Source organism: Mycobacterium sp. ZZG (assembly GCF_054786995.1).
This window is the reverse complement of the sequence record NZ_JBTBFV010000008.1, coordinates 1-113,663: the sequence shown is the minus strand read 5'-3', so window position 1 is coordinate 113,663 and position 113,663 is coordinate 1. Positions and strand designations below refer to the sequence as shown.

Sequence of the window (113,663 nt, the reverse complement as noted above, 5' to 3'; positions counted from 1 at the left end):
GTGGTGCGGGCCGTCGGATACCGCGGGTTGCCGACGCCCGGTCTCCCGTTCGACGAGCGGGCGGGCACGATTCCGCACACCGACGGCCGGATCGACGGGAGCCGCAATGAATACGTGGTGGGCTGGATCAAACGCGGGCCCACCGGCGTCATCGGCAGCAACAAGAAGGACTCCGCCGACACCGTCGAGACGCTGCTGGCCGATCTGGCGGACGCCGAACTCGCGGAGTTCCAGCCCGATCACCTCGATACCGTGCAGCGCTGGCTGCTGGAGCGTCAGCCGAAGCTGGTGACCACCGATCACTGGAAGTTGATCGACGAGCACGAACGGACCGCGGGTCAGGGCTCGGGACGGCCGCGGGTCAAGCTGACCAGCGTCGAGGAGCTGCTCCGCATCGGGCACGGCTGACGTCGACGCGCGCGAGGCACGGGGCGGTGAGGAGTCGGCCCGGCCGAATCAGTGCGGCGGCGGTGGCGGATCGGTCGGCGGCAGCGGCTCTGGACGTGTCCCGAACGCCCACTTCTCCGGGTTGCCCGGCGAGTACATGACGTCGATCAGCTGACCCATGGTGGGCCAGTTGTCGACGTCGGACGTCATCCGCGTGTACACGGTGTACTCGTTGACCGTCGGGCCGTTGATCACCCCGGTGATCGTGACGAACTGCTCGCCCGTGACCCCGTCCGGGCGTGGGCTGACCCCGGTGACCAGCAGCGTGCCGGGCACCCAGTCGTTGCCGACGCCCCGCCGTCGCGCGAGCAAGGGTCTCGCCAGAAGCACCAGCGCACCGACCAGCAGCAGGATCATCGCGAATTCGAACACACGGCCATGGTAGGACGGCACCTATGAGCACCCTGGCGGACGACCTGACCCTGGCACTGCGACTGGCCGACGAAGCGGACGCGCTGACGATGCAGCGTTTCGGCGCCGTCGACCTGAAGGTTGAGACGAAACCGGACATGACGCCGGCCACCGACGCCGACCTGGATGCCGAGAAACTGCTGCGGTCCCGACTGGCCGAGGAGCGGCCGCAGGACTCCGTGTTCGGCGAGGAGTTCGGCGGGACAAAGGAGTTGCGCGGCAGGCAGTGGGTGGTCGACCCGATCGACGGCACGAAGAACTTCGTTCGCGGCGTGCCGGTGTGGTCGACGTTGATCGCGTTGCTCGTCGACGGCGTTCCGGTCGTCGGCGTGGTCAGCGCCCCCGCTCTGGGCCGCCGGTGGTGGGCCGCGGACGGCCAGGGCGCGTACACGTCGTTCGGCGGTCAGACCCGCAGCATCTCGGTGTCCGGCGTCGGCGAGCTCGACGCGGCCAGTGTGTCGTACTCCGATCTGACGACGGGCTGGGACGACAACCGCCCCCGGTTCGTCGAGTTCCTCGACGCGGTGTGGCGGGTACGCGGCTACGGCGACTTCTGGTCGTACTGCCTGGTCGCCGAGGGAGCGGTCGACGTCGCGGTGGAACCGGAGGTCAAGCTGTGGGATCTCGCGCCGCTGGACATCCTGGTGCGGGAGGCCGGCGGGCGGTTCACCGACCTGTCCGGCGCGACCGGTCCGCACGGCGGCAGCGCGCTGGCGACGAACGGACTTCTGCACGACGCGGTGCTGGCCGCCCTCACCGACTGAGGGCGCGCGGGCGTGTGAGATGCGCTACAGATCCACCGACCTTACTCAGCAGTCAGTTCCGATACCTTACTCTGGAGTCAGTTGCGCAATCGCGTATCTCCGATGATCAGACGAGGGCAGCTGACAATGACGAACACCCTGCCGACCAAACGCAACGGCCACGAAAGTGCCGTCGGACTTCAGAAGCACAAGCGGTCCATCACCGATGTCGGGTTGGCGCTGATCACCCCGATCATGGGCCAAGAGTTCCTGGACAAGTACAACCTGCGCGATCCGCTCAACCGGGGGCTGCGCTACGGGGTCAAACAGGCCTTCTCCGCCGCAGGCGCCTCGACCCGCCAGTTCAAGCGCATCCAGGGCCTCGGTAAGCCCGCGACCCGACTGGAGGCCAATCGACCCAGAGGCTCGGACTACTTCGACCTGACCCCCGACGACGACCAGAAGATGATCGTCGCGACCGTCGAGGAGTTCGCCGAGGAGATCCTGCGGCCCGCGGCGCACGACGCCGACGCCGCCGCCGGTTATCCACCGGACCTGATCTCCAGGGCCGCCGAGTTGGGCATCACGGCCATCAATGTGCCGGAGGATTTCGACGGCATCGCCGAGCACCGCTCGACGGTGACCAACGCGCTCGTCGCCGAGGCGCTGGCGTACGGCGACATGGGGCTGGCGCTGCCGATCCTGGCACCGGGCGGGGTCGCGTCGGCATTGACCCACTGGGGCAGCGCCGATCAGCAGGCGACCTACCTCAAGGAATTCGCCGGCGACAACGTGCCGCAGGCGTGCGTGGCAATCGCCGAACCGCACCCGCTGTTCGATCCGACGGCACTGAAGACCACCGCCGTCCGCACGCCGAGCGGGTACCGCCTCGACGGCGTGAAGAGCCTGGTGCCCGCTGCCGCCGACGCCGAGGTCTTCATCGTCGCCGCGCAGCTCAACGGCAAGCCGACCCTGTTCATCGTCGAGGCGTCGACGAAGGGTTTGACGGTGACGCCAGATCCGAGCATGGGCATCCGGGCCGCCGCGCTGGGCCGCGTCGAACTCAACAACGTGACCGTGCCGCTGAGCGCTCGGTTGGGCGAGCACGACGCGGAGGAGGCCGATTACGCGCACGCCTACTCCGAGGCGATCGCACTGTCGCGGCTCGGCTGGGCCGCACTGGCGGTCGGCACCTCGCACGCGGTGCTCGACTACGTCATCCCGTATGTCAAGGAGCGCACCGCATTCGGTGAGCCGATCGCGCACCGGCAGTCGGTGGCGTTCATGTGCGCCAACATCGCGATCGAGCTCGACGGCCTGCGCCTGATCACCTGGCGCGGGGCGTCGCGGGCCGAGCAAGGGTTGTCGTTCGCCCGCGAAGCCGCCCTGGCCAAGAAACTGGGCAGCGACAAGGCCATGCAGATCGGCCTCGACGGCGTCCAGTTGCTCGGCGGCCACGGCTACACCAAAGAACATCCGGTCGAACGCTGGTACCGCGATCTCCGGGCCATCGGCGTCGCCGAAGGCGTCGTCGTTCTCTGACCGAGTGTCCTCCAGGAAGGCTTGAACATCATGGCGATCAATCTGGAAATGCCGAAGAAGCTCCAGGCGGTCATCGAGAAGGGCCACCAGGGCGCCGCCGAGATGATCCGTCCCATCTCGCGCAAATACGACCTCAAGGAGCACGCGTACCCCGTCGAGCTCGACACCCTCGCCGATCTGTTCGAGGGCATCTCGGAGGCCAACACCATCTCGTTCGCGGGCACGGACGCGTTCGTAGGTGGCAGCGGCGACGACAAGAAGTCGAATATCAACGGCGCCAACATGTCTGCGTTGCTGAACGCACTGGAGATCTCCTGGGGCGACGTGGCGCTGCTGCTGTCGGTGCCGCGGCAGGGTCTGGGCAACGCGGCGATCTCGTCGGTCGCCACGCCGGAACAGCTGGAGCGCCTGGGCAAGGGCGTGTGGGCGGCCATGGCGATCACCGAACCGAGCTTCGGTTCGGATTCGGCCGCCGTGTCGACCACCGCGGTCCTCGACGGCGACGAGTACGTGATCAACGGCGAGAAGATCTTCGTCACCGCCGGCTCGCGCGCCTCCCACATCGTGGTGTGGGCGACGCTGGACAAGTCCAAGGGCCGTGCGGCGATCAAGTCGTTTATCGTGCCGCGCGAGCATCCCGGGGTGACCGTCGAGCGCCTGGAGCACAAGCTCGGTATCAAGGCCTCCGACACCGCGGTGATCCGCTTCGACAACGCCAGGATCCCGAAGGACAACCTGCTCGGCGACCCGGAGATCCATGTGGAGAAGGGTTTTGCCGGGGTCATGGAGACCTTCGACAACACTCGCCCCATCGTGGCGGCGATGGCCGTCGGCGTGGCACGCGCCGCACTGGAGGATCTGCGCAAGATCCTCACCGACGCAGGCATCGAGATCTCCTACGACAAGCCCGCGCACGCACAGAGCGCCGCGGCCGCGGAGTTCCTCCGGATGGAGGCCGAGTGGGAGTCCGGCTACCTGTTGACCGTGCGGTCGGCATGGCAGGCCGACAACCGGATCCCCAACTCGAAGGAAGCTTCGATGGGCAAGGCCAAGGCCGCCCGGGTGGCCAGCGACATCACCCTCAAGGCCGTCGAAATGGCCGGCACCACAGGATATTCCGAGCAGACGCTGCTGGAGAAGTGGGCGCGTGACTCGAAGATCCTCGATATCTTCGAGGGCACCCAGCAGATCCAGCAGCTGGTCGTGGCCAGACGTCTACTCGGGCTGACTTCGGCCGAGTTGAAGTAGGTCGCGCGCGAAGACGTCAGCCGCGCGCCGAACACCGCCCGTGGCCGCGAATCCGGCGGCGACTTCGCGTGCCCCGGCGGTCAGCGTCATCGCTTCGCGGACTTTGTCTCGCAGCCGCGGCGCCGACAGGCGGCGCCTGGGCAGCCGTGTCCCGCATCCGGCGACCTCGGCACGCCGGGCGACCTCGAACTGGTCTCGACCGAACGGCACCACGCACACCGGGATGCCGCGGGCCAACGCCCGTTGGGTGGCCCCCATGCCGCCGTGGGTGATCGCACACACCGCACGGTCGAGCACCACCGCATGGTCGACGAAGGGCAGCACCGTCGCGTTCGGGCCGCCGGGGTGATCCTCCGGTCGGCCGGCAGGCACGGTGGCCACCACGTGGACCGGCTCGTGGGCAAGCGCCGTAATGGCCGTCGACACGAGACCGGCGTCCGACTGTCGTTCCGTCGATGTCGTGACGAGCACGATCGGGCGGTCGATGGCAGCCAGCCAGTCCGGAGCGGGCGGCGATGATCCGGCGGGCACGCAGGGTCCGATCATGTGCACTTCGCCGCCCCAGTCGCCCGCATATTCGAAGGGTGTACCGCTGGCGACGAAGAGCAGCGGCGCGCGGCGCAGGAAGTCGTCCAGCGATATCACCGGGCGCACCCCGAGATCGGAGCGGATCGTGTTGATGGCCCGTAGCGCCGGCCGTTCCAGCGGCGCACTCACCGCGGTCCGGATCAGGGCGTCACGCAATCGGCCCGTCACGCCGCGCAGTGGCCGCAGACCGAGCCCGAAGGGCGGCACACCGGGCACCCGCAATGCAGGTGTGAACGGCGAGAAGCAGGCCCACGCGACACCGACGGCCTCGGATACCGACAGCGCACCCCAGCAGTTCACATCGACGAGCACCGCATCAGGCCGCACCTCCTCCACGGCCGTCGTGTAGTCGGCGACCTCACAGGCTGCGCGCCGCGCAAAGGCGCCGATGGAGAGCTTCAGCGCTCCAACAGGATTGGAGGCTTGCCAGTCGTCCATCTGGATGTCCTCGATGCGCGGATCGATGGGGCCGGCCTCGAAACCACTCCGCCGCGCCAGGTCGACGCCGGCCGACAGGGTGCGGACGTGAATCGAGTGTCCGCGATCTGCCAGTTCGGACAGCAGCGCAGACATCGGGATCAGATGCCCGAGAGCCGGAGAGGTGTACGCGAGGATCGTGGCCATCAGCCGCTCGCCATCGCCGCCATACGGCGCGCCTCGTCGAGCCGTCCGTCGGCCGCGATGGTCTCGCACGCCACCAGATAGCTGCGGCACAGCGCGCGGTGATCCTGCGAAAGGCCGTGTGCGGCGGCCAACAATGCCCGCACCCGCAGCGTCCAGAGATCCATGGCCGCGGTGCCCGGGGTGTGCTCGGCCCAGAAGTCGAGCAGATCGTCGGCCTCCTGGAGATCGCCGGGCCGGCCGCGCGCGATCAGCAGTTCGCACAGTGCCTCTGCTGGACCGGGGTAATGGAACAACGCCGCGTCGCGCCTGTGCAACGCGACCCGCCCGCGGAGTACCTCGATGGCTTCCTCACCGCGACCTTGACGCGCCCACTCCAGCGCCAGCTGCGGCTCGATGAGGGCCATGGCGAAGTTCTGGATCTTGTCGGTGAGAATGCCGTTCCTCGCGCGATCCAGCAGTCCGACCGCCTCCCCGCGGCGGGCCGGGTCTGTGCAGAGCAGCAGGGTGCCATAGGTCCACTGGGCGGCGATGATCCCGAACCGGTCACCGAACGACTCTGCGCGTTCGAGCGCGTCGGACATCTCGTCGACGAGATCGCGGGCCACGTGCAGGCCCATCGCCGCCAAGATTCCCCAGTACAGCAGCACCGCCGAGAAGAGCACCGGCGGCATCGCACGCGCCAACTCGGTTGCACTCCACAGCATTTCGACGCCTTGGTCGTGATTCCCCCGGCACACCTCGGTCAGTCCTGCGATCGCGTGGGCGACGGCGCGATCCACCGAAGGACGGTCGAGGCGCAGGGCGAGGCTTTTGGCCGTGATCTTCAGGGTGGCGTCGAACTCGCAATTGGCCCAGCGGGCGAACGCCATCGCGGTGAGCAGAATCTCCAGTTCGGAAGCAGGTTCATCGACGAGATGATCGACCACCTCGGCCAGTTCTGCGGCGATCGGCATTGCCTCGGGTACACGGCTGCTGTTGACGATGAAGGCCATCACCCGGCCGGCCATCGCCAGTGCCAGCGGCCTGAGGTCACCGGTGTGCAGCACGAGTTCGCGGAGATCTCCGAAGCGTTGGTCGTTCTCGGCATCGGTCCCGGTGAACAGCTCGGTCGAGATCAGCATGGCGCGTGGCGCGGTGCGCAGCTCGAGCACACCGTCCTGATCGTCGGGCAGCCGGTCGGCCACGCGCAGCGCGCTATTCCACTGGACCCTCGCCGCGACGAGATCCCTTGGGCGCAGCCAATCGGCAGCCCGCAGATGCCACCGGCACGCGTCGGCGAACGCGCCGGCCGACTCCAGATGCGTGGCGATCAGCGCGGCGTTCTCCTCCACGCCGGCGGGGTCACGGCTCTCGATCGCCGCCGCCAACCGTCGGTGGGCCTGAACCCGGGTGGCGTTGAGTTGCGAATCATAGGCCACCGTGCGGATCAAAGTATGGCGGAAGCAATACCGTTGCCGGGGAACGAATTCCGTCTGGTCAATCAGTTCCGTCGCCACCAGCTCGGCCAGTCGGGTGGCGACCGGGCCGGTCACCAGTGTCGCGAGAGCGTCCGCATCGAACCGGGGTCCGATAACCGCCGCGGCGTTGAGCACGGACTTGGTCTCCGATGGCAGCCGATCGATGCGCGCTGCCAGCACGGCGTGCACCGTGGCCGGCACCCCGATGTCAGCCGGATCGCCGACCAACCGGTAGTGGCCGCGGCCGCCGGCGAGCACTCCCCGCCCGGCCAGGTCGCGGATGATTTCCTCGACAAAGAACGGGTTTCCGCCGGCAACCCTGGCAACCTGTTCGGCCAAAGCAGTAATGGACATGTCGCGACCGAGCAGGTTACACGCCAGGTCGGTCGCGGTCGCTTCGTCCAACGGGTGCAGCGCCACCGCCAGATCCGCAGCGCGATGGAGGTTTCCGTCAAACTCCGGCCGGTAGGTGGTGACGAACATCGCCGCCGTTCCCGGTAGCGCGGCCGTGAACTCGGCGAGGACTGCATCGCTGGCCGGATCGGCCCAGTGCGCGTCCTCCAGAATGAAGACTGTCGGCCCTGCTCGTGTTCTGAGAGCCTGCGCCATGATCGCGAGCAGCCGGTGCCGCCATCCGTCCACGCCCACCTGCGGCGGCGGTGAGGAGACGTCGGCGACACCCATGGCCTCGAACAGGATCTGGGCGTCCGTGGACGCGACGTCCTGCAAACGGGCGCCAGCCGCGGCGCGACGACGTGCGGGTTCTGCGCTCAGCCCCTCGACGGCGAACATCGCGCGCAGGAACCGCGACAGCGCGCGAAACGCGACGGGCCTCGCGTGGGCGTCACAGCGGGCGACGACCACGTCCACTCCCCGACGTGCGGCTTCGGTACCGAATTCGTCGACCAGCCGGCTCTTCCCCACCCCCGGCGCGCCGACGACGGCGACCACCGGGCTCGACCGCGAGTCGAGCGCTCGGTGCAGCTCGGCCAATTCGGCGGTGCGACCGAACAGCAGGCCCTCGTTGCGGCCGATCACCATCCGCTCGGGTTCGACGGCCAGCACCCGGCGCCCGGGAACCGGCCGGTCGGCTCCTTTGACGTCGACGTGCACGACCCGCCCCAACCGGACGGAGCGCTCGACGAGGGCGGCCGTGGTCAGCGAGCACAACACCGTACCCGCGCGGGCTGCGGATTCCATGCGCTGCGCCATGCCCACCGCATGGCCGACTGCGGTGTAACTCCTTGGGCCCGTGCCGATCTCGCCGACAATCACATCACCGGTGTTGAGTCCGACACGCAACTGCAGCGCCACACCGTCGCGTCGGTGTAGGTCATCGGCCAGTTGCCGGGCGACAGACTGGATCTCCAGCGCGGCGATGCAGGCCCGCAAGGCGTGGTCCTCGAGAGCTATCGGAGCACCGAACAGGGCCATCAGCCCGTCCCCGGTGAACTTGTCGATGGTGCCCTGATAGCGCTGCACCACCGCCGCGCAACGGTTGAAGAGATCGTCCATGATCTCTCTGAGACGCTCGGCGTCCAGTGCCGCGGCCAGCTTCATCGAGCCGACGACGTCGGCGAACAGCACGGTGACCTGCTTGTGCTCACCATTGATCCGCCGATTCTGGACCGGTGCACCGCACAGGTCGCAGAAGCGCGACCTCGCCCGCAGGTCGTTGCCACACGACCCGCAACACGCAGTGCTCTCAGTTACCGGGCTGGCCATCCCCTGCCGTCTCCGTGAAGGTATCGCTCATGATGGCGCATATCCTCACGCGGAGCGAGCGGATTGACTCCATGGCCCGCCGCGGACGCGGAGCCGGATCAGAACCCGTCGTGGACGACCACCCGTGTCCGTCCGGTCACTCCACCTCCGATAATCGCCTTCAGCACGTCAGCGACCTGACGGATCGGCACATCGCGGGTGAGGCGAGCCAGATGACGTGGTGTCAACTCCGATTCGATCTGCGCCCAGATCTCCCGGCGCTTCTCGATCGGCAGTAGCACGGAGTCGATTCCGGCCAGCGTCACCCCGCGCAGGATGAACGGCATCACCGTGGTCGGCAGGTCCGCGGATCCGGCCAGCCCGGAGATCGCGGCGACGCCGCCGTATCGCAACGTGCTGAGCGCGTAGGCCAACGTGGGCCCCCCGACGCAGTCGACGACGGCGGCCCAGTGCGCCTTCCCGAGGGCCCGGACCTTCTCGTCCGGGCCGGGAACGCGGTCGATCACCTCGGCGGCGCCGAGGTCACGCAGCAGGTCATGGGCGTCGGACTTGCCGGTGGATGCCACCACTTCGTAGCCCAGCCGGGCCAGCAGGTCCACGCTGACACTGCCGACTCCCCCCGTCGCACCGGTTACCAGCACCGGTCCGTCGGACGGGCCGATCCCGTGCGCGCGAACGGCGTTGACACTCATCGCCGCAGTGAATCCGGCGGTGCCGACGGCCGCGGCGTCGGCGGTGCTCAAGGACGACAGCTTGACCAGGTAGTCGGCCGGATAGCGGGCGGTCTGCGCATAGCCACCGTGCCGGCCCGTGCCGATGTCCTGACCGTGGGCGATCACGCGATCGCCCACGGCGAATTCCGGGGACGTGCTCGCGGTGACGGTGCCCGCGACGTCGATGCCCGGGATCAGCGGATACGAGCGGGCGACACCGCCTTTGGGCGTGACGGCCAGGGCGTCCTTGTAGTTGACGCTGGAGTACTCGACGTGGATGTCGACCTCCCCGTCGGGCAGGAAGGACTTGTCGACGACCTCGTGCCGTAGAACGATGCCGCCCTCGGCGTCCTGGTGCGCCACCATCGCGTTGATTTCCGTCATGACGGCCACAGTAACCAGTGGCCTCAGACCAACGAAGCCCCCGACCCATCCGGGCCGGGGGCTTCGTCACTGCGTTCTACGTCAGAGGAGGTGCGCCTGCAGGTCAGGCTTCATGGCCTGCAGCTCGCGGCCCCAGTACGCCCAGTTGTGCGTGCCGTTGGGCGGGAAGTTGAACACACCGTTCTTGCCGCCCGCGGCGATGTAGTTGTCGCGGAAGGTCTCGTTGGTACGGATGGTCAGGCCTTCGAGGAAGGTGGCGGGCAGGTCGCCGCCGCCGAGCTCGTTGGGCTGGCCGTTGCCGCAGTAGACCCAGATGCGGGTGTTGTTGGCGACCAGGGTCGGGATGTTGACCATTGGGTCGTTGCGCTTCCAGCCGCTGTTCGGGTCCTGGGTCTTGCCCCACATGTCGTCGGCCTTGAAGCCGCCGGCGTCACCCATCGAGATGTTGATCAGGAAGGGCCACCAGCCCTCGGAGGGGTTCAGGAAGCCGGACATCGAGCCCGCGTAGATGAACTGCTCCGGGTGCCAGGTCGCCAGGTTCAGCGCGGCTGAGCCGGCCATCGACAGACCGACCGCGGCGCTGCCGGTGGGCTTGACCGCGCGATTGGCCTGCAGCCACTGCGGGAGCTCCTGGGTCAGGAAGGTCTCCCACTTGTAGGTCACGGTCGGGCCCTTGTTACGGGCGGGCGCGTACCAGTCGGTGTAGAAGCTGGACTGGCCGCCGACTGGCATGACCACCGAGATACCACTGTCGAGGTACCACTCGAAGGCCTGGGTGTTGATGTCCCAGCCGTTGAAGTCCTCCTGAGCGCGCAGGCCGTCGAGCAGGTAGAGCGCTGGGGAGTTCTCGCCGCCGCTCTGGAACTGGATCTTGATGTCGCGTCCCATCGACGGAGACGGCACCATCAGATACTCGACCGGCAGACCTGGCCGGGAGAATGCTCCGGCGGTCGCCGACCCTCCGGTGAGGCCGACCAAAGCGGGCATCATCGCTGTCGCGATAGCCACGACACCGAACCGGCGCGCCCAGGGCCCACGAATCCTGTCAAGAAGTCTCATACCGTCAATCCATCCATCTTCCGGTACCGCGTTGCGCGGCCTGTCTGCGTTTTCCCAGTTCGACTTAGACGCCACCGACACCACAGCGATGTCTCCACCGCGCTGTCTCACCTCTCCGGAACTGCCAACGGGCGACGGAGTGGACCGAGAAAACTTCAGTTGTAGCGGTTGCAGTAAAGCATGTGACCACGACCTGAGAAAGTCCGGCCACGCCGAATAGCGCATGTTGGTGCGTGAAGGCGAATCTTACGACGGCGAAGATCACCGTCGCGACGTGGGGGAACACACCGCGCCGTCGAGCCAGGAAACGAATCTGCGGGGCGCACCCACCAACGGAGCGACGGCGATCACATTTCGGCGATTCACTAGGCTCCCCGGGATGGCGAAGCGCCGCGAAAGTGCAGGCAGGCTGACAGCCGAGGATTGGATACACGCCGGTTACGCGGTCCTCGCCGACGACGGGCGCGCAGCGCTCAAACTCGACCGTCTTTGCGCGCGCCTTGGCGTCACCAAGGGCAGCTTCTACTGGCATTTCCCCGACATGGCCGCATTCCGTGCCGCGCTGGTGCAGTCCTGGGCACAGCTGTACGATCGCGACCGCCGCGATTTCGATCAGCTGGGACACCTCGACCCTCGACAACGCCTCAACCAGATGATGACCTCGCTTTTGGGTGAGCGGCAGTGGGCACTGGAACGCGCGATGCGGGAGTGGGCCCGCACCGACCCCGTCGTCGCCGAGAGCGTGCAGCACGCTGACCGCCTGGTGGTCGCCGCGGTCCGGCAGGCGTTCCTCGACGCCGGGTTCGACAGCGACGAGGCCGACATGCGGGCGCAGGCCACCTTCGCGGCGGGTATCGGGTTTCTTCATCTGGCCGTCACGCCTCCGGAATCGCGCACCGCGGCTCAGCGGGAGCGCTTCCTGGACCTGATGCTGTCCCGCTGACCCTTACATACCAAAAGGTATGGTAATTTCCGCGCATGCCTGGCGCCTCGACCGTCTCCCCTGACTTCATCGACCGGCTCGCCGCACGCGCGGCCGAAGCGGAGCGCCTGCGCACGTTGCCGGCCGACACCGTTGCCGACGCGACGGATTCCGGGTTTATCGACCTACTGGCGCCCGCGCGATTCGGCGGGATGCAGGCGCGGTTCCCGGACATCCTCGACCCGGTCCGCCGGATGGCCCACGGCTGCGCGTCGAGTGCGTGGACGCTGGGCTTCTATGCCCTGCACAACTGGATGCTCGCGTTGTTCGGCGAACAGGCACAGAGCGAGGCGTTTGCGACGCGTCCGTTCCTGGCCCCGGCGCCACTGGCACCTACCGGCCGCGGAGTCGGCTGCGACGGTGGGATGCGGCTGACCGGCCGCTGGTCATGGGCGACGGGTGTGATGCACGGCAACTGGATCATGGTGGGCGCGCTGTTCGCACGGGTGGCCGGCGACCCAGCCACGATCCATCCGGTACTGGCACTGCTCCCCATCCAGGACGTCCGCATCGAGGACGTCTGGCACACCGACGGCATGCGGGCCACCGGATCCCACGACGTGGTGATCGACGACGCCTTCGTACCGGCGCACCGACTCGTCGAGGTGTCCGACATCTATACCGGTACCGCCCCGGGGGCGGCTCTGCACGACGCCGACACGTATCGCTGGCCGATGGTGCCGGCGTTGGCGCTGCTGGCGGCGATGCCCGCGCTGGGCAGCGCCGAACGCGCCACCGAAATCTACGGCGAGCGCCTCTCACAGAGGTTCCTCGCCTACGAGGGCGTCACGCAGAAGGACAAGCCGGTGGCAGCCATGCATCTGGGCGAGGCGCACGTCCGACTTCGGGCGCTGAGAAGTTTGTTGGCCGACACCGTCGGCGAGATCGAAGCGATCGTGGCGGCGGGCGACCCGGTGGACCGACCGGTGCGCGGTCAGGCCAGGCTGGCGGCGGCACATATCGTGCACGAGTCGTGCGCGATCATCGGCACTCTGCTCGCCGCGTCCGGCGCCAGCGCCCACTTCCTCGACAATCCGCTGCAACGCATCAAACGGGATGTCGACGTGATCGTCGGCCATGTCATCTTCGATTACGACACCAGCCGCGAGCTTGCCGGTGCCCTCACAATGGGAGGGAAGATTCCGCGCACCGCGATGGTGTGAGCCCGGGGAGGTTTCGATGGTCGACACGCTGCGTGACCGCGTCACCAAGTTCTTCCAGAAGAACGTCGCCAATCGGGTCATGCGGCACATGCCGTTTCAAACGCTGTTGGAGACGACCGGGCGAAAATCCGGCCAGCCCCGCTCGACCCCGCTGGGCGGGCGCCGCATCAAGGACAGCTTCTGGTTCGTCTCCGAGTTCGGCGACAAGTCCGACTACATCCGCAACATCAAGGCCGATCCCAACGTCCGGGTGCGGCTCAACGGACGCTGGCATCGCGGCACGGCGCATCTGCTGCCCGAGGACGATGCCCGGGAGCGGATGCGCACACTGCCGCAGTACAACAATGTCGGCGTGCGCACCTTCGGAACCAATCTGCTCACCGTGCGGGTCGACCTCATCGATTGATCAGCGACAGCTTTCACGTCGCCAAATTCCACGGCCGGATTCGGTCACGTTCTTTGGTCGTCTTCGTCGTCTTCGTCGTCTTCGTCGTCTTCGTTGTCTGCGAGTAGGTGGTGTTCGGGGTGGTGGTAGCCATTGACCAGCTGCGTGCGGTGTTGGCCGGCGTCGAGCCCTGGTGGTGGGTGCCATTCGGTCTGGTTCTTGGCGTTTTTGGTGGTGGTCCAGCCGGTGTTCTCGATCATGCGGTTGTGCGGTCCGCAGGCCAGGGTGAGGTCGTCGATGTTGGTCTGGCCGTCGTTTTTCCAGTCCGCGGCCGCGTGGTGGACCTGGCACCAGTACCCCGGGACGGTGCAGCCGGGCCGGGTGCAGCCCCGGTCGCGGGCGTGCAGGACGATCCGCTGGGCGGCGTTGGCCAGCCGTTGGGCCCGGCCGAGGTAGAGGCTTTGACCGGTGTGTTCGTCGAAGACGTACAGGTAGTGGTGGGCGCGGGCGGCCATCCGGATCAGATCGGGCATCGGCAGCAGCGAGCCGCCGCCGGTGACCGCCACCCCGGCACGTCTTTCCAGCTCCTGCAAGCTGGTCGAGACGATCACGCTGACCGGTAATCCGTTGTGGCTGAGTGTCCCGGATTCCAGGGTGCGGCGCAGCAGGGCTTTGAGGCCGTCGTGATTGCGCTGCCCTTCGGTGCGGGTATCGCCACACGCGGTCTCCGGTGCCCCATCCTCGCCCGGCTCGGGGGCGGGCATGTTGGCCCCGGGGGCGGCCTCTTTGGCCAGGGTGGCCTCCAGGTAGGCGCCCAGTTCGGCGTCGAGGTAGCCGCTGATCTTGCGAAACCCGTCACGCTGCTGCTTGCCGACCTTGACCCACCGTTTCCGGGCCACCTCGTCGTCGGCGGGTTCGGGGCCGTCCTGATCGATCATCATCAATAACCGCCCCGCGGCCGCATCGAGCTCGTCAGGGCCCAGACCCGAGCCCAGGGCGGCCAGCTGGGCATCGGCGGCGGCGCGGGTGTCCACATCCACCCACGCGGGCAGCTTCTGGTGAAACCTCGCGATCACCGTGATGTGCTCCTCATCCAGCAAGCCCTGAGCCTGGGCGGCGGCGGTGGCTTCCCACACCGGCGCAAGAGGCTGGCCCGTCATCGCCCGCCGCGGCCCCAGCATTTTGGCCCGTCGCAACCGCCGCCCCGCTTCGGCGCCACTGACCCGCAGCGCGGTGGTCAGCACGCCCTTCCACGACGATTCCCCGAGCCGGTGCGGCTCGGTCTCCTCGATCAACCGGGCCAACACCTTGTGCTCGAGGGCCGGCACGCTGCGCAGCACCGTGGTCAGCTCGGCCAGCAGCCCGACCAACTCGTGGTGCGAGAGCTCGTCGGCAGCTTTGGACAGCACACCGATCTGCTCGACGATCGCCCCCACCGCCTCCGACACCAACTCCATACATCGAACACTAGTGCGAACCACCGACAAGTCCAGCCGCCGATGCGACGGCTACGACCGCTGGAATCGGCAGAAATTCCACCGGAGGGGAACATCGCCGACACCCATTGACCACGCTTGGATCTAAAAGTAATGTCACTTTTACTTCTAGGCCGGGGAGATCGCGATGGAATCATTCGTCCACCTTCGAAAGGGCAAGACCCCCAAGCGGATTCATGCTGACCTCGACGGGCTCAAGGATGACGAGCTCGGTCGTGGCGGTTTCGTCGGCCGGACCGCCAACATGTACCGGCGGCACGACCCCACCGCCTACCGGAGCGTCGGCCCCCTCCGCCCCACCGACGTCCTGAGCAGTGAGCTCAAGCCCGGCGACGCCACCGATGCGCACGGCGGGCCGCTGTTGATGTTCTCCAATGCGGACTGCCAGGTGTTGCTGTCACGGCGCACCGAAGAGATGCCGTTCTTCGTCCGCTACGTCGACGGCGATCTGCTGTCCTTCGTCCATCGCGGATCCGGCTCCCTGGAAACCGAATTCGGGCCGCTGGACTACCGTCAGGGCGACTGGATCTACATTCCGAAGGCCTGCACGTGGCGGCAGCTGCCCGCCGAAGAGAGCACACTGCTGATGATCCAGGCGACCGACGAGTTCCGGGTGCCGCCCGCTGGCACTCTCGGCCGGCACTTCCCCTTCGACCCCGCGCAGGCGGTCATCCCCGAACCCCAGCCGATCGACGACGGCGTCGGCCCGCAGGTCGACGGAGAGTACGAAGTACGGCTGATCCACGACGGCGGGCCGACAAGCCTGTTCTACCAGCACAATCCGCTCGACGTCGAAGGTTGGCGCGGAGACAACTTTCCCTTCACCTTCAACATCGACGACTACACGGTCGTCACGTCCGAGAGCGTGCACCTGCCGCCCACAGTGCACCTGTTCATGCAGGCCACCGGGGTGTATGTGATGAACTTCCTGCCTAAACCCGCTGAGACGGTGCCCGGCACCGAACGCACGCCGTGGTACCACCGCAACGTGGACTACGACGAGATCGCGTTTTTCCACGACGGGTCCCTCTACGGCATCCCGATGCCTCCTGGCCTCGTGTCGCACGCACCGCAGGGTGTGCACCACGGGGCTCCGGAGAAGGCCCGCGAACGCGCGCGCCGCAAATTCGACGATTACGACCGGGTGGACTGGTCCGTCATCGCCATCGACACCCGACGGCGGTTGATCCCGTCGCCGGAGATCCTCGCCAACGATCTAGGGCAACACTGACGATGACGAAGCACGAATACGACCGTATCCCGTACCTGGTTGCCTACCAGAACAACTCGCGTGTCCGCGACGTCTACGGTGGCGTTGCCGAGCGGGTGGTGCTGGAAAGCTACCTGCTCAAGCCGAGAACGGTGGGAAGCGACACCGTGCTCGTGTTCATGCACCCGATCGGAGGGGGCGCGTACCTGCCGATGATCAACGCGCTCGCCCGCGCCGGCCATCACGTCATCTACTGCAACAGCAGATTCCGGGGCACCGACTCGGCGTTGCTGATGGAGAAGGTCGTCGAAGACCTCGGCGAGTGCATCAAGGACGCGAAGAACCGGCTCGGCTACTCCAAGGTGGTGCTCGCCGGGTGGAGCGGTGGCGGGTCCCTGTCGGCGTTCTACCAACAGCAGGCCCAGCACCCCACCGTGACGTCGAGCCCGTCGGGCGACGGTCCGGATCTGACCAAGCTCGGCCTCGTCCCGGCCGACGGCATCATGTTGCTCGCGGCGCACATCAGCAGACACGGCACCATGACCGAATGGCTGGACGCGTCGATTCTCGATGAATCGGACCCGACCAAGCGCGACCCCGAACTCGACCTGTACAACCCCGCCAACCCCAATCAGCCGCCGTACACGCCGGAGTTCTTGGAGCGCTACCGCGACGCCCAGGTCGCCCGGAACCGGCGGATCACCACCTGGGTGAAGGACAAGCTCGCCGAACTCAAGGCCGCCGGCCGACCCGATGACGAGTTCGCGTTCGTCGTCCACGGCACCATGGCCGATCCCCGCTGGCTGGACCCGACCGTCGATCCGAACGAACGGACCCCGGGAACCTGCTATCTGGGTGATCCTCAGGTGGTGAACATGAGCCCGGTGGGCCTGGCACGATTCTGCACGCTGCGCAGCTGGCTCTCGCAGTGGAGTTACGACGACGCGCACGGCGATGCCGTCAAGTGCGGTCCTGACATCGAGGTGCCCGCGCTGGTGATCGGAAACCTCGCCGACGACGCCTGCACTCCCAGCCACACACGCCGAATCTTCGAGGCGATCGGTCACCAGGACAAGGAGATGCACGAAATCGATGGAGCGAACCACTATTACGCCGGTCCGGATCAGCGGGACAAGCTCCGCGAGGCGGTCGGTATCGTCGCCGACTGGCTGGTTCGACACGACTTCGCGAGCGCCCGATGAGCACGGGTCCGCTCGACGGTATCCGGGTGCTTGAGGTCGGCACGCTGATCTCAGGCCCGTTCGCGGGACGCCTGCTCGGCGACATGGGTGCCGAGGTGATCAAGATCGAGCCGCCGGGTGCACCCGATCCGCTACGCACCTGGGGTCAGGCAGAGCTCGACGGGCATCACTTCTTCTGGACGGTGCACGCACGCAACAAGAAGGCCGTCACCCTGAATCTTCGCGTCCCGCAGGGTCGCGACCTATTCCTCGAACTGGTCGAGCGTTCCGACGTGATCGTCGAGAACTTCCGGCCCGGCACCCTGGAGAAATGGGGACTGGGTTATGACACTCTGCGTGACCGTCACCGCGGGATCATCCTGGTGCGAGTGTCGGGGTATGGGCAGACCGGCCCGGACGCGCACAAGGCCGGATACGCCTCGGTCGCCGAGGCCGCCAGCGGATTGCGGCACATGAACGGCTTCCCGGGCGGCCCTCCCCCGCGGTTGGCGCTGTCCCTGGGCGACAGCCTGGCCGGCATGTTCGCCGCGCAGGGCGCGCTTGCCGCGCTGTACCGCCGTTCCGTCACTGGCGACGGTCAGATCGTCGACGCGGCACTCACCGAATCATGTTTGGCGGTGCAGGAATCGACGATCCCCGACTATGACATCGGTGGAGTGGTGCGTGGCCCGTCGGGCACCAGGCTGGAAGGCATCGCTCCATCGAACATCTATCCGACCGCCGACGGCAGCTGGGTGGTGATCGCCGCCAACCAGGACACCGTTTTCCGGCGGTTGTGCGCCGCGATGGGCCAACCCGAACTCGCCACCGACGAGCGGTTCTCCAATCACGTTGCGCGCGGCCGCAATCAGGATGAGCTCGACGCGATCATCGCAGCGTGGGCCGCGCAGCGGCAGCCGGACGACATCATCTCCACCTTGTCCGACGCGGGCGTGATCAGCGGACCGATCAACACCGTCGCCGAGGTGGTCCGGGACCCGCAACTGCAGGCGCGCGGGATGATCGCCGACCACTGGGATGAGCGGATCGGGCGGAACATCAAGGGGCCAGGCGTGGTTCCGGTGTTGTCCGAGACGCCCGGCACGATCCGTTCTGCCGGATCGGCGCGGCCGGGCCAGCACAACGACCAAATCTACCGGGATCTACTCGGCAAGACCGACGCCGAGCTGGACGCTCTGAGAGCGGAGGGTGTGCTATGACCACGCCTACCCATGTCGACATCCGTGATGTGTCGATGCGCGACGGCCTGCAGATCGAGGATCCGATCCCGCTGTCGGCCAAGCTCGAACTCCTGGCGGCCATCGCGGCCACCGGCGTGCGGGAGATGGAGGCGACGGCGTTCGTGTCGCCGTCGAAGGTCCCCGCGCTGGCTGACGCCGCCGACCTCGCCGCCGAGCTGCACAACTTCCCCGGGATCGAGTTCTCCGCGTTGGTCGCCAGCCCGAACGGTGCGAGGCGGGCGATCGCCGCAGGTCTGCGCTCGATCGAATACGTGGTGTCGGCCGCCGACGGTCACAGCCGCGCCAACGTGGGGCGCTCCTCGGCGGAGGCCACGGCCCAGATCCCCGAGATCGTCGCGATCGCCCACGACAGCGAGGTGTCCGTCGAGGTCATCGTCGCGACTGCCTGGGACTGTCCGTTCGACGGGCCGACGCCGCCGCAGAGGGTCGTGGACATCGTGCGTGCGGCCGTCGACGCCGGTGTCGACCGCCTGGCCATCGCCGACACGATCGGCACCACGACACCGCGGCGGGTCAGTGATCTGATCGCGGTGGTCCGGCCGCTGATCGGCGACCTCCCGCTGGGCGCGCATTTCCACAACACCCGCGGCGCCGGCCTGGCCAGTGCGTACGCTGCGGTCGGCGCAGGCGTCACCAGGCTGGACGCCTCGGTGGGCGGCCTGGGCGGATGTCCGTTCGCCCCGGGGGCCAGCGGCAACATCGCGACCGAAGACTTGGTCTATCTGTTGCGGGACAGCGGCATTCACGTCGACGTGGATCTGGATGCAAGCATCGCCGCGGCCGGCGTGGCGCAGCGCGCGGTGGGCCACGACCTACCGAGCTCGCTGCTGCGCGCCGGCGACCGGATCCTGGGATAGCCGGCCGTGCCGCCGGAACCCGGTTCGCTCAGCGCCAAGGGCCGCCAGACCCGCGGCGCGATCGAACAGGCAGCCCGCAAGCTGTTCGCCGAGCGTGGCTTTCACGGCACCACGCTCACCGACATCACGTCGGCTGCCGGCAAGTCACCCGCGGTCTTCTACCGGTACTTCGCCGACAAGGAGGATCTGCTCGCTGCGCTGGCGCAGTCGTTCCTGCGCGATGTCGTCACTCCGTCCGGTCTGAGTGTTGCACTGCCCGAGTCGCCCGACGACGACGCGTTCTTCACCACGGTGGTCAGCGGGTACTGGACGATGTTCAAGCAGAACATCGGGATCATGATCGCCGTCGCGCAACTGGCCGCCACCCAGCCGCGCTTCGCGCTGGTGCAGAACGAGTTCCGGAGATTCGGCATCGACATCGTAGCGGCATCGGTGCTTCGCGCCCAAGAACAGGGATACGGTGGGGAACTGCACCCCGAGCACACGGCGGCGGCGATCGCGTTGCTGTTCGAGAACTTCACCACCGTGTTCGTCGGTGCATCCGGCCTGGGCATCGACATCGACGACGAGGAAGCGATCGCCACCCTCTCACGGATCTGGAAGAAGACGCTGTACGGATACTGACCACGACGACGTTCAAAGGAGAACTGTGGACTTCACCCTTCCGGACCACCTCCCCGGGCTGCTCGCCGAGATGGACGCGTTCATCGAGGCCGAGATCAAACCGCTGGAGCGCGAACACATCCAGTATTTCGACCAGCGACGCGAACATGCCCGCACCGATTGGGACAACGGCGGTGTGCCGCGTCGTGAGTGGGAGGATCTACTCGACGAGATGCGCCGGCGTGCCGACGCCGCGGGCTGGCTGCGTTTTGGGCTGCCGTCGCAGTTCGGGGGCCGGGACGGAAGCAACCTCGACATGGCGGTGATCCGGGAGCATCTGGCCCACAAGGGGCTGGGGTTGCACAACGACCTCCAGGACGAGTCCTCGATCGTCGGCAACTTCCCGCAGGTGATCATGATGGACCGCTTCGGCACCGACGAGCAGAAGCGGGAATGGACCGACGCACTGATCACCGGCAAGCGGTCGATGGCGTTCGGACTCACAGAACCCAATCACGGTTCGGATGCCACATGGCTGGAGACCACCGCCGTGCAAGACGGTGACATGTGGATCATCAACGGCGCCAAGCGCTTCAACACCGGGGTGCACCGTGCCACCCACGACCTGGTGTTCGCGAGGACCTCCGGTGAGGCGGGCCAGGCACGTGGCATCACCGCGTTCCTGGTGCCGACCGATGCGCCGGGATTCTCGGTTCCGTACTACTGGTGGACGTTCAACATGCCCACCGACCACGGCGAGGTGCTCCTGGAGAACGTGCGGGTGCCGTCGGACGCGGTGCTCGGCGAGGTGGATCGCGGGCTTGAGGTCGGGCAGACGTTCCTGCACGAGAACAGGATCCGCCAGGCCGCCAGCAGCCTGGGAGCGGCCCAGTACTGCATCGACCGCGCCGTCGCTTACGCCAACGACCGTAAGGTGTTCGGCAAGCCGCTCTCGACCCACCAGGCCGTGCAGTGGCCGCTCGTGGAGTTGCAGACCGAGGCGCAGATGGTGCGCCTGCTGGTGCGTTTCGCGGCGTCCGAACTCGACCGCAACCACCACATGGAGGTGTCGGACAAGGTGTCGATGGCCAACTACCGGGCCAACCGCCTGGTCTGCGAGGCCGCCGATCGCGCCATGCAGGTGTTCGGCGGTGTCGGCTACAGCAGGCACGAGCCGTTCGAGCACATCTATCGGCATCATCGCCGGTATCGGATTACCGAGGGGGCGGAGGAGATTCAGATCCGGCGGGTGGCGCAGAGGCTGTTCGGATTCGGGCGGCGATGAGCGCTTGCGCGAAGAGCAGAAGGCAGCGATGAGCGCTTGCGCGAAGAGCAGAAGGCAGCGATGAGCGCTTGCGCGAAGAGCAGAAGGCAGCGATGAGCGCTTGCGCGAAGAGCAGAAGGCGGCGATGAGCGCTTGCGCGAAGAGCAGAAGGCGGCGATGAGCGCTTGCGCGAAGAGCAGAAGGCAGCGATGAGCGCTTGCGCGAAGAGCAGAAGGCAGGCATGAGCGCCGATTTGGCCGCGGCTCTCGAAGAGGTGCTGCGGCCGGTGCTCGGCGACACGACCGTCGAGAATCTGCAACGGCTGACGGGTGGGGCGAGCCGGACGACGTGGAGTTTCACCACGCACGCGAGGAGCAGATCAGACACCGCGTACGTCGACGGTAATGCCCGGCCGCTGATCCTGCGTACAGGCGCCCGCGACGACATCCACGCCAGCATGGAGCTGGAGGCCAAGGTTCAGCAGCGCGCCGCCGCTGCCGGCGCCCCGGTGCCCCACATCCTCACCGCGGACAGTTCTTCGGAGGTCGTGGGTGATCCGTTCCTGATCTGTGATGCCATTCCCGGTGAGACGATCGTTAGGCGCATCTTCCGCGGCCTCGATCAGGAAGGACGCACTCGCCTGCTCGGACAGTGTGCGACAGCGCTTGCGGCGATTCATCGCGCCGACCCGGACGGTATTGGTTTGACCGCGCCCGACGAGCTCGCCGGGTGGCGAACACGTCTGGATGAGATCGGCGACACCACAGCGGCTTTCGAGTGGACATTCCGTCGGCTGGCTGACGCGCGTCCGGCCCCCTCACCGATGCGCCTGGTGCACGGCGATTTCCGGATGGGCAACGTAATCGTCGACGAGTCAGGCCTTGCCGCGGTGCTTGACTGGGAACTGACGCATATCGGGGAGATCTACGAAGACCTGGCGTGGTTCTGTATCCGCGCATGGCGGTTCGGCGCACCCGAGGAACTCGGAGCAGGCGGCCTGGGCAGCGTGGAGGCGTTCTTGCAGGCCTATGAGGCGGCGGCGGGTACCACGCTAGACCGCAAGGCTTTCCGGTGGTGGCTGACCGTGGCGACACTGCGGTGGGGCGTCATCTGCCGGCACCAGGCCGAACGCCACCTGTCCGGCGAGTCGCCGTCGGTCGAGCTGGCGGCGATCGGTCGCCGGGTCAGCGAAACCGAATGGGACCTGCTGGATCTGCTGTCAGGAGGAGGGCCGCGATGAGCGCTCGCGCGAAGAGCCGAGGGCCACGATGAGCGCTCGCGCGAAGAGCCGAGGGTCACGATGAGCGCTCGCGCGAAGAGCCGAGGGCCACGATGAGCGCTCGCGCGAAGAGCCGAGGGTCACGATGAGCGCTCGCGCGAAGAGCCGGGGGTCACGATGAGCCGACGTCCCACCGCCGCTGAGCTTGTCGCCGCCGTGGCCAACTTCCTCGACAACGACGTCCGCGCCCTCGGAGGTCAGGTCGGCTTCCATTCCCGCGTAGCGGCCAACGTGTTGCGCATTGTCGAGCGGGAGCTGCTCGACGAGGAGCGGGCAGCGGTGCGGGCCGCGATCGATGGTCTCGGCTTCCCCGACGAGCAGTCGCTGGCCGGTGCGATTCGGGACGGCAGACTCGACGACCGGGGTGACGAGGTGATGAAGTGCCTGCGCCTGACGGTGCGGCACCGGTTGTCGATCGACCACCCGGGGTATGCGGACGGGCGATGATCCCGTTCGTCTCGTCGATGACGCAGCTCATGGTCACCGAGGCCCCGACCCGTACGGCATCGCCCCCGACGGGGTCGGCGTGGTGTGGGTGACGCTGGTGCACAGCGGCGTCGTCGTCCGCCTGACCGCTGACGGCGGTCAACAGCGCTTCAGGCCGCGTCGGGTACAGCCACGGCGAGGTCGCCGAGTTTGCCTGCCGGGCCCGGCCGGCCGGCCACCCCCGATCGCCGCCGGGCAGCGCGGTGCTGGTTTACCGAGTGGGCCGCGGGTCGCGTCGGACACCTGACCGCCGACGGTGTCATCAGCGAGTACGCCCTCCCGGTGGCCGCCTCCGAACCCCACGGGATCGCCGTCGTCCCGGACGGCACGGTGTGGGTCGCCGCCGGGGGCAGGTCGGTGGTCGGGCTGCGCTGACGCGGATCAGAGCCTGCGCACCCGCGCCAGCCACGCGGGTTCGTCGACGACGGTGCCGATGGGCAGCCCCAGCGCCTCGGCGTGGATCTCCGTCACCATTCCTCGGTATCTCGTCTCGTCGAGCGCCTCGATCTCCCACCCCGCCTCGAAAGCGGCCCGGATGGTGTTGTCACTGACCTCGGGCCCGAATCCGCGGCCGGTGTCCGAGAGTGCGAGGACATGCACCACGGAGCCGGTCCGGGTCGCCGAGCGGAGGCTCCGCACGTAGGACGCGCGGTCTTCGTCGTCAAAGATGTGGAACAGCGCGCTGTCGATGATTGTGTCGTACTTCGGCTGCTCGGGGAGGTGCAGTGCGTCGGCCACGGCGAAGCGGGCGTTCACGCCGCGCGCCTCGGCGTTGCGCCGGGCCTGTTCGATCGCGGTGGGCGCACCATCCATCCCGACCACGTCGTAGCCCGCCTCGGTCAGCAGGATGGTGTGCTCGCCGGTACCACATCCGGCGTCGAGCACCCGGCCGGTGATCAGACCGGCCCGTTCCAACTCGATGACGGCCGGTTGCGGCTCGCCGATCACCCACGGCAGAGTCTGGTTCTTGTAGAACTCGTCGAAACGGGACAGTCTTGGGGTCAGATTCATGCCCGCCAGCGTTCAACCTGAACCGAAGTTGAGGTCAACACGATGCCCGTGACAGTCACCGCCGCCGTGGCCGACCGGCTTTTCGGCGCGATCGAGCACAGCGACATCACCACGGTGGCGAAGCTGTTCAGTCCGGGCATCGCGGTCTGGAAGAGTGGCGACACCCGGGACAACGACCATGCCCGTTCGGTGAAGATCATCCAGTGGTTCGTCGACGCCACCGTTGATCGCCGCTACGAGATCCTGGACCGCCAGCTGTTCGACGGAGGTTTCGTCCAGCAACACGTCCTGCATGCGCGTACCCCCGCCGGGACGACGATCGCGATGCGGGTGTGCATCGTGATCAAAGTGGACGCAGACGGAATGATCACCCGGGTCGACGAGTACTTCGACCCCGCCGAGATCGAGCCACTGCTGTCCACACCTCGTCGTGACCGCTGAAGCGGCGGCGTAGCAGCCCTTTTCGGTGTTCGGGCCTCGGCACCGGGACTGCGCGTTACCATCGCGCCCATGGCCGTGCCATCTCCGGAGCCATCACGGGCTCAGGACCCGCTGCGGATCCTCGTCTACAGCGACAACCCCAGGACCAGGGAACAGGTCAGGCTGGCGCTGGGTAAGCGCATCCACCCGGAGTTGCCCGAACTGACCTATCTCGACGTCGCCACGGGACCGATGGTGATCAAGCAGATGGACGAGGGTGGATTCGACCTGGTGATCCTCGACGGGGAGGCCGCCCCGGTCGGCGGGATGGGGATCGCCAAGCAGCTCAAGGACGAGATCAACGACTGCCCGCCGATCCTGGTGCTGACCGGGCGTCCTGATGACGCGTGGCTGGCCCGGTGGTCGCGGGCCGAGGCCGCGGTGCCACATCCGATCGATCCCATCCGGCTGGGCGACGCGGTGGTGTCGCTGCTACGCCCCGCGCTCTGACCGGATCCGCAGGAAACGTCCTGGCGCAGTTACCTATTCGAGGCAGAGCGAGATCGCCGGACGACGCCACTAGCGATACTAACCAAAATGTATGGCGCGGATCCCAAACAAGGCTAGGCTGTGCGGTAGCTCACATCGACTGCCCCGAGGAGCTGCAACGCAGTATGGATCTGTACACGCCCATTCTGGTGCTTGGTGCGATCGCCGCTGTGTTCGCCGTCGGGTCGGTCGGGATCGCGCTGCTGATCGGGCCGCGACGTTACAACCAGGCCAAGCTCGAAGCCTACGAGTGCGGCATCGAACCGATGGATCCGATGGACCCTGCCGCGGCCGCGACGGGGCAGCGCTTCCCCATCCGCTACTACCTGACGGCGATGTTGTTCATCGTCTTCGACATCGAGATCGTCTTCCTTTACCCGTGGGCGGTCGCGTTCGACAGCCTCGGGCTGTTCGCCCTGGTGGAGATGCTGCTGTTCATGGTGATCGTGTTCGTCGCCTACGCCTACGTGTGGCGGCGGGGAGGCTTGCAATGGGATTAGAGGAACGGTTGCCCAGCGGAATCCTGCTCTCGACCGTCGAGAAGGTCGCCGGATACGTACGCAAGGGTTCGCTGTGGCCCGCGACTTTCGGGCTCGCCTGCTGTGCGATCGAGATGATGGCGACCGCGGGACCGCGTTTCGACATCTCCCGATTCGGCATGGAGAGGTTCTCGGCGACACCGAGGCAGGCCGATCTGATGATCGTCGCGGGCCGGGTCAGCCAGAAGATGGCGCCGGTGCTGCGTCAGATCTACGACCAGATGGCCGAACCGAAATGGGTGCTGGCCATGGGGGTGTGCGCCTCTTCCGGCGGAATGTTCAACAACTACGCGGTGGTGCAGGGGGTTGACCACGTGGTGCCTGTCGACATCTACCTGCCGGGGTGTCCGCCCCGGCCCGAGATGCTGCTGCACGCAATCCTCAAACTGCACGACAAGATTCAGCAGATGCCCCTCGGGGTGAACCGCGAGGAGGCGATCCGGGAGGCCGAGCAGGCTGCGCTGGCAGCGCCGCCGACGATCGAGCTGAAAGGCCTGCTGCGGTGATGAGGATGGTGCACCGGTGAGCGCTTCGGACGGCGACGTGCGCCCCGAGGTGATTGGGGTGCGCCGGGGCATGTTCGGCGCCGAGGGCTCCGGCGACACCTCGGGTTACGGCCGCCTGATCCGTCCGGTCGCGCTTCCGGGCGGCTCCCCGCGGCCGTACGGGGGGTATTTCGACGACATCGTCGACACGCTGGAAGCCGCACTGGGCGAAGAGACCTACGCCGAATCGATCGAGCGGGTGGTGGTCTACCGCGACGAGCTCACCGTCGAAGTGCACCGCGACCGGCTCGTCGAGGTGGCCCAGACCTTGCGCGACGACCCGGCACTGCGTTTCGAATTGTGCCTGGGCGTCAGCGGTGTGCATTATCCCGACGACGCGGGCCGCGAGCTCCATGCGGTCTATCCGCTGATGTCGATCACGCACAACCGGCGGATGCGCATCGAGGTGGCCGCTCCCGATGCCGACCCGCACATCCCCTCGTTGTTTCGTGTCTATCCGACCACCGACTGGCACGAACGTGAGACCTACGACTTCTTCGGCCTGATCTTCGACGGCCATCCATCGCTGACCAGGATCGAGATGCCGGACGACTGGGTGGGCCATCCGCAGCGGAAAGACTATCCACTGGGCGGCATTCCAGTCGAATACCACGGCGCCGAGATCCCGCCTCCCGACCAGCGGAGGGCATACAACTGATGACCACTTCGAAGCAACCGCCCGAACGGGTGGTGGTCGTCGGCGGCCAGGACTGGGATCAAGTCGTCACTGCGGCCAGGCAGAACGCGGCCGAGCACGCCGGTGAGCGCATCGTCGTCAACATGGGTCCGCAGCACCCGTCCACGCACGGTGTGCTGCGGTTGATCCTGGAGATCGAAGGCGAGACGATCGTCGAAGCCCGGTGCGGCATCGGGTATCTGCACACCGGTATCGAGAAAAACCTGGAGTTCCGGAACTGGACGCAGGGTGTCACGTTCGTGACCCGGATGGACTATCTGTCACCGTTTTTCAACGAGACCGTCTACTGCCTCGGCGTGGAAAAGCTACTCGGGGTCACCGACGACATCCCGGAACGGGCCTCGGTGATCCGCGTGATGATGATGGAGCTCAACCGGATCTCCAGTCATCTTGTCGCGCTGGCGACCGGTGGCATGGAGCTGGGCGCCATGACCGCGATGTTCCTCGGCTTCCGCGAACGCGAACTCATTCTCTCGGTGTTCGAGACGATCACCGGGCTGCGGATGAACAACGCCTACATCCGGCCGGGCGGGGTGGCCGCCGACCTGCCCGATGAGGCGCTCCCCCAGCTCCACGACCTGCTCAAGGTGCTGCCGGCGCGGCTTCGCGACATGGAGGACCTGCTCAACGAGAACTACATCTGGAAGGCCCGCACGCAGGGGGTGGGCTATCTCGACCTGACCGGGTGCATGGCGCTGGGCATCACCGGTCCCGTGCTGCGGTCCACCGGCCTACCCCACGACCTACGGAAGACCCAACCCTATTGCGGCTACGAGACTTACGAGTTCGACGTCATCACTGACGACCAGTGCGACTCCTATGGCCGGTATTTGATCCGAGTCAAGGAGATGCACCAGTCGATCAGGATCGTCGAGCAGTGCGTGGACCGTCTCGAGCCATTGTCCGGTGCGCCGGTGATGATCGCCGACAAGAAGCTGGCATGGCCTGCCGACCTGAAGGTCGGACCCGACGGTCTGGGGAATTCCCCCGAGCACATCGCCAAGATCATGGGTCACTCGATGGAGGGTCTGATCCACCACTTCAAGCTGGTGACCGAGGGGATCCGGGTGCCGGCCGGGCAGGTCTACGTCGCGGTCGAATCGCCGCGCGGCGAGCTTGGGGTGCACATGGTCTCCGACGGCGGGACACGCCCTTACCGGGTGCACTACCGGGATCCGTCGTTCACCAATCTCCAAGCCGTGGCGGCGATGTGTGAGGGAGGCATGGTCGCGGACGCGATCACGGCAGTGGCATCGATCGACCCGGTGATGGGCGGGGTGGACAGATGACCAACGTCTTTCTGGAGCTGGGCCAGCGGCCTGACGAGCCCGGTCCCCCGGTTCACGGGCCCACGAGGTATCCCGCCGAGGTGACCGCGAGGCTGGAGGCAGACGCGGCGACGATCGTGGCCCGCTACCCGCAGGCGAGGTCGGCGCTGCTGCCTCTTCTGCACCTGGTGCAATCCGAGGACGGCTACCTTACCCCGGCCGGAATTGCTTTCTGTGCAGCACAGTTGGGTCTCACGGACGCGGAGGTGACCGCGGTCGCGACGTTCTACTCGATGTACCGGCGCGAACCGACCGGCGATTACCTGGTGGGGGTCTGCACCAACACCCTCTGCGCGGTGATGGGCGGCGACGCGATCCTGGAGAGCCTGGAGACGCACCTGGGCGTCGCACCGGGCCAGACCACCGCGGACGGGGCGGTCACGCTGGAGCATGTCGAGTGCAACGCCGCCTGTGACTACGCCCCGGTGGTGATGGTGAACTGGGATTTCTTCGACAACCAGACCCCGGCCTCGGCCCGAGATCTCGTGGATGCGCTGCGCTCGGGTCGCCCACCGACGCCGTCGCGCAGCGGTTCGCTGTGCACCTTCCGGGAGACCGCGAGAATCCTTGCCGGGCTTACCGGCCCGTGTGACGAGGTGGCACCGGGAGAGGTCGGTGCGGCGACACTGGCCGGGCTGCGGTTCGCCCGCAAGCACGGCATGTCGGCACCAGATGGCGGTGCGCCGTCGGACACCTCCGATTCCGGGCATGCCGCACCGTCGGCGGACGGGCAGGCCGAAGCCGCCGAGGCCGTGAAAGACCAACCGGCACCGGCACCGTCGGCCGACGTCCCGGCGCGGCCGTCGACACCGGAAACCGACCCGAAGGCGGCGGATCACCGATGAACACGCTGACCCCGGTGCTGAGCCGGTTCTGGGACGAGCCACAACCGTGGTCATTGGACACCTATCGCCGCCACGGCGGGTACCAGGCACTGGACCGGGCGCTGGCCATGACACCCGACGACGTGATCGCCACAGTGAAGGACTCCGGACTGCGGGGACGCGGAGGCGCGGGTTTCCCGACCGGGACGAAGTGGTCGTTCATTCCCCAGGGGAAGGAGGGCGCCGCCGCCAAGCCGCACTATCTGGTGATCAACGCCGATGAGTCCGAACCCGGCACCTGCAAGGACATTCCGCTGCTGCTGACCAGCCCGCATTTCCTGGTCGAGGGCGCGATCATCGCCGCATACGCGATCCGGGCCCATTACGCGTTCATCTACCTGCGCGGTGAGGTGGTGCCGGTGCTGCGGCGATTGCAGGCCGCGGTCGCCGAGGCCTACGCCGCGGGACATCTCGGCACCGACATCCACGGGTCCGGTTTCGATCTGGAACTCATCGTGCACGCCGGGGCCGGCGCCTACATCTGCGGTGAGGAGACCGCACTGCTGGACTCACTGGAGGGCCGGCGCGGCCAGCCCCGGTTACGGCCGCCCTTCCCGGCCGTCGCAGGACTCTACGCATGCCCGACCGTGGTCAACAATGTCGAGTCGATCGCCAGCGTGCCGCCGATCATGCTCAACGGTGTCGACTGGTTCCGGTCCATGGGTTCGGAGAAGTCACCTGGTTTCACGCTGTACTCGTTGTCCGGTCACGTCACGACACCCGGTCAGTACGAGGCTCCGCTCGGTGTCACGTTGCGGCAGTTGCTCGAGTACGCCGGCGGGGTCCGGGCCGGGCACTCACTGAAGTTCTGGACGCCGGGCGGATCCTCGACACCACTCCTGACCGCCGAACACCTGGATGTCCCCTTGGATTACGAGGGCATGGCCGGTGTCGGGTCCATGCTCGGCACCAAGGCGCTGCAGATCTTCGACGAGACCACCTGTGTGGTGCGGGCGGTGCGCCGGTGGACGCAGTTCTACGCGCACGAGTCGTGCGGCAAGTGCACCCCGTGCCGTGAGGGCACCTACTGGCTGGCGCAGATCTACGAGCGTCTCGAGACCGGTGCGGGCACCGAGGCGGATCTGGACAAGCTGCTCGACATCTCCGACAACATCTTCGGGAAGTCGTTCTGCGCGCTGGGTGACGGGGCGGCGAGTCCGATCATGTCCTCGCTCAAGTATTTCCGCGGTGAGTACGAAGCGCACCTCGCCGCCGGCGGATGCCCGTTCGACCCGTACGCGTCGATGCTGGCCGCACCGGAAGGAGTGGGCGCATGACCCTCGCAGAGCACAGCCACGACGCGCCACCGGTGGAGATGGTGACCCTGACCATCGACGGCAACGAGGTCACGGTGCCCAAGGGCACGTTGGTGATCCGCGCCGCCGAGTTGATCGGGCTGCAGATCCCGCGCTTCTGCGACCATCCCCTGCTCGACCCGGTGGGTGCCTGCCGACAGTGCCTCGTCGAGGTGGAAGGACAACGCAAACCGTTGGCGTCGTGCACCACCACCGTGGCCCCCGAGATGGTGGTGCGCACCCAGTACACCTCAGAGGCCGCCGATAAAGCCCAGCACGGCGTGATGGAACTGCTGCTGATCAACCACCCGCTGGACTGTCCCGTCTGCGACAAGGGCGGCGAATGTCCGCTGCAGAACCAGGCGATGTCCAACGGCCGTGCCGAGACCCGTTTCGAGGACGTCAAACGGACGTTTCCCAAGCCCATCAACATCTCGTCGCAGGTGCTGCTCGACCGGGAACGCTGCGTGCTGTGCGCCCGCTGCACACGCTTTTCCGATCAGATCGCCGGCGACCGGTTCATCGATCTGCTGGAACGCGGTGCGCGCCAACAGGTCGGGATCGCGCCGGGTGAACCGTTCCAGTCGTACTTCTCCGGCAACACCGTGCAGATCTGCCCGGTCGGTGCGCTGACCGGCGCCGCGTACCGGTTCCGAGCGCGGCCGTTCGATCTGGTGTCGAGCCCGAGCGTGTGTGAGCACTGTGCGTCGGGATGCGCGCAGCGCACCGACCACCGCCGCGGCAAGGTGATGCGCCGCCTGGCCGGCGACGATCCCGAGGTGAACGAGGAATGGAACTGCGACAAGGGTCGGTGGGCGTTCACCTACACCACGGTGGGCGACCGCCTCACCACACCGCTGGTGCGTGACGGCGGCGCCCTGCGGCCGGCCTCGTGGTCGGAGGCGCTCAGCGTCGCCGGGGCCGGGTTGGCCGCGGCCGCAGGCAGCACCGGTGTGCTGGTCGGCGGCCGGGCCACCGTCGAGGACGCATACGCCTACGCCAAGTTCGCGCGAATGGTGTTGAACACCAACGACATCGACTTCAGGACCAGACCGCACAATGCGGAAGAGGCCGGCTTCCTCGCCGCGCACATCGCGGGCCTGCCCATGACCGTGACCTACGCCGATCTGGAGAAGGCGCCAGCGGTGCTGCTGGCGGGTCTGGAACCCGAAGAGGAGTCACCGATCGTCTCTCTGCGCCTGCGCAAGGCCGTCCGCAAACACGGACTGCAGGTGCTGTCGATCGCGCCGCTGGCCACCCGTGCCCTCGGCAAGCTGTCGGGCCGGCTGATCCGGTGCGCCCCGGGTTCCGAGGCGGCCGCTCTGGACGGGCTGGCCGGCGACGAACTGCTGTCGATGGCCGGTGCGCTGCTCCTGGTCGGAGAGCGCCTCGCCGTGTCCCCCGGCGCGCTGACGGCGGCGGCACGACTCGCCGAGAACACCGGGGCGCGCCTGGCGTGGATACCGCGGCGCGCCGGAGATCGCGGGGCGGTGGAGGCGGGCGCGCTGCCGAACCTGCTGCCGGGCGGTCGACCGGTCGGCGACCCCGCTGCCCGCCGGCAGGTTGCCGACGCATGGCACGTCGACGACCTCCCGGACGTCCCGGGCCGCGACACCTCGACGATCCTTGCCGGCGCCCGTGACGGCACGTTGGGCGCGTTGCTGCTCGGCGGCGTCGAACTCGACGACCTGCCCGATCCCGACGCCGCCCGCGCCGCGGTGGAGGCGGCCCCGTTCGTCGTCAGCCTGGAGTTGCGCCATAGCGATGTCACCGAACGTGCCGACGTGGTGTTCCCGGTCGCGCCCGTCGCCGAGAAGGCGGGCTCCTTCCTCGACTGGGAGGGCCGCAGTCGCGCGTTCGGACCGGCACTGCAGAGCAACGCGATCTCCGATCTGCGGGTGCTGAGCCTCCTGGCTGACGAGATCGGGGTCGACCTCGGCCTGGCAACCGCTGCGCAGGAACGGGTCCGCCTCGGGATGTGGTCGGGAAACCGCGCCGCCGCTCCGCAGGTTGATCCGTCGCCGCCACAACCGCAGCACGGTCAGGCCGTGCTGGCGGGCTGGCGGATGCTGCTCGACGACGGACGGCTGCAGGATGGTGAACCACACCTGGCCGGTACGGCGAGAGCGCCCGTGGCCTGCCTCTCGCCGGCCACGGCGGACGAGATCGGTGTCGCCGCCGGTGAACTCGTGTCCGTCAGCACCGCCCGCGGCGCGATCACGCTGCCGTTGACGGTGGCCGACATGGACGACCGTGTGGTCTGGGTGCCGCTGAACTCCCCCGGCAGCCACGTGCACCGAAGCCTGGGTGTGACGACCGGCGCGGTGGTGTCGATCGGTCGCGCCCCGTCCGGCTGCGGCCAGAACGGCCAATCTGACCGGAGCCCGGCATGACCTACCCCGACCCCACACTGTTCGGACACGATCCGTGGTGGCTGATGGTCGGAAAAGCCGTCGGCATCTTCGGATTCCTGGTTCTGACCGTGCTCGCCGCGATCCTGATCGAGCGAAAGATCCTGGGACGCATGCAGATGCGCCTCGGTCCGAACCGCGTCGGTCCGCGTGGCCTGTTGCAGTCGCTGGCCGACGGCGTGAAGCTCGCGCTCAAAGAGGGACTTGTCCCCGCCGGGGTCGACAAGGGCATCTATCTGGCGGCCCCGGTGATCGCGGTGACCCCGGCATTCATGGCGTTCGCGGTGATCCCGCTCGGCGGCGAGGTGTCGGTGTTCGGCCACCGCACCGCACTGCAGTTGACGGATCTGCCGGTCGCAGTGCTCTACATCCTGGCGGTGACCTCGATCGGGGTGTACGGCATCGTGCTGGCCGGCTGGGCGTCGGGGTCGGTGTATCCGCTGCTGGGCGGGCTGCGCTCGACGGCGCAGGTGATCTCCTACGAGATCGCCATGGCGCTGTCGTTCGTCGCCGTGTTCATCTATGCGGGCACGATGTCGACCTCCGGCATCGTCGCGGCGCAGAACGACACGTGGTTCGTCGTCCTGCTGTTGCCGTCATTCCTGGTCTACCTGACTGCCATGGTCGGCGAGACCAACCGCGCACCTTTCGATCTTCCCGAAGCGGAGGGTGAACTCGTCGGCGGATTCCACACCGAGTACTCCTCGCTGAAGTTCGCGATGTTCATGCTGGCCGAATACGTGAACATGACGACGGTGTCCGCGCTGGCCACCACGCTGTTCCTCGGCGGCTGGCGGGCTCCGTTCCCGATCAGCCTCTGGGAGGGAGCCAACAGCGGCTGGTGGCCGGTGCTGTGGTTCACCGCCAAGGTGTGGCTGTTCCTGTTCTTCTTCATGTGGTTGCGCGCCACCCTCCCGCGGATGCGCTACGACCAGTTCATGGCGCTGGGGTGGAAGATCCTGATCCCGGTGTCGCTGGGCTGGATCGTCATCGTGGCGACCACCCGCGCACTGCTCGACCAGGGCGTGCAGACCTGGACCACCGCCCTGATCGGTGTTGCGGTCGTCGCGGCCCTGCCGCTGGTGCTGGTGGGCGGACGGCGAAGGCGCGCCACACGGAGTCGCCGTGAACCCGTCCCACCGGCCGGGGGCGGCGCCTACCCGGTGCCCCCGCTGCCCGCCAAGGACCGTCGCAAGGAGAGTGCGGATGCCTAAGTTCCTCGACGCGGTCGCAGGTTTCGGAGTCACCTTCGGCTCGATGTTTAAGAAACCGGTGACCGAGGAGTACCCGGAAAAGCCCGGTCCTGTTGCCAAGCGCTACCACGGCCGGCATCAACTCAACCGCTACCCCGACGGCCTGGAGAAGTGCATCGGGTGTGAGCTGTGCGCATGGGCCTGCCCGGCCGACGCGATCTTCGTCGAGGGCGCCGACAACACCGAAGACGAACGGTTCTCTCCCGGCGAGCGATATGGCCGGGTTTACCAGATCAACTATCTGCGGTGCATCGGATGCGGCTTGTGCATCGAGGCGTGCCCGACCCGGGCGCTGACGATGACCAACGACTACGAGATGGCCGACGACAACCGCACCGATCTAATCTACGGCAAGGACAAGCTGCTGGCCCCGCTGGAACCCGGCATGGAGCCTCCGCCACACCCGATGGCGCCCGGCAGCACCGACGACGACTACTACCTCGGCAACGTCGGGCCCGTCGCCCGGGACAGCAGTTGAGGAGCGGACATGGGTGAGGCGGTGCTGTTCTGGGTGCTTGCGGGCGTGTCGGTGGCCGGCGCGCTCGGCGTCGTCGCCGCGCGCAAGGCCGTGTACTCGGCGATCTCGCTGGCCACCACCATGATTGCGCTCGCTGTGCTGTACATCGCCCAGGGCGCACCCTTTCTCGGCGTGGTTCAGATCGTGGTGTACACCGGCGCGGTCATGATGCTCTTCCTGTTCGTGCTGATGCTCATCGGCGTGGACTCGGCAGAATCGTTGGTGGAGACGCTGCGCGGACAACGGGTCGCGGCCATCGCGGTCGGCCTGGGCTTCGGGGTGCTGCTGGTGGCCGGCATCGGCAACGTCGCTTCCACCGGTTTCGTCGGACTCGACGAGGCGAACGGCAACGGTAACGTCGAGGGTCTGGCGGCGCTGATCTTCACCCGGTACCTGTGGGCGTTCGAATTGACCGGCGCGCTGCTGATCACCGCGGCACTCGGCGCGATGGTGCTGACCCACCGGGAACGCTTCCAGCGGCGCAAGACTCAGCGCGAGTTGGCCATCGAACGTTTCGCGCCGGGCGCGCACCCGACGACACTGCCCAACCCCGGTGTATACGCCCGGCACAACGCCGTGGATGTTCCGGCCCGTCTGCCGGACGGGTCTGGGTCGGAACTGTCGGTAAGCGCCATCCTTCAGGTGCGCCCGGTCCCGACCGATGAGCGCTTGCGCGAAGAGCATGTCACCGATGAGCGTTTCGTAAAGGACGAGACCCAATGAGTCCCGACCATTACCTGTATCTGTCCGCGCTGTTGTTTACCATCGGCGCGGCGGGAGTGCTGTTGCGGCGCAACGCCATCGTGATGTTCATGTGCGTCGAGTTGATGCTCAATGCCGCGAACCTCGCCTTCGTCGCGTTCGCCCGCCTCCACGGCCAACTCGACGGCCAGGTGGTCGCGTTCTTCACGATGGTGGTCGCCGCCTGCGAGGTCGTGATCGGGCTGGCGATCATCATGACCATCTTCCGGACCCGGCGCTCCGCCAGCGTCGACGCGGCCAACCTGCTGAAGCACTGATGAGCGCCTGCGCGAAGAAGAGAGAGCACCAGTGAGCGCCTGCGCGAAGAAGAGAGAGCACCAGTGAGCGCCCGCGCGAAGAAGAGAGGGCACTGAGGCACGGATGACGACACCAGTGTGGTTGCTGATCGCCTTGCCGCTGGCCGGTGCGGTGATCCTGCTGCTGACTGGCAGACGCTCGGACCGGTGGGGTCACCTGCTGGGCACCGCGGCCTCGGTCGCGTCTTTCGTCTGCGCGGCAGTGCTGTTCGCCGACATGCTCGGCCGTGACGGCGAGCAGCGGATGTCCCGCGAGACCCTGTTCAGCTGGGTGGCGGTCGGTGAGTTGCGGGTGGACTTCGGGCTGCAACTGGACCAGCTGTCCATGTGTTTCGCGCTGTTGATCACCGGTGTCGGATCGTTGATCCACATCTACTCGATCGGCTACATGAAAGGCGATCCCGGCCGGCGACGTTTCTTCGCTTACCTCAATCTGTTCGTCGCCGCGATGCTATTGCTGGTGCTCGCGGACAACTACCTCGGCCTGTATATGGGTTGGGAGGGAGTGGGGCTCGCGTCGTATTTGTTGATCGGGTTCTGGTCGCACAAGCCGTCGGCGGCGACGGCGGCCAAGAAGGCGTTCGTCGTCAACCGGGTCGGCGACATCGGACTCGCCGTCGCAATGATGATCATGTTCAGCGCGGTCGGCGCCCTGTCGTTCACCGCGGTATTCGACGCCGCACCGCGACTCGGCGAGGGCACGTTGACCGCGATCGGCCTGGCACTGTTGCTGGCGGCGTGCGGAAAGTCGGCGCAGGTGCCGCTGCAGTCCTGGCTCGGTGACGCGATGGAGGGTCCGACGCCGGTGTCGGCGCTGATCCACGCGGCCACGATGGTGACCGCAGGGGTGTATCTGATCGTGCGTTCGGGCCCGGTGTTCGACCTCGCCCCGCACGCGCAGACTGCCGTCGTGGTGGTCGGCGCGGTCACCTTACTGTTCGGCGCGGTGATCGGGTGCGCCAAGGACGACATCAAGAAGGCGCTGGCCGCGTCGACGATGAGCCAGATCGGCTACATGGTGCTGGCGGCCGGGCTGGGCCCGGCCGGCTACGCGTTCGCGATCATGCACCTGCTCACGCACGGCTTCTTCAAGGCGGGGCTGTTCCTCGGCGCGGGTTCGGTGATGCACGCGATGGACGACGAGGTGAACATGCGCCGCTATGGCGGACTCCGCAAGGCGCTGCCGATTACGTTCGTCACGTTCGGTCTGGGCTATCTGGCGATCATCGGCGTTCCACCGCTGGCCGGGTTCTTCTCCAAGGACGGCATCATCGAGGTCGCGCTCGGCGCCGGCGGCATCAAGGGCGTACTTCTCGGTGGCGCAACGATTCTCGGTGCCGGGATCACCGCGTTCTACATGACCCGGCTGATGCTGATGACGTTCTTCGGCGAGAGGCGCTGGGCGAACGAGGCGACCGGGGAAAGACCGGGATTGCATCCCCATGAGGCGCCCGCGGTGATGACCTTGCCGATGATCGTGCTGGCGATCGGCTCGGTGACCGCCGGCGGCGCGCTGGCGGTCGGCGGCACCCTGGAGCACTGGCTCGAACCGGTGGTCGGCTCCGGCGAGATCCACCATGTCATGCCGGTGTGGGTGGTGACCGTGATCGTGCTGTCGGTGGTGGCCGTGGGCGTCGCAGTCGCGTACCGGATGTACGGCGCCAAGGCCGTTCCCGGGCAGGTGCCTGCCGGCACGGCGCTCACGGTGGCGGCCCGCCAGGACCTCTATGGGGACGCGTTCAACGAAAAGGTGTTGATGCGGCCCGGGTGCACCTTCACCCGTGGCCTGGTTGAGCTCGACGACGACGCCGTCGATGGTGCGGCGAGCGGGCTTGCGGCCGGGGTTTCACGGTTCTCCTCGGGGCTGCGCCTGCTGCAGACCGGGTTCGCGCGGTCCTATGCGTTGTCCATGTTGGCCGGCGCGGTCCTCGTCGCCGCGACGATCCTGGCGGTGAATCTGTGGTGACGTCGCTTCCGTTGCTGACCGTGCTGTGGGCCGTGCCGATGGTGGGCGCGGTGCTGGTACTGGTATTGCCGGCCGCGGCGCGCTCCCTGGCGAAGTGGGTTGCGCTGGCGGTGTCGCTGATCGTGCTGGCCGTCGCGGCGGTGATCGCGGTCGGCTTCGACCCGGCCGGCGAGCAGTTCCAGTTCGTCGAGAACTACCGGTGGATACCGTCGTTCGGCACCGGCTACATCCTCGGCGTCGACGGCATCGCACTGGCTCTGGTGGTGCTGACCGCGGTGTTGCTTCCGCTGCTGATCGTCGCCGGATGGAACGACGCCGGCGACGAGCTGAGCTGGGGCGGCAGGTCGGTGCACATCTACTTCGCACTGACGCTGGCCGTCGAGGGCATGGTGCTGATCTCGTTGGTGTCGCTGGACATCTTGCTGTTCTACGTGTTCTTCGAGGCGATGCTGATCCCGATGTACTTCCTCATCGGCGGCTTCGGCGGCCGGCAGCGGAGCAGAGCCGCGGTGAAGTTCCTGCTGTACAACCTGTTCGGCGGACTGATCATGCTCGCCGCGGTGGTCGGCCTCTATGTCGCGACGGCGGGCAGCGACGCGTTCGAGGCGGGCACCTTCGACTTCCGCGCGATCGTCGCTGCGGTCGCGAGCGGCGAGTTCGTCGTCAACCCGGCGGTGATGCACCTACTGTTCGGCGGGTTCATGTTCGCGTTCGCGGTCAAGGCGCCCCTGTGGCCCTTTCACCGCTGGCTGCCGGATGCGGCGGTGGAGGCGACCCCGGCCAGTGCGGTCTTGATGATGGCGATCATGGACAAGGTCGGCACCTTCGGCATGATCCGCTACTGTCTGCCGCTTTTCCCGGACTCGGCAACCTATTTCAGCCCAGTGATCATCACGCTCGCGGTGATCGGCATCGTCTACGGTGCGGTCGTGGCGATTGGCCAGACCGACGTCATGCGACTGATCGCCTACTCCTCGATCTCCCACTTCGGATTCATCATCCTGGGCATCTTCGTGATGACCACCCAGGGGCAGTCAGGGTCCACGCTGTACATGGTCAATCACGGCATCTCCACCGCGGCCCTGTTCCTGATCGCCGGTTTCCTGGTGTCGCGCAGGGGATCCCGCCTCATCGACGCCTACGGCGGCGTGCAGAAGCTGGCGCCGGTGCTGGCGGGCACGTTCCTCATCGCCGGGCTCGCGACGCTGTCGCTGCCCGGGTTGGCGCCGTTCATCAGCGAGTTTCTGGTGCTGATCGGCACTTTCACGCGGTACCCGGTGTTTGCTGTCCTGGCCGCAAGCGCGCTTGTGCTTTCAGCGATCTATGTCTTGTGGATGTACCAGCGCATGATGACCGGCCCACCCCCGGCTGCGCTCACCGAGGGTGAGCACAGGATCCGCGATCTGGTGCCGCGTGAGATCGCCGTGGTGGCACCGCTGATCGCGCTGCTGCTGGTGCTCGGGGTGTATCCGAAACCGGCACTCGACGTGATCAACCCTGCGGTAACGCACACACTGACCACGATCGACCGACCCGACCCGGCACCCCGGATGGCGGAAGGCCCGGCGCGATGAACATCCCGACCCCGACGGTCGAATACGGCCTGGTCTCCCCGATGCTGATCGTGCTTGCCGCAGCGGTGCTCGGCGTGCTGGCTGAAGCGCTGCTTCCGCGCCGACTGCGCTATCCCGCGCAGGTGGCGCTGAGCCTCGCCGGACTGGTCGCGGCGTTCGCCGCAGTTCTGCTCGTCGCGCAGGACCTGCCCGACGGAAACGGTTCTGAGGCGGTGATGGGTGCGATCGCCGTCGACAGGCCCGCACTGTTCCTGCAGGGCACCATCCTGCTCGTCGGAGTGTTGGGCATCCTGCTGATCGGTGAACGCCAGAAGGCGTCGGCCGGCAGTGAGTCCCGGGGGTTGGAAGCGTTCACACCACAGGCCTCCGCGGTCGCGGGCAGTGTCGCCGAGAAACTGGCCACCAGAGCGGGTGTGGTCCAGACCGAGGTTTTCCCGCTGACGATGTTCGCGGTGGGCGGCATGCTGTTGTTCCCCGCTGCCAACGATCTGTTGACGATGTTCATCGCGCTGGAGGTGTTGTCTCTTCCGCTGTACCTGCTGTGCGGGCTGGCTCGCCGGCGACGCCTGCTCTCGCAGGAGTCGTCGCTGAAGTACTTTCTGCTGGGCGCCTTCTCGTCGGCGTTCTTCCTGTACGGCGCGGCCATGCTGTACGGGTACGCCGGCACTCTGAACCTGCAGGGCATCGCCGATGCGGTGGCGTCTGGGTCCGGCAAGACGTCGCTGGCACTGCTCGGGGTCGCGTTGCTGCTGGTCGGCGTGTTGTTCAAGGTCGGTGCAGTGCCGTTCCATTCGTGGATCCCCGACGTGTACCAGGGGGCGCCTACCCCGATCACCGCGTTCATGGCGGCCGCGACCAAGATCGCGGCGTTCGGTGCGATGCTGCGACTGTTCTATGTCGCGGTGCCTGAGCTACGCGACGACTGGCGCCCGGTGCTGTGGGCGATCGCGATCCTGACGATGGTGGTGGGCACTGTCACCGCGGTCACCCAGAACGATGTCAAACGGATGCTCGCGTACTCGGCGGTCGCGCACAGCGGCTTCATCCTGACCGGTGTGATCGCCGGCAACGAAGCCGGGCTGTCGTCGACGTTGTTCTATCTGTTCGCCTACGGTTTTTCCACCGTGGGCGCATTCGCGGTGGTCGGTCTGGTCCGCGACGCCGACGGCGAAGAGGACAGCGCGTTGGAGCGCTGGGCCGGGCTGGGTAAGCGCTACCCGGTGGTCGGTATCGTTTTCGCGTTGTTCCTCTTGGCGTTCGCCGGGATCCCGTTGACGAGCGGGTTCGTCAGCAAGTTCGCGGTGTTCAAGGCCGCCGGCGAAGGCGGGGCGATACCGCTGGTGGTCGTCGGGGTGATCGCCAGCGCGATCGCCGCATACTTCTACGTACGGGTGATCGTGCTGATGTTCTTCACCGACCGCCCCGACGACGCGCCGGTCGTGGTGGTGCCCAGTGCGCTGACCACAGCGGTGGTGACCGTCACCGCGGCTGTGACGTTCGCGTTGGGCGCGCTGCCTCAGCCGTTGCTGGACCTGGCGAACTCGGCGGACCGGTTCTTCTGATACGAACGTAGCCATGACGTCTGAGCTGGTGTTGACCGCCGACCACGACGGCGTGCGGGTGCTCACCCTGAACCGCCCGGCTGCCCGGAACGCACTGAGCCGCGATCTGATCCGCGCCTCCTACGCGGCCCTGACGTCAGCGGACGCCGACGATACCGTGCGCGCGGTCGTGCTGACGGGCGCCGACCCGGCATTCTGCGCCGGGGTGGACCTCAAAGAGGCTGCGCGCGACGGACTTTCATACTTCTCCGAGTTCCGTTCGCAGAGCTGCATCGCGGCGGTGGCGCAGATGCGCACCCCGGTGGTGGGCGCGATCAACGGCGCGACGTTCACCGGTGGGCTGGAGATGGCGCTCGGGTGCGACTTCCTGATCGCCTCTGAGCGTGCGGTGTTCGCCGACACCCACGCGCGGGTCGGGATCCTGCCCGGCGGCGGGATGACGGCGCGGCTGCCGCACCTGGTCGGGGCGGCGATGGCGCGGCGGCTGTCGATGACCGGAGAGGTGGTCGACGCGGCACGCGCCGAACGCATCGGGCTGGTCACCGAAGTGGTGCCGCACGAGCATCTGCTCGGCCGGGCTGTCGAGCTGGCCGCGCAGATCGCGGAGGTGCCGGCGCCGACGATGCGCAGCCTCAAGGAGATCTACACGACGGGGGCTGCCGCGGTGACCGAGCCGGCGCTGGCGGCCGAGGAGAAGATCGCGTTCGCCCAGCACCGCGATTCGCAAGATCTCGAAGGCCTGGGCGACCGGTTCAGCGCGGTCACCCGGCGCAATAAGGACCAGATCAGCTCCCCCTGACCCGCTCTGCTCGAGGACCGGCTAAGTGACGATGCCGTGAAGCAGGATGTCGGTGGTTCTGTCCACCCACGACGGGTGGTCCAGGTCGTCCGGCGTCTGCAGCAGCGCCAGCAGCGTGGCGCCGCCGATGAGGTGGACAAGCCGGTCCGGGTCGACGCCGGGCCGGACCTCGCCGCGTTCGACGGCGCCGTGCAGCCGGGTGCGCACCGCACCGAACAGGTCGGTGAAGCGCGCCGCGACCCGACCGGTGAGCTCGGCGTCGGCCGACATGTCGGCGATCAGTCCGGGCAGCGCGGCCCGCACCACGGGGCTGGTGAAGACGTCGCGCGCAGCCTGGATCATCGCGCGCAGGTCCGCGGCGATGTCTCCGGGCGGGGTGTCGATCGCCGAGGGGGTCACCGGGAACGCGGCCTCGTGGACGAGCTCGGCCTTACTCGACCATCGCCGGTACAGGGCTGTTTTCGTTGTGCCGGCCCGCTCGGCGACGGCGGCCATCGTGACGTTCGAATAGCCGATTTCGACAAGTAGATCCGCGGTCGCGCGCAGTATGGCAGCGTCGATACGCGGATCTCGCGGGCGACCGGCGCCCGCGGTCTTGTCACCCGGCGACGGGTCTGCTTTCATATCGCTACCCACGGTATCGTATTAGAGCCCTGCCGTGACCGCGCCGTGGCGGGAAGGACGATGTCTGTGACCAGCGAACCAGCCGTCGACAACGTCGACCGACTCCAGCGTTCCAGCCGGGACATGTCGGATGTGCCTGCCGCACTGTCGCAGTGGCTGTCCACGCTGCTGCCCGGCACCACGCCGGAGATCACCGTGGAAAGCGGTGTCGATGCCAACGGGATGTCCTCCGAAACGATCTTGTTGCAGGGGCGGTGGCTGCAGGACGGGAAACCTGTCGAGCAGAACTGGGTCGCCAGGGTCGCACCCGCCGAAGCGGACATCCCCGTGTTCGAACACTACCGTCTCGACCATCAGCACGAGGTGATGAGACTGGTCGCCGAGTTGACCGACGTCGCGGTGCCGCCGGTGCGCTGGCTCGAACCCTCTGGCGACGTGCTGGGCCGGCCGTTCTTCCTGATGGACCGTGTCGAGGGCATCGTGCCTCCGGACGTGATGCCCTACACCTTCGGGGACAACTGGCTCTACGACGCCACCCCCGAACAACAGCGCAGTCTTCAGGACCGCACCGTCGAGGTGCTGGCCAAGCTGCACTCGATCCCCGATGCCCAGCAGAGATTCGGTTTCCTGCAGGACGTCGACCCGCCCGGCGACACCGCGCTGCACCGTCATTTCGGCTGGCTGAAAAGCTGGTACGAGTTCAGCGTCCCCGACATCGGCCGCTCACCGCTCGTCGACCACGCGCTGACGTGGCTGGAGAACCACTTCCCCGACGACGTCGCTGCTGCCGAACCTGTTCTGTGCTGGGGCGATTCACGCATCGGCAATGTCATGTACCGCGACTTCTCACCCGTCGCCGTCCTCGACTGGGAGATGGCCACCGTCGGCCCGCGCGAGCTCGACCTGGCCTGGATCAGCTTCGCGCACATGGTGTTCCAGGAGCTGACCAAGCTCGCCGGGCTACCCGGCATGCCCGACTTCCTGCGGGAGGACGACGTGCGGTCCACCTACCGGGAGCTCACCGGTGTGGAGGTCGGGGATCTGCGCTGGTTCCACGTCTACTCGGCGGTGGTGTGGTGTTGTGTGTTCATGCGCACCGGGGCCCGTCGTGTGCACTTCGGCGAGATCGACAAACCCGCCGACATCGAAACGCTGTTCTACCACGGATCCCTGCTCAAACGACTGATCGGAGAGGCCGGCTGATGCTCGGACCCATGGACGAATACCCGGTGCACCAGGTTCCTGCGCCGATCGCCTGGCCCGGGCCCTCGGACCGCAACTTCTATGACCGGTCGTACTTCAACGCCCACGACCGCACCGGCGACATCTTCGTGATCACCGGCATCGGCTACTACCCGAACCTCGGCGTGAAGGACGCGTTCGTCCTGGTCTCCCGCCGCGACAGCGGCACATACGGCGGAGGAGGCGACACCCAGACCGCGGTGCACCTGTCGGATGCCATCGACGCCGACCGGCTCAACCAGCGTGTCGGCAACTACCGCGTCGAGGTCGTCGAGCCGCTGCGCAAACTGCGGATCATCCTCGACGAAACCGAGGGAATCGCCGCCGATCTCACCTGGGAGGGGCTGTTCGACGTCGTGCAGGAGCAGCCGCACATCATGCGGCGCGGCAACCGGGTGACGTTGGATGCGCAGCGCTTCGCCCAGGTCGGCGCGTGGAGCGGTCAGCTCGCGATCGACGGTCAGGACATCACGGTCGACCCGTCCCGATGGATCGGCACCCGCGACCGGTCCTGGGGCATCCGGCCGGTCGGCGAAGCCGAACCGCCGGGCCGGCCCGATGACCCGCCGTTCGAGGGCATGTGGTGGCTGTACGTGCCGATGGCGTTCGACGACTTCGGCATCGTGATCATCATGCAGGAGGACCCGCACGGGTTCCGCTCGCTCAACGACTGCACCCGCATCTGGAAGGACGGCCGGGTTGAGCAGCTGGGCTGGCCGCGGGTCAAGATTCACTACCGCTCCGGCACCCGGATCCCCACCGGCGCCACGATCGAGGCGACCGCCCTGGACGGCAGCCCGGTGCATTTCGACGTCGAGTCGAGGCTGGCCGTGCCCATCCATGTCGGCGGCGGCTACGGCGGCGACTCCGACTGGCTGCACGGGATGTGGAAGGGCGAGAGTTTCATCGAGCGTCTGACGTACGACATGAACGACCCGGCGATCATCGGCCGGGCCGGCTTCGGCGTGATCGACCACGTCGGTCGGGCGGTGTGCCGGGACGCCGATGGCACCGAGCGGGAGGGCTGGGGTCTGTTCGAGCACGGCGCACTGGGCCGTCACGACCCCTCGGGATTCGCCGACTGGCTCACCGTCGCGCCGTAACGCCGGCCTCAGCCGACGTTGCCCTCCAGCAACTCGTCACGCGGAAGCTCGTCGGCCACGGGCGGTTCCGGCGCGGTACGCCCGAACACCATGGACTCCTCGATGCGGTCGAGCCTGTGGTCGATTGCGTCGAGGACGTAGTTGTGCCGCACGTTCCACGGCCGGTGCGTCCCGGACTTCGGCAGCACGTGCCCGGAGCGGTGCACGTAGCCCGCGTTGATGTTCCACGCTGGCTTCTCGGTCATCGGGGTCGCGCCCAGGTGCGGGTAGGCGTGCGTGTACCCGTGAGAATCCATGTAGGCCAACAGCTTCGCCACGGCACGGGCGGTCAGGTCGGCGCGTAACGTCCAGGACGCGTTGATGTAGCCCACGCACCAGGCCATATTGGGCACGTCTTCGAGCAGGTGCTCCTTGTAGACGAACCGGTCCGCCGGCTTGACCTCCACGCCGTCGACGCTGACCGTGATCCCGCCGAGGGCCTGCAACTGAATACCGGTGGCTGTGACGATCACGTCGGCGTCGATGCGGCCGCCCGACTGCAGCACGATGCCGGTGGCGTCGATGTGGTCGACCCGGTCGGTCACCACATCGGCGCGGCCGGCGGCGATGGCGTCGTAGAAATCACCGGACAGGATCAGGCACAGCCGCTGATCCCACGGGTCGTAGCTGGGGTTGAAGTGGGTGTCGACCGGATAGCCCTCGGGCAGGTAGTGCTTGGCGACGGCCCGGATCGCGCGGCGACTGAAGCGCGGCGCTTTCCGCGACACCGCGTACACGGCGACGATGAACAGCACGTTGTACAGCCAGGCCAGGCGGTAACCGAGCTTGCGGGGCGGTACCTTGCGCAGCAGGTTCACCACGGGATTGATCCGCTGCCCGGACAACAAATAGGTCGGTGACCGCTGCAGCATGGTCACGTGCCCGGCCTTTTTGGTCAGCGACGGGATCAGGCTGATCGCGGTGGCACCGCTGCCGATCACCGCGACCTTCTTGCCGGTGTAGTCCAGGTCCTCGGGCCAGTGCTGCGGATGTACCACCGTGCCGGAGAAGTTCTCCAACCCGGGGAAGTCGGGGCGGTAGGGATGGTCGTAGTCGTAATAGCCGGTGGCGAAGAACAGGAATCGGGCCCGGTAGGTGCGTGCCGCCCCGTCCTGCTCGGTCTGCACCGTCCAGGTGTCGGTCTCGGGATCCCAGTTCGCCGAGATCACCCGGGTGTCGAACCGGATGTGCCGGTCGATGCCGTGCTTGTGGGCGGTCTCGATGAGGTAGCTGCGGATGTCCTCACCGTCGGCGACGTTCTCCGGGCGGCTCCACGGCTCCCACGGGAACGACAGCGTGAAGATGTCGCTGTCCGAGCGGATCCCGGGGTAACGGTGCAGATCCCACGTCCCGCCGATGCGGGACCGTCGCTCCAGGATGGTGTACGTGCGCTGCGGGTTGCGCTCCTGGATCCGGTAGGCGGCGCCGATCCCCGAGATGCCTGCGCCGATGATCAGAACGTCAGAGAACTCCGTCTCCGGATCGAGCTTCTCCACCCGCAACCTCCTTTGGTCCGCGTCCGTACCACCCTAGGTGTCAGCGAGCGAGCGCGTCGACGATCTGGGCCAACGAATCCACCGCGATCGGCCCGGGCTGGTAGAGGCAGATGCGCTCGGACACCCCGGCGACCCGGTCGGCGATGTGCGCGGCGATCTCGGCCGGCGTGCCACACGCGGCGACGGTGTGCAGTACGTCGTCGTCGATCAGCCGGCCCATGTCGTCCCAGCGGCCCTGCTTGGACAGCGCGTGCAGTTCGGGCTGCAGATCGCCCCAGCCGTGCACGTCGAGCACCGGCCGGTACGCGGGCGTCGACCCGTAGAACGCCAGCAGGCGGCGGGCGGCGGCGTGGTCGGGATCCTGGTCGGCGACGGACACGATGATCTCGGGAACGATCTGCAGGTCGGCGCGGGCGCGGCCCGCCGCGGCCAGTCCGGCGTCGACGTGCGGCATCGTCACCTCGTGCAGGAAGCGCTTCGAGCCGAACGGCATCACGAGCAGTCCGTCGGCGACCTCGGCCGTCATCCTCGTCATCTTCGGGCCCAGCGCGCCGACGAAGATCGGGATCGGCGCGAAGCTCGCCCGCGGGGTGAACGTCGGCGTCATCAGCGTGTGCCGGTAGAACTCGCCCTGGAAGTTCAGCCGCTCCCCCGTGCTCCACGCCGCGAAGATCGCCCGCAGCGCATCGACCAGTTCGCGCATCCGGGCCACCGGACGGTCGAACTGGGCGCCGAACCGCTTCTCGATCTGAGTCCGGATCTGGGTCCCCAGGCCCAGGGTGAACCGCCCGCCGGACAGCAGCTGGTGGTCGACGGCCTGATGCGCGAGGTGAATCGGGTTGCGGGGGAAGGCGATCGCGACGTTGGTCATCACATCGAGTCCGCCGACGGTGGCGGCCAGGGTCAGCGGGGTGAACACGTCGTGCGGTCCCTCGAAGGTGAAGACCCCGCTGCCCCGGCGTCGCGCAGCGCGCGGGTCCGGTCCAGTGCGTCCAAGGGGCCGAACAACGCGGTCATCACCTGCACAACGGGCGAGCCTAGTGCGGTTCCGACGTGAAAATTGTCGTCACACGCGCGTTTTTACGCCGAAATCCCCAGATGCGGAGAGGATGGGGGCATGGCTGATGTGGTCGTGGTGGGGGCGGGGTTCGCCGGGCTGGCCGCCGCCCGGGAACTGGCGCATCTCGGCCACGAGGTCGTCATCGTCGAAGGACGCGACCGGGTGGGCGGACGGGCGTACACCGGCAGCATCGCCGGCGTGCCGGTGGACCTCGGCGCCACGTTCGTGGGGCCCACCCAGGACGCGGTGCTGGCGCTGGCGACCGAGCTGGGATGCGACCGGGTGCCCACGTACGGGCGGGGCAAGAACCTGATCCGCTGGCGCGGCTCGGTGCGCTCCTACCGCAGCACGATCCCGCGGTTGTCGATCATCGAGCTGCTGGACGTGTCCCGTATCCAGTGGCGTTTCGAACGGGTCTGCCGGAAGGTCTCCGTCGAGGCACCCTGGACCTCCACGGTCGCCGATGCACTCGACGCCGTGTCGCTGGACGAGTGGCTGCGTTCGCAGCGCGCCGGCGCCTCGACCCGCGATCTGATGGCGATCATGGCGCGGGTGACGTGGGGCGCCGAACCCGATGCGGTGTCCATGCTGCACGCGGTCCGCTACGTCAAGGCCGCGGGTGGACTGAACAGAATGCTCGACGTCGAAGGCGGCGCCCAGCAGGAGCGGTTCCCGGCCGGCGCCCAGCAGATCGCCGAGCGGATGGCCGACGAGCTCGGCGAGCGTGTGGCGCTCGGCTCCCCGGCCCGCCGCATCGTCCGGCACGCCGACCTCACACTGACCGTCAGCACCGAACGTGCCGATCACACGTGCGCCGCGGTCGTCGTCGCGATCCCTCCCGAGCACCGCGGCGGGATCGAATTCGTCCCGCCGTTACCCCCGGGCTACGACGACCTGGCCCGGCACTGGCCGCAGGGCCACCTCAGCAAGGCCTACGCGGCCTACCCGACCCCGTTCTGGCGCAGGGACGGTTTCTCCGGTGAGGCCCTGTCCGACGAGGGGCCGGTGTTCATCACGTTCGACTGCAGCCCCGGTGACGACGGCCCCGGCATCCTGCTCGGGTTCACCGACGCGCGCACGTTCGATCCGCTGCCGCCCGAGCAGCGCCGCGACGTCGCGCTGGCCGGCTTCACCGCACTGTTCGGCGACTCCGCCGCACATCCCATCGACTATCTCGACCATCGTTGGGGCGCAGAGCCTTTCGCACCAGGCGGACCGACCGCAGCGGTGCCGCCGGGGGCGTGGACGACGCACGGCCGGTGGTTGCGCGCCCCGGTCGACGGGATCTTCTGGGCGGGAACCGAGACCGCCGACCGGTGGACGGGTTTCCTCGACGGCGCGGTGCGGTCGGGGCTGCGTGCCGCCGGCGAGGCGCATCAGCTGCTGGCGCGCCGCTCCTGAACAGCTCCGGTCACCAATCCGATCAGCCAGCGCAGATGGTCGTTGACCTCGTCGGGCCGTTCCAGGATCGCGCAGTGCCCGCCAGGCAGCTCGACGAACCTCGCCAGGTTGGGCGCGGTGGCCGCGATCCGGCGGGCCGACGCCATCGGCAGCAGCCGATCCTTGGTGCTGCCGATCACCAGGGTCGGCACCGTGAGGTTCTTCAGCGCAATGTGTCGCGGCCCCAAGTGGTCGACGAGCACCCGCGCCCAGCCGCCACGCCCGGCCGGCGAGGTCGCGTTGAACAGCTCGTAGATGAAGTCGGCGACGGCGGGGTCGGCGTCGCGGCCCACCGCCAGCGACGCAACGAACCGCCGGTTGGGACGGTGGACGGCCCGGCTCAGCGGAAGTCCGCCGAACCTGCGCAGCACCTCCCCCGCGGCGCGCACCCTGACATCGGCGAGCGCGGGCGGCACCGGCAGCAGGTTGACGTTGCGCAGCAGGTCCCCGGTCGTGGTGTTGATCAGCGCGACGGCGGCGGCGCGTTCCTCGACGCGGTGCGGCAGCCGCTCGGACCATGACGAGATCGCGATACCGCCCATCGAATGCCCGGCGATCACCGCGCGCTCGCCCGGCGCCAGCGTGGCCTCCAGCACGGCATCGAGATCGCCGGCCAGGTAATCCAGGCTGTAGCCGCCGCGCCGCGGCGGGATCGCGCTGCGGCCGTGACCGCGGTGGTCGAACGCGATCACCCGGTGATCACGGGCCAGGTCGGCGATCTGACAGGCCCACACGCGCAGCGCGCACGTGATGCCGTGCGCAAGCACGATGGGGTAGCCGTCTTCGGGCCCGAAGACCTCGGCGTGCAGCCGCACACCGTCCCGGGACCGCACGTCGACGATGCGTCCCGGCGGCAGGGCCTGGGCCGGGGCGAACCCCCGCCCCCGCGATCGGGTGCTGCTCCGTCGTGCCATGCGCTGCTCCTGTGGGTTTCGGCGACTTTGCCGGTACGTGACTGTACCCCGCGCCAGACCGCCGGTGAGGCGCCGAACCGCGGGTGGGTTAAATGGTCTGCGACGACCATCAGGAAGGCCGGTAATGCGTGCGATACAGATAGCCGAACTCTCGGGCCCGCAAGCCGCCCGGCTCGTCGAGATCGACGAGCCCGCGGCCGACGACGCCACCGTGCTGGTGGATGTGCACGCCGCCGGCGTGGCTTTCCCCGACGCGCTGCAGTCCCGCGGGCTCTACCAGTACAAGCCGGCGATGCCCTACATCCCGGGCGCCGAGGTCGCCGGTGTGGTGCGCAGCGCGCCCGCCGACGCGCACGTGCGGCCCGGGGACCGCGTGGCCGGCCTGACGATGCTCTGCGGGGCGATGGCCGAAGTCGTTGCGCTGCAGCCGGAGCGGGTGTTCAAGCTGCCCGAATCACTGTCTTTCACGGACGGCGCGGGCATCTTGTTCAACGATCTGACGGTGCATTTCGCGTTGCGCACCCGCGGCCGTCTGCAGCCCGGCGACACCGTGCTGGTGCACGGCGCCGCCGGCGGCATCGGCACCTCGACGCTGCGTCTTGCGCCCGCGTTCGGCGCTTCGCGCACCATCGCGGTGGTCAGCACCGAGGACAAGGCGGAGGTGGCCCGCGCCGCCGGCGCGTCCGACGTCGTGCTCGCCGACGGGTTCAAGGACGCGGTCAAGGAGTTGACGGGTGGGCGCGGGGTGGACATGGTGGTCGACCCGGTCGGCGGCGACCGGTTCACCGACTCCCTGCGCTCGCTGGCCCAGGGCGGTCGACTGCTGGTGGTGGGGTTCACCGGCGGGGAGATTCCGACGGTGAAGGTGAACCGGCTGCTGCTCAACAACGTCGACGCGGTCGGGGTGGGCTGGGGCGCATGGACCATGACGCATCCCGGTTACCTGCAGGAGCAGTGGGCCGACCTGGAGCCGTTGCTGGCCTCGGGGGCGGTGCCGGCTCCCGACCCGGTGGTCTACCCGCTCGACCGCGCCGCCGAGGCGATCGCGTCGCTGGAGGAGCGCACCGCCAAGGGCAAGGTTGTGGTCGCGGTTCGATAGCGGAATGCCGCCGATATGGTGCGCGAGACTTTGCCCGCTGGGATGATGGGCCACGTGTCCGGCGCTGGGGAGCGATCAGTCGATGATCCGCGCGTTGCTGGTTTCCTGGCCTCGGCGTCAACTCAGCCGACCGGGCTCGTCATCGAGGGCGAGGCCGGGATCGGCAAGACCACCCTGTGGCTGCGCCAGCTTCGGCAGGCCGGCGAACATGGCTTCCGCGTGCTGACCGCCAGGGTCGGACAGGCGGAATCGGTGATGGCGTTCGCCGCGCTGGCCGACCTGCTCGGGGACGTCGAGGAGAACTACTTCACCCCGCTGCCCGCGCTGCAGCGGCTGGCGCTGGACCGGGTGCTACTGCGAGCCGGCGCCGACGGCCCGCCGACCGATCAGCGCACGGTGGCCGCCGGATTCGTGTCGGTGTTGCACGCGCTGGCCGAGGACTCGCCGGTGTTGCTCGCGATCGACGACGCGCAATGGCTGGACACCTCGAGTCGCGCGGCCGTGGAGTTCGCGGTCCGCCGCCTGCGCGGACCGTTCGGGGTGCTGGTGACCGAGCGGTGCGCACCCGGCGAGGGCGCGACCGCGGGCTGGTTGCGGCTGGACCGGCCCGACGGGTTGGACCGGATATTCGTGCGCCCGATGACCACCGGTGCGCTGCACGCGCTGATCTCCGAACGGCTGGGCCGCCCGCTGTCCCGGCCGTCGATGCTCCGCATCGCCGAGATCTCCGGCGGCAATCCGTTTTTCGCGCTCGAGCTGGCACATGCGATGGGTGACGGGCCGGCCACGGGCGAGCCGCCGCTTCCGGCGACGCTGGCGGAGGTGGTGCGGCGCCGCATCGGTCTGCTCGACGAACCGACCCGGTCGATGCTGCTCAGCGTCGCCTGTGTGGCCGACGCGACCGTGGAACTGCTGGGGCGGGCCCACGGCATCTCGGCAGCAGAGGTGACCGAACGGCTCGGACCGGCGGAGGCCTCGGGCATCGTCACCCTCGAGGGCAACCGGGTCCGGTTCACCCATCCGCTGCTGGCCAACGGGGTGTACACCGACGCCGGGCCGACGGCACGGCGCGCGATGCACCGCACGATGGGCGCGCTGGAATCCCAGCCCGAGTTGAAGGCCCGGCACCTGGCGCTCGCCTCGGCCAGCGGAGACGACGAGATCTTCGCCGCGCTCGACCAGGCCGCAGACTCCGCTCGGGCGCGCGGCGCACCGGCGGCGGCGGCCGAATTGGTCGATCTGGCTATCGGGCTCGGCGGCGACAACCCACTGCGCCGCATCAAGTCCGCCGAGAATCACTTTTTGGCCGGGGATACGGCCAAGGCCGCCGCCGCATTGGGAAGCGTCGACGCGATCGAGCCGCCGATCCTGCGGGCGTTGGCATCGAGCCTGCTGGCGACGGTGCGCATGTACGAGAACCAACATGCGGAAGCGGTTGCGCTGCTGCGCGGCGCGCTCGACGACGGGGCGGGCAACGTCGCGATCCTGGTGCAGGTGCTGTTGCGACTGTCGTTCGCGCTCAACAGCATCGGTGAGCTCGACGACGCCCGCCGGTATGTTCGCGACGCGGTCAAACTCGCCGAGGAACTCGGGGTACCGGGCATCACCAGCGCCGCCCTGGCGTGGTCGGTGCATGTGAACTTCCAGTGCGGCCACGGGCTCGACGAGGACGCGTTGCAGCGTGCCATGGACCTCTACGACAGCAGCCTGGACGTGCCGATCATCTTCCGGGCACCGTTCGTGCATGCGCTGGGGATGTCGTGGACCGGGCGCCTCGACCAGGCCCATGACGAACTGACGGCGGTGCGCGCGGTGTGCGTCGAGCGCGGGGCCGAGAGCGACATGATGGCCATCGCAGGGTTCTTGGCGATCAACCATCTGTGGCGAGGCCGGCTCGCCGACGCCCAGACCGAGGCCGCCGAGGCGGTCGAGCGCGCCCAGCAGCTCGGCGGGGACGACGTGCTGATCATCCCGATGACCGTGCGGGGTGCGTTGGCGGCCTACGCCGGGCAGGTGGACGACGCCCGCGCCGACGCCCGGTGGGTGCTCGGGGCTATCGCGAATCGGCAGGCCTCCCACATCGCCGACTGGCCGGGGATGACGTTGTGCTTTCTTGAGGAGTCTCTCGGCAATCACCGGGAAGCGCTGCAGGCGCTGGACATGAAGTTCCTCGACACCGGCCGGACTCCGGCCACCGAGTTGATGTATGCGTGGCACCTGCCCGACGTCATCGAGGCGATGGTGGGAACGGGACGCCTCGACGACGCCGAGTTCCTCACCGCCGCACTGGAGCAGAACGGCATCGAGCACGACCGGCACTGGATGAAGGCGGTCGGCGCAAGGTGCCGCGCGATGCTGCTCGCAGCTCGCGGCGACGTGGTGGGGGCCGAACAGGTCGCACACCGCGCGATGGTCGAGCACGACCTTCTCCCGATGCCGTTCGAGCGGGCCCGCACCCAGCTTCTGCTCGGCCAGCTGCAGCGCCGGTTACGCCAGAAGCAGTCGGCGGCAACGAATCTGAACGCGGCGATGCAGACATTCGAGGAGCTGGGCACGCCGTTGTGGGCACGGCGGACACAGGCCGAGCTGGCCCGCGCGGTCGTCGCCCCGTCCGAGGATCTGAGTCAGTTGACGCCGTCCGAGCAGCGGGTCGCCGAGATGGCCGCGACCGGTGCGACCAACAAGGACATCGCGGCGGCGATGTTCATCAGCGCGAAGACCGTGGAGCACAACCTCACGAAGATCTACCGCAAACTGGGCATCAGCTCGCGCGCCGAACTGGGCAGGCGGATCGATCAGACCGGAACCGGCCCTCCCGGCGGGCTCAGGTGACCCATTCCGGCTGCTGGTCGACATTCACCGCGGAGAAATCCTTGTGCGCGAGACCGGCGATGGTGCCGCCGTCGACGACGAATTCGGCTCCGGTCGAATAGCTGGACTCATCGCCGGCCAGATACACCACGAGATTGCTGACCTCGTGCGGCTGGGCGATCCGGCCCAGCGCGGACTGGAAGATGTCCTCGGGCACCCAGTCGGCCATCGGGGTTTTGACCAAGCCGGGGTGCACCGAGTTCACCCGGATTCCGTACGGCCCCAACTCGAGGGCGACAGACTTGGTCAGGCCGCGGACGGCGAATTTGGTGGCGGTGTAGCCGTGGCAGCCTATGGTGCCGGCCATTCCCTCGATCGAGGAGATGTTGATGATCGAGCCCCGCCCGGCGCTCTTCATGATCGGTGTGACCGCCCGGATACCGAGGAACACGCCGGTGAGGTTGATGTCGAGGATGCGGTGCCATTCGGCGAGTTCGTAGTCCTCGACGGTGCCGATGTTCAAGATGCCGGCGTTGTTGACCAGGATGTCCAGGCTCCCGAACTCGGCGACCGCGGTGGCCACGGCCGCATCCCAGTCCTGCGGGCGGGTGACGTCGAGGTGCACGTAGCGGGCGACGTCGCCCAGCTCCTCGGCCACCTGCCCACCCTCGGCATCGAGGATGTCGCCACAGACGACCTTCGCACCGTGTGCGGCCATCACCCGGGCGTGCGAGGCGCCCATGCCTCTGGCCCCGCCGCTGATGAGCGCGACCTTGCCGGCAAGCCGTCCTGTCATGACTTCTCCTGTGCTCGAACTCATTTCAGTTCATAGTCGGCCGCGTCGGGCCGACTCGTCCATTTCCAGTAGTCGGCGATGCGCCACGCGAACAGCGTCGGCAGCTCCCCGGCGCTGTTCTTGTAGTAGCTGCTGACCGAGGGATGGGCGTAGACCATCGATTTCAACCGGTTCTGGCTGCGGCGGTCGTAATCGGTGCACACCTGCGCTTTGGGGGCGGCGCAGGCCGCGCCGGCGGCCAAGGTCATGTCGATGCAGCCGAGGATGTAGCGCATCTGACACTCGGAGTTGTAGATGATGCTGGCGCCGTTGACGGCGTTGGTGCCGGGACCGAACATGCAGTAGAAGTTCGGGAAGCCCGCCACCGTGACGCCGAGGTAGGCGAAGGCGGCGTCACCCCACACCTCGTTGAGCCCGAGCCCGCCGGTGCCGCGGATGTCGATCGGCCCGAGTTGATGGTTGACGTCGAATCCGGTGGCCCACACCAGCACATCGGCGCGACGGTGCATTCCGGTGACGTCGGTGACCCCGTCTGCGGTGATCTCGGCGATCCCGGCGGTGACCAGTTCGACGTCATTACGCTGCAGGGTGGTCAGCCAGGTGCCGTCATCCTGCAGGGTGCGCTTGCCCATCGGCGGATACATCGGGGTCACCTGGGCGAGAAGTTCCTCGTCGTCGGTGAAGGCCCGCATCCATGCGATGAACATGTCCCGGATCCCCTGATTGCCTGCGCTGACCGATAATCCACCGGTGTCCCAGTCCGGGTCGATCGTGATCTGCTCGTCGAGCGCGTCGGCGATCGGCCACCATGACACGAAGCGCAACCACCGGCCGTAGTACGGCAGGTGCCGGATCGCCCATCGAGCGGCGGCGCTGACGGCCTCGTGGTAGTGCACATTGGGCGCCATCCACTGCGGTGTGCGCTGATAGACGTCGACGTGCGCGGCGGTGCCGGCGATCGCCGGAACGAGCTGGAATCCGCTGGCGCCGGCGCCGATCACCGCGACGCGTTTGCCGGCCACCTCGATGGTGTCGTCCCAGTCCGCGGTGTGGCAGGACGGCCCGGTGAAGTCGTCGGCGCCCTTGATGTCCGGGATGACCGCGGTGCTGAACTGGCCGACGGCGCAGATCAGCCCACAGGCGGTCAGTTCCTCGACGGCGCCGTCGAGGTCGTCTCGGCCGCGTACCTGGACCTGCCAGCGGGCGGCCTGTTCGTCCCACACCGCGCCGGTGACCTCGGTGTCGAAGCGGATGTGTTCGGCGATGCCGTAGCGGTCGGTGACGTCGCGCAGGTACTGCAGGATCTCGGGTTGCGTGGCGTAGTGGTGCTCCCAGTGGTCGGTCGGCTCGAACGAGTACGTGTAGTACTGGCTGGCGATGTCGACCCGGCAGCCCGGATAACGATTCGCCAGCCAGGTTCCACCGACGCCGGATTGCCGCTCGACGATGGTGAACGGCACGCCGGCCTGTTTGAGCTTGATGCCGGCCAGCAGTCCCGCCTCTCCCGCACCGATCACGACGACCGGGAACCCCGCACGCTGCTCGGGGGTCGACACCGGCACGGGGCCGTTCTGGTCGGTATCGGTGACCCGCAGATCGGCGGCGATGTAGTCGACGAGTTCGTCGGTGACCTGGCCGGCGGAGATGACGTCGAGCATCACCCGCAGCTGATGCCTGTCGGGCACGAACGGTGCCGGGCACCCCCGGTCGCGGTAGTCGCGGGCGACATGAAATGCCTTGTCGCGCACCGCTTGTTTGTCCGGTTCGCTCATGCCACCCTGCAGGTCCATCGCGATGAGCATGAACGGACGCGGCAGTTCGTCGAGGATCTGAAGATCGCCGGTCATGTGGACCATCGACATCAGCAGCGCCGGCACACTGGCGTCGTCGATCGCGGCGCGCAGCACCGCGTCGTCATCGTCGAACGGGAGTCCGGTCAACCGGGTCAGCCGGGGACTGCGCACGTCCTCGGCGGTGAGATGCGGCACGGACCGACCATACGCTCGGCGGTCAGTGGATGGTCACGGTTTCGCGACTTCGACGCGGGCCAGGAATTCGAGCACCGCGTCGGCGAACAGGTCATTGCGGTCCCCGGCCACCATGTGTCCGGCGCCCTCGACGTCGACGAAGGCGATCTGCGGAAAGCGCTCAAGGAACGCGTCCGCGCGCTCGCGGCTGACAAGGTCGCTGACCTGACCACGCACCAGCAGCATCGGCACGCCGTCGGACAGGATCGCGGCAACGGCCGTGTGCAAGCGGTCGGTGTCGGCGACCTCCAGCGGCGGGTTGGCCGCGGATCCGTCGATGAATTGCGGATCCCAGTGCCAATACCAGCGATGTCCCCTGCGTCGCAGGTTGTTTCGCAAGCCGTCGAGGTCCGACGGACGGGGCCGGTGCGGATTGAACTCGGCGATCATGTCGGCGACCTCGTCGAGCGAGCCGAAGCCGTCGACCAACTTGTCGGCCATGAACGCGTGAATTCTCTCGGCGCCCGACGGATCCATGTCGGGCACGATGTCGACGAGGACGACCGCAGCTGCGATGCCGCGTTCGAGCTCACCGGCGAGCAGCATCGAGGTCAGGCCGCCGAGTGAGGCGCCCACCAGAACCGGGCGCGGCGGCAGGTGCTGCAGGATCGCGGCGACGTCGGCGGCGAAGCTGGCCACCCGGTAGTCACCGTCGGGCGACCAGTCGGACTCGCCGTGGCCGCGCAGGTCGACGGTCACGGCCTGCCAGCCGCGGCGGGCCACCGCCGCGGCGGCCTTGCTCCACGACCGACGGGTCTGGCCACCACCGTGCAGGAACACCACCGGGCGCGCGCCGGGATCCCCCAGCCGGTCGGCGACGATTCGCACGCCACCGTGCCCGTCGGTGAGGAAGTGCTCCGGCGCAGAGGTCATCCCCGGATGGTAGGCGGCCGGCGAGCAGCAGCGACAGACGTCACCACACCACGGCGAGCGCCGCCGCAGCGAACGACAGGACCCCGACCCCGTAGAACAGCGGGCGTGGCACCGCCTCGCCGGTGCGCTTCTGCCGGGCGCTGCCCATGCCGAGCAGTGCGCCGAGGACGACCAGGATCACCAGCTTGATCCCGATCTTCGGATAGTTCAGGTCGATCCCGGCGGGCCAGGGCGCTGCCAGTGCGAGACCGGTCACCAACGAGACCAGCACGCCGTAGTCCATCACCCGGGCGATGCGGAAGCGGCCGGCGGCGGCCTCGGTCACCCAGGCACCGAACGTGATGGCGAAGCCGACGATGTGCAGCAAAACAACTACAGAACGTAGTACTTCCATGCCGTGAGGCTACCCCAGCGGGGGTGACCTCCGCGGCAACTCACACCGGCGGCGTGCCCGGCGGCACCCGGTAGCAGTTCGTCCCGCCGATGCCGAGCACGTAGACCGTGTCGCACCGGATGAAACTACCGTCGGGATCCGGTGGATAGTCGCAGCGGCCGCCGCCGTTGCCGCCGTACATGCCGCTGGGCCCGGTGCACGGTTGCCCGGACACCGGCGCAGCGGCGACGAGCCCGGACGTGACCAACACCGCTGCCGCGCCGGCGGCCTTCACCACTCTCCTCGTCCTCATGACATCACTCCTTCCCCACCGCCCCGGTGGGGCGGCAGACCCGGAAGCCATGCGATGCCCGAGGAGACACGCACCGACCTCCGGTACATGCATCCGTCTCGATTGTCCTCCCGCCGCCCGGCCGCGCACAGGCGTTTTACGCGGTCAAGGCAGGCATTCGGTCGACTTGGACAGCTCCGCCTTCATGTTGCGGCCCATCATCTCCAGGGCCGCCTCGCCGAGCTTCCCGTCGATGTGCGCCACCGCATCGGGTGGCACCACGACGTCGTAGTGACGGACGTATCCGTCCAGGGCGGTGTAAAGGATGCACTGCTCGGTGACCTGTCCGGTGAGGATGATCCGGCGGGCACCGAGGCGGCTGAGCAGATAGTCCAGCGGGGTGGCATAGAACGCGCTGTGACGCACTTTGGTCAAAAAGCGTGTGTCGGGCGTGGGCACCAGCGGCCGGACCAGCTCCGGGCGAGCGCCTTCGAGCGCCCCCTTGATGATGTCGATGTGGTTGGCCGTGAAGTCGCCGTAGTTGTCGTTGACGTAGATGAGGTCGACGCCGTCGTGTTCGGCGGCCCGGGCGACGAGTTCGGCGATCGGTTCGACCACGTCGGCGGCGCTGTCGGCCAACTGCTCGGCGTCGGGATGGTCGTAGGTGTTGAACATGTCGATCACCAGCAGCGCGGTATCACTCATGCCGTACTGATAACCGCACCGGCGCGGGTTGAATCCGGTCGACCAGCGCCGACATGGACATGTCCGGCGGCGCCGCTGTCCATCACGGCGATACGCGACCGCGCCCGCCGGTTCCTACGCTGACCCCATGACAGCGTCTCTGATCGGCGGCCCCGCACTCGCGCAGGTCCGCCGGGTGCACACCGAGATCCCCGGCCCCCGCTCCGTCGAACTCGCGCAGCGCCGCAGCGCCGCCCTTCCGGCCGGACTGACCAGCGGCGCCGGTGTCTACGTGGCTGCGGCCGGCGGCGGGGTGATCGTCGACGTGGACGGCAATTCGTTCATCGACCTCGGCAGCGGGATCGCGGTCACCACCGTCGGCAACTCGGCGCCGGCCGTCGTCGAGCGCGCCACGGCACAGCTGGCCGAGTACACCCACACCTGCTTTCTGGCCACCCCGTACGAGCCGTACATCGAGGTCGCCGAACGACTGAACCGGCTCACGCCGGGCCACCACCCCAAACGCACCGCGCTGTTCAACACCGGCAGCGAGGCCGTCGAGAACGCGGTCAAATACGCGCGCGCGGCGACCGGCCGGCAGGCGGTGGTGGTGTTCGACCACGCCTTCCACGGCCGCTCGCTGCTCACCATGACGATGACGGCGAAGAACCAGCCGTACAAGCACGGCTTCGGACCGTTCGCACCCGAGGTCTACCGGGCGCCGATGGCCTACCCGTTCCGCTGGCCGTCGGGTCCACAGAACTGCGCCGAGGAGGCCTTCGCACAGTTCGCCCAACTCGTCGACGCGCAGATCGGCGCGGACGCGGTGGCCTGCGTGGTGGTCGAACCGATTCAGGGCGAGGGAGGTTTCATCGTGCCCGCCGAGGGCTTCCTGCAGTCGGTGGCCGAGTTCTGCCGCGAGCGCGGCATCCTGTTGGTCGCCGACGAGGTACAGACCGGGATCGCGCGCACCGGCGCCTGGTTCGCCAGCGAACACGACGGACTGGTGCCGGATCTGATCACCACCGCCAAAGGGTTGGCCGGCGGGCTGCCGCTGGCCGCGGTCACCGGACGTGCCGACGTCATGGACGTCGCCCACGCCGGCGGGATCGGCGGGACCTACAGCGGCAATCCCGTCGCATGCGCGGCCGCACTGGGTGTGTTCGAGGAGATCGAGACCCGCGGACTGGTCGAGCGCGCCCGCGCCGTCGGCGACGCGATGACCGCGGCGCTGCGAAACATCGCCGCCACCACCGACGTCATCGGCGAGATCCGCGGTCGCGGCGCCATGATCGCCGCCGAGCTCGTGGTGCCCGGCAGCGGCGAGCCCAACCGCGACGCGGTGGCCGCGATCACCACGCACTGTCAGCGCAACGGCGTACTGACGTTGACCGCAGGCACTTTCGGCAACGTGCTGCGGTTCCTGCCGCCTCTGTCCATTCCCGACGAGCTGCTCACCGAGGCGTTCGACGTCCTCGCTGACGGATTCGCCGCCCTGTAGTCCCGACCAGGAGTTGACCCGATGACCACCATGACCGCACCGCGCACGAAGTCCGTCTACTCGCCGCTGGAATTGTTCGACACCGCCCGCTTGCTCGAACACGACGAACGTGAGATCGCGGCCACTGTAAGGAAATTCGTCGACACCGAACTGCGACCCAACATCGAGGGCTGGTTCGAGTCGGCCACGCTGCCCCGTGAGCTCGGCCGCCGCTTCGGCCAGCTCGGCGTGCTGGGCATGCATCTGCAGGGTTACGGCTGCGCCGGCACCAACGCCGTCGGCTACGGACTGGCCTGCCTGGAGCTGGAGGCCGGCGACAGCGGCTTCCGCAGCTTCGTCTCGGTGCAGGGCTCGCTGTCGATGTTCTCGATCTACCGCTACGGTTCCGAGGAGCAGAAGAACGAGTGGCTGCCGCGGCTGGCCTCGGGTGAGGCCATCGGGTGCTTCGGCCTGACCGAACCTGACTTCGGCTCCAATCCCGCCGGCATGCGCACCCGCGCCCGGCGTGACGGCGCCGGAGACAACGCAGACTGGGTGCTCAACGGCACCAAGATGTGGATCACCAACGGCAACCTGGCCGACGTCGCGACCGTGTGGGCGCAGACCGACGAAGGTGTCCGGGGTTTCCTGGTGCCCACCGACACACCAGGATTCACAGCGAACGCGATCCACCGCAAGCTCTCGCTGCGGGCGTCGGTGACCTCGGAGCTGGTGCTCGACAACGTCCGGCTACCCGCGTCGGCGCAGCTGCCGGAGGCTGTCGGGTTGAGCGCTCCGTTGTCCTGCCTGAACGAGGCCCGCTTCGGCATCGTGTTCGGTGCGCTCGGCGCCGCCCGCGACAGCCTGGAGACGACGATCGCCTACGCCCAGACCCGTGACGTCTTCGACAAACCCCTCGCCGGTTACCAGCTGACTCAGGAGAAACTGGCCAACATGAGCGTCGAACTGGGCAAGGGCATGCTGCTGGCCATCCACCTGGGCCGGATCAAGGACGCCGAGGGCGTGCGTCCGGAACAGATCAGCCTCGGCAAGCTCAACAACGTACGCGAGGCGCTGGCCATCGCACGTGAGTGCCGCACAGTGCTGGGCGGCAGCGGCATCACGCTGGAGTACTCGCCACTGCGCCACGCCAACAACCTGGAGTCCGTGCTGACCTACGAGGGCACCTCGGAAATGCACTTGTTGTCCATCGGCAAGGCGCTGACCGGCCACGCGGCATTCCGCTCATGACGGCATCGGTACGGCATCTGATCGGCGGCCACTGGATCGACGGAAGGGGTCAGTCGCTGCTGAGTGTGAACCCCGCCCGCCCGGATGTCGTCGTGGCCGAGGGCAGTTGCGCCGTGGCAGGCGATGTCGACACTGCGGTCGCCGCGGCGGCCGCGGCAAACACATCCTGGGCAGCGACGCCGCTGCACCAGCGGGGCGCGGTGCTGCTGGCCGCGGCGGACCTGGTCGAGCGCAACGCCGAACCGTGGGGGCTCGAGCTCGCCGTCGAGGAGGGCAAGACGCGGGTCGAAGGCGTCGGCGAAGTGCGCCGGGCCGCCCAGATCCTGCGCTATTACGGCAACGAGGGCGACCGGCAGGCCGGCGAGATCTTCGCCTCACCCCGCGCCGGTGAACAGATTCTCATCACCCGCAAGCCACTGGGCGTCGTCGGCGTCATCACCCCGTTCAACTTCCCGATCGCGATCCCGGCATGGAAGATCGCACCGGCGCTGGTCTACGGCAACACCGTGCTGTGGAAGCCGGCGAGTACCGTTCCGCTGCTGGCGATCCGACTCGCGGAGGCGCTCACCGACGCCGGCCTGCCGCCGGGTGTGCTCAACCTCCTGATCGGCGACTCGGACATCGGCGAAGCGTTGGTCGACCATCCCGGCCTGGACGGGATCACCTTCACCGGGTCCACCGTTGTGGGACGTCGGATCGCGGCCGCGGCCGCGGCCCGAGGTGTGCCGGCACAGGCGGAGATGGGCGGCAAGAACGCCGCCGTGGTGCTCGACGACGCCGACATCGACCTCGCGGTGGAGCAGGTGATGCTGGGCGCGTTCCGGTCCACCGGCCAGAAGTGCACGGCCACTTCGCGTCTGATCGTGACGGCCGGAATCGCCGACCGCTTCCGGGACGCGTTGCTCGCGCGCGCCCGGGAGCTGCGTGTGGGCGACCCTGTCGACGACGCGACACAGATGGGACCGGTGGTGAGCGCCGCGGCCCAGCAGTCCATCTCGGCCGGCGTCGACGCGGCTGTCGACCAGGGCGCCACGGTGCTCACCGGCGGCCGGCCCTATACCGAGGGCATGCTGGCCCATGGCTACTTCGTCGCGCCGACGATCCTCGAACTCGACGGCGCCCACGCCGACGTCTGGACCGACGAGCTGTTCGGGCCGGTGCTGGCCATCCGGCGCGCCGCCGACGCCGACGAGGCGTTCGCGCTGGCCGATGACAGCGAGTTCGGGCTCTCTGCAGCGGTTTTCACCCAGGACCTGACCCGCGCCCTGCAGGCCGTCGATCAGATCGATGTCGGGGTGCTGCACGTCAACTCGGAGTCGGCGGGCGCCGACCCCCATGTCCCGTTCGGCGGGGCGAAGAAGAGTGGGCTCGGCCCCAAGGAGCAGGGCCCGGCCGCGCGCGATTTCTTCACCCACACCACCACCGTGTATCTGCGTGGCGGCAGGGCAGGTTCGTGACCGGCGCCCTCGACGGCGTCGTCGTCGTCGACTTCAGCCGCGTGCTGGCCGGCCCGTACGCGACGATGATGCTGGGTGACTTCGGCGCCGAGGTCATCAAGGTGGAGCGGCCGGGCACCGGCGACGACACCAGGCAGTGGGGACCGCCCTACGATGCCTCCGGCGTGGCCACGTATTTCAACGCCGTCAACCGCAACAAGCGCTCCGTGGTGCTCGATCTGTCCTCCCCCGACGGGCAGCAGGCGGCCCGCGACCTGGTCGCCGGGGCGGACGTCGTCGTGGAGAATTTCCGGCCCGGCACCATGGAGAGACTCGGGCTGGGCTACCAGGATCTGCGTGCGATCCGCCCCGATGTGATTTATTGCGCCATCACCGGTTTCGGCCGCGGCGGCGGGGCGTCCCTGCCCGGGTATGACCTGCTGGTGCAGGCCGTCGGCGGCTTGATGAGCGTGACAGGCACCGGTGAGGACCCCACCAAGGCGGGCGTGGCGCTGGTCGACGTGTTGGCCGGGCTGCACGCGCTGAGCGGGATTCTGGCCGCGCTGGCCCACCGCGGCCGCACCGGTGAGGGGCAACGCGTGGACACCGATCTGTTCTCCGTTCTGTTGTCGTCGATGGTCAACCAGGCATCCGGCTTCCTGGGTGCCGGCGTGGTTCCGACCATGATGGGTAACCGGCATCCCAGCATCGCGCCGTATCAGACGTTCGACACCGCGGACCGTCCGATCGCGGTGGCCGTCGGCAACGACAAGCAGTTCACCGCGTTCAGCGCTGCGATCGGCATGCCCGAACTGGCCCGGGATGCGCGCTTCGTCACCAACCCGGACCGAGTGGCCCACCGGGATGTGTTGTGCACGTTGATCGAACCGGCCTTGAAGGCGCACGGCGCCGACCACTGGTACCACACGCTGACCAAGCTGGGCGTGCCGGCCGGCCCGATCAACGATCTGGCCGAGGCGTTCGCGTTCGCCGAGAGCCTGGGCATCGACGCGACGGTGCAGGTGCCGGGCAGCCCGGCGCCTCAGGTCGCCAACCCGATCACGATGTCTGCCACCCCGGTCACCTACCGCAGTGGACCGCCGGCGCTGGGGGCGGACGGCTCTGCAACAACTGCCGGGCCTTGACCGCCAGCCACAGCCGGGTGCGCGAATCCGCCGAGCTCAGATCGTCGCCGAGCAGCACGCGGATGCGCCGCATCCGATTGCGCATCGTGTGCCGGTGAATGCGCAGTTCGGCGGCTGCGGCCTCGGTCTGACCGTTGTGCCTCAGGTAGACCGCCAAGGTCCGGATCAGGTCGCCGTCCTGGCCCTCGAGGGAATCGAGATCACCTGAGAGCATCCGTAATTCGGATGGACTGCGTCCGTCGAGAAGGAATCCGAGTGGCCCGAGGTCGCCGAATGAGGTGAAACTGCCCGTGCCGGACTGTGCGGCCATGCGGGCCTGCTGCAGGCCGGCGCCGATGTCGGTGAGCAGCACCGGCCGGCTGGCTCCCCCGCCGGGTGACGGCACGAGTCCGGCGAGCACTGTGTCGATACGGTCCCGGCTTCCGTTGACGGGTAGGACGATCGCGATGTCGGCTCCGCTCGCGGTCATCAGGTAGGGGCCGGTCCCGGCGAGCGAGCGGCCCAGGCTGTCCTCGGCGGCCAGCACAGGTCCCACACCGTCGAGCACCACCACGGTCACCTCGTCGGCGGGGTCGAAGCCGAAGTACCGCAGCACGCCGTCGTCGACGGTGCCGTGCCCGGCCAGCAGCTCCCGCGTCACCGCCGAGCGCAGACGTTGTTCGGCATCGACCACACGGGCCGGCTTCTCCAACGCGAGGGAGATCAGCGAAACCGCGTGGGCGACGAGCAGGCGTTCGGTATCCGACAGCGGGGCGACGGTGCGCACCACGAGATGCCCGCGGACGGCCTGACCGGCGCGCAGCCTCTGGATGGTCAGCAGCGCGTCACCGTCGGACACCACGGCCGCGGCCCGGCAGCCGCCGCGTGTGGCCGACTCCGCCAGCGCCGAGATGAGCCGTTGGTCGCCGGTCCCGCCGGTGGCGAGCACACGTCCGTCCGCGCCGACCGCGACGACGACAGAGGACAGGCATTCGGCCAGCGTGCCGACCACGCCGGGGATACCTCCGCGCAGCGTCGCCCGCGCCAGCACCTCCTGCCGGTCGACGACGTGCTGTACGGCGCGGAGCTGGTCGGCCTTCACGGCGTCGATGACGACGCGGGCGATCGCGATGAACGGCGTCGACGCCGGCACCCGCAAGACCGGAACACCGTGTGCGTCTCCGGCAGCGAGCACACCGGAGGGAACCTCCGAGAGCGTGGTGCCGGTGTCCACCGCCAACGCCGAGACACCGGCCGCGGCCAGCCGCGCAACGTAGGCTGCCTGCGCCCCGGTGTCGACGCCGATGTTGATGCCGGTGGTCATCACGAGTTCACCGCCGCTCAGATACGGTGTCGGATCGGCCAACTCGATTGCATGGGCCCAGGCGATGTCGCGCGTGGCGCCTTGCCGGCCCGCGACCAGCATCAGGCCGAGATGGTCGACCTGACACAGGTTCCGTGCGGTGATCACCCCTGCGACGCCGCCGCGGCGGCACCGGTCAGTCGGGAGCGCTCCGCGGCCGTGGTGTCTCGGGAGCGCTCCGCGGCCGTGGTGTCTCGGGAGCGCTCCGCGGCCGTGACGAACGCGGCGAACAGCCGCATCCGGTCTTCTTCCGGCCCGTCGTCGTCCTCGGGGTGCCACTGCACGCCCAGGTAGAACTTGTCGGGATCCTCGACCCCCTCGGTGATGCCGTCGAGCGCACGGGCTGCGACCACGAGACCGCGGCCGAGCGTGTCCACCGCCTGATGGTGTCCGGATCGTCCGGTCACCCGCTCGGTGCCCAGGATCGACGCCAGCCGGGTGCCCGGCATGATGTCGATCGGTTCGTCGACGAACTCCGGTTCGCCCGGCGCGCCGTGATGCAGCGCGTAATCGACGATGTCACCGATGACGGTGCCACCGCGGGCGACGTTGAGCAATTGGGAGCCGCGGCAGATACCGAAGATCGGTCGACCAGCCGCCTCGGCCGCGGCGATCGCGGCGAACGCATCGCGGTCGGCACGTGCGTCCACCCCGTAGGACTTCGGGTGCTGCGCCGCCCCGCCGTAGCAGGACGCGTCGATGTCGCCACCGCCGAGCAGCAGCAGACCGTCGAAATTCGCAGCGGCAGCCGGGTTTTCCAGCGGGACAGTGGTGTCCCAGAGCTCGAAACCGGCACCGAGGTCGACGAGAGTGTTCAGCGCCACGCGGGTGAAGCGCCGGATCAGCGCGACGTCCTCGGCGCTGATTTCGGGGTAGTTCAGCGACGCGAGGACGCAGACGTGGGCGCGCGGCTTCTCCGGGGCGGGACGCTCCGGGGCGACATCCTGCGGGCGCACCCGGTCGACGGCGGTCATGTGCTGGAGTCCTTTCGTTTGCGGGCGCGGTCCACCAGATCGGCGAACAGGGCCGCGTCGGTGACGGAGTCGGCGTGGCGGTCCTCAGGGTGCCACTGGACCGCCACGATATCCGCGCGGCGGTGCTCGACGGCCTCGATGACACCATCGGCGGCCAGAGCGGAGACGGTCAAACCGGGGGCAAGCCGGTCGATGGCCTGGTGATGATAGGACGAGACGTCGATGGTCTGTACGCCCACGATCGCGTGCAGCCGCGATCCCCGTTTGACATGCACATGGTGAATCGCGTTGTGATGCAGGGTTTCTGTCTCGACAACGTGCTGGGTCAGGGTGCCGCCGAGGGCGACGTTGAGGACCTGCATGCCCCGGCAGATCGCCAGGGCGGGCATGTCGAGATCGATCACCGCCCGGGTGACGCCGAGGTCGAAGTCGTCCTGGAACGCCACCGCGCCCGTGGTCTCGGGTGCCGGTTCGGCCCCGTACCGGCTCGGTTCGACGTCGGCGCCGCCGGGCAGCAGCACCCCGTCGAAGCGCCTCAGCCGCCGCGGCAGCTCGGTCAGCGGGTCGGCGGCAGGCCCGTGCAGGATCACCGGTTCGCCACCGGCGGCCCACACCGCCTCGCAGATGGCCTCCGCGGCGAGAGTCGCCGAGAAGCGCAGAATCGGCACCTGCGCAGCCCGGCGTCCCACCACCGCCACCAACGGTCGGGTCACTCAGTCCCCTGCGAACGGGTAGTCGAGCGTCGGCAACCATTCCTCCCAGACTTTGCGCAGCCGCCCGGACTCGATGAGCCGGTCCAGCGCCCCGTCGAGCTCGGCAAGGGTGTCGGGACGGTCCTTGGCCACCGCGATGCCCCACCGGTTGCCGGTCGGCACCGTGAACGCCAGCTCGTAGTCGGGGTGGGTGGCACCCAGCGGGACGAAGACGACATCGTCGTCGACCACGGCGTCCACCTCGCCGGCCGACAGCGCGGCCAGCATGTCGGCATACACATCGTCTGACCCCGCACCGAACGCGACCGGCTCAGCCCCGGAGAACGTCTGGGCCAGCGCCATGTTGGTGCTGTTCTCGATCGCAGCGACCCTGCAGCCCACCAGGTCCTCCGGCGCGTGGATGCCGGAGCCGCGCCGAACCAGCACACCCTCGTGGAAGATCGCATACGGACGGGTGAAGTCGACCTGCTCCTGCCGCGCGGCCGTGATGCCCTGCCCGCACAGCACCGCGTCGGCGTCGCCGCGCTGCACCGCCGGGATCATGTCGACCCACGGCACCCTGACCCATTCGATCGGCCGGCCGAGTTCGGCCCCGAGGATCTCGGCGACGCCCGGTTCGTAACCTTTCCGTCCGGCTTCCGGGGTCCACAGCGAGAACAGCGGCGGCGCCTCGGCGTCGAGGCAGGCCAGCCTCAGCGCGTCCGAAGCCCCGGTCACGGTGCGTCATTCCAATACATCTCGCGCTCCCATTCGGTCACGTGTCCACAGAAACGAGCCCACTCATCGGCGTGGAAGTCGACGAGCAATGCTGACAACTCCGGTCCGAACGCCTGGTTCAGCACCTCGTCGGCGCGGAAGGCCCCGATCGCCTCACCGAGCGTCAGCGGCAGCGCCGGGAACCGGCCGTCGACGGGGGCGTCGTAGGACGAACCCTGGGTGGGCTGTCCGGGGTCGGTGGCATTCTTCATGCCGTCCTCGCACGCGGCGAGGATCACCGCATGCGACAGGTACGGGTTGACGGCGGCGTCGGGCAGCTTGTACTCGAGGCGGCCGACAGCCGAGAGCCGGACCGTGCAGGTCTTGTTGTCCAGACCCCAGTTGATCCGCGAGGGAGCGAATTGTCCGGCATCCCAGTACCGTTTGTACGAGTTCACCGTGGAGCCGTTGATCAGCATGGCACCCGCGGAGTGTGCCAGCAGCCCGCCGAGCGCGTGCCGTCCGAGTTCGGACAGATGCAGTTCGGTGATGCCGGGCTCGGCGAGCACGTTGACGTCGTCGCGCCACAGGCTGAAGTTGTGGTGGCATCCGTTGCCCATCATGCCGGTGGCCGGCTTGGGCATGAAACTGGCGTGGATGCCGAGTTCGCGGGCCACCTGTTTGCAGATCTGCCGGTAGGTGGTGAGCCGGTCCGCGGTGAGATCGGCGCGGTCGTACATGAAGTTGAGTTCGACCTGGAACTCGTCCTCGTAGTCGCCTTCGATCATGTCCAGTCCGAGCGCCTGGGCGTACTCGACGACCTTCTTCACGATCGGCCGATTCCGTTCGAGATGCTCGATGTGGTAGGCCGGGCTGGAGCCGGGGCGGAACTGGGCCTCCAGTCCGTCGCCCTGCCAGGTCATCTCGGGTTCGCAGCCGGTGCGCAGTTCCAGACCGGTCCGGTCGGTGAAGCCGGTGAGCATCCGGCGCAGCAGTCCTCTGGTGTCGCAGGCGAATTCGGCGCCGGCGCGGTCGGAGAGGTGATCCGGTTCGTAGAGGCGGCAGAACACGCGGGCGAAGCTGGTGTCCCACGGAAGCACCGCGAACGTGTCCAGGTCCGGGACGGCGGTGTATTCCGGAGCGTTGACCCCGCCGGCCAGGAGTATGCCCTCGCGGGTCCCTTGCAGGTTCGCGATCGCGGTCTGGTGCTGCTGCACGCCGCGGATCGCGAGACGCTCGAAATGCCGCGCAGGAGCGACCTTGCCGACCACCCGACCGGTGATGGTGATCGCCTGGAAGTACACGTACTCGACGCCGCGGTCGGCGATGGTGGACAGCGCGGCGGTGAGTTCCGGGCTGCCGGCGTTCGCCTCGCGGTGCAGGTCAAGGGGTGTGATGGTCATGGCCGCTCATTCCTTGATGGAGATGGCTTGCGCGGGGCAGACATCGGCGGCGTCTTCGACGTAGCTGCGCTGTGAATCGTCGGGATTTCCCTCGTATTCCAGGTTTCCGTCGTCGTTGAGCCAGAAGACCGCAGGTGCGGCGATGGCGCACTGGCCGTGGTCCTGGCACTTGGCGAGATCTACGGTGACGTGCATTTCGGCGTTCCTTTCAGTGGGCGGGCGTGAAGCCGATGGGCAGCGTGATCGGACCGGTGTTGCCCGAGTCGGGCAACCAGGTCGCGCCGGGCAGTTCGTGCGGGTCGAGCAACCGGCGGGCCAGCAGCGGCAACGCCTCGCTCATGTCGGACCGGGCGACGAAATGTCCGAGGCAATGGTGGGCCCCACCTCCGAACCCGAAGTGCGGCTTGCGTTCTGCGGTGATATCGAAACCCGGTTCGAACACGCGGGGGTCGGTGCCGGCAGACTCACTGTAGAGGTGCACGGTGGTGCCTGCAGTCAGCGTGACGCCTTCGTATTCGAAGTCTTCCAGCACCTCGCGGGTGACCCATCGCACCGTCGGGTTGACCCGCATGACCTCCTCGACGGCCTTGCCGCCGAGATCGGGCCGTGCGGCCAGCAGCCGCCACTGGTCGGGGTGGGCCATGAAGGTCTGCATCGCCAGGCCGAGCTGATTCCTGGTGGTGTCGAAGCCACCGAAGATCAACAGCACCATGGCATCTCGCAGCTCGGTGTCACTGAGCCGGCCGTCCTCGGGCCGCGATGCATTGACCAGCGTGGTGACGAAGTCGTCGCGCGGGTTGACCCTCCGGTCGGCGATGAGCCCGTCGCAGTACTCGTAGAGCGTGCTCAGCGCGGCCTCGATCCTGGGCAGATCCTCGCGGATCGTGACCCCGAGAGCCAGGCCGATCGTGGCCGATTCGGTGGAGATGACCTTCCACTCACCCTCGGGGATGCCCAGCATGATCGCAATGACCCGGGCCGCATAGGGCTCGGCGAACTCACTGACGAACTCACAGCGATCGGGTTCGGCGAAACCGTCGATGAGTTCGGTGGCCAGCGCCTGGAAGCGCGGCACCAGGTTACCGATCAGCTTGTTGGAGAACGCGGGATTCATCAGGCGGCGCAGCCGGTGGTGCTCGTCGCCCTCCTTGTTGAGGATCCAGCTGGCGAACCAGTCCGCGAACGGCCCTTCGGTCACACCGTTGTGGGCCGGCCACGCAGCGCTGCCCTGCCGCAGCTTGGGATGCTTGAGCAGCCGGTTGACCTGCTCGTAGCGGAGCACCGCGAGACCGTATTCGGTGGTGGCGTACCAGCTGCGCTCCCGGGCGGCATGCACCTCGTCCGAGGTGATCGAAAACGCCGGATCGGACACCTCGAAGCTGGGAACGGAATTCAGAGTGGTCGACGTCATCAGTGCTACCTCCGCGAGTGCGACCGAATGGTCACTAAATACTCTAGAAGTAGATGCTTAATGTCAACGGGTTGACGAAGGTTTCTCGTTAAAAGTCGGTAACGCGGCGTTAAGCCTGCGAATCGGGCCCCGCGGCATCCGTTTCGGGCCACCCGATGGCGACGACCCAACCCGTCCCGAGTGGCATTTCCGCGACCTGGCGGAACCCTGCAGGATCCGCCGTCGTGCCGGCCACGGGCATCGCCGGCAACCGGGATCCGACCAACCAGCGAGACGTGTTGGCGGCGATGACGCGGCGCTCGGCGTTGACGACGACCGCGTCCTCATCGGTCTGGCGCAGCACCTCCACCAGTTTGCGCTCCACCTCGCCGACCACCAGATCGGCGCCCGCGACTCCGAGGAAAGTTCCGTCGGCGACAACAGGAATCGTGGCGGTGATCGTGTACATGTCGGATCCGCTGTAGTCGACGTAAGGCCCGTACGCGACGCGCGCCTGCCCTCGCTTGGCCAGCTGATACCAATCCATCTGCAGATAGTCGTAGACGTCGATGCTCGTCGGGTCGAAGTTGAGCCGCAGCCGTGCCACCCGGTCGTTGTTGCGTTGCCACCACGCCAGATAGCGCTCCAAACCGTCGACGACGAACGGTGCGGCGATGAACCCCATGCCCCACACGGCGAACTCGTCGCGCAATCGTTCGGCGAGGCGGCGCTGCAAGCCGCTGAAATGCGCCTCGGTGAGGGCGGCGCGCGGCGGGCGGCTCCGCACCACCTCGTCGGCGATCTCCCCGAGCATCTCGTACAGCGGCTCCAACGACCGCGATGCGTCCTCGGCCAGGCGGCGGGCCAGCGATGTCGAGGTCATGACCCTTCCCCCGTGGCGGTGAGGTCGAGGTTCACCTGGGTCAGCCGGGCGAGCTGACCCATCACATGGGCCTCGGCCAACCTGCGCGCTTCCTCGGCATTCTCGGCGGCCACCGCCGCGGCGATGGCGTGCTGCTCCTCGACGTGGGCGGCGACGTCGATCTGCTGCCCGACCGGCAGCCACACCAACCCGGCCGCCTCGGCCTGCAGGTTGGCCTCCCGTCGCGCCAACCGTGAGGACTGCGAGGCGATCGCGACCTGAATATGGAAACGACTGTCGGCACGGATGCGGTCGCCCAGGGTGGCCGCGGCGCCGAGCTGGTCGGTCAGCGCGAACAGCCGGCGCACCGCATAGGGCGCCGCGCGTTCTGCCGCGAGCCGGGCCGCCTGCCCGGATATCGCGGTGTGCTCGTCGAACAGATCCCGGATGTCCGAGGCGCTCATGGCCGCCAGCCGCGCCGTCAGCTTGTCCACCGGAGGCCCCGCCGGGCGCCGCACGAAGGATCCGCCGCTGCGCCCACGGCGGGTCTCGACCAGCTCCTGTTCACGCAGTGTCGCCAGGGCCTCTCGCACGGTCATCGGCGCCACCCCGAACTGGGCGGCCAGGTCGACCTCCACCGGAAGTCGTTCACCGTCGTCGAGCAGCCCCAGGTGGATGGCTTCGGTGATCCGCTGGACGATCTCGTCGGCACGGCCCACCGGCGCCTCGGCGGCAACGAGCGGCGACAACGACGACACCGGCGCTCCTTTCCCGCACATCCGGTAGGTCCGACGACGGAAACCTACCCGATTTTCGACAAATTCTTCCGTTCCTGTTGCCGGTTAAACAATAGGACTGTAGTTTTTCGCTCACTTGGATTCCTGCATACCCAACTCCCGGCAGAAAGCAGGCTCATGTCCACCACTCATCCGACTTCCGACGCCCGCGGCAACGATGCCGAGGGCTACTACGAGTTCCACGACGGGAGCGACGCTGCACACCTGCACGCGCTCGGCTACAAATCGGAGTTCAAACGGGACATGAGCCCGTGGGCGAACTTCTCACTCGGCTTCACCTACCTGTCCCCCGTCGTCGGCATCTACACCTTGTTCGCGTTCGCACTGGCCACCGGTGGCCCGCCGATGATCTGGAGTCTGCTGATCGTCGGAGTCGGGCAGCTGCTCGTCGCCCTGGTGTTCTCCGAGATCGTGGCGCAGTACCCGGTGGCCGGCGGGGTCTATCCCTGGGCACGACGCCTGTGGGGACGACGATATGCATGGATGACCGGCTGGGTGTACCTGGCGGCCCTTCTGGTCACCATCGCGTCGGTGACCTACGGCGCCGGGCCGTTCATCGCCGCCGCGTTCGGCATCGAAGCGACGGTGAACAACGTCATCGTGTTCTCGCTGCTGCTGCTCGCGCTGGCCACCGTGATCAACTTCATGGGTACGAAAGTGCTTGCCAAAGCGGCGATCATCGGATTCAGCGCCGAGATCATCGGGGCCCTCGTGGTCGGGGGGTGGCTGCTGATCGCGCACCGTGAACACAACATCGGGATCATTTTCGACAGCTTCGGCGCCGGTGGCGACGGCAACTACATGTGGGCGTTCGCCGCTGCCGCGTTGATCGGCCTGTACCAGTACTACGGCTTCGAGGCGTGCGGTGACGTGGCCGAGGAGGTGCCCGACCCGGGCCGGTTGATCCCGAAGGCGATGCGCCGCACCATCTATATCGGCGGAGCTGCAGCAACTTTCGTGTGCTTGGCGCTGGTCCTGTCGGTGGCCGACATCCCTGCCGTGATCGCCGGCGAGGACACCGATCCTGTCAGCACGGTGCTCACCGAAGCCTTCGGCCCGGTCGGCTCCAAGATCATCCTGGTGATCGTGCTGCTGTCGTTCCTGTCGTGCGCGATGAGCCTGCAGGCCGCCGCGAGCCGGCTCGCGTACTCGTACGGGCGCGACGAGATGATCATGGGAAGTTCTCTTCTGAAGAAGTTCTCGCCCACGCGCCACGTCCCGCCGTACGCGTTGTTGCTGGCTGCTGCGGTGCCTGCGCTGATCATCCTCGGATCCAAGTTCTCCACCGATGCGATCACCAAGATCATCAGCTTTGCCGCTCTGGGCATCTACATCGGCTTCCAGATGGTCGTCCTCGCCGCGCTGCGGGCCCGCCTGAAAGGCTGGGTGCCCAGCGGGAAGTACACCCTGGGCAAGTGGGGTGTGCCGGTCAACATCGCCGCGTTGGTCTACGGAGTGATCGCGATGGTCAACATGGCCTGGCCCCGCACCCCGGACGCCCCCTGGTACGACAACTGGATCGTGCCGCTGTCGGCCGCAGTCGTCATCGGAATCGGATTGATTTACATGACGATTCACCCGTTACACGGCAAGAGCACGGCACCGTACGCCGACGCCATCCCCACCAAGAAATAGGAGAAGGACTCCCCGTGACCGTCACGCAGCCGCCGTACCGGACACTGAACCCCGCCACCGGTGAAGTGCTGGCGACGTTCGACACCACGACCGACGCCGAGGTCGCCGCGGCGCTCACCGCGGCCGACCAGGCCTACCGGATATGGGGCGAGGAGCCGTTGCAGGTCCGGCTGGAGGTGGTGCGCAACGTCGGACGGCTGCTGCGGGAGCGCGCGACAGATCTGGGCGAGCTGGCACGCCTGGAGATGGGCAAGAAACTCGACGAGGGCACCGGTGAGGTGGAGTTCTCCGCGTCCATCTTCGAGTTCTACGCCGATCAGGGTGCGGCACTGCTGGCCGACCAGCCCATCCCGACCTTCTCGGGAGGCACCGCAATGGTCCGGCGCCGTCCGGTCGGTGTGCTGTTGGGGGTGATGCCGTGGAACTTCCCCGTCTACCAGGTGGCCCGCTTCGCCGCACCGAATCTGCTGTTGGGCAACACGCTTCTGCTCAAGCACGCCGAATCGGTTCCTCAGTGCGCGTTGGCGATCGCCGAATTGCTGCGTGACGCCGGCGTACCCGCCGGGGTGTACACCAACCTGTTCGCGACGTTCGATCAGGTCGAGGCGATCATCGGAGACGATCGCGTGCAGGGCGTCTCGGTGACCGGATCCGAGCGTGCCGGCGCCGCCGTCGCCGCCACCGCCGGACGGGCACTGAAGAAATGCCTGCTGGAGCTCGGTGGTTCCGACCCGTTCATCGTCCTCGACGGCGATGCAGGCGAACTGGCGCGCACCGCTTGGGATTTCCGCACCTACAATATGGGACAGGCCTGTAACTCCAACAAGCGCATGATCGTCCTCGACGACGTCTACGACGATTTTGTCGCCGAATTGACCTCGCTGGCAGCCGGCCTCACATCGACCGAGATTGCTCCGCTGTCCTCACGGGCGGCGGCGGAAACCGTCGCCGCTCAGGTCGCCGACGCCGTCGACAAAGGCGCCACGCTGCACGCCGGTGGTGTGCTCGGCCAGGCACCCACGGCGTTCTACACCCCTGCTGTGCTGACGGGCGTCACCCCCGACATGCGGGCCTACACGGAGGAGCTGTTCGGCCCGGTGGCGGTCATCTACCGCGTTCGTGACGACGACGAGGCCGTCGCGCTCGCGAACTCCTCCGCGTTCGGTCTCGGGGCGTCGGTGTTCAGTACCGATGTCGGCCGCGCCGAGAAGGTCGCCCGACGGCTCGAAGCCGGAATGGTCAACGTCAACACCCCGGCCGGGGAAGGGCCCGACATTCCGTTCGGCGGCGTCAAGCGTTCCGGCTTCGGACGTGAGCTGGGCGCACTGGGCATCGACGAGTTCGTCAACAAGCAGGTCTACGTGATCGCCGACTGACGCCTGAGTGCCCCGGGTGTCGGCGCCGCCTTCCGCTCCGGTGCCGGCGCCCCTAGATTCCTGGGCCGCCGAGCTGGTCATGCAGGAGATCGACGGCGCGTGCCGCGCTCTGGGCCGCGCCCTCCATCGTGGTGGGCCAGTCGTTGTGCGTCCAGTCCCCCGCCAGCACGAGATTCGGCAGCGCTGTGCGGTTTGTCGGCCGGATGGTGGACATCCCCACCCGCGACGAGAAAGTGGCCTTCGGCCACGGGACGACGGTCACGTCGAGCACGTCCGCCTCGCGGGCGGCCGGATAACTGCTCCGCAGCGCCCCGACGAGACGCTCGGCGACGTCGGCCTTCTTCAACCCCATCAACTCGTACGCGGCGCACGTGGTCAGCCCGTACAGATGGTTGCCGTCGGCGCGCGGCCCGTGCATCTTGTCCCGGTCGAACACCCATCCGATATCGCTGTCCAGCAGTGACTCCCACGGAGCCACCGTGCCCAGCGGCCGGTCCAGCAGCACATAGGTGCTCATGATCGGGATCGGCTCGAGCTTCTTTGCCGCCAGCCGCGCCTCCTCCGCATCCGGCACCTCGTCGAGCAGGGACCGCAGGTTCCACGACGGGACCGCGAGGATCACCGCGTCGGCGGTCACGGTGCCGCCGCCGGACAACCGCACGCCGGTCGCCACTCCCCCGCCGGTCGTCACCGCCGCGACGCGGGCACGGAGGCGGACATCGACGCCACGCTCGGCCATCACGCGCTGCGCTCCTCGCAGATAGAGCGTGTCCAGGTCGACCGTCGGATAGCCGATCCGCACGGCACCGGTGCCCGACCGACGTACCCGGTCGGACCCGGTACGCAGCAGCGCGGCGAAGGCGTGCGCCGACGCCAGGTGCGGAAGCTCGTTGAGCAGCCCGATCACCATGGAATTCAGCAGGATCCGGCGGACTTCGCCGGGGAAGCCCAACCGGTCGAACCACGCGTCGACGGTGATGTCGTCCAGCGAATCGTCGAACCGCAGGACATCGCGGACCAGGCGGGCCCAGGCCGGGGCCGCCCGCAGCAGCATCGCCATACTCAAGCCCCGCACCCGGCCGAGCATCAGGCGCCGCAGGTGCGCCACCCGCAGTCCGAACACCTCCGCATGACCGTCCGGATACCGCACGCCGAACTCGTCCGGGAACTGCAGAAGACCCTGCGCACCAATGGATTCCAGGTAGCGAAAGATGTTCTCGTAGGAGCCGGTCAGCACGTGCTGACCGTTCTCCACCGCATCCCCGTGGCCGGAGGTCAAGCCGATGGTCCGACCGCCCAGTGAGCCGTTGCCCTCCAACAGCGTGACCCGGTAGCCCCTCTCGGTCAGCCACACCGTGGACGCCAGCCCCGCCAGGCCGCCGCCCACGACCACGACGTGCTTGCGTGCGGAGGTGGTCGTCATGACGGTGATCGCAAAGGTCTTGCCGGCGGCGCCACGGCGGGTTACGTTACCCGACGTTGCGTATTTCGACGACGAGGAGACGGATCGGCATGCGTGCGGTGGTCGTCGACAGCAAGGGCACGGTGCACGTCGCCACCCGACCCGATCCGCCGCTGCCCGGCCCCGACGGCGCACTGGTCGAGGTGACCGCGACGGCCATCTGCGGCTCGGATCTGCATTTCCTGGAAGGGCATTACCCGATCGGCGATCCGGTGTCCATCGGGCACGAGGCGGTCGGGGTGGTCGTCGACACCGGACCCGCCGTCGCGAATTTCCGCCCCGGCGACCGGGTGCTGGTGTCATCGGTCGCTGGATGCGGCCGCTGTGCGGGGTGCCGGACGCTGGACCCGGTGGCGTGCGTGCAGGGTCCGCAGATCTTCGGGTCCGGCCTTCTCGGTGGAGCGCAGGCCGACCTGATGGCGGTACCGGCGGCGGACTTTCAGCTGCTCACGATCCCGGACGGGATCGACACCGAACAGGCGCTGCTGCTGACCGACAATCTGGCCACCGGATGGGCAGCCGCCAAACGCGCCGACATCCCACTCGGCGGCACGGTGGTGGTGATCGGCGCGGGAGCCGTCGGTCAGTGCGCACTGCGCAGTGCCTATGCACTCGGTGCGGCAACGGTTTTCGTTGTGGATCCGGTTCCCGCCCGCCGGGACCGCGCCACCGCGGCCGGGGGGCGTGCACTCACCTCGCCTGCCGCGGCGGCAATCCTGGAAGCCACCGGCGGATTAGGCGCCGATTCGGTGATCGACGCCGTCGGCACGGACGCCTCGATCGACGACGCCCTGGCGTGTGTGCGTACCGGCGGCACGGTGTCGATCGTCGGGGTGCACGATCTGCAGCCGTATCCCCTGCCGGCGCTGGCATGCCTGCTGCGCAGTCTGACGGTCCGGCTCACCACCGCCCCGGTGCAGCAGACCTGGCCGGAACTGATCCCGTTGCTGCAGGCCGGCAGGCTCAGCATCGACGGGATCTTCACCGGCACAATGCCGCTGGCCGACGCCGCCCGGGCATACGAAGCGGCGTTCGCCCGGTCGGCCGAACACCTCAAGATCCAGCTCATCCCATGACGGCGAACAACCCCGCCGCGGCGAGGGTCTCGACGAAGAAGTAGAACCAGTTGGGGTAGAACGGGGTTCGGCCGTCCAGGGCGGACACCAGCCGCCCCGCCGCCATCCCCGCCAGTGCGGCAGCCACGGTGACGAGCACACCCGATCGCAGATCCGGTGTGGTGATCGCGACGATGAGCACCGCCGCGATCGCCAGACCGAATCCGCCGTACACCGCCCGCACCTCCGAGCGCGCCGCGCCCGATCCCAGCGCCACGCCGAACGGCGCGACCACCCGGGCCGGAGCGACGAGAGCGAGGACACCCATCCCTGCGAAGAACACCGTGGCGCCGGCCATGACCGTGATCGTCACGCTAACCTCCCATGCACTGGCTCAGGAGGACACCATGACAGCTGTCACGGCCGCGTCGCTTCCACAAACCTGCTATCCGGCGGTGTGGTTGTGGCCCGGGCAGGTGCTCTACGCCGGCCCCGCGCTGAACCTCGAGCCGCACTCGGGATCGGTGTGGTGCCTGGCGGTCGGTGTGGACGGCGCCGTCACCGTGACCGCCGACGGGCACCGGGTGGCGGCGCGCAGCGTGCTCATCCCACCCCGGCTGGTGCACCATCTCGACACGCACGGCGGGCGACTGGTGTCCTGCTACCTCGATCCGTCCTCAGGCCGCGCATCAGCGTGTGGCGACAGATGTCGCAGCACCACTGCCGCGCTCATGTCCGACCACGCTGACGAGGACGCGTTGAGGCAGATGCCCGAGGACGACGAATCCGCGCGACGCTGGCTTGATCTCGCGGCGCCGGCCTCACCGGCTGCGCCCGATCCGCGCATCGCCGAGACGATCCGGCGCATCGCTGCCGATCCCTGCGGCGGCCTGTCCTCGGGCCGACTCGCCGCAGCCATAGGCCTGTCCGAATCGCGGTTCCTGCATCTGTTCCGCCACCAGGCCGGCACCAGCCTGCGCCGCTACCGCATGTGGATGCGACTGCTGCGGGCAGGCGAGGCGGTGAGCGCCGGCAAGAGCCTGACCGATGCGGCCGCGGACGCGGGCTTCGCAAGCCCGTCCCATCTTTCGGACCGGTTCAAGTCCACCTTCGGCCTCACCGCGACCGACCTGTTGAGCAGCGGTGCCGTGCTGCGCGTCCTCCCCGACATACCACGAAGCCCCGGCGGGTAGCCGGGGCTTCGGGTCTGCGGAGTCCGGGGAGGTTACTCCGAGTCTGAGGAGTCCGACGATCCGGAACCGGATTCATCCGACGAGGAATCCGACGAGGCCTCCGTGGAGTCCCTGTCCTGATCCGCGTCGGCCGACTGCGAGGTGTCGGCGTCTTCCTGTGCTGCCGCGTCGGTCTCGTCCTCGACCGCGGCATCCCCATCGACGGTGCCGGTGACGTCGGCGTCGGTTTCGGCGACATCGGCGTCGTCGCCGTCGCGGACCACAGCCTCGCCGACCGTGTCCTCAACCACCTCGTCACCAACCGGCGCAGCGGCGCCCGACTCGGCCTGCGCGTCGCTGTCCGCGACCGCAGTGGTGACGGCCTCGACGGCCTTCTCCTCCACCTGGGGCTCGGCGACCGGTTCGGCGATCACCGCGGGAGCGGCGACCGGTTCGGCGACCGCTGCGGGAGCGGCGACGAACGTGCGCAACGCGGTGGCGCGGACGTCATTGCGGCTGTACGCCTTGTCGATCTTGGCCTTGAGCTCGGCTTCGCGAGCTGCCAGGCTCGGGAACATCTGCACCAGAGGCAGTTTCGCGGTCGGGACCAGATAGTTGGTGGTGGTGCCGCCCTTGGAGTTGACGTCCACGGTGATGTTCTCCGCAGGAACCTTGGACAGGTCGGCGAACATCATCGGAACATGCACGTAGATTCCACCGGCGATCGCGTTCAGCACCGCGAGCCCGTTCCACCAGCGATCCGGGAAGTCCGCCATACCGTCGTACTCGCCGGTGACCACGACGATGTCGTACTCGGTCTCGGGCGCCGGGCGGTAGGTGTAGTCGAAGCTCTTGTTGTACCGCGTCTGGTTGATCAGCTTCTGGCGGCTGGAATCGGCGACCAGGACGAAGGTGATCTGGTTCTTGTCGGGCGCCTCGGCGTCAGCGGCCAGTTGGCGGAGCACCTCGTTGACCACCAGGGAGCCGGCGGACAGCCCGACGACGGTGACCTTCTCGTCGTTGATGTAGTTGCCCTGGCCGTCCTTGGCGAGACGGTCGAGCGCCGCGTCGATCTGGGCATTGAGGTTGGTGACGCCGATGTTGATCGACGCACCGAGCGTGAGATCGTTCTTACCGGTGTACGGCGCCGCCTCGGCCGGCCAGTTCACACTCACACGCTGCTGATCTTTCAGTGCCCCCCCGAGCAACTGACTCATGACCGCGTCGTGCATCGACGACGTCGCGATACCGCCGATGACAAGAGCCGAGCTGGCGCCCCAGGCCGACGTGGCGGTGATGGCCGCCAACGCCAGCGAAGCAAACGCTGTGCCGCACGCTACAGATGCTTTGCGCACACCGATTTTCATGGAAACTCCCCGTTTGATGCAGTGATTCTGACCCGCCGATCCGGCGACGAGGAAAAGCATAAGGAGAGTTATATGTCCGCAGCCAGCAAAATCTTGACATTTCTAATGGTTGCAGCCTGTAGCGAACGGTGTCGGCTTCGCCATGAACCCACTTGTCGGATCAAAGCCTCCGCGAGGGTGCCTACCTCTCGCAGCGCTACAACGATCTGAACAGGATATATGTCGCGCTTTCAACGCAATCTGACCGAACGAACCGCCCACCACCGCACCGTGAAAGTTGTCTCTGACCCTAAGAAGCTAATAAAAGTTAACGTCCCAAAGAATGCTCCTCAGCACACTCCAAGGCAACATCTTTCACTCCAGTAACACGCCGGGTCGATGGGCCTCGCACGCCCGACGTCGGGACCGGTCGAGTCGGCCGGGCTGTGAAGTCGCGAAGCTCACACAGCAAACCGCTGGCAGTGTCGCCAACGCCGCGCCAGAACCGAGTTGCAGCAGGCCGTCGGCCGGGTCGTCCGCCGGGGAGATGCGCGTCCGGCGAATGGGGTGCCGGGGGAGTTCGACCGGCGTCGGCTATGGTCAGCGTGGCCGGTCGGCCCGACCGGCCCCGACGAGCAGGCAGGAAGCCGGTGTGAATCCGGCACGGTCCCGCCACTGTGACCGGGGAGCGAACCCCAGCTCGACCACGGCCGGCAGGCTGGAAGGTCGGGGTGCGCGCTGATCCGGGAGTCAGGATACTGCTCTCGCCGGCCCTCTTACTGGGACGTGGAGATCCCGGATGGAGCCGATGCAGTGCGTTGCCTTGTTCCTTGCCGCGGGCGCGGGTTGATCGCCTCGTGTGCCGTCCTTCTTCTTGTCGCGGCGTCAGCGGCCGGATGCTCGTCCGCGCCGCAGAACTCACCAGAAATTCTGCAGCACAGTGGTTTTCCGGTGACCCTCGACAACTGCGGTCAGTCGGTCGTCGTCGAGGCGCCGCCGGAGCGCGCGGTGGCGTATTTTCAGCATCCGGCTGAGATGATGCTCGCGCTGGGCCTGCGCGATTCGATCGCAGCGACGGTCTATCCGGACAATCCCCCGCTGCCTCGCTATGAGGTGGCGTACCGGTCTGTTCCCGAACTCTCCGGCAAGGACGCGTCGTTGGAGCGGGTGCTGTCGGTGGCACCGGATTTCGTCTACGGCGGTTATGCGAGCGCCTTCGACGACGCGGCCGGACGCTCCCGGCAGGCGTTCGCCGACGCGGGGGTGACCACCTACCTGAACCCGGAATACTGTGCGACCGAACCGATCACGATGGACGATGTCTACGACGAGGTGCACACCGTCGCGCGGATCTTCGGAGTCGAGGATCGTGCCGGCGGACTGATCGACGACATGCGCTCCAGCGTCGCGGCCACTCAGGAGCGGATCGCCGGCGTCGAACCACTCACGGCGTTCGTGTACGACAGCGGTGAGGACGCGGCGTTCACCGCCGGCCGCAGGGGAATTGGCGATCAGATCATCACCCTCGCGGGTGCGAGCAACATCTTCGCCGACCTGGACGACACCTTCGCCGACGTGTCGTGGGAGCAGGTGCTTCAGCGCGATCCCGACGTGATCGTCATCTACGACTATCACGGCACCCCATCGGTGGAGCAGAAGAAGCGGTTTCTCACCAGCAAGCCCGAATTGGCTGCGGTGACCGCGATCCGGGAGGACCGCTTCGCCGTGCTGACCCTGCAGGACGCTGTGCTCGGAGTGCGAGCGCCGTTCGCGGTCGAGGCGCTGGCCCGCCAGCTGCATCCGGACCGGTTCCGGTGAGCACACCCACAGGGCTCGGGGACGGGACGACCGCGCCGCCGCGCGGGGGTCCGCGCCGTCCGCCGTATCCGCTCGTGCTGGCCGGGCTGTGCCTGGTGCTCGTCGGCGCGGTCACCGCCGGCTTGGCGATCGGCTCGATCGCCATCCCTCCCGCCGATGTCGTCCGCAGTGTCGCGGCGACCGTGTTCCCCTCCGCGGCGGATACCGACGTGCCCGCGCACGTTCACACGGTGGTCACCCAGGTGCGCGCTCCAAGGGTGTTGCTGGGCGCGGTGGTCGGGGCCGGCCTGGCGGTGGTCGGGATGACGCTGCAGGCGCTCGTCCGCAATCCGCTGGCCGAGCCGTTCCTGCTGGGTGTGTCCTCGGGCGCGTCGGTGGGCGCGGTGGCGGTCATCGTCTCCGGCATCGGTGTCCTCGGCTGGCTGTCTCCATCGCTCGCCGCGTTCGCCGGATCGCTGGCCGCACTCGGCCTGGTCTACGGATTGTCCGGGGGCGCAGGGCAGATCACGACCACGCGCCTGATCCTCGCCGGCGTTGCGGTGTCCTACGCGCTGTCGGCGGTCACCAGTTTGATGCTGCTGACCGCCGACAGCGGTGACCGCGCCCGGCAGGTGCTCACCTGGTTGCTCGGCGGGTTGGGCAGCGCACGATGGGACACGCTGTGGCTGCCGCTGGCCCTGGTGGCAGCCGGCGTGATCCTGCTGCTGGCCCAGGCCCGGACCCTCAACGTGCTGCTGGCCGGAGAAGCCGCCGCGGCCACCATGGGCGTCGACACGCAACGCTTCCGGGCCCGGATGTTCGTTCTGACGTCGTTGGTGACCGGGGTGCTGGTCGCCGCCAGCGGTCCGATCGGATTTGTCGGGCTCATCCTCCCGCACGCGGTGCGACTGGTGGTCGGCAGCGACCACCGCCACGCGCTGCCTGCCGCCGCGCTGGCCGGGGCCGGCTTTCTGGTGCTGGCCGACATCGCCGCTCGCACTCTGGCCGCGCCGCAGGAGATCCCGGTCGGCGTCCTGACGGCCCTGTGCGGCGGCCCGTTCTTTCTCTGGCTGCTGTGGCGGGACGCGCGCCGCCGCGTCGCGGCGGTGCCCCGGTGAACGCGGCACGGGTCGAGATCGGCGCGCTCTGCGTCGACCGCGGCGGGCGTCGCGTCCTCGATGGTGTCGATGTGACCGCCCCACCGGGCACCGTCGTCGGTGTGGTGGGCCCCAACGGCTGCGGGAAGTCGACGCTGCTGCGCGCGCTGCTGGGCATCCTGCGACCGTCGTCGGGTACGGTCACCGTGGACGGCGCCGACGTGGCGTCGATGACTCCACGGCAGCGGGCGCGCACGACGGCCGCCGTGCTGCAGGACGAAACCGGTGACTTCGACCTGCTGGTGCGCGATGTGGTCGTTATGGGCCGGGCGCCGCACAAGCGGATGTTCCAGGGCGACAACACTTCCGACGAGGCCATTATCGCCGAGGCACTGGCGCTCGTCGACGCCTCGGCCCTGACCGACCGGGGCTTCGCGCTGCTGTCCGGCGGTGAGCGTCAACGCGTCCTGGTGGCACGTGCGCTGGCTCAGCGACCGCGGCTGCTGGTGATGGACGAACCGACCAATCACCTCGACGTCCGGCACCAATTCGACGTGCTGGCACTACCAGCCCGCCTCGGTGTGACGGCGGTGGTCGCCCTGCACGATCTCAACCTGGCCGCCCATTACTGCGACCATGTCGTGGTGCTGCGGAACGGAGCGCCGGTGTGTGCGGGTCCGCCCGAAACGGTGCTCACCGCAACGCTGATCGCCGACGTGTGGGGCATATCGGCCAGCGTCGGCTCGCACCCGCGGACCGGCCGTCCGCACGTCGCCTTCGATCCTTCACAATCGGCGGAGCAGCTCTTCACGGCGCCGTGACGAGGCGATCCCACGCCATCGGCCGATTGACTTGCGGGGGCTCAGGCGGACCTCGCCTCCCTCGCTGACCGCGATCGCCTTGGGGCCGGCGGGAGCGGACCCGTCTGAAACCGAAAGTGGCCCCCCGGACTCGCGCCGGAGGGCCACCTGTCGTGGAACCTGTCAGTTCATGTTCCAGGGCTCGCCGTAGGTGGTGACGCTGTCACCGGTCGACGAGATCAGGCGGGCGAACGGACGCAGCAGCACACCACCGGCAGCACCGGTCACCGTGCCGTGCGCGTTGGACACCGCCACCGAACCGCCCGGCCCGGCCACGTCCACCGAGAAGGTCGCGACCTCCTGGATACCCGGGCCGTTGCCCAGATCCGCCGAGATCGACACACCCGGGAACAGCGGCGGGGTCACGATGCTGTCGCCGAAGCCCAAGAACGGATCGTCTACCTGCGGGCCGAAGCCGAAGCCGTCGTAGGCGATGTTCGGGGTGGTGTAGCTGAAGTTGATGCCCACACCCAGCGACCACGGGAAGCCGACCTGGTAACCCAGCTCCAGCGTGCCCTCGAAGTCATCGGCACCCTCACCGGCCACGATGTAGGTCGCCTTGCCCGAGTGGAACCACTCACGGGTCAGACGGTTGCGGTCCAACGGAAACACGCCGTTGAGGAACGTGTCCCACTGCTGGATCGTCAACGTCCGGCCCTGGCCGTCGACCAGGCTCAGCTCGTTGTCCAGCCCTGCGTGCGAAGTGCCAGTGCTCACGAACAACGCCGCGATGGACGCGACCATCGCGATCAGCACCCGACTGATTACCTTCATGATCGTCCTAAGGAAGTCGACGGCCGCCCGATGGGCGACCGTTGAGAGTTCATGCCTGGCTGACGGAGCGGCTTCTTGACTCCGGACCCGGTGTACCCAGAGATGTCCCTGGCTACGCCGAGTGTCTTATGCGGCTTTAAGCCGGACCTAACGTAAATCATGGGGAAGCGTCGCGCTGGACAAAGCAACCTTCAAGTACGGCAATCTCAGGTCATTCACAGCGTGTTCAACGAACAACAACGGATTCAGCTAACTCACAGCAGATCTGGAAAAAGGCTCTGACCAGTGCGGTCGCACCGTATCGGCAGACCGGCCCGGGCCTGGACCGCCAATGATGGCGAAATAATGACGGTTATGGATCCGAGAAAGTCTGACGGAGGTGTCAAAACCGCTGCGGCTCAACTGGTTGCCAACGGAAGCAATCGGCGCGCCGGGCGCGGTCCTACACCGTCGTCAGATCTGTGCCACGGGTCTCGCTGATCCGCCACACCGCCAGAGCCGTCACCAGACCGCATGCCGCGGCGAGCCCGACCAGCGGCTGCCGTGAGACCTCCACGGCATGCAGGCTGCTCGCGATCAGCGGTGTGAAACCCGCGCCGAGCAACGCCGCGAGTTGGTAGCCCATCGATGCACCGGTGTAGCGGACGGTCGTCCCGAACATCTCGGAGAACAGCGCGCCCAACGGCGCATACATCATCGACTGGATGATCTGGGCCAGCACCATCGCGACGGTGAGCCACAGCTGCGACCGCGAATCCACCAGCGCATAGAACGGCCACGCGTACCCGATGATGCCGACGGCCCCGCACACCATCACGAGCCGTCGCCCGACCCGGTCGGAGAACGCCGAGAAGACGGGGATGGCCACCAGCCCGGTCAGGGAGGTGAAGATCAACGCCGTCATGACGTCGGTGCGGTGGTACCCGATCGCGGTGGCGTAACTGATCATGTAGGTGCTGATGAGCGCGGTCAGCGCGAACGGGCCGATACCGGCCGCGCACGCGAGCACCAGGGTGCGCGGTGTGCGCAGTACTTCGAGAAGCGGCACTGTCGAGGGTTCGGCGGGCGCACGTCGTGCCGCTTCGAACACCGGGCTCTCGGTGATCGACAGGCGCACGTAGATGCCGATCGCCAGCAGCAGCACGCTTATCAGGAACGGGATACGCCAACCCCAGGACAACAGGTCGTCGTCGGGCAGCAGGGTGATCACCGTGACCACTGCTACCGACAGCAGCGACCCGATGGGTGAGCCCATCTGCATCACGCCGTTCCAGAAGCCGCGGCGATGGGCCTCGGCGTGTTCGGTGACCATCAGCGTGGCGCCGCCCCACTCCCCTCCGATGGCGATGCCCTGGATCACCCGCAACGCCACCAACAGGATCGGGGCGGCCACGCCGACGGCGGCGTAGGTGGGCAGCAGGCCGATCAGGAAGCTCGCGGCGCCCATCATCACCATCGTCAGCACGAGCATCGACTTACGTCCCAGCCGATCACCGAAGTGCCCGAACAGGATCCCGCCCACTGGCCGGGCGACGTAACCGGCGGCCAACGTCCCGAACGCCGCGATGGTGGCCACAGCCGGGTTCGAGTCCGGGAAGAACACCACTCCGAACACCAGAGCGCTCATGGTGCCGTAGACCAGGAAGTCGTAGTACTCGATGGCGGTCCCCAGCAGGCTGGACAGCGCGACCCGGCGCAACAGCGTCTGGTCGGCTGCCAGTGTCTGCTGCATGGTGAATCTCCTTGCCGGACAGAGGTTGAGGCGTTTCGCATCATTGTGCGTCCGGGCGCCGGGCAGGGAAGGGGGCGTCCACTGACTGGAACGCCGGTGGCCGCCCACGCGCCGATGCGGTGGAATCACAGGATGACCGTCGACTACCAGGACAGCCTGCGTGAGATCAGCACCCCGTCGGGCGTGCTTCGTTATCACGAGGCCGGTGACGGACCCCCTCTCCTGCTGCTGCACGGGTCCGGACCGGGAGTGACCGGCTGGCGGAACTTCCGCGGCAACCTGGAGGGGTTCGCGCGCCACTTCCGCTGCCTGGTGCTGGAGTTCCCCGGCTTCGGTGTCAGTGATGACTTCGGCGGACACCCGATGGTGGACGCCCAGGGTGCGGTCGTCACGTTCGCCGACGCACTCGGGCTGGACCGGGTCGATGTGATCGGCAACTCCATGGGTGGCGGGATCGGCAGCAATTTCGCCATCCGGCACCCCGACCGGGTGGGAAAGCTGGTGACCATCGGCGGGGTCGGCACCAATGTCTTCAGCCCGGGCCCGAGCGAGGGCATCCGATTGCTACAGGAATTCACCGAGGACCCCACGCGGCAGCGGCTGATCGACTGGTTGCGGTCGATGGTCTACGACCCCGCCCTGGTGACCGAGGAGTTGATCGAGGAACGCTGGGCGCTGGCCACCGATCCCGAGACCCTCGCCGCCGCACGGCGCATGTACGGCAAGGCCGCGTTCGCCGCGATGATGGAGATGGTGCGCAGGGCCGACGCACCGATGCCGTGGGCGACGATGCACAAGGTGGCGGCCCCGACACTGCTGACCTGGGGGCGCGACGATCGAGTCAGCCCGCTGGACATGGCGCTGGTGCCGATGCGCACGATCCCGAACGCCGAGTTCCACGTGTTCCCGAACTGCGGGCACTGGGTGATGATCGAAGCCAAGGCCGCGTTCGAACGGACGGTGCTCGGGTTCCTCAGCGCGACTGCATGATCCGGCGGTAACCCAGGAACCGCGCACCGTAGCGGGCCAGCTCCCGGCCCGGGACACGGGCCGGCCAGGCATCCGCGCGGAAGTAGGCATCGGACCCGCCGTCGACGAACACCACGCTGCCGCAGAGGAAGTCCGCCGCGTCGGAGAGCATGAACACCATCCAGTCCGCGAGCCGGCCGGGATCACCGAAGCCGCCGATCGGGACCGGGAACGCTCGGATGGCCTTGGCCTCGGCCGGGTTGGCGAGTTGCTCGGCCAGCAGCGGGGTCATGATCGCGCCGGGGGCCAGCGCATTGAGGCGGATACCGGCACCGGCCCACTGCGGGCTGACGGCCTGCCGGCGCACCCACCGCGACACCGCGGTTTTGGACGCCGCGTAGATCATCGGGGCCGAACGCTTGCCGAACCACCGCACCGCGCGCAGCGCCTTCGCCGAATCGCCGGCCAGCAGCGCCGATACCGCCCGGCGTGGCACCAGCGGGGTCGTCGTCGTCGAATTGCTGCCTACCACCACGACTTTCGCGGCGTCGCCACGGGCCAGCGCCGGCCGCAGAGCGGTCAGCAGGTCGACGACACCGAAGTAGTTCACCTCGGCGATCAGGCGGTCGCGGCCGGGCACCGGCCCGAGGCCGGCGGCCAGCACCGCGCCGTCGAGGACACCGTCACAGGCGGCCATGACGTCCTCGGCCGCGGACCGCCGCCCCTGGGGGGTCGACAGATCGGCCACCACCTCGAGCGGTTGCGGCATGGAGGCGAGCGCTGGGCGTTGATGTTCATGCCGGAATCGCGGGGATGCGATGTCCACCCCGATGACGGCATGCCCGGTGGCACGCAACCTCTCCGCGGTCTCGTTCCCCATGCCGGAGGCCGACCCGGTCACGACGTACGTTCCCATCGGCGCTGCCCTTCACTCGACCGACCAGAGAGTCACTTCGCCTGCTGCCGTGACGCTTTCGCGAATCGAGGCAGCGGAACCGCAATCGCTCTACGGCGGCGCCTCGATGAGGGTGAACCCCTTGTATCCGGCGTCGGCCACCTCGGCGCAGATGTCGAGGTAGACGCCGAAGCCGCCGATGAAGAGCATGAACACCCGCGGCTTGCCCGGTACGTTCGCACCCATGTACCAGGAGTTGGCACGCGGGAACAGCGTGGCGTCGGCGCGTCGGTTGCATTCGGCGATCCAGTTGTCCACCGCCTCGGTGGTCGCCTCGATCCCGGCCAGGTCATGCTCGTCGAGATACGCGATGGCGTCGGCGATCCAGTTGATGTGCGCCTCGGCGTGCAGCACCATGTTCGCCAACACCGCGGGCGCCCCGGGACCCGACACCAGAAACAGGTTCGGGAATCCGTCGACGCCCAGTCCGAGATAGGTGCGTGGACCGTCCGACCAGTCGTCGACCAGCGTCTGTCCCCGGCGCCCGACGATGTCGATCTTGGCCAGGGTTCCGGTCAGGGCGTCGAAACCGGTGGCCAGCACGATCGCATCCAGCTCGAAATGCGCGTCGGTGGTGTTGATGCCGGTGGCGTCGACGGTGGTGATCGGGGTCTCGCGGACACTGACCAGCTGCACGTTCGGCCGGTTGAAGGTCTGGAAGTAGTTGGTGTCGGTACAGATTCGTTTCGTGCCGATCGGGTGATCGTTCGGGATCAGAAGCCGCGCGACCTCCGGGTCGTCGATGACCGCCCGGATCTTCTGCTCGTAGAACTTGCGGGCTTCCTCATTGGCGTCCAGATCAATCATCTGATCAGAGAAGGTCTTGGAGAACAGCACTCCGCCGAGCTGCCAGCGCTTCTCGAACGCTTCGCGACGTTCCTCGGGTGTGGCCTCCATCGTCAGCTTCGGATGTGCCACGTGCGGTGATCCCCCGCCGCTGCGCCACGACATGCGGCGCCGCTCGTCGTACGTGGCTTTCGCATGCGCGACCTCGTCGGCGGTCAACGGCCGGTTACCCGCCGGCACACTGTAGTTCGGGGTGCGCTGGAAGACGACGAGATGCTCGGCCTGTTCGGCGATGATCGGGATGGACTGGATGCCTGACGATCCGGTGCCGATCACACCGACCCGCTTCCCGGTGAAGTCGACACCGTCGTGCGGCCAGTCGGCGGTGTGATAGATCTGCCCGCCGAACGTGCCCAGCCCGGCGATGTCGGGCGTCAACGGTGACGACAGGGGTCCGGTGGCCATCACCACGAACCTGGCCTCGACGACCTCACCACGGTCGGTGGTGACCACCCAATGCAGCGTCTTCTCGTCGAGGACGGCAGATTCCACCCGGGTGTCGAAGGTGATCCCGGAACGGAGGTCGAGCTTGTCGGCGACCCATTTGATGTAGTCCAGGATCTCGGCCTGGGTGGCGTACTTCTCGGTCCAGGTCCACTCCTGCTGCAGTTCATCGGAGAACGAGTAGCAGTAGTCGAGGCTTTCGACGTCGCAGCGCGCGCCCGGGTACCGGTTGAAATACCAGGTGCCGCCGACCTCCGGGGCGGCCTCGAACACCCGCACCGACCATCCCTGGGCCCGGAACCTGTGCAGGGCGTACAACCCGGCGAAACCCGCGCCGACCACGACGACGTCGACAGGACTCTCAGTACTCACACGGTGCACGCTAGGACCCCATCGGTCACCCACTCCGTACGTCTCCCGGTCAACGGGCACCGGGATTTCTTCCCGCCCACCGGTAGCCCGGCCACACCGCAGCGGCATCCTGGGCCAGGATGGTCGGCCGTGAACGACGTGTCCCGCACCGTGGCCCTGACCGTCACCGACGTCATCGTGGAGAGCCGGGATGCGAAGTCACTGGTTTTCGCGGTGCCCGGTGAGCACCGGGAACGGTTTGCCTACCGGCCGGGCCAGTTCCTGACGCTGCGCATCCCCAGCGAGCTGACCGGTTCGGTGGCGCGCTGCTATTCGCTGGCCAGCTCACCACACACCGACGACGCCCCGAAGGTGACCGTCAAACGCACCGACGGCGGCTATGGATCGAACTGGTTGTGCGACAACGTCTCTGTCGGCGATGTCGTCGAATCTCTGCTGCCCTCCGGTGTTTTCACGCCGCAGCATCTCGACGGCCACTTCCTGCTATGGGCCGCGGGCAGCGGCATCACACCGGTCATGTCGATCCTGAAGTCGGTGCTCACCGCCGGGACCGGCCGGGTGGTGCTGTGCTACGCCAACCGGGACGAGGCCTCGGTGATCTTCGCCACCGAACTGCGCGAGCTCGCCGCTCGCTACGCCGGCCGGCTGACCGTCCTGCACTGGCTGGAATCCGTACAGGGACTGCCCACCCGCGCACAGCTGAGCATCTTCGCCGGGTTGTTCTCCGGCTACCAGTCCTTCATCTGCGGACCGGCCCCGTTCATGGCGGTGGTCAAGGAGACCCTCACCGAGGCCGGTGTCCCGCGCGACCACATCCATCTGGAGGTTTTCCAGTCCCTGGAGGGAGACCCGTTCGCCGACGTACCGGCCGCCGCCGTGACCGACGATGGCCGGGCCGTCGACGCCGAGGTCGCGATCGACGGCGACGTGCACCGGCTGCGCTGGCCTGAAGAACACACTCTGCTCGACACCATGCTGGCCGCCGGCATCGATGTCCCCTACTCGTGCCGCGAGGGGAACTGCGGATCGTGCGCTGCCACCGTCTCCGGCGGTCAGGTCGACCTCGGCAACGCGACGATCCTCGAACCCGAGGACATCGCCGAGGGGCTGTTCCTGGCCTGCCAGGCCCACCCGGTTTCCGACCCGGTGAGAATCGAGTTCTGAGCCGGGGAATCACTTCCGCTCACCGGGAAAAGGGCAACAGGCCACGGTCTGAGGCGGCACCATCAAATCCATGACACAACGGGTGATCGACCGCATCGCCGACCTGGCAGACCAGCTCCGCGAGCAGGCCGTGGAGGCCGAGACGATCGGCAAGCTCACCGATGACACGGTGAAGACGATGAAGCAGGTCGGGTCCATCCGGCTGCTGCAGCCCAAGCAGCACGGCGGCCTGGAGGTCCATCCGCGGGAGTTCGCCGAGACGGTGATGGCCACCGCCGCGCTGGATCCGTCCGCCGGCTGGATCAACGGCGTCGTCGGCGTGCATCCCTACCAGCTGGCCTACGCCGATCCCCGCGTCGGCCAGGAGATCTGGGCCGAGGATGTCGACACCTGGGTGGCTTCGCCCTACGCGCCCCAGGGCGTCGCGGTACCCACCGACGGCGGCTACATCTTCACCGGGCGGTGGCAGTTCAGTTCCGGCACCGATCACTGCGACTGGATCATCCTGGGTGCGATGGTCGGCGACGCGGACGGTAAGCCGCTGATGCCGCCGCAGATGCTGCACATGATCCTGCCGCGCAAGGACTACGAGATCGTCGAGGACTCCTGGGACGTGGTCGGGTTGCGCGGCACCGGGTCCAAGGACGTCATCGTCGACGGCGCGTTCGTGCCCGACTACCGGACCATGGACGGCCTGAAAGTCATGGACGGCACCGCCCAGCGCGAGGCCGGGATGACCGAGCCGCTGTACCTGATGCCGTGGTCGACGATGTTCCCGCTGGGCATCTCCTCGGCCACCATCGGCATCGCCGAGGGCGCCTTGGCCGCCGCGCTGGACTATCAGCGTCAGCGCGTGAACTCCAGCGGCGTCGCGATCAAGGACGACCCCTATGTCATGTACGCGATCGGCGAAGCCGCCGCCGACATCAACGCCGCCCGCCAGGAACTGCTGGCCAACGCCGACCGCATCTACGACATGGTGGCCGCCGGTGAGGAGGTGTCCTTCCAGGACCGCGCCGCCGGACGGCGCACCCAGGTCCGCGCGGTATGGCGCGCCGTGTCCGCCGTCGACGAGATCTTCGCCCGCTGCGGCGGTAACGCCGCCCGCATGGACAAACCGCTGCAACGCTATTGGCGCGACGTCCATGTCGGCCAGGCCCACGCCATCCACGTCCCGGGCACCGTCTACCACGCCTCGGCACTGAGTTCGCTCGGAGTGGATCCGCAGGGACCCCTGCGGGCGATGATCTAGGGGTGGTCATGAGTCTGATCAAGAGCCTCGGCTATGTCACCGTGCAGGCCACCGACATGGCGCGGTGGCGGCACTTCGCCTTCGGCGTACTGGGTTTCGCGCAGGGCAGCGGACCCGATCCGGACGTCCTGTACCTGCGGATGGACGAACGGGCCGCGCGCATCATCGTCACCCCCGGCGACGTCGACAAGATCGCGACGGTCGGCTGGGAGGTCCGCGACCACGCCGCCCTCGAGGACGTCAAGCGTGCCCTCGAAGGAGCCGGCACACCGTACAAGGAACTGTCCCTGGCCGAGGCCGACACCCGCAGGGTCGAAGAGGTCATCGCGTTCCAGGACCCGGCGGGCACCTCGCTGGAGGTGTTCCACGGCGCGGTTCTCGACCACAGCCCGGTCGTCACGCCGTTCGGCGCGACGTTCGTGACCGGCGATCAGGGACTCGGACACGTCGTGCTGCCCGCGATGGACGTCAACGGGATGTTCGAGTTCTACACCGGCGTCCTAGGATTCACATCCCGCGGGGCGTTCCGCGTCCCGGCGCCACCCGAATTCGGCCCGATCCGGGTCCGCTTCCTCGGCGTCAACCAGAGACACCACAGCCTGGCGCTGTGCCCGTCCGCCACGTTGCGCGACCCGGGTCTGATCCATCTCATGGTGGAGGTCGACACCCTCGACGCGGTCGGGCAGGCGCTCGACCGGGTGACCAGGGACGGCTTCCAGTTGTCCTCGACGCTGGGCCGCCACACCAACGACAAGATGGTGTCGTTCTACGTGCGTGCGCCCGGCGACTGGGACATCGAGTTCGGCACCGAGGGCATGCGGGTCGACGAAACCTATTACACCGCCGAAGAGATCACCGCCGACAGCTATTGGGGCCACCAGTGGGTCGACGACCTGCCGGCGGCGATGCGTCCGTGAGCTCCGACGTCGTCCCCGTCCCGGAGTCGGAGATCGCCGCCTGGGACCACGAAGCCGACGTCGTCGTCGCCGGATACGGGGTGGCCGGCGCGGCAGCGGCGGTGGAGGCCGCACGCGCCGGCGCCGACGTGCTCGTCCTGGAACGGACGGGTTCCTGGGGCGGGGCCGCGTCGATGGCGGGGGGCTTCATCTACCTCGGCGGCGGCACCGCGCTGCAGAAGGCTTGCGGTTTCGACGATTCGGTCGACGACATGACCGCCTACCTCGACGCGGCCATGGGCCCGGGGGCTGACGAGAACCGCATCGCCGACTACTGCGCGGGTAGCGTCGCACACTTCGACTGGCTCGTCGGATGCGGTGTGCCGTTCAAGGCGGAGTTCTTCGGCGAACCCGGGTGGGAACCGATGGGCGACCAGGGCCTGATGTACTCCGGCGGCGAGAACTCCTTCCCGTTCAACACCATCGCCGCACCCGCCCCGCGCGGCCATGTTCCGCAGATGTCGGGCAAGGTGCAGGGCGAGGCCAGCGCCGGGTACATGCTGATGAAGCCGCTCGTCGAGACGGCCGCCGCTGCCGGCGCGCGCGCCCTGTACGACGTTCGGGCCCAACGGCTTGTCGTCACAGGTGACGGACGGGTGGTCGGGGTGGTGGCGCGTCGCTACGGCACCGAGATCGCCGTGCGGGCGCGCCGCGGAGTCGTGTTGGCGGCCGGCAGTTTCGCCTACAACGACGCGATGGTCGCGCATTACGCCCCACGCATCGCCGGCCGTCCGGCGGCATCGATCGAACAGCACGACGGCCGCGCCATCCAGATGGCCCAGGCGCTGGGCGCCGATCTGGCCCACATGGACGCCACCGAAGTCGCGATCTTCATCGACCCCCAACAGCTCGTGCGCGGCGTTCTGGTCAACGAACGCGGACAACGCTTCGTCGCTGAGGACACCTACCCCGGTCGGGTCGGACAGCTGACGCTGTATCACCAGAACAACACCGCCTACCTGATCCTTGACGGCGACGCCCAGGACGAGGCGATGGCCTCGCTGTCCCCGCAGCTGATGATGCGCCCACCCACCTGGGTCGCCGAGACCGTCGCCGACCTGGAGACCGAGATCGGGCTGCCGCCCGGGTCGCTGCAGGCCACCGTCGCCGCGTACAACGACGGGGCTGCCCGCGGGGTGGATCCGCTGCTGCACAAGAAGGCGCAATGGCTCAGGCCGATCGGCTCGCCGGTCGGCGCCGTCGATCTGCGCGACAGCACCGGCGGGTTCACCCTTGGCGGCCTGGCCACCACCCTCGACGCCGAGGTGCTCCACGTCAGCGGCGAGCCCATACCCGGCTTGTTCGCCGCCGGCCGGTGCACCGCCGGCTTGGCCGCATGGGGCTATGCCAGCGGCATATCTCTCGGCGACGGCAGCTTCTACGGGCGGCGCGCCGGCCGCAGCGCCGCCCGCCTCTGACTTCCCGCCAGCCCGTCGCTCTTTCTGAGCGCCCCTCAGCGGCGAGATTGCGCCCAGCGCGGCCTTCCGTCCACAAAGCCCTCGCGGAATGCGATTTCGGCGGCTCTTTCGCAGTGCGCCCGGCCATTCATGTGACAGCGAGCACAGCGGTGTGGTAGTTCTATATGACCAATAGGTATATGCCTATTAGAAGTATTACTTTCGGAGGATCCCGATGACCGTGACCGTCGACCGACCCGCACCCGCCGCGAAGGCCGCCCCGGAGACCCCGAGCGCGGTGATCGACCGGGTCTCTCTGGTGCTCGACGCGTTCGACGGCCCGGGCCGGCTGACGCTGGCGCAGATCGTGCGAAGGACCGGCCTGCCCCGCTCGTCGGCGCACCGCATGCTGGAGCGCCTGGTCCAGTTGCGCTGGCTGCGGCGCAACGGCCGCGACTACGAGCTGGGAATGCGACTGGTCGAACTCGGCTCGCTGGCTGTCCACCAGGACCGGCTGCACAAGGCCGCGATCCCGATGCTGCACGAACTTCACGCCGCCACCGGGCTTGTCGTCCACCTTGCGGTGCTCGACGGACCCGATGTCGTGTACATGGAGAAAGTCGGCAACCGGATGACCGCGGCCCTGCCGACCCGCGTGGGCGGCCGTCGGCCGGCCCACTGCGCCGCGGTCGGCAAGGCGATCCTCGCCTACACCCCCGAGAAGGACGTCGAGGTGTTCGACACCGATTTCCTGCCGCGGCTCACCAAGTACTCCATCTCGACGCATGCCCAGCTGCGCACCGACCTGGCGAAGGTGCGCTCCCACGGCGTTGCCTTCGACCGCGAGGAGTCGGTTCCGGGCTTCGGCTGCGTGGCCGCCCCGATCGGCGATCCGGGCCACGCGGCGGCCGCGGTGTCGGTGTGCGGTCCGATGAGTCATATGAAGTTCGACCAACGCCTCGTCGCTCCCGTACGGATGGCGGCGATGCGTATCTGGCGCGCCGTCGACGGCGGTCCTACCCGCGTGGCACCCACGCTGCAGCAGATGCGCCCGCTGCGCGGCGGCCCGGTCCCCCGCCCCGGCCAGACCACCACGCCGCCGGCATGAAGCTCGATCCGCAGATCGCCGCCATCATCGAAACCCTGGATTCCGGTTTTCCGCCCGTCCACACGATGACGGGCGAGCAGGCACGCGCCGCGATCCGGTCCCGGTTCGTCCCCGCCGCGCAGCCCGAGCCCGTCGCCTCCGTCGAAAACGCCACGATACCGGGGCCGGCAGGGCCGGTCCCGGTGCGTGTCTACCGGCCGTACACCGAAGTCGACACACCTTTGCCCACATTGGTTTTCGCCCACGGCGGCGGTTGGGTGTTCTGCGATCTGGACAGTCACGACGGGTTGTGTCGAGCCTTCGCCAACGGCATGTCGGCGGTGGTCGTGTCGGTGCACTACCGTCGGGCCTCCGAAGAGGGCCTGTGGCCGGCAGCCGCCGAGGACGTCTATGCCGTCACCGCGTGGGTCGCCGAGCACATCGGCGCGTTCGGAGGCGACGGGTCGGCGGTGCTGGTCGGCGGCGACAGCGCCGGAGGCAACCTGGCCGCCGTCACCGCATTGATGGCCCGCGACCGGGGCGGGCCTACCTTGGCCGGGCAGATGCTGCTCTATCCGGTGATCGCAGCCGATTTCGACACCGAGTCCCATCGACTGTTCGGGCGCGGTTTCTACAACCCCCGGCCCGCTTTGCAGTGGTACTGGGACCAGTACGTGCCTTCTCCAGCCGACCGCATCGACCCCTACGCCTCACCGCTGCGCGCCGGGGATTTCACCGGCCTGCCGCCGGTCGTCGCGGTGGTGGCAGGCCACGACCCGCTGCGCGATGAAGGGCTGGCCTATGTCGAGGCGCTCGAAGCGGCAGGAGTACCGACCGCGTGCCGGTACTTCGAGGGCGGAATCCACGGATTCATGACGATGCCGTCGCTGGACATCTGCCTGCGCGCCCGCACTCAGGTTTGCGCGGACGTCGCCGATCTGGTCGGCAGCATCGGCTCTGCCGCGCCGTAGCGCTGGTCGGGGTCCAGAACGCAGTGCGTGCGGTCGAACACGGTGACCATGCACTTGTTGTTGTGAGTGCACCGACTCCGCACGGCAGAGTCGGCGATCATCGTGTTCACCAGGTCCGGTTCGCGCAGCAGCGCCCGGCCCATGGCGACGAACCCGAACCCTTCACGCATGCCGGTCTCGACGTGCTCACGGTTGGTGATGCCGCCGAGCAGGATCAATTTCGTGTTGCGCATGACCGGCACGAATTGCCGTGCCGCGCGCAGCATGTAGAGATCCCGGTACGGATAGCTGCCCATCACGGCCTTGCCCATCAGCCGGACTCCGGGACGCAGCATCGGGGGCATCACCGTGGCGAATTCGCGCACCGGCACGTCACCCCGGAACAAGTACATCGGCCGGTACACCGACGACCCCTGGGTCAGCTCCAGCGCGTCCAGCGTCGCGTCGGCGTCGAGCAGTTGCGCGGTGCGCAGCGCCTCGTCGATCCAGATGCTGCCGGGCAGCCCGTCGTCCATGTCGAGCTTGGCGATCACCGCGATGCGGTCGTCCACCACATCGCGCACCCGCTGCGCGATTTCCCGCACCAGCCGTGACCTGTTGTCGATGCCGCCGCCGTACTCGTCCTTGCGGCGGTTGATCAGCGGGCTCAGGAACGAGCTGGGCAGGTAGAGATGCCCGAAATGCAGTTCAACAGCGTCGAATCCGGCCTCCACGGCGACCTGCGCGGCCCGGCCGAACTGGTCGATGACGGTGGCGATCTCGTCTCGGCGGATCTCCCGGCAATAGGCGAACGAGGTCGGGTTGACGAACCGGCTCGGCGCCACCGCGGTCACTCCCGTCAGCTTCCTGGGCGCCACCACGCCGGCATGGCCGAGCTGAGCGGAGATGCCGGCACCGGCGTCGTGCACCGCGTCGGTGAGCCTGCGCAGCCCGGGAAGCGCGTCCCGGTTCATCACGATCTGCCCGGGCGCACTGGCTCCCTGCGGTGAGACACAGCAGTACGCGACGGTCGTCATCCCGACCCCGCCCTCGGCGAAGCTGCGGTGGAACGCGATCAGATCGTCGGTCACCATGCCGTCCGGCGAACGGCCCTCCGACGTGGCGGCTTTGACGATCCGGTTGCGCAGCCGCACCGGTCCGAGGCTGACAGGCGCGAACGGATCGGGGCTGAGATCGGTCATCCCGTAACCGTCGACCCCGCGGACCGGAGCGTCAACGGAGGTATCCCGATGGCCGGGATCGGCGCCGTCACAGCCGGGTGCGGACCCTAGTCTCGCTCGCATGGCCCCCACGTTCGAGGTCTTCGTCGTCGACCGGGTGGTGACCCGGCCAGGGTGTGCCCGCGAGTTCGTCGACACCTACCTCGGCGGGTACGCTCCGGAAGCCCGCGCGCGCGGCATGAGTCTGCGCGACGTTCTTGTCTCGCCGCCGATCTGGTTCGACAGCGAACCCAACACCGTCACCATCACCTGGTCGCTGCCGAGCGCGCGGGCCTGGTGGGAGATGACGTGGCAGAGCAGGCCCGACCCGTCGCTGGGCGCGTGGTGGGACGGGGTTGCCCACCTCATCGTCGAACGGGAGCGCAGCGCTGCCGCGCGCTACGAGCACGTCGATGGGCTCTGCGATGTATAGCGTGACCCGCCTGGTCGACGTGGACGAGACCGACCGCCGCCGCGTGCTGGAGGCACTCCAACGCCTGGCCGAGCAGAGCGGAGCCGTACGACACCTTGTCGCGCCCACCCTTGCGGGCAGCCGCAACGGCGGCGACCTTCTCGTGCACCTGCGTTTCGACAGCGCCGAGGACTGGGCGTCAGTCGCCGACCGGTTCGACGCGGCACTGCACGACCCGGCGGTCAGCCGCGTCAACGGGGTCGGCTATCACGGTCTGGCGCAGCGCGTCCCGGACCGCGATCCCGGAACCGTCTACCGGACGCTGTTGTTGCGCACCGCACCGGGCACCGACGCCGACACGCTGGCCCGGTTCGAGACCGACCTGCGACTGCTGCCCGGCTACGTCTCGACGATCAGCGCCTGGCAGCTGAGCCGGCCCGACCACACTGTCGGCGCATCGCCGTGGACTCACGTGTTCGAGCAGGAGTTCAGCGATGCCGACGGCATCATGGGCCCCTACCTGATGCATCCGATCCACTGGGCCGTCGTCGACCAGTGGTTCGATCCGGAGTGCCCGGAAGTTGTTGTCCGGGACAGGGTCTGCCACAGCTTCTGCCTCGACGACGCCCGGGTGCTGCGCTGACGCCGCCGGCTGCGCTGACGCGCCGGCCGCCGGCCGCTGCGGCACGGTCGCCGGCTACAGACCGGCGGGCTGGATGTTCGGGTTCGCGTTGGCCGGCGGTTCGAGCGGCGGCAACTCCGTGGCGCCGTCCAGGCTGTGCACGGTCATTCGCTGCGACCACGGGTAGTGCAGACTGAATGCCACCAGGCCGGTGCGCACCGCGGCCGGCAGGTGGCACATCGCCAGCACCGTCTCGGCCAGATACTCCACCGGCTCGGTCGGGAAGGTGTCGGGGATCAGGCTCGCGGCGCCTGGGGTCCGGACGGCGCTGGACGGGCCGACGACGTTGACGGCGATGTTGGAGTCCAGCAGTTCGGCGGCCACTCCCTGGGTGAACCGGTGCAGCGCGGCCTTCATGGAGGCGTAGATCACGTCGCCGGACGACTTGTTGTACTCGCGGTAGGGCCGTGCGGGCGCCAGGCCGGTGACCGACCCGATGTTGACGATCCAACCCGCTCCTTGTCGGCGCATGTGTGGAACGGCCTTCTGGGTCAGTACGAACGGTGTGCGCACGTAGTGGTCGACGGTGCGGTCGAACGTTTCCATCGGCATCTCTTCGATGACGGAGTAGTCGGCGTAGCCGGCGTTGTTGACCAGGATGTCGATCCGGCCCGTGCGCTCGACGACCCGGTCGACCAGTCCGGCACGTGCGTCGGCGTCCTCGAGATCGCAGGCGAGCCCGAACGCCTTTCCGCCGGCTGCCTCGATCAGCGCGATCGTCTCGCCGATGGTGCCGGGCAGCTCCACCTGCTGCCCGGCGCGGGTCGACGGTGACGGCTGGTAGGACCTGGCGGTGACGGCCACCGTGGCGCCCTCGGCGGCGAGCCGCTGCGCGATGGCGCGTCCGATACCCCGGCTACTTCCGGTGACCAGAGCTGTTCTGCCGGACAACAATTCACTCACCGAAGCTCCAGATCCGCTTCATCGGGGGTGCGGTGGCTCTGCCACACGTCGATCAGCCGGAACGGGAACGCGGTGACGATGCGGCCGCCGCCCGAGCGGTAGTACGTGTGCGCTGTCGGGGTGTGACACCACACGGTCTGCGCCATCGCGTCGTCGATCTTGCGGACGTAGTCGGTGAACGCCTTCGAAGTGACCTCAAGGGTGGCGGCTCCCCGTTGCGCCATCAGCTGCAGGCATTCCATGACGTAGTGGACCATCACCTCGACGCCGAAGTTGTGGCCGGCGCCGTGGCCGGGACTGTAGTTGGGCGCCGACGAGATGAACATGTTGGGAAAGCCGGGGACGAGCCCGCCGCGGTAGGCCGCGGGACTGTCGCCCCAGACCTCGGTCAACCGCACGCCGTCGCGGCCGCGGATGTCGACCGTGGACAGGAAGTCGAGGTGGTAGCCGGTGGCGTAGATGATCACGTCGAGGTCGACCTGCCTGCCGTCCGCGGTGACGATACCGCGCTCGTTCACCTGTGCCGGCTCGGCGGCCTCGACGTCGACGTGTTCACGGGTCAGTGCCGCGTAATAGCCACCGGGGTCGCGAATGATTCGCTTACCGTATGGCGCGAAATCCGGGGTGACCTTTTTCGCGAGTTCGGAATCCTTGCCGAACATGCGGTCGATGTACTCCTGGCACAGGCGCAGCAGCACGTCGTTGGCCGGCGAGATCGACAGGTGGTCGGCAGCCCATTCCGGATCACGCACGATGACCGGATAGTTGTTGTCGGCGGTGCCCCAAAACGATTTCAGGCGAACCCAGTTGGCGTAGAACGGGATGTGGGCGTTCAGCCAGCGGCGATGTTCGGGGACGTCGTCTGTCAACCGCTTCCGCGGTGCCACCCAGTGCGGTTGGCGCTGGAACACCGTCAGGTGCTCGACGTCGTCCACACACGCGTCGACGATCTGCACCGCGGTGCACCCGGCGCCGATGATCGCGACCTTCTTGCCGCGCAGCGAGAGATCGGGATCCCACTCGGCGGAGTGGATGCTCACGCCGCGGAACGACTCCCGCCCGGCCAGATCTGGCCAGCGGGGTCGGTTGAGGTATCCGGCGGCCGGGATGACCACGTTGGCGTAGCTGATTTCTCGGGCGCCGTCCGCGGCCGCGGTGCGGATCTCCCACTGCGAGCGTCGGTCGTCCCACCACAGCGCCTCCACCTCGGTGCTGAACCGGATGTGGTCGCGCAGCGCGTTCCGGTCGGCCACCGACTGCAGGTACTGCTGGTACTCCGCGCCCTGCGGGTAGTAGCTCGACCAGTTGCCGTTGATGTCGCGAGACAGCGAGTAGTACGCCGACGGGGTGTCGACCCCGATGCCGGGGTAGACGGTGGTGTACCAGGTGCCGCCGACCTCGTCGTTACGGTCGATGATCTCGTAGTCGATCCCGGCGGCCGCGCATTCCAGCCCCGCCGCCATGCCGGCGATGCCGGCCCCGACGATCACGACCTTGAAGCCGTTGGGCAGCTTCGCGGTTCGGGGCAGCACCGGCTGGGAAGGGTGGAAGCCACCTTGTTCCAGCAACAGGCCGCGGTACTCCTCACCCACCTCGGTACCCAATGCCAGCGGGGCGACTCGCGCGAACAGAGCGGGATCGTCGAACGCCAGGCGGTCGGGCCGGCGCGGCCGGGTCAGCGCCGCGACCAGCTCATCGACGAGCACGTCAAGCGTGTCCGGGTCGGTGACGCCGACGTGCTCGGGCGGGTCCGGCTCGAACGAGAGCTTAGGCGCGTACCGATCGACCACGCTCAGGTCGCCGGTCAACTGCGCCAGCACCGCCACCAGGATTCCGGCGTCGGCACGGTGCAGGTTGGTCCGCATCTCGTCCGGGTCGAGCGTCCCGTCGTCGGCAGCCACGGTCACACCGGTCGTCATCGATCCTCCTCGGGTCCGGGGATCGAGTATGTGAGCGTCGGGACGGGTCCGCGGCGCCCTTGTCTACTGAGCGGGACGCAACTCGCCCGTCGCCGTGACCGGACACCTACAGTCCGGGCATGGATGATCTGCAGGCGGTGCCGGCCGGGGTGCGCAGCCACGCTCTCGGCGACATTCCGCGGCGTCCGGCGCGCAAGCATCCGGACAAACTCGCGATTGTCGACGGCGATGTCAGGCTGACGTTCGCCGAGTTCGAGCACCTGGTCGACCGTGCCACTGCGGCGTTGTCCGACAACGGTTTCGCGCCGGGCGACCGCCTGGCGCTGCTGGCGCACAACTGCTGGCAGTACGCGGTTCTGGCCTTCGCGACCGGGCGGGCCGGGGTGGTTCTCGTTCCGGTCAACTTCATGCTGACCGCCGAGGAGATCGCGTTCATCCTGGGGCACAGCCGGGCGGGTGGCTTCGTCGCCGAAGCGGACCTGGTGCCGACCGCGGAGGCGGCCATGCGTCTCGGCGGTGCGGTCCGATCCACGGCGGCGCTGGTCCTGCCGGGACAGAGTCTGCCTACGGGCTGGGAGGATTTCGCCGCGTGGATGCAGACCACGTCGCCGGCACCCAACCCCCTCATCGACGACGATCAGCTGATCCGGTTGATGTACACCAGCGGGACCGAGTCCCACCCCAAGGGCGCGATGCACTCCAGTCGCAGCCTGATGGGCAACTACATCAGTTCGATCATCGCCGGGTCGATGGAGGGCAGCGACGTCGAGGTCCACTCGCTGCCGCTCTATCACTGTGCGCAGCTCGACAATTTCCTGATCACCGACATCTACCTCGGTGCCACCAGCATCATCGTGCCGCGCCCCGATCCCGAAACCGTGCTCCGCAGCATCGAACGGTTCTGCGTGACAAACTATTTCGCTCCGCCGACGGTGTGGATTTCCCTGCTGCGCTCCCCTGTGTTCGACGAGGTGGACCTGTCCAGCCTGCGCAAGGGCTACTACGGCGCGTCGGCCATGCCTGTCGAGATCCTGGCCGAGATGCGTGAGCGGCTGCCTCATTTGCGGCTGTGGAACTTCTACGGTCAGACCGAGATGGCCCCGCTGGCCTCGGCGCTGGGCCCGGACGAACAGGACGCGCACGCGGGCTCGGCGGGTCGGCCGGTGGTCAACGTGCAGACCGCGATCCTCGATGACGACAACCTCGAGGTGGGTCCCGGCGTGGTGGGCGAGATCGCGCACCGCAGCCCGCATCTGATGCTGGGTTACCTCGATGACGAGGCCAAGACCGCAGAGTCGTTCCGCGGCGGCTGGTTTCACTCCGGTGATCTCGGCTACTACGACCAGCACGGTCTGCTGCACGTGGTCGACCGCAAGAAGGACATGATCAAGACCGGCGGCGAGAACGTGGCGAGCCGTGAGGTCGAGGAGGTCATCTACCGCCATCCGGCCGTGGAGGAGGTCGCCGTCTTCGGCATCGCCGATGCGGTGTGGGTGGAAGCGGTGGTGGCTGCGATCGTCGTTCGTCGCGGCGCCGATCTCGGTGAACGGGAGATCCTCGAGTACTGCCGCACGCATCTGGCGGGGTTCAAGACGCCGAAGCAGGTGTTCTTCGTCGACTCGCTGCCGAAGAACCCTAGCGGCAAGCTGCTCAAGCGCGTGCTGCGGGAACGCTTCGCCAACACCGAAATCAAAGCCTGAGCGCTCCGGCTGCGGGACGTGGGGACCGCCGCAAACGTGCCATGGCCCACAGTGACCGCTGGCCGGGAAGCCCCGGACCTGGCCGATTCCGGCGCCGCTACCGTACGAGAACAGATGCGGCCGTGTGCATCCGCAGGTGAACCGAGAGGACGTCAACCCGTGACTGTTGCGCCGTTCGAAGGTCGTATCGCCCGTTTCGACGAACCCGGCAGGCCATTCGAGATCGAAACGGTCGCGCTGCCCGATATCAATCCCGGCGAGATCCTGGTCAAGGTGACTCGGGCAAATATCTGCGGTTCCGATGTGCACGCCTGGCACGGGACCTTCGCCACCCGCGGGCTGGGCGGGCAGCTGCCGACCGTGCTCGGCCACGAAATGGTCGGCGTTGTCGCGGCTCTGGGCCAAGGAGTGACCTCTGACTCCAACGGGAAGGCGCTGACCGCAGGAACACGGGTGGTCTTTCCCTACTTCTTCTGCTGCCACGCCTGCCGTAACTGCCTGGCCGGGCGACGCAACGCGTGCCTGAACCTGACGATGGCCATGCTCGGCCGTGCCGACGAATCGCCCTACTTCGTCGGCGGGTATGCCGATTACTTCGTGCTTCCGGCGGGCGCGGTGGTCTACACGGTGCCTGATTCGGTGTCCGACGAGATCGCCGCCGGCGCGAACTGCGCACTGTCGCAGGTGATGTACGGGCTGGAGCGAGTCGACCAGCAGCTCGGCGAGTATGTGGTGGTGCAGGGCGCCGGCGCGTTGGGGCTCTACGCCGTCGCGGTGGCAAAGGCCCGCGGCGCGGCCAAGGTCATCGCGATTGACGGAGTGCCCGAACGGTTGGAGTTGGCCACCGCGTTCGGCGCCGACGCCGTCATCGACATCAGCGAGACCACCGACAAGGACCGGGCCAAGATCGTCCGGAAGCACACCGACGGGCAGGGCGCCGACGTCGTGGTGGAGGTGGTCGGCCACCCATCGGCGATCGACGAGGGTCTCAGGCTGCTCGGTCAGTTCGGCCGCTACGTCGAGATCGGCAACATCAACATCGGCAAGACGTTCGAGTTCGATCCCTCGCGGTTCGTGTTCGCCAACAAGACCATGGTCGGGGTGTCGCTCTACGAGCCGTCGGTGCTGTCCCGGGCGCTGGACTTCCTCGAGCGGTACCAACACCGGTTGCCGTTCGAGCGACTCGCGGCGGCCTGCTACTCGCTGGACGACATCAACGCCGCCTTCTCCGCCGCGGCCGACAAACGCGATGTCCGCGCCAGCATCGTGCCCTGACCCACCCACGGAAAGCACCATGCACAACCACGATTACGCCCGCACCGAACTCTTCATCGACGGCGCCTGGGTCTCCCCCGCCCGCGGCACCGGCCTCATCGAGGTCGTCGACCCGGCCACCGAACAGGTGCTGGGCACGGTCCCGGCGGGATCGGAGGACGACGTGGATGCCGCCGTCGCCGCGGCCCGACGGGCGTTCGACCCGCTGATCGGCGTCGCGGAGCGTCGCGCCCGTCTCGACGCGGTGATCACCGCGATGGACAAGCGCCTGCCTGCGATCGCCGAGACCATCACCAGCGAGATGGGTGCGCCGATCCGTATCGCCCAGTCGGTGCAGACCCAGGTGCCGCTGGCGGTGGCGCGGGCGTTCGCCGATGTGCTGGCGCGGTTCGAGTTCGAGGAGCGCATCGGTAACTCGCTGGTCGTCCGCGAACCGTACGGTGTGGTCGCGGCGATCACGCCGTGGAACTATCCGCTGTATCAGGTGGTCGCCAAGGTCATCCCGGCGATCGCGGCGGGGTGCACGGTCGTGCTCAAACCCTCCAACGAGGCGCCGCTGTCGGTGTTCGAGTTCGTCGACGCGCTTGCGGACGCCGGCCTGCCGCCCGGGGTGGTGAATCTGGTGTCGGGGCCGGGGCGGGTGATCGGGGAACGGATGGCGGCCCATGCCGACGTGGATTTCGTGTCGTTCACCGGATCGACCGGTGTCGGCAGCCGGGTGGGTGAACTGGCCGGCGGGACCGTCAAGAAGGTGGCCCTCGAGTTGGGCGGCAAGTCGGCGAACGTGATTCTCGACGGCGCCGACCTCGCGGCGGCGGTGAAGGTCGGCGTCGGCAACGCGTTTCTCAATGGGGGGCAGACATGCATGGCGTGGACCCGCATGCTCGTCCCACAGGACCGCTACGGCGATGCGCTCGACCTGGTCGAGGCCGCGGTGTCGAAGTACACCGTCGGCGACCCGTGGGATCCCGGTACCCGGATCGGGCCGTCGGCATCTGAAAGTCAGTACCGGACCGTGCTCGGCTTCATCGAGCGTGCTCAGCGCGACGGCGCGCGGCTGCTCACAGGCGGCGCGGAGAAGATCGCCGACACCGGCTATTTCGTGGCACCCACGGTCTTCGCCGACGTCGACCCCGACTCCGAGTTAGGCCAGGAGGAGGTGTTCGGTCCCGTGCTGGCCGTCATCCCCTACCGTGACACCGACGACGCGCTGGCGATTGCCAACGGCACGCCCTACGGCCTGTCCGGGGCGGTGTGGGCAGCTGACGACGACACCGCCATCGCGTTCGCGCGCCAGGTGCAGACCGGTCAGCTCGACATCAACGGCGGAAAGTACAACCCGGCAGCGCCGTTCGGCGGCTTTAAGAAGTCCGGCATCGGCCGCGAGCTCGGCCCCATCGGGTTCGAGGAGTTCCTACAGGTGAAGTCCCTGCAACTGCCCTGAACCCGTCCCACCGAGAGCCTGGAGGCCTGTCATGTCGGTAACCACCGAGCCGCTCCGCATCACCACCAACGGGTCAGTGCAGACCTGGACCATCAACCGTCCCGAGCAGGGCAACGCGATCACCGGCAAAGACGTCATCGCCGCGTTCGAGGTCGCCGCCGAACAGGCCAACTCCGACAACGGATTGCGTGCCGTCATCCTCACCGCGGAGGGCAAGATCTTCTCCGCCGGCGGCAATGTCAAGGAGATGGCCGACGGCCAGGGCATGTTCGGTCTCGCGCCGATCGAGCAGCGCTACGCCTACGTCGACGGCATCCAACGCATACCCCGCGCCCTCGGCCGACTCGAGGTCCCGCTGATCGCGGCTGTCAACGGTGCCGCCATCGGGGCTGGCTGCGATCTGGCCTTGATGTGCGATATCCGGATTGCCTCCGAACGCGCCTCGTTCGCCGAGAGCTTCGTGCAACTGGGCCTGATCCCGGGCGATGGTGGGAGCTGGTTCCTGCAGCGCGCCATCGGTTACGAGCGGGCCGCCGAGATGACCTTCACCGGCGACCGCATCGACGCCGTCACCGCGCTGGACTGGGGTCTGGTGAGCCGCGTCGTCCCCCATGACGAACTGCTCAGCACAGCAGAGGATCTCGCCGACCGCATCGCCAAGAATCCGGCGCATGCCCTGCGCATGGCCAAGCGCCTGCTGCAGGAGTCGCGTACCGGCGCGCTGGAATCCACACTGGGTATGGCGGCGGCCATGCAGCCGCTGGCCCACCACGACGCCGAACACGAGGCGCGGATCCACCGATGGCGGACCACCTGATGGCCGGCGTTCGGCTGGTCCCTCCGGCAGGGGTCGGCCACGCCGACACCGCGACGTTGCGCGCCGAGGTCCGTGCCTTTGTAGCCGGGCAATTGTCCGCCGGCACCTTCGTCCCGTCCGTCGACTCCTGGCTGTGCGGGTGGGACGAGGCGTTCACCGCAGCGCTGGCCCAACACGGTTACCTGGGCATGACGGTCCCCGAAGAGTATGGCGGGCAGGGCCGTTCGCATATTGAGCGGTTCGTAGTGACCGAGGAGCTGCTCGCGGCGGGGGCCCCCGTGGCCGCGCACTGGATCGCCGATCGCCAGATCGTGCCGGCACTGCTCAAGAACGGCACCGAGGCCCAGAAGCGGGAGTTCCTGCCGAAGATCGCCGCCGGGGAGTGCTTCTTCGGTATCGGGATGAGCGAACCGGATTCGGGATCCGACCTCGCCAGCGTGCGCACCAAGGCCACTCCCGTCGACGGCGGCTGGTCGCTGTCGGGAACCAAGGTGTGGACCTCTGGAGCACACCGCGCGCACGCGTTCATCGTGCTGGCCCGGACCGCACCCGTCGACCCGGCGCACCGCCACGACGGCCTGAGTCAGTTCATCGTCAGGTTCGACGGTCCCGGCGTCGAGGTGCGGCCCATCGTGTCGATGAACGGCAGCCACCATTTCAACGAGGTGATCCTCGACGACGCGTTCGTCAGCGACGACATGGTGTTCGGCGAAATCGGTCAGGGTTGGCGCCAGGTCACCTCGGAGCTGGCCTTCGAACGCAGCGGACCCGAGCGGCTGCTGTCCACGTTCCCGCTTCTGGCGGCCTCCGCGGAGAGCATAGCGCAACACCAGATGCCCTGCGACGACGGACTCGGGCGACTCGTTGCCAGAGTGGCCGGCCTGCACCACATGTCGAGCGCCGTGGCCGGTGCGCTGCAGCGCCACGAAGCTGCGGATGTGCCCGCCGCGGTGGTGAAGCTGCTCGGCACCACCACCGAAGGCGACATCGCCGACTTCGCCGACCTGCGCACCGGCGATGAGACCGCCACGGACGAGGCGTTCCGGGGACTGATCACGGCCGCGGTCGATCAGCGGCCCGGGTTCACGCTGCGCGGCGGGACGACCGAGGTGCTGCGCGGAGTCATCGCGCGGGGATTGGGGCTGCGATGACCGTCGATCCCGAACTGACCGCGATGATGGACGGCGTTCTCGCCGCCCACGGGGGGAAGCACCCGTCTACGGGCATGGTGACGCGCGATGCCGAACTGTGGCACGTCCTCGATGAATTGGGCCTCGTCCGGTTGACCGGCGCGCCGGACCATGGCGGCAGTGGAGCAGGCTGGCCGGAGGCCGCCGAATTGATGTCGGCCGCGGTCAGGAACGCCGTGCGGGTGCCGCTGCCCGAACACGACCTGCTGGCCTGTTGGTTGCTCGAGGCGGCCGGCCGCCCGGTCGATAGCGCCCCGCGCACGGTGTGTGTGCTCGACGACTCCGGCACAGCCACCGGGGTCCCATGGGCGTCCACCGCCGAGCGGGTGGTGGTTGTCTGGTCCGGCAACGACGGGCGACACCTCCTTGCCGATGCCGATGCCGCCGGGCTCCAAATCACTCCCGGTACCAACATGATCGGTGAGCCGCGCGACACCGTCACCGTGGACATCGCCGCCCTGGCACCCAACGCGGTCACGGTGGACCCCGCCCTCGTGGCACAGTTGCACCGTAAGTCGGCGCTAGTGCGGTCGATCCAGGTCTGCGCGGCGCTCGACGTCATCGTCGACGTCGTCACCGAACACACCACCTCACGAAGTCAGTTCGGCCGTCCCCTGTCGAAATTCCAGGCGATTCAACATCTGGTCGCCGACCTCGCCGCCGAGGCGGCGTTGGCGCGGGCCGCCACCGAGGCCGCGGTGTCCACCGCCGTCGCCAGCGACTGGTCGGCACCAAATCTCGACTTCCTGGTGTCCGTCGCGCGCTCCTGCACCGGGCATGCGGCATCGGTGGTGGTGCGCAACGCCCACCAGGCGCTCGGGGCGATCGGCACCACCATCGAACACCGGCTGCACCTCTACACCCGCGCGGCTCTGGCCTGGCGTTCGGAGTACGGATCGGTGCGGCACTGGGACGAGCAGGTGACGCGCAGCGCGGTGGCGGCCGGCGCGGCCGGGCTGTGGGCCCTGATCACCGACTGAGGTGTTCCGCTGACCGGGCGGCGCGGTGTCGCGGCGCACACCGTGACGGTTCACTCGTCACCATGACCAACGAGATCACGCTGCCGGAAGTCCAGGAGTTCATCGCCGCTTTCTGGTACCACTACGACCAGGGACAGTTCGATGTGCTCGCCGGCTATGTCGCCGACGAGATGCACTACCTCAGCCGGTCGGACTCCGGCAACTGCCCTTTCGAGGAGCTTCTGGCCGCCGAGCTGCAGGGTGGCTCCGAGACGCTGGCGTGGCTGAGCAAGCACCGCGACGAGAACCCGTATCCGCTGCGCCATCACGCCACCAACATCTTCCGCACCGGCAGCGTCACCGGCCCGCACGGCACAGTCACCACGGCCCGCTTCTACCTGTATGTCAACCAGGTCACCAACAACGTGCCGTTCGACGTGTCCTCCGGCGTGGTCGATGTCGGCATCCGGCGCGACGGCGACCGCCTGGCGTTGACCTCGATGACCGTCATCCTCGACGCCGAGGACTCGATTCCGTTCGTGGAGCACCGGGCGAAGACCGCGACCGGCGCATGAGCCGGGCGCGGGACACCTTCGGCGGCGGCACCGCCGTCATCACGGGAGCCGGCGCCGGAATCGGCGCCGGACTGGCCCGGCACGCTCACCGCCTCGGGATGACGGTCGTGTTGACCGACGTGGACGGTCCGGCGGTGGAGTCGTTACGCGACGAACTCCGGGCCGACGGCGGCACTGCGCACGCCGAAGTCTGCGACGTCCGGGACGCCGACGCGATGGACGCCCTCGCCGAACACGTCTACCGGGACGTCGGACCGGTGCGGCTTCTGGTCAACAACGCCGGTGTCGAGCAGTTCGGCTACCTGTGGGACACCCCGGTGGCCAACTGGAACAGGGTGATGGACATCAACGTCTCCGGTGTCTTCCACGGGGTGCGCGCATTCCTGCCCAGGATGATCTCAGCAGGCGTCCCGGCCTGGGTGTGGAACCTGTCCTCGATCGGCGGGGTGGCGAGCGTCCCGTTGCAGGCGCCGTACATCGTCAGCAAGCATGCGGTGCTCGCGCTCACCGAATGTTTGCGGCTCGAAGTGGAATTGGCCGGCCACGGCGGCCTGATCCATGTGCAGGCCGTGCTGCCCGGTGCGGTGAAGTCGAACATTTTCGAGACGGCCGGCGGCGTCGACCCCGCCGTCGCGGGAACTGATGTCACCGCCGCCGAGTCCCAACGCGAGGCGATGCTCGACATCAAGGCTGCCGCAATGGATCCCGTCGAAGCCGCCGAGGTGGTGTTCGAGCAGTCCGCCGACGGCGCGTTCTATCTGCTGACCCAACCGGAGTACGTCGCGTCCGCGATGGCCGAACGGGCCGGCGTGCTTACGTCGCTGACACCTCCTCAGCTTCGCACAAAACGCCGCTTCGACCCGTCCAGGCACTGAGGGTATTCGCGATGCCCCACCGCCCGACACTCGATCCCGACGCCGCGGCCCGTGTCGCCGCCTTCGGCCCGCCGGTTCCGATTCGGGAACGGGGACTGCAGGCAGTCCGTGACGCACTCGAATCAGCGCCTCCTCCAACCGATATGCCGGCAATGGCCGAGATCTGCGACGCCGAGGTGGCCGCACCGGGCGGCCCGGTCCCGGTACGGATCTACCGTCCCGACGACGCAGGTGATCCCGCCCCGGTGATCGTGCATCTGCACGGCGGCGGGTTGGTGATGGGTTCGAACCGTTCATTCGAGCCGATGGCCAGGGCACTCGCCGCGGCCAGCGGTGCCGCCGTCGTGGCTGTCGATTACCGGTTGGCGCCCGAGCATCCGCCACCGGCACAGTTCGAGGACGCATGGGCGGTGACCGACTGGGTGGCCGCCGAGGCGCAGCGGCTCGGGTTCGACGGGCGCAGGATCGTCGTCTCGGGCGACAGTGCCGGCGGCGGCCTGGCCGCGGCTATCACGCTGGCCGCGCGGGACGGCGGCGGCCCCGGACTGTTCGCACAGGTGCTGATGTACCCGGGAGTGGACCGCGACATGGCCGCCCCGTCTGTCGTGGCAAATCCGAATGCTCCCATGCTGATTCACGAGGACATCGTGTACCTGCACGAGCTCGCCGACATCGGTGCGGGGCCTCCCCACGACACCCGGCGAGTCCCGGCCTACGCCGCCGATCTGTCCGGCCTGCCGCAGGCAATCGTGGTCACCGCCGAACTCGATCCGATCACCGACTGGGGCGAACGCTACGCCGGAAGGCTCCGTGATGCCGGGGTGCAGACGACCCTCACCCGCTATCCGGGCATGTACCACGGCTTCCTGATGCGGTCGGAGGCCACCGCGCGCGGCCGCCTGGCGATGGCCGAGGTCGGGGCGTTGCTGCGCGCGAAGTTCACCAACGCACTGCCCTTTCCGCACTGATCTCCGAGCGCCGACCAGTCTCCCAGTGGCCGGACATGTCCGGTTCTGACCCCGGTGCGGAAAACCACAATTGACCACAGCAATGGCGCACCCACGCCGGATCTGAAGAAAAGGAGTACCGATGCTCACCGACGAACGGCGCAGGGAACTGTCTGACATCCTGCGCCCCGCGGCGCCGCCGCGCGAGGTCGACAACGTCTACACCGACAATCAGCGGCAGCGCCTGCTGGATGTCGTGCGCGAAGACGCACCGTGGAGTCTGATCATCGCCCAGCACTTCTCGTCCCCTGAAGAGTTGATGGCGACGATGAGCGGCCAGTTTCCCGAGGGCTTCACTCCCACCCTGGATCTGTTCCTGACACCCACCTTCCGCGGACACCTCGCCAACTACGGCACCGTCCTCTACCCCGAGTTGCACGACTGCTTTTACAACGCGCAGTTCCTTGAAGAGGCGAAATCCTATTGGGGTGCGGAGTACGCCAAACCGCAGATGATGCTGTTCAACATCAACGGCCCGTGCTGCAACCGCGACCCCGGCCACCTGGACTCTCCCAGCTTCCGCGGCGTGCGCTACGAGAACGCACCGACGTGGCTGGTCAGCGTGATGGGCAAGTCCGGGCTGTTCACCGACTACCTGATCAAGATGGCGCAGGTCATCACCTGGTTCTCACACGATGAAGGCAGCGGGTTCACCTACTGGCCCGACGGCCCACTCAAGGCGCCCAAGCGGGTGCAGCCCCCGGTGTACAACCGCGGCGTCGTGGTGCAGAACGAGATGATGATGCACCGCGGCGAGGCCAACGGACCACTGGAACAACAGGTTCCGGCGGGTCTGTCCTTCGACACGGTGTTCGCGGGCGACCCGGAATCCCGTGACCACTGGGTGCTGCGCAACGGTGACGACGTCATCGCCCGTCACCACACCGACGAGCTGCGGTTCCTGGTGCACTGGTCGGCGGAGGTGTACTCCGATTACGACGAGCTGAAGAAGAACATGGACCACTCCGACGACCTGACGATCGACAGGGCGATCGACATGATGGTCGACGATCTGGCCAAGAAGGGCATCAAGATCGACGTCCCCAGCGCGCCACTGCATGATCCGGCCTTCATCGGGGCGCTGAACGCCGCCTACGACCTCGGCGGCCCCGCCGCCTACCCCGAGGAAGCGCCACTGAGCGCGTTCGTCATGTCCTGACCGCCGGCCCACCGGACGGTGTGCTGCGGCCGTCAGGCCGCCCGGCCGCCCGGTGGTGCGGGTCCGCCGGGTTCGCCGGGATCGTCGGCGGTTCGTGGGGTGTCCGGTTCCGCGACGCGGACTTGGCTGCCCGCCGCGGGCTCGGCCGGCTCGGGATTGTCGGGTTCCGGGTTGTCTGGTGGGCGGAGGAGTCGTTCGGGTTGGTGGTAGTAGTTGAGCCGGGCTTGGCCGGTGTCCAGTGTCGGGGGTGGGATCCATTCCACCTCGCAGCGGTCGTTCATCCGGGTCGACCAACCACCGCCGTCGGCGCCGACGCTGCGGTTATCCGGCCCGCACGCCAGGCCCATTTCATCGACGTTGGTGTTCCCGCCATCGACCCAGTCCGCGACGACGTGATGAGTCTGGGAGCCGTACGCGCCGACCGTGCAGCACGGCTTGGTACACCCGCCATCACGGGCGATCAGCATGATCCGCTGCGCCGGGGAGGCGACGCGTTTAGTGCGGAACAACTCCAACGCCGACCCGCTGGCCCGGTCGAACACCGCCAAATAGTGATTGGCATGCCCGGCCATCCGGATCACCTCCGAGATCGGCACCACCGTGCCCCCACCGGTGACACCGACCCCGGCCCGAGACTCCAAATCCTGCACCGTGGTACGGATGATCACCGACACCGGCAACCCATTGAGCTGCCCCAGCTGCCCACTCATCAACGCGATCCGCCCGGCCGCGACCAGCGCATCATGCTGGCGCTGGGCCAGGCTGCGATGATCGTTGTCGATCTGGGCCTGCGACGGCGTCCCCGACGTACACGGCTCGGGATCGTCGGGATTACACATCCCCGGCGCGGCCAACCTCGCGAAAATCGGCTCCCACACCGCCCACGCCTCCGGAGTCAACGTCGCAGACAGGTCGACCATCGCGTCGCCACGCTGCTTGTGCTTGGTGA

At 67.9% G+C, this 113,663-nt stretch carries 104 protein-coding genes, 1 pseudogene and 1 riboswitch (1 of these 106 running past the window's edge); of the genes and pseudogenes, 68 read left to right on the top strand and 37 right to left on the bottom strand.

Going from position 1 to position 113,663, the window contains the following annotated elements; all coding sequences use genetic code 11:
• A protein-coding gene (locus ACXMYJ_RS07595; RefSeq protein ID WP_313901304.1) for an FAD-dependent oxidoreductase crosses the window boundary here: on the top strand, positions 1–408 show its 3' portion. Its footprint begins 969 nt before the window's first position; the window shows 408 of its 1,377 coding nt (coding positions 970–1,377); its start codon lies beyond the left edge, outside the window; the stop codon is at positions 406–408.
• A 48-nt stretch (positions 409–456) separates the two neighbouring features.
• Here ACXMYJ_RS07595 and ACXMYJ_RS07590 read toward each other — a convergent pair whose 3' ends face one another.
• Complete coding sequence (locus ACXMYJ_RS07590; RefSeq protein WP_260751173.1) at positions 457–819, bottom strand: hypothetical protein; 363 nt, start codon at positions 817–819, stop codon at positions 457–459.
• A gap of 23 nt (positions 820–842) precedes the next feature.
• Here ACXMYJ_RS07590 and hisN point away from each other — a divergent pair, with 23 nt between their 5' ends.
• The 3 genes from hisN (at position 843) to ACXMYJ_RS07575 (ending at position 4,391) form a co-directional block, all read left to right on the top strand.
• Positions 843–1,622 carry a histidinol-phosphatase gene (gene hisN, locus ACXMYJ_RS07585; protein ID WP_260751172.1) on the top strand — a complete coding sequence of 260 codons (780 nt, stop codon included), beginning with the start codon at positions 843–845 and terminating at the stop codon, positions 1,620–1,622.
• Between the two features lie 126 nt (positions 1,623–1,748).
• The gene (locus ACXMYJ_RS07580; RefSeq protein ID WP_260751171.1) at positions 1,749–3,143 is read left to right on the top strand and encodes an acyl-CoA dehydrogenase family protein; all 1,395 of its coding nucleotides are present in this window, start codon (positions 1,749–1,751) and stop codon (positions 3,141–3,143) included.
• A gap of 30 nt (positions 3,144–3,173) precedes the next feature.
• A complete protein-coding gene (locus ACXMYJ_RS07575; RefSeq protein WP_260751170.1) occupies positions 3,174–4,391 on the top strand; it encodes an acyl-CoA dehydrogenase family protein in 1,218 nt (405 codons plus the stop codon).
• On the opposite strand, the gene ACXMYJ_RS07570 is transcribed toward ACXMYJ_RS07575, so the two are convergent.
• The 4 genes from ACXMYJ_RS07570 to ACXMYJ_RS07555 all read right to left on the bottom strand — a co-directional run bounded on the left by ACXMYJ_RS07570 (position 4,359) and on the right by ACXMYJ_RS07555 (position 10,941).
• On the bottom strand, positions 4,359–5,603 hold the full coding sequence (locus ACXMYJ_RS07570) for a glycosyltransferase (RefSeq protein WP_460355084.1): 1,245 nt from the start codon (positions 5,601–5,603) through the stop codon (positions 4,359–4,361). The two genes, ACXMYJ_RS07575 and ACXMYJ_RS07570, sit on opposite strands and share 33 nt — an antisense overlap.
• Entirely contained in the window at positions 5,603–8,785 is a 3,183-nt protein-coding gene (locus ACXMYJ_RS07565) for an adenylate/guanylate cyclase domain-containing protein (protein WP_460355081.1), read from the bottom strand. The genes ACXMYJ_RS07570 and ACXMYJ_RS07565 overlap by 1 nt, the downstream gene beginning before the upstream one ends.
• A gap of 98 nt (positions 8,786–8,883) precedes the next feature.
• The gene (locus tag ACXMYJ_RS07560; protein ID WP_260751167.1) at positions 8,884–9,882 is read right to left on the bottom strand and encodes an MDR family oxidoreductase; all 999 of its coding nucleotides are present in this window, start codon (positions 9,880–9,882) and stop codon (positions 8,884–8,886) included.
• Positions 9,883–9,963: 81 nt separating this feature from the next.
• On the bottom strand, positions 9,964–10,941 hold the full coding sequence (locus ACXMYJ_RS07555; RefSeq protein ID WP_260751166.1) for an esterase family protein: 978 nt from the start codon (positions 10,939–10,941) through the stop codon (positions 9,964–9,966).
• Positions 10,942–11,320: 379 nt separating this feature from the next.
• On the opposite strand from ACXMYJ_RS07555, the gene ACXMYJ_RS07550 reads away from it, so the two are divergent.
• From ACXMYJ_RS07550 to ACXMYJ_RS07540, 3 genes are read left to right on the top strand one after another with little or no spacing between them, the layout of a single operon-like run.
• Entirely contained in the window at positions 11,321–11,884 is a 564-nt protein-coding gene (locus ACXMYJ_RS07550) for a TetR/AcrR family transcriptional regulator (protein WP_460355079.1), read from the top strand.
• A gap of 35 nt (positions 11,885–11,919) precedes the next feature.
• The gene (locus tag ACXMYJ_RS07545; RefSeq protein ID WP_443189342.1) at positions 11,920–13,086 is read left to right on the top strand and encodes an acyl-CoA dehydrogenase family protein; all 1,167 of its coding nucleotides are present in this window, start codon (positions 11,920–11,922) and stop codon (positions 13,084–13,086) included.
• A gap of 16 nt (positions 13,087–13,102) precedes the next feature.
• Positions 13,103–13,492 carry a nitroreductase family deazaflavin-dependent oxidoreductase gene (locus ACXMYJ_RS07540; protein ID WP_260751163.1) on the top strand — a complete coding sequence of 130 codons (390 nt, stop codon included), beginning with the start codon at positions 13,103–13,105 and terminating at the stop codon, positions 13,490–13,492.
• A 44-nt stretch (positions 13,493–13,536) separates the two neighbouring features.
• On the opposite strand, the gene ACXMYJ_RS07535 is transcribed toward ACXMYJ_RS07540, so the two are convergent.
• Positions 13,537–14,928 carry an HNH endonuclease signature motif containing protein gene (locus ACXMYJ_RS07535; RefSeq protein WP_460355076.1) on the bottom strand — a complete coding sequence of 464 codons (1,392 nt, stop codon included), beginning with the start codon at positions 14,926–14,928 and terminating at the stop codon, positions 13,537–13,539.
• 166 nt (positions 14,929–15,094) lie between these two features.
• Here ACXMYJ_RS07535 and ACXMYJ_RS07530 point away from each other — a divergent pair, with 166 nt between their 5' ends.
• The 9 genes from ACXMYJ_RS07530 (at position 15,095) to ACXMYJ_RS07490 (ending at position 23,484) form a co-directional block, all read left to right on the top strand.
• Positions 15,095–16,198, top strand: coding sequence for a homogentisate 1,2-dioxygenase (locus ACXMYJ_RS07530; protein WP_260751161.1), 1,104 nt, complete (start codon positions 15,095–15,097; stop codon positions 16,196–16,198).
• A gap of 2 nt (positions 16,199–16,200) precedes the next feature.
• Positions 16,201–17,379 (top strand): alpha/beta hydrolase, encoded by a 1,179-nt coding sequence (locus ACXMYJ_RS07525; RefSeq protein WP_260751160.1) that lies wholly within the window; start codon positions 16,201–16,203, stop codon positions 17,377–17,379.
• A complete protein-coding gene (locus ACXMYJ_RS07520; protein ID WP_260751159.1) occupies positions 17,376–18,578 on the top strand; it encodes a CaiB/BaiF CoA transferase family protein in 1,203 nt (400 codons plus the stop codon). The genes ACXMYJ_RS07525 and ACXMYJ_RS07520 overlap by 4 nt, the downstream gene beginning before the upstream one ends.
• Entirely contained in the window at positions 18,575–19,477 is a 903-nt protein-coding gene (locus ACXMYJ_RS07515; protein ID WP_260751158.1) for a hydroxymethylglutaryl-CoA lyase, read from the top strand. Before ACXMYJ_RS07520 ends, ACXMYJ_RS07515 begins: the two co-directional genes overlap by 4 nt.
• Before the next feature lie 6 nt (positions 19,478–19,483).
• Entirely contained in the window at positions 19,484–20,101 is a 618-nt protein-coding gene (locus ACXMYJ_RS07510; RefSeq protein ID WP_260751157.1) for a TetR/AcrR family transcriptional regulator, read from the top strand.
• Between the two features lie 25 nt (positions 20,102–20,126).
• Positions 20,127–21,365 carry an acyl-CoA dehydrogenase family protein gene (locus ACXMYJ_RS07505; RefSeq protein WP_260751155.1) on the top strand — a complete coding sequence of 413 codons (1,239 nt, stop codon included), beginning with the start codon at positions 20,127–20,129 and terminating at the stop codon, positions 21,363–21,365.
• A gap of 220 nt (positions 21,366–21,585) precedes the next feature.
• Complete coding sequence (locus ACXMYJ_RS07500; protein WP_460355071.1) at positions 21,586–22,584, top strand: phosphotransferase family protein; 999 nt, start codon at positions 21,586–21,588, stop codon at positions 22,582–22,584.
• A 156-nt stretch (positions 22,585–22,740) separates the two neighbouring features.
• Complete coding sequence (locus ACXMYJ_RS07495) at positions 22,741–23,070, top strand: DUF6285 domain-containing protein (RefSeq protein ID WP_460355068.1); 330 nt, start codon at positions 22,741–22,743, stop codon at positions 23,068–23,070.
• 189 nt (positions 23,071–23,259) lie between these two features.
• Positions 23,260–23,484, top strand: coding sequence for a virginiamycin B lyase family protein (locus ACXMYJ_RS07490; protein WP_260751151.1), 225 nt, complete (start codon positions 23,260–23,262; stop codon positions 23,482–23,484).
• A 6-nt stretch (positions 23,485–23,490) separates the two neighbouring features.
• Here the strand turns inward: ACXMYJ_RS07490 and ACXMYJ_RS07485 are convergent, their stop codons facing one another.
• A complete protein-coding gene (locus ACXMYJ_RS07485; RefSeq protein ID WP_460355066.1) occupies positions 23,491–24,120 on the bottom strand; it encodes a class I SAM-dependent methyltransferase in 630 nt (209 codons plus the stop codon).
• Between the two features lie 42 nt (positions 24,121–24,162).
• Here ACXMYJ_RS07485 and ACXMYJ_RS07480 point away from each other — a divergent pair, with 42 nt between their 5' ends.
• The 17 genes from ACXMYJ_RS07480 to ACXMYJ_RS07400 all read left to right on the top strand — a co-directional run bounded on the left by ACXMYJ_RS07480 (position 24,163) and on the right by ACXMYJ_RS07400 (position 41,517).
• A complete protein-coding gene (locus ACXMYJ_RS07480; protein WP_260751149.1) occupies positions 24,163–24,561 on the top strand; it encodes a nuclear transport factor 2 family protein in 399 nt (132 codons plus the stop codon).
• Between the two features lie 69 nt (positions 24,562–24,630).
• Complete coding sequence (locus tag ACXMYJ_RS07475; RefSeq protein ID WP_460355063.1) at positions 24,631–25,050, top strand: Rv3143 family two-component system response regulator; 420 nt, start codon at positions 24,631–24,633, stop codon at positions 25,048–25,050.
• 164 nt (positions 25,051–25,214) lie between these two features.
• On the top strand, positions 25,215–25,589 hold the full coding sequence (locus ACXMYJ_RS07470; protein WP_260751145.1) for an NADH-quinone oxidoreductase subunit A: 375 nt from the start codon (positions 25,215–25,217) through the stop codon (positions 25,587–25,589).
• Positions 25,580–26,134: a NuoB/complex I 20 kDa subunit family protein gene (locus ACXMYJ_RS07465; protein ID WP_260751144.1), complete on the top strand. Its 555-nt coding sequence runs from the start codon at positions 25,580–25,582 to the stop codon at positions 26,132–26,134. Before ACXMYJ_RS07470 ends, ACXMYJ_RS07465 begins: the two co-directional genes overlap by 10 nt.
• 70 nt (positions 26,135–26,204) lie before the next feature.
• Positions 26,205–26,831 (top strand): NADH-quinone oxidoreductase subunit C, encoded by a 627-nt coding sequence (locus tag ACXMYJ_RS07460; RefSeq protein ID WP_260758011.1) that lies wholly within the window; start codon positions 26,205–26,207, stop codon positions 26,829–26,831.
• Positions 26,831–28,159 carry an NADH dehydrogenase (quinone) subunit D gene (gene nuoD / locus ACXMYJ_RS07455; RefSeq protein ID WP_260751143.1) on the top strand — a complete coding sequence of 443 codons (1,329 nt, stop codon included), beginning with the start codon at positions 26,831–26,833 and terminating at the stop codon, positions 28,157–28,159. The genes ACXMYJ_RS07460 and nuoD overlap by 1 nt, the downstream gene beginning before the upstream one ends.
• Positions 28,156–29,043: an NADH-quinone oxidoreductase subunit NuoE gene (nuoE, locus tag ACXMYJ_RS07450; protein ID WP_460355057.1), complete on the top strand. Its 888-nt coding sequence runs from the start codon at positions 28,156–28,158 to the stop codon at positions 29,041–29,043. Before nuoD ends, nuoE begins: the two co-directional genes overlap by 4 nt.
• Complete coding sequence (nuoF, locus tag ACXMYJ_RS07445) at positions 29,040–30,359, top strand: NADH-quinone oxidoreductase subunit NuoF (protein ID WP_460355055.1); 1,320 nt, start codon at positions 29,040–29,042, stop codon at positions 30,357–30,359. The genes nuoE and nuoF overlap by 4 nt, the downstream gene beginning before the upstream one ends.
• Positions 30,356–32,770: an NADH-quinone oxidoreductase subunit G gene (locus tag ACXMYJ_RS07440; protein WP_460355053.1), complete on the top strand. Its 2,415-nt coding sequence runs from the start codon at positions 30,356–30,358 to the stop codon at positions 32,768–32,770. Before nuoF ends, ACXMYJ_RS07440 begins: the two co-directional genes overlap by 4 nt.
• A complete protein-coding gene (nuoH, locus tag ACXMYJ_RS07435) occupies positions 32,767–34,002 on the top strand; it encodes an NADH-quinone oxidoreductase subunit NuoH (protein WP_460355051.1) in 1,236 nt (411 codons plus the stop codon). The genes ACXMYJ_RS07440 and nuoH overlap by 4 nt, the downstream gene beginning before the upstream one ends.
• The gene (gene nuoI, locus ACXMYJ_RS07430) at positions 33,995–34,519 is read left to right on the top strand and encodes an NADH-quinone oxidoreductase subunit NuoI (RefSeq protein ID WP_260751137.1); all 525 of its coding nucleotides are present in this window, start codon (positions 33,995–33,997) and stop codon (positions 34,517–34,519) included. The genes nuoH and nuoI overlap by 8 nt, the downstream gene beginning before the upstream one ends.
• Positions 34,520–34,528: 9 nt before the next feature.
• Positions 34,529–35,281 (top strand): NADH-quinone oxidoreductase subunit J, encoded by a 753-nt coding sequence (locus ACXMYJ_RS07425; RefSeq protein ID WP_460355049.1) that lies wholly within the window; start codon positions 34,529–34,531, stop codon positions 35,279–35,281.
• A complete protein-coding gene (gene nuoK / locus ACXMYJ_RS07420; RefSeq protein WP_260751135.1) occupies positions 35,278–35,577 on the top strand; it encodes an NADH-quinone oxidoreductase subunit NuoK in 300 nt (99 codons plus the stop codon). Before ACXMYJ_RS07425 ends, nuoK begins: the two co-directional genes overlap by 4 nt.
• A gap of 103 nt (positions 35,578–35,680) precedes the next feature.
• Positions 35,681–37,582: an NADH-quinone oxidoreductase subunit L gene (nuoL, locus tag ACXMYJ_RS07415; RefSeq protein WP_460355047.1), complete on the top strand. Its 1,902-nt coding sequence runs from the start codon at positions 35,681–35,683 to the stop codon at positions 37,580–37,582.
• Entirely contained in the window at positions 37,579–39,156 is a 1,578-nt protein-coding gene (locus tag ACXMYJ_RS07410; protein WP_460355045.1) for an NADH-quinone oxidoreductase subunit M, read from the top strand. The genes nuoL and ACXMYJ_RS07410 overlap by 4 nt, the downstream gene beginning before the upstream one ends.
• Positions 39,153–40,718: an NADH-quinone oxidoreductase subunit NuoN gene (gene nuoN, locus ACXMYJ_RS07405; RefSeq protein ID WP_460355042.1), complete on the top strand. Its 1,566-nt coding sequence runs from the start codon at positions 39,153–39,155 to the stop codon at positions 40,716–40,718. Before ACXMYJ_RS07410 ends, nuoN begins: the two co-directional genes overlap by 4 nt.
• Before the next feature lie 13 nt (positions 40,719–40,731).
• On the top strand, positions 40,732–41,517 hold the full coding sequence (locus ACXMYJ_RS07400) for an enoyl-CoA hydratase (RefSeq protein WP_460355039.1): 786 nt from the start codon (positions 40,732–40,734) through the stop codon (positions 41,515–41,517).
• Between the two features lie 21 nt (positions 41,518–41,538).
• Here the strand turns inward: ACXMYJ_RS07400 and ACXMYJ_RS07395 are convergent, their stop codons facing one another.
• Positions 41,539–42,141 (bottom strand): TetR/AcrR family transcriptional regulator, encoded by a 603-nt coding sequence (locus ACXMYJ_RS07395; protein WP_260751129.1) that lies wholly within the window; start codon positions 42,139–42,141, stop codon positions 41,539–41,541.
• Positions 42,142–42,207: 66 nt separating this feature from the next.
• On the opposite strand from ACXMYJ_RS07395, the gene ACXMYJ_RS07390 reads away from it, so the two are divergent.
• The gene (locus tag ACXMYJ_RS07390; protein ID WP_260751128.1) at positions 42,208–43,344 is read left to right on the top strand and encodes a phosphotransferase family protein; all 1,137 of its coding nucleotides are present in this window, start codon (positions 42,208–42,210) and stop codon (positions 43,342–43,344) included.
• Positions 43,344–44,486: a hypothetical protein gene (locus tag ACXMYJ_RS07385; RefSeq protein ID WP_260751127.1), complete on the top strand. Its 1,143-nt coding sequence runs from the start codon at positions 43,344–43,346 to the stop codon at positions 44,484–44,486. Before ACXMYJ_RS07390 ends, ACXMYJ_RS07385 begins: the two co-directional genes overlap by 1 nt.
• An 8-nt stretch (positions 44,487–44,494) precedes the next feature.
• Here ACXMYJ_RS07385 and ACXMYJ_RS07380 read toward each other — a convergent pair whose 3' ends face one another.
• Together ACXMYJ_RS07380 and ACXMYJ_RS07375 are read right to left on the bottom strand one after the other, a co-directional pair.
• Positions 44,495–46,021, bottom strand: a complete 1,527-nt coding sequence (locus tag ACXMYJ_RS07380; RefSeq protein ID WP_260751126.1) for a flavin-containing monooxygenase — start codon at positions 46,019–46,021, stop codon at positions 44,495–44,497.
• A 40-nt stretch (positions 46,022–46,061) separates the two neighbouring features.
• Positions 46,062–47,038: pseudogene (locus ACXMYJ_RS07375) on the bottom strand (TIGR03617 family F420-dependent LLM class oxidoreductase).
• 100 nt (positions 47,039–47,138) lie between these two features.
• Between ACXMYJ_RS07375 and ACXMYJ_RS07370 the strand changes: the two are divergent.
• Positions 47,139–48,482 carry a flavin monoamine oxidase family protein gene (locus ACXMYJ_RS07370; protein ID WP_260751125.1) on the top strand — a complete coding sequence of 448 codons (1,344 nt, stop codon included), beginning with the start codon at positions 47,139–47,141 and terminating at the stop codon, positions 48,480–48,482.
• On the opposite strand, the gene ACXMYJ_RS07365 is transcribed toward ACXMYJ_RS07370, so the two are convergent.
• The gene (locus ACXMYJ_RS07365; RefSeq protein WP_260751124.1) at positions 48,458–49,435 is read right to left on the bottom strand and encodes an alpha/beta fold hydrolase; all 978 of its coding nucleotides are present in this window, start codon (positions 49,433–49,435) and stop codon (positions 48,458–48,460) included. The genes ACXMYJ_RS07370 and ACXMYJ_RS07365 overlap by 25 nt on opposite strands.
• 124 nt (positions 49,436–49,559) lie before the next feature.
• Here ACXMYJ_RS07365 and ACXMYJ_RS07360 point away from each other — a divergent pair, with 124 nt between their 5' ends.
• Both ACXMYJ_RS07360 and ACXMYJ_RS07355 read left to right on the top strand, forming a co-directional pair.
• A complete protein-coding gene (locus tag ACXMYJ_RS07360) occupies positions 49,560–50,534 on the top strand; it encodes an NADPH:quinone oxidoreductase family protein (RefSeq protein WP_260751122.1) in 975 nt (324 codons plus the stop codon).
• A gap of 45 nt (positions 50,535–50,579) precedes the next feature.
• Positions 50,580–53,366, top strand: a complete 2,787-nt coding sequence (locus tag ACXMYJ_RS07355; protein ID WP_460355135.1) for a helix-turn-helix transcriptional regulator — start codon at positions 50,580–50,582, stop codon at positions 53,364–53,366.
• Here ACXMYJ_RS07355 and ACXMYJ_RS07350 read toward each other — a convergent pair.
• The 6 genes from ACXMYJ_RS07350 to ACXMYJ_RS07325 form a co-directional block, all read right to left on the bottom strand.
• On the bottom strand, positions 53,359–54,141 hold the full coding sequence (locus ACXMYJ_RS07350) for a glucose 1-dehydrogenase (RefSeq protein WP_260751120.1): 783 nt from the start codon (positions 54,139–54,141) through the stop codon (positions 53,359–53,361). The two genes, ACXMYJ_RS07355 and ACXMYJ_RS07350, sit on opposite strands and share 8 nt — an antisense overlap.
• A gap of 20 nt (positions 54,142–54,161) precedes the next feature.
• The gene (locus ACXMYJ_RS07345) at positions 54,162–56,129 is read right to left on the bottom strand and encodes a flavin-containing monooxygenase (RefSeq protein WP_460355033.1); all 1,968 of its coding nucleotides are present in this window, start codon (positions 56,127–56,129) and stop codon (positions 54,162–54,164) included.
• A 33-nt stretch (positions 56,130–56,162) separates the two neighbouring features.
• Complete coding sequence (locus ACXMYJ_RS07340; protein WP_460355031.1) at positions 56,163–57,041, bottom strand: alpha/beta fold hydrolase; 879 nt, start codon at positions 57,039–57,041, stop codon at positions 56,163–56,165.
• Positions 57,042–57,081: 40 nt separating this feature from the next.
• The gene (locus ACXMYJ_RS07335; protein WP_443187702.1) at positions 57,082–57,435 is read right to left on the bottom strand and encodes a Fe-S protein; all 354 of its coding nucleotides are present in this window, start codon (positions 57,433–57,435) and stop codon (positions 57,082–57,084) included.
• A 40-nt stretch (positions 57,436–57,475) separates the two neighbouring features.
• A complete protein-coding gene (locus ACXMYJ_RS07330; protein WP_443187703.1) occupies positions 57,476–57,727 on the bottom strand; it encodes a CDGP domain-containing protein in 252 nt (83 codons plus the stop codon).
• A gap of 144 nt (positions 57,728–57,871) precedes the next feature.
• On the bottom strand, positions 57,872–58,411 hold the full coding sequence (locus ACXMYJ_RS07325) for a cysteine hydrolase family protein (protein WP_443187704.1): 540 nt from the start codon (positions 58,409–58,411) through the stop codon (positions 57,872–57,874).
• A 127-nt stretch (positions 58,412–58,538) separates the two neighbouring features.
• Here ACXMYJ_RS07325 and gabT point away from each other — a divergent pair, with 127 nt between their 5' ends.
• The 4 genes from gabT to ACXMYJ_RS07305 are packed head-to-tail and all read left to right on the top strand — an operon-like array spanning position 58,539 to position 63,702.
• Entirely contained in the window at positions 58,539–59,891 is a 1,353-nt protein-coding gene (gene gabT / locus ACXMYJ_RS07320) for a 4-aminobutyrate--2-oxoglutarate transaminase (RefSeq protein WP_260751113.1), read from the top strand.
• A 21-nt stretch (positions 59,892–59,912) separates the two neighbouring features.
• On the top strand, positions 59,913–61,121 hold the full coding sequence (locus ACXMYJ_RS07315; protein WP_396884203.1) for an acyl-CoA dehydrogenase family protein: 1,209 nt from the start codon (positions 59,913–59,915) through the stop codon (positions 61,119–61,121).
• On the top strand, positions 61,118–62,578 hold the full coding sequence (locus tag ACXMYJ_RS07310) for an aldehyde dehydrogenase family protein (RefSeq protein WP_260751112.1): 1,461 nt from the start codon (positions 61,118–61,120) through the stop codon (positions 62,576–62,578). The genes ACXMYJ_RS07315 and ACXMYJ_RS07310 overlap by 4 nt, the downstream gene beginning before the upstream one ends.
• The gene (locus ACXMYJ_RS07305; protein ID WP_260751111.1) at positions 62,575–63,702 is read left to right on the top strand and encodes a CaiB/BaiF CoA transferase family protein; all 1,128 of its coding nucleotides are present in this window, start codon (positions 62,575–62,577) and stop codon (positions 63,700–63,702) included. The genes ACXMYJ_RS07310 and ACXMYJ_RS07305 overlap by 4 nt, the downstream gene beginning before the upstream one ends.
• Here the strand turns inward: ACXMYJ_RS07305 and ACXMYJ_RS07300 are convergent.
• The 9 genes from ACXMYJ_RS07300 to ACXMYJ_RS07260 form a co-directional block, all read right to left on the bottom strand.
• On the bottom strand, positions 63,638–65,152 hold the full coding sequence (locus ACXMYJ_RS07300; RefSeq protein ID WP_443187706.1) for a PucR family transcriptional regulator: 1,515 nt from the start codon (positions 65,150–65,152) through the stop codon (positions 63,638–63,640). The two genes, ACXMYJ_RS07305 and ACXMYJ_RS07300, sit on opposite strands and share 65 nt — an antisense overlap.
• Positions 65,149–66,018: a gamma-glutamyl-gamma-aminobutyrate hydrolase family protein gene (locus ACXMYJ_RS07295; RefSeq protein WP_260751110.1), complete on the bottom strand. Its 870-nt coding sequence runs from the start codon at positions 66,016–66,018 to the stop codon at positions 65,149–65,151. The genes ACXMYJ_RS07300 and ACXMYJ_RS07295 overlap by 4 nt, the downstream gene beginning before the upstream one ends.
• Positions 66,015–66,731, bottom strand: coding sequence for a gamma-glutamyl-gamma-aminobutyrate hydrolase family protein (locus ACXMYJ_RS07290; RefSeq protein ID WP_260751109.1), 717 nt, complete (start codon positions 66,729–66,731; stop codon positions 66,015–66,017). The genes ACXMYJ_RS07295 and ACXMYJ_RS07290 overlap by 4 nt, the downstream gene beginning before the upstream one ends.
• Positions 66,732–67,448, bottom strand: coding sequence for an ABC transporter substrate-binding protein (locus ACXMYJ_RS07285; protein WP_260751108.1), 717 nt, complete (start codon positions 67,446–67,448; stop codon positions 66,732–66,734). It abuts the gene before it with no gap.
• A complete protein-coding gene (locus tag ACXMYJ_RS07280; protein WP_443187708.1) occupies positions 67,445–68,830 on the bottom strand; it encodes a glutamine synthetase family protein in 1,386 nt (461 codons plus the stop codon). The genes ACXMYJ_RS07285 and ACXMYJ_RS07280 overlap by 4 nt, the downstream gene beginning before the upstream one ends.
• A 6-nt stretch (positions 68,831–68,836) precedes the next feature.
• Positions 68,837–69,025: a ferredoxin gene (locus tag ACXMYJ_RS07275; RefSeq protein WP_260751105.1), complete on the bottom strand. Its 189-nt coding sequence runs from the start codon at positions 69,023–69,025 to the stop codon at positions 68,837–68,839.
• A 13-nt stretch (positions 69,026–69,038) separates the two neighbouring features.
• Positions 69,039–70,241 carry a cytochrome P450 gene (locus ACXMYJ_RS07270; protein ID WP_443187709.1) on the bottom strand — a complete coding sequence of 401 codons (1,203 nt, stop codon included), beginning with the start codon at positions 70,239–70,241 and terminating at the stop codon, positions 69,039–69,041.
• Between the two features lie 109 nt (positions 70,242–70,350).
• Positions 70,351–71,103 carry a PDC sensor domain-containing protein gene (locus ACXMYJ_RS07265; RefSeq protein WP_260751103.1) on the bottom strand — a complete coding sequence of 251 codons (753 nt, stop codon included), beginning with the start codon at positions 71,101–71,103 and terminating at the stop codon, positions 70,351–70,353.
• On the bottom strand, positions 71,100–71,840 hold the full coding sequence (locus tag ACXMYJ_RS07260; protein ID WP_260751102.1) for a FadR/GntR family transcriptional regulator: 741 nt from the start codon (positions 71,838–71,840) through the stop codon (positions 71,100–71,102). The genes ACXMYJ_RS07265 and ACXMYJ_RS07260 overlap by 4 nt, the downstream gene beginning before the upstream one ends.
• 156 nt (positions 71,841–71,996) lie before the next feature.
• On the opposite strand from ACXMYJ_RS07260, the gene ACXMYJ_RS07255 reads away from it, so the two are divergent.
• Complete coding sequence (locus tag ACXMYJ_RS07255; RefSeq protein WP_260751101.1) at positions 71,997–73,514, top strand: APC family permease; 1,518 nt, start codon at positions 71,997–71,999, stop codon at positions 73,512–73,514.
• Positions 73,515–73,528: 14 nt separating this feature from the next.
• Positions 73,529–74,890 (top strand): aldehyde dehydrogenase family protein, encoded by a 1,362-nt coding sequence (locus tag ACXMYJ_RS07250; RefSeq protein WP_260751100.1) that lies wholly within the window; start codon positions 73,529–73,531, stop codon positions 74,888–74,890.
• Positions 74,891–74,942: 52 nt separating this feature from the next.
• On the opposite strand, the gene hpnE is transcribed toward ACXMYJ_RS07250, so the two are convergent.
• On the bottom strand, positions 74,943–76,313 hold the full coding sequence (gene hpnE, locus ACXMYJ_RS07245; RefSeq protein WP_260751099.1) for a hydroxysqualene dehydroxylase HpnE: 1,371 nt from the start codon (positions 76,311–76,313) through the stop codon (positions 74,943–74,945).
• Between the two features lie 89 nt (positions 76,314–76,402).
• On the opposite strand from hpnE, the gene ACXMYJ_RS07240 reads away from it, so the two are divergent.
• Positions 76,403–77,428 (top strand): alcohol dehydrogenase catalytic domain-containing protein, encoded by a 1,026-nt coding sequence (locus ACXMYJ_RS07240; RefSeq protein WP_460355019.1) that lies wholly within the window; start codon positions 76,403–76,405, stop codon positions 77,426–77,428.
• Here ACXMYJ_RS07240 and ACXMYJ_RS07235 read toward each other — a convergent pair.
• Positions 77,418–77,780, bottom strand: coding sequence for a DUF4345 family protein (locus tag ACXMYJ_RS07235; RefSeq protein ID WP_460355017.1), 363 nt, complete (start codon positions 77,778–77,780; stop codon positions 77,418–77,420). The genes ACXMYJ_RS07240 and ACXMYJ_RS07235 overlap by 11 nt on opposite strands.
• Positions 77,781–77,814: 34 nt before the next feature.
• Between ACXMYJ_RS07235 and ACXMYJ_RS07230 the strand changes: the two genes are divergently transcribed.
• Positions 77,815–78,600, top strand: coding sequence for a helix-turn-helix domain-containing protein (locus ACXMYJ_RS07230; protein ID WP_260751095.1), 786 nt, complete (start codon positions 77,815–77,817; stop codon positions 78,598–78,600).
• A gap of 32 nt (positions 78,601–78,632) precedes the next feature.
• Here the strand turns inward: ACXMYJ_RS07230 and ACXMYJ_RS07225 are convergent, their stop codons facing one another.
• Positions 78,633–79,946, bottom strand: coding sequence for a PE-PPE domain-containing protein (locus tag ACXMYJ_RS07225; RefSeq protein WP_460355014.1), 1,314 nt, complete (start codon positions 79,944–79,946; stop codon positions 78,633–78,635).
• A 619-nt stretch (positions 79,947–80,565) separates the two neighbouring features.
• Positions 80,566–80,686, top strand: a riboswitch (cobalamin riboswitch).
• Positions 80,687–80,876: 190 nt separating this feature from the next.
• Between ACXMYJ_RS07225 and ACXMYJ_RS07220 the strand changes: the two genes are divergently transcribed.
• The 3 genes from ACXMYJ_RS07220 (at position 80,877) to ACXMYJ_RS07210 (ending at position 83,640) form a co-directional block, all read left to right on the top strand.
• Positions 80,877–81,743: an ABC transporter substrate-binding protein gene (locus ACXMYJ_RS07220; RefSeq protein WP_443187712.1), complete on the top strand. Its 867-nt coding sequence runs from the start codon at positions 80,877–80,879 to the stop codon at positions 81,741–81,743.
• A 74-nt stretch (positions 81,744–81,817) separates the two neighbouring features.
• On the top strand, positions 81,818–82,840 hold the full coding sequence (locus ACXMYJ_RS07215) for a FecCD family ABC transporter permease (RefSeq protein WP_443187757.1): 1,023 nt from the start codon (positions 81,818–81,820) through the stop codon (positions 82,838–82,840).
• Positions 82,837–83,640 carry an ABC transporter ATP-binding protein gene (locus ACXMYJ_RS07210; RefSeq protein WP_443187713.1) on the top strand — a complete coding sequence of 268 codons (804 nt, stop codon included), beginning with the start codon at positions 82,837–82,839 and terminating at the stop codon, positions 83,638–83,640. Before ACXMYJ_RS07215 ends, ACXMYJ_RS07210 begins: the two co-directional genes overlap by 4 nt.
• Before the next feature lie 162 nt (positions 83,641–83,802).
• Here the strand turns inward: ACXMYJ_RS07210 and ACXMYJ_RS07205 are convergent, their stop codons facing one another.
• Together ACXMYJ_RS07205 and ACXMYJ_RS07200 are read right to left on the bottom strand one after the other, a co-directional pair.
• Positions 83,803–84,453, bottom strand: a complete 651-nt coding sequence (locus tag ACXMYJ_RS07205) for an MspA family porin (protein ID WP_260751091.1) — start codon at positions 84,451–84,453, stop codon at positions 83,803–83,805.
• 442 nt (positions 84,454–84,895) lie between these two features.
• Positions 84,896–86,185: an MFS transporter gene (locus ACXMYJ_RS07200; RefSeq protein WP_460355009.1), complete on the bottom strand. Its 1,290-nt coding sequence runs from the start codon at positions 86,183–86,185 to the stop codon at positions 84,896–84,898.
• Positions 86,186–86,317: 132 nt separating this feature from the next.
• Here ACXMYJ_RS07200 and ACXMYJ_RS07195 point away from each other — a divergent pair, with 132 nt between their 5' ends.
• Positions 86,318–87,175, top strand: coding sequence for an alpha/beta fold hydrolase (locus ACXMYJ_RS07195; protein ID WP_460355006.1), 858 nt, complete (start codon positions 86,318–86,320; stop codon positions 87,173–87,175).
• On the opposite strand, the gene ACXMYJ_RS07190 is transcribed toward ACXMYJ_RS07195, so the two are convergent.
• Both ACXMYJ_RS07190 and ACXMYJ_RS07185 read right to left on the bottom strand, forming a co-directional pair.
• Positions 87,159–88,070 (bottom strand): SDR family oxidoreductase, encoded by a 912-nt coding sequence (locus tag ACXMYJ_RS07190; RefSeq protein ID WP_460355003.1) that lies wholly within the window; start codon positions 88,068–88,070, stop codon positions 87,159–87,161. The two genes, ACXMYJ_RS07195 and ACXMYJ_RS07190, sit on opposite strands and share 17 nt — an antisense overlap.
• A gap of 90 nt (positions 88,071–88,160) precedes the next feature.
• A complete protein-coding gene (locus ACXMYJ_RS07185; protein WP_443187758.1) occupies positions 88,161–89,741 on the bottom strand; it encodes a flavin-containing monooxygenase in 1,581 nt (526 codons plus the stop codon).
• A gap of 159 nt (positions 89,742–89,900) precedes the next feature.
• Between ACXMYJ_RS07185 and ACXMYJ_RS07180 the strand changes: the two genes are divergently transcribed.
• The 6 genes from ACXMYJ_RS07180 (at position 89,901) to ACXMYJ_RS07155 (ending at position 96,598) form a co-directional block, all read left to right on the top strand.
• Complete coding sequence (locus ACXMYJ_RS07180) at positions 89,901–90,935, top strand: 2Fe-2S iron-sulfur cluster-binding protein (protein ID WP_443187716.1); 1,035 nt, start codon at positions 89,901–89,903, stop codon at positions 90,933–90,935.
• A gap of 70 nt (positions 90,936–91,005) precedes the next feature.
• On the top strand, positions 91,006–92,187 hold the full coding sequence (locus tag ACXMYJ_RS07175; RefSeq protein WP_443187717.1) for an acyl-CoA dehydrogenase family protein: 1,182 nt from the start codon (positions 91,006–91,008) through the stop codon (positions 92,185–92,187).
• An 8-nt stretch (positions 92,188–92,195) separates the two neighbouring features.
• On the top strand, positions 92,196–93,104 hold the full coding sequence (gene bphC / locus ACXMYJ_RS07170; protein WP_460355000.1) for a biphenyl-2,3-diol 1,2-dioxygenase: 909 nt from the start codon (positions 92,196–92,198) through the stop codon (positions 93,102–93,104).
• Positions 93,101–94,561, top strand: a complete 1,461-nt coding sequence (locus tag ACXMYJ_RS07165; protein ID WP_460354998.1) for an FAD-dependent oxidoreductase — start codon at positions 93,101–93,103, stop codon at positions 94,559–94,561. The genes bphC and ACXMYJ_RS07165 overlap by 4 nt, the downstream gene beginning before the upstream one ends.
• Before the next feature lie 214 nt (positions 94,562–94,775).
• Positions 94,776–95,648, top strand: coding sequence for an IclR family transcriptional regulator (locus ACXMYJ_RS07160; RefSeq protein ID WP_460354995.1), 873 nt, complete (start codon positions 94,776–94,778; stop codon positions 95,646–95,648).
• Positions 95,645–96,598 carry an alpha/beta hydrolase gene (locus tag ACXMYJ_RS07155; protein ID WP_460354992.1) on the top strand — a complete coding sequence of 318 codons (954 nt, stop codon included), beginning with the start codon at positions 95,645–95,647 and terminating at the stop codon, positions 96,596–96,598. The genes ACXMYJ_RS07160 and ACXMYJ_RS07155 overlap by 4 nt, the downstream gene beginning before the upstream one ends.
• Here ACXMYJ_RS07155 and ACXMYJ_RS07150 read toward each other — a convergent pair.
• The gene (locus ACXMYJ_RS07150) at positions 96,541–97,779 is read right to left on the bottom strand and encodes an NADH:flavin oxidoreductase (protein ID WP_460354989.1); all 1,239 of its coding nucleotides are present in this window, start codon (positions 97,777–97,779) and stop codon (positions 96,541–96,543) included. The genes ACXMYJ_RS07155 and ACXMYJ_RS07150 overlap by 58 nt on opposite strands.
• A gap of 100 nt (positions 97,780–97,879) precedes the next feature.
• On the opposite strand from ACXMYJ_RS07150, the gene ACXMYJ_RS07145 reads away from it, so the two are divergent.
• A complete protein-coding gene (locus tag ACXMYJ_RS07145; protein ID WP_460354986.1) occupies positions 97,880–98,230 on the top strand; it encodes a hypothetical protein in 351 nt (116 codons plus the stop codon).
• Positions 98,223–98,852: a Dabb family protein gene (locus tag ACXMYJ_RS07140; protein WP_460355131.1), complete on the top strand. Its 630-nt coding sequence runs from the start codon at positions 98,223–98,225 to the stop codon at positions 98,850–98,852. The genes ACXMYJ_RS07145 and ACXMYJ_RS07140 overlap by 8 nt, the downstream gene beginning before the upstream one ends.
• Before the next feature lie 54 nt (positions 98,853–98,906).
• Here ACXMYJ_RS07140 and ACXMYJ_RS07135 read toward each other — a convergent pair whose 3' ends face one another.
• Positions 98,907–99,794 carry an SDR family NAD(P)-dependent oxidoreductase gene (locus ACXMYJ_RS07135; protein ID WP_460354984.1) on the bottom strand — a complete coding sequence of 296 codons (888 nt, stop codon included), beginning with the start codon at positions 99,792–99,794 and terminating at the stop codon, positions 98,907–98,909.
• Complete coding sequence (locus tag ACXMYJ_RS07130) at positions 99,791–101,713, bottom strand: flavin-containing monooxygenase (RefSeq protein WP_460354981.1); 1,923 nt, start codon at positions 101,711–101,713, stop codon at positions 99,791–99,793. The genes ACXMYJ_RS07135 and ACXMYJ_RS07130 overlap by 4 nt, the downstream gene beginning before the upstream one ends.
• Positions 101,714–101,832: 119 nt before the next feature.
• On the opposite strand from ACXMYJ_RS07130, the gene ACXMYJ_RS07125 reads away from it, so the two are divergent.
• The 10 genes from ACXMYJ_RS07125 to ACXMYJ_RS07080 all read left to right on the top strand — a co-directional run bounded on the left by ACXMYJ_RS07125 (position 101,833) and on the right by ACXMYJ_RS07080 (position 112,714).
• Positions 101,833–103,413 (top strand): acyl-CoA synthetase, encoded by a 1,581-nt coding sequence (locus tag ACXMYJ_RS07125; RefSeq protein ID WP_460354978.1) that lies wholly within the window; start codon positions 101,833–101,835, stop codon positions 103,411–103,413.
• 114 nt (positions 103,414–103,527) lie between these two features.
• Positions 103,528–104,688, top strand: a complete 1,161-nt coding sequence (locus ACXMYJ_RS07120; protein WP_443187725.1) for a zinc-binding dehydrogenase — start codon at positions 103,528–103,530, stop codon at positions 104,686–104,688.
• A gap of 19 nt (positions 104,689–104,707) precedes the next feature.
• Positions 104,708–106,132: an aldehyde dehydrogenase family protein gene (locus ACXMYJ_RS07115; RefSeq protein ID WP_443187726.1), complete on the top strand. Its 1,425-nt coding sequence runs from the start codon at positions 104,708–104,710 to the stop codon at positions 106,130–106,132.
• A 31-nt stretch (positions 106,133–106,163) separates the two neighbouring features.
• Positions 106,164–106,949, top strand: coding sequence for a crotonase/enoyl-CoA hydratase family protein (locus tag ACXMYJ_RS07110; RefSeq protein WP_443187727.1), 786 nt, complete (start codon positions 106,164–106,166; stop codon positions 106,947–106,949).
• Positions 106,949–108,100 carry an acyl-CoA dehydrogenase family protein gene (locus tag ACXMYJ_RS07105; RefSeq protein WP_443187759.1) on the top strand — a complete coding sequence of 384 codons (1,152 nt, stop codon included), beginning with the start codon at positions 106,949–106,951 and terminating at the stop codon, positions 108,098–108,100. Before ACXMYJ_RS07110 ends, ACXMYJ_RS07105 begins: the two co-directional genes overlap by 1 nt.
• Positions 108,097–109,119 (top strand): acyl-CoA dehydrogenase family protein, encoded by a 1,023-nt coding sequence (locus tag ACXMYJ_RS07100; RefSeq protein WP_443187728.1) that lies wholly within the window; start codon positions 108,097–108,099, stop codon positions 109,117–109,119. The genes ACXMYJ_RS07105 and ACXMYJ_RS07100 overlap by 4 nt, the downstream gene beginning before the upstream one ends.
• A gap of 62 nt (positions 109,120–109,181) precedes the next feature.
• Positions 109,182–109,673, top strand: a complete 492-nt coding sequence (locus ACXMYJ_RS07095; protein WP_460354975.1) for a polyketide cyclase — start codon at positions 109,182–109,184, stop codon at positions 109,671–109,673.
• Positions 109,670–110,548, top strand: a complete 879-nt coding sequence (locus tag ACXMYJ_RS07090) for an SDR family NAD(P)-dependent oxidoreductase (protein WP_460354973.1) — start codon at positions 109,670–109,672, stop codon at positions 110,546–110,548. Before ACXMYJ_RS07095 ends, ACXMYJ_RS07090 begins: the two co-directional genes overlap by 4 nt.
• 11 nt (positions 110,549–110,559) lie before the next feature.
• Positions 110,560–111,516, top strand: a complete 957-nt coding sequence (locus ACXMYJ_RS07085) for an alpha/beta hydrolase (RefSeq protein WP_460354970.1) — start codon at positions 110,560–110,562, stop codon at positions 111,514–111,516.
• Between the two features lie 121 nt (positions 111,517–111,637).
• Entirely contained in the window at positions 111,638–112,714 is a 1,077-nt protein-coding gene (locus ACXMYJ_RS07080) for a hypothetical protein (protein ID WP_460354967.1), read from the top strand.
• Between the two features lie 32 nt (positions 112,715–112,746).
• Here the strand turns inward: ACXMYJ_RS07080 and ACXMYJ_RS07075 are convergent.
• On the bottom strand, positions 112,747–113,663 hold a 917-nt coding region (locus tag ACXMYJ_RS07075; protein ID WP_460354965.1), incomplete at its 5' end, for an HNH endonuclease signature motif containing protein.

Bases quoted from the DNA above. Each gene is read 5' to 3' on its own strand.
- hisN (WP_260751172.1), top strand. From the start codon at position 843: ATGAGCACCCTGGCGGACGACCTGACCCTGGCACTGCGACTGGCCGAC.
- ACXMYJ_RS07580 (WP_260751171.1), top strand. From the start codon at position 1,749: ATGACGAACACCCTGCCGACCAAACGCAACGGCCACGAAAGTGCCGTC.
- ACXMYJ_RS07575 (WP_260751170.1), top strand. From the start codon at position 3,174: ATGGCGATCAATCTGGAAATGCCGAAGAAGCTCCAGGCGGTCATCGAG.
- ACXMYJ_RS07570 (WP_460355084.1), bottom strand. From the start codon at position 5,603: ATGGCCACGATCCTCGCGTACACCTCTCCGGCTCTCGGGCATCTGATC.
- ACXMYJ_RS07565 (WP_460355081.1), bottom strand. From the start codon at position 8,785: ATGGCCAGCCCGGTAACTGAGAGCACTGCGTGTTGCGGGTCGTGTGGC.
- ACXMYJ_RS07560 (WP_260751167.1), bottom strand. From the start codon at position 9,882: ATGACGGAAATCAACGCGATGGTGGCGCACCAGGACGCCGAGGGCGGC.
- ACXMYJ_RS07555 (WP_260751166.1), bottom strand. From the start codon at position 10,941: ATGAGACTTCTTGACAGGATTCGTGGGCCCTGGGCGCGCCGGTTCGGT.
- ACXMYJ_RS07550 (WP_460355079.1), top strand. From the start codon at position 11,321: ATGGCGAAGCGCCGCGAAAGTGCAGGCAGGCTGACAGCCGAGGATTGG.
- ACXMYJ_RS07545 (WP_443189342.1), top strand. From the start codon at position 11,920: ATGCCTGGCGCCTCGACCGTCTCCCCTGACTTCATCGACCGGCTCGCC.
- ACXMYJ_RS07540 (WP_260751163.1), top strand. From the start codon at position 13,103: ATGGTCGACACGCTGCGTGACCGCGTCACCAAGTTCTTCCAGAAGAAC.
- ACXMYJ_RS07535 (WP_460355076.1), bottom strand. From the start codon at position 14,928: ATGGAGTTGGTGTCGGAGGCGGTGGGGGCGATCGTCGAGCAGATCGGT.
- ACXMYJ_RS07530 (WP_260751161.1), top strand. From the start codon at position 15,095: ATGGAATCATTCGTCCACCTTCGAAAGGGCAAGACCCCCAAGCGGATT.
- ACXMYJ_RS07525 (WP_260751160.1), top strand. From the start codon at position 16,201: ATGACGAAGCACGAATACGACCGTATCCCGTACCTGGTTGCCTACCAG.
- ACXMYJ_RS07520 (WP_260751159.1), top strand. From the start codon at position 17,376: ATGAGCACGGGTCCGCTCGACGGTATCCGGGTGCTTGAGGTCGGCACG.
- ACXMYJ_RS07515 (WP_260751158.1), top strand. From the start codon at position 18,575: ATGACCACGCCTACCCATGTCGACATCCGTGATGTGTCGATGCGCGAC.
- ACXMYJ_RS07500 (WP_460355071.1), top strand. From the start codon at position 21,586: ATGAGCGCCGATTTGGCCGCGGCTCTCGAAGAGGTGCTGCGGCCGGTG.
- ACXMYJ_RS07495 (WP_460355068.1), top strand. From the start codon at position 22,741: ATGAGCCGACGTCCCACCGCCGCTGAGCTTGTCGCCGCCGTGGCCAAC.
- ACXMYJ_RS07485 (WP_460355066.1), bottom strand. From the start codon at position 24,120: ATGAATCTGACCCCAAGACTGTCCCGTTTCGACGAGTTCTACAAGAAC.
- ACXMYJ_RS07480 (WP_260751149.1), top strand. From the start codon at position 24,163: ATGCCCGTGACAGTCACCGCCGCCGTGGCCGACCGGCTTTTCGGCGCG.
- ACXMYJ_RS07475 (WP_460355063.1), top strand. From the start codon at position 24,631: ATGGCCGTGCCATCTCCGGAGCCATCACGGGCTCAGGACCCGCTGCGG.
- ACXMYJ_RS07470 (WP_260751145.1), top strand. From the start codon at position 25,215: ATGGATCTGTACACGCCCATTCTGGTGCTTGGTGCGATCGCCGCTGTG.
- ACXMYJ_RS07465 (WP_260751144.1), top strand. From the start codon at position 25,580: ATGGGATTAGAGGAACGGTTGCCCAGCGGAATCCTGCTCTCGACCGTC.
- ACXMYJ_RS07460 (WP_260758011.1), top strand. From the start codon at position 26,205: ATGTTCGGCGCCGAGGGCTCCGGCGACACCTCGGGTTACGGCCGCCTG.
- nuoD (WP_260751143.1), top strand. From the start codon at position 26,831: ATGACCACTTCGAAGCAACCGCCCGAACGGGTGGTGGTCGTCGGCGGC.
- nuoE (WP_460355057.1), top strand. From the start codon at position 28,156: ATGACCAACGTCTTTCTGGAGCTGGGCCAGCGGCCTGACGAGCCCGGT.
- nuoF (WP_460355055.1), top strand. From the start codon at position 29,040: ATGAACACGCTGACCCCGGTGCTGAGCCGGTTCTGGGACGAGCCACAA.
- ACXMYJ_RS07440 (WP_460355053.1), top strand. From the start codon at position 30,356: ATGACCCTCGCAGAGCACAGCCACGACGCGCCACCGGTGGAGATGGTG.
- nuoH (WP_460355051.1), top strand. From the start codon at position 32,767: ATGACCTACCCCGACCCCACACTGTTCGGACACGATCCGTGGTGGCTG.
- nuoI (WP_260751137.1), top strand. From the start codon at position 33,995: ATGCCTAAGTTCCTCGACGCGGTCGCAGGTTTCGGAGTCACCTTCGGC.
- ACXMYJ_RS07425 (WP_460355049.1), top strand. From the start codon at position 34,529: ATGGGTGAGGCGGTGCTGTTCTGGGTGCTTGCGGGCGTGTCGGTGGCC.
- nuoK (WP_260751135.1), top strand. From the start codon at position 35,278: ATGAGTCCCGACCATTACCTGTATCTGTCCGCGCTGTTGTTTACCATC.
- nuoL (WP_460355047.1), top strand. From the start codon at position 35,681: ATGACGACACCAGTGTGGTTGCTGATCGCCTTGCCGCTGGCCGGTGCG.
- nuoN (WP_460355042.1), top strand. From the start codon at position 39,153: ATGAACATCCCGACCCCGACGGTCGAATACGGCCTGGTCTCCCCGATG.
- ACXMYJ_RS07400 (WP_460355039.1), top strand. From the start codon at position 40,732: ATGACGTCTGAGCTGGTGTTGACCGCCGACCACGACGGCGTGCGGGTG.
- ACXMYJ_RS07395 (WP_260751129.1), bottom strand. From the start codon at position 42,141: ATGAAAGCAGACCCGTCGCCGGGTGACAAGACCGCGGGCGCCGGTCGC.
- ACXMYJ_RS07385 (WP_260751127.1), top strand. From the start codon at position 43,344: ATGCTCGGACCCATGGACGAATACCCGGTGCACCAGGTTCCTGCGCCG.
- ACXMYJ_RS07370 (WP_260751125.1), top strand. From the start codon at position 47,139: ATGGCTGATGTGGTCGTGGTGGGGGCGGGGTTCGCCGGGCTGGCCGCC.
- ACXMYJ_RS07365 (WP_260751124.1), bottom strand. From the start codon at position 49,435: ATGGCACGACGGAGCAGCACCCGATCGCGGGGGCGGGGGTTCGCCCCG.
- ACXMYJ_RS07360 (WP_260751122.1), top strand. From the start codon at position 49,560: ATGCGTGCGATACAGATAGCCGAACTCTCGGGCCCGCAAGCCGCCCGG.
- ACXMYJ_RS07355 (WP_460355135.1), top strand. From the start codon at position 50,580: ATGGGCCACGTGTCCGGCGCTGGGGAGCGATCAGTCGATGATCCGCGC.
- ACXMYJ_RS07350 (WP_260751120.1), bottom strand. From the start codon at position 54,141: ATGACAGGACGGCTTGCCGGCAAGGTCGCGCTCATCAGCGGCGGGGCC.
- ACXMYJ_RS07340 (WP_460355031.1), bottom strand. From the start codon at position 57,041: ATGACCTCTGCGCCGGAGCACTTCCTCACCGACGGGCACGGTGGCGTG.
- ACXMYJ_RS07335 (WP_443187702.1), bottom strand. From the start codon at position 57,435: ATGGAAGTACTACGTTCTGTAGTTGTTTTGCTGCACATCGTCGGCTTC.
- ACXMYJ_RS07330 (WP_443187703.1), bottom strand. From the start codon at position 57,727: ATGAGGACGAGGAGAGTGGTGAAGGCCGCCGGCGCGGCAGCGGTGTTG.
- ACXMYJ_RS07325 (WP_443187704.1), bottom strand. From the start codon at position 58,411: ATGAGTGATACCGCGCTGCTGGTGATCGACATGTTCAACACCTACGAC.
- gabT (WP_260751113.1), top strand. From the start codon at position 58,539: ATGACAGCGTCTCTGATCGGCGGCCCCGCACTCGCGCAGGTCCGCCGG.
- ACXMYJ_RS07315 (WP_396884203.1), top strand. From the start codon at position 59,913: ATGACCACCATGACCGCACCGCGCACGAAGTCCGTCTACTCGCCGCTG.
- ACXMYJ_RS07310 (WP_260751112.1), top strand. From the start codon at position 61,118: ATGACGGCATCGGTACGGCATCTGATCGGCGGCCACTGGATCGACGGA.
- ACXMYJ_RS07295 (WP_260751110.1), bottom strand. From the start codon at position 66,018: ATGACCGCCGTCGACCGGGTGCGCCCGCAGGATGTCGCCCCGGAGCGT.
- ACXMYJ_RS07280 (WP_443187708.1), bottom strand. From the start codon at position 68,830: ATGACCATCACACCCCTTGACCTGCACCGCGAGGCGAACGCCGGCAGC.
- ACXMYJ_RS07275 (WP_260751105.1), bottom strand. From the start codon at position 69,025: ATGCACGTCACCGTAGATCTCGCCAAGTGCCAGGACCACGGCCAGTGC.
- ACXMYJ_RS07270 (WP_443187709.1), bottom strand. From the start codon at position 70,241: ATGACGTCGACCACTCTGAATTCCGTTCCCAGCTTCGAGGTGTCCGAT.
- ACXMYJ_RS07265 (WP_260751103.1), bottom strand. From the start codon at position 71,103: ATGACCTCGACATCGCTGGCCCGCCGCCTGGCCGAGGACGCATCGCGG.
- ACXMYJ_RS07255 (WP_260751101.1), top strand. From the start codon at position 71,997: ATGTCCACCACTCATCCGACTTCCGACGCCCGCGGCAACGATGCCGAG.
- hpnE (WP_260751099.1), bottom strand. From the start codon at position 76,313: ATGACGACCACCTCCGCACGCAAGCACGTCGTGGTCGTGGGCGGCGGC.
- ACXMYJ_RS07240 (WP_460355019.1), top strand. From the start codon at position 76,403: ATGCGTGCGGTGGTCGTCGACAGCAAGGGCACGGTGCACGTCGCCACC.
- ACXMYJ_RS07230 (WP_260751095.1), top strand. From the start codon at position 77,815: ATGACAGCTGTCACGGCCGCGTCGCTTCCACAAACCTGCTATCCGGCG.
- ACXMYJ_RS07225 (WP_460355014.1), bottom strand. From the start codon at position 79,946: ATGAAAATCGGTGTGCGCAAAGCATCTGTAGCGTGCGGCACAGCGTTT.
- ACXMYJ_RS07205 (WP_260751091.1), bottom strand. From the start codon at position 84,453: ATGAAGGTAATCAGTCGGGTGCTGATCGCGATGGTCGCGTCCATCGCG.
- ACXMYJ_RS07200 (WP_460355009.1), bottom strand. From the start codon at position 86,185: ATGCAGCAGACACTGGCAGCCGACCAGACGCTGTTGCGCCGGGTCGCG.
- ACXMYJ_RS07195 (WP_460355006.1), top strand. From the start codon at position 86,318: ATGACCGTCGACTACCAGGACAGCCTGCGTGAGATCAGCACCCCGTCG.
- ACXMYJ_RS07190 (WP_460355003.1), bottom strand. From the start codon at position 88,070: ATGGGAACGTACGTCGTGACCGGGTCGGCCTCCGGCATGGGGAACGAG.
- ACXMYJ_RS07175 (WP_443187717.1), top strand. From the start codon at position 91,006: ATGACACAACGGGTGATCGACCGCATCGCCGACCTGGCAGACCAGCTC.
- bphC (WP_460355000.1), top strand. From the start codon at position 92,196: ATGAGTCTGATCAAGAGCCTCGGCTATGTCACCGTGCAGGCCACCGAC.
- ACXMYJ_RS07160 (WP_460354995.1), top strand. From the start codon at position 94,776: ATGACCGTGACCGTCGACCGACCCGCACCCGCCGCGAAGGCCGCCCCG.
- ACXMYJ_RS07155 (WP_460354992.1), top strand. From the start codon at position 95,645: ATGAAGCTCGATCCGCAGATCGCCGCCATCATCGAAACCCTGGATTCC.
- ACXMYJ_RS07150 (WP_460354989.1), bottom strand. From the start codon at position 97,779: ATGACCGATCTCAGCCCCGATCCGTTCGCGCCTGTCAGCCTCGGACCG.
- ACXMYJ_RS07145 (WP_460354986.1), top strand. From the start codon at position 97,880: ATGGCCCCCACGTTCGAGGTCTTCGTCGTCGACCGGGTGGTGACCCGG.
- ACXMYJ_RS07140 (WP_460355131.1), top strand. From the start codon at position 98,223: ATGTATAGCGTGACCCGCCTGGTCGACGTGGACGAGACCGACCGCCGC.
- ACXMYJ_RS07130 (WP_460354981.1), bottom strand. From the start codon at position 101,713: ATGACGACCGGTGTGACCGTGGCTGCCGACGACGGGACGCTCGACCCG.
- ACXMYJ_RS07125 (WP_460354978.1), top strand. From the start codon at position 101,833: ATGGATGATCTGCAGGCGGTGCCGGCCGGGGTGCGCAGCCACGCTCTC.
- ACXMYJ_RS07120 (WP_443187725.1), top strand. From the start codon at position 103,528: ATGCGGCCGTGTGCATCCGCAGGTGAACCGAGAGGACGTCAACCCGTG.
- ACXMYJ_RS07115 (WP_443187726.1), top strand. From the start codon at position 104,708: ATGCACAACCACGATTACGCCCGCACCGAACTCTTCATCGACGGCGCC.
- ACXMYJ_RS07110 (WP_443187727.1), top strand. From the start codon at position 106,164: ATGTCGGTAACCACCGAGCCGCTCCGCATCACCACCAACGGGTCAGTG.
- ACXMYJ_RS07105 (WP_443187759.1), top strand. From the start codon at position 106,949: ATGGCCGGCGTTCGGCTGGTCCCTCCGGCAGGGGTCGGCCACGCCGAC.
- ACXMYJ_RS07100 (WP_443187728.1), top strand. From the start codon at position 108,097: ATGACCGTCGATCCCGAACTGACCGCGATGATGGACGGCGTTCTCGCC.
- ACXMYJ_RS07095 (WP_460354975.1), top strand. From the start codon at position 109,182: ATGACCAACGAGATCACGCTGCCGGAAGTCCAGGAGTTCATCGCCGCT.
- ACXMYJ_RS07090 (WP_460354973.1), top strand. From the start codon at position 109,670: ATGAGCCGGGCGCGGGACACCTTCGGCGGCGGCACCGCCGTCATCACG.
- ACXMYJ_RS07085 (WP_460354970.1), top strand. From the start codon at position 110,560: ATGCCCCACCGCCCGACACTCGATCCCGACGCCGCGGCCCGTGTCGCC.
- ACXMYJ_RS07080 (WP_460354967.1), top strand. From the start codon at position 111,638: ATGCTCACCGACGAACGGCGCAGGGAACTGTCTGACATCCTGCGCCCC.